Source organism: Pseudomonas putida, assembly GCF_001976065.1.
GTDB classification, from domain to species: domain Bacteria; phylum Pseudomonadota; class Gammaproteobacteria; order Pseudomonadales; family Pseudomonadaceae; genus Aquipseudomonas; species Aquipseudomonas serbica.
The window spans coordinates 512,532-627,874 of sequence record NZ_MNAH01000004.1 but is presented as its reverse complement, the minus strand read 5'-3'; the positions used below and the strand labels follow the sequence as shown (position 1 = coordinate 627,874).

Genomic DNA, 115,343 nt, shown 5'->3' with positions numbered 1-115,343 from the left:
TGGGTCACCAGGAAAACGCTCAGGCCCAGGGCATCACGCAGGGTCAGGATCAGTTGATCGAAGGCGGCGGCACCAATCGGATCGAGGCCGGCGGTGGGTTCGTCGAGAAACAGAATGTCCGGGTCCAGCGCCAGGGCCCGCGCCAGGGCCGCACGCTTGATCATGCCGCCGGACAGAGACGCGGGGTACTTGTCCGCCGCCGACAGCGGCAGGCCGGCGAGGGCCAGTTTTACTGCCGCCAGATGCTCGGCATCGTCACGGCTCAGGCCGGCATGTTCGATCAGGGGCAGCGCTACGTTCTCGGTCACGGTCAACGAAGAGAACAGGGCGCCTTTCTGGAACAGCACGCCGAAGCGCCGTTCGATCAGCGAGCGCTCGTGCTCGGGCAGGGCCGGCAGGTTTTTCCCGAAGACCTTCACCATGCCCTCGCTAGGCTGGCGCAACCCGACAATGCTGCGCAGCAGTACCGATTTGCCGCTGCCGGAACCGCCGACCACGGCAAGGATTTCGCCTTTGTACAAATCCAGATCGAGGTTCTCGTGCACGCTCTGGCTGCCAAAACGATTGCACAGCCCACGCACTTCGATCACCGCCTCGGCGGGGGCTCGGGGTACACGACTCACCAGCTCATCTCCATGAAAAACAGTGCGGCCACGGCGTCGAGCACGATCACCACGAAAATCGATTGCACCACGCTCGAGGTGGTGTGGGCGCCGACGGACTCGGCGCTGCCGCTGACCTTGAAGCCTTCCAGGCATCCGATCGCGGCAATCAGAAAGGCGAAGATCGGCGCTTTGACGATCCCCACCAGAAAGTGCTGGACGCCGATGTCCGACTGCAGCAGCGCCAGGAACATCGCTGGCGAAATATCCAGCGATACCGCGCAGACGACGCCGCCGCCGACAATCCCCGAGACCATCGCCAGGAAGGTCAACATCGGCAACGAGACCAGCAAGGCCAAAACCCGCGGCACTACCAGCAATTCGATCGGGTCGAGGCCCAGGGTGCGGATGGCGTCGATTTCCTCGTTGGCCTTCATCGAGCCGATCTGCGCGGTGAACGCGCTGGCGGTGCGCCCGGCCATCAGGATCGCGGTCAGCAGCACGCCGAATTCACGCAGGAAGGCAAACGCCACCAGGTCCACCGTGAACACGCTGGCGCCGAACGTGGTCAGCACCGTCGCCCCGAGAAACGCCACCACGGCGCCCACCAGAAAGGTCAGCAGGGCAACGATGGGCGCGGCGTCGAGGCCGGTCTGTTCGATGTGCGCCACCATCGGTGTGATGCGCCAGCGGCTGGGACGCAACAGACCACGGACGATGGTTTCCAGGATCAGGCCGACGAACCCCAGCAGTTGCAGGGTGTCCTGCCAGACCGTGTCCACCGCGCGACCAATGCGGGTCAGCAATTGAATGCCGACGCTGATTTCCGGCTCCTTGAGCGGCACGCAGAAATCCGTCAGCGACTGATAGACGGTTTGCAACAACGCGCGATCGGCAGAGGAGAGGGTGCAATCGGGATGTTCGGCGGAGCGGCCCAGGCGCTCCGAGCCCAGCAGCTCCACCAGCAGCGAGGCACCGGCCGTATCCAGGGCGCCAAGGCCGTTGAGATCGATGCGGGTGCTGTCGTCGTACTGGCCTTCGAGCTTTTCGCTCAGGTGCTTGAGGTCGGCGTAATGGGCGAGCGTCCAGTCTCCCGTCACCCGAATCTGCGGCGGGGAGTGCGAGGAGTCCAATTGGGCATTGCCGGCCGTTGTGCTGCTGGTCATAAGCTCCGTGCTTTTTCGGCTGTTACGCAGAGCTACGTAATAGCACGAACTGCCTTACTTTTCTTTGACCGGTGTGCTGTCCGCCACCTTGAAGCGCAATACGCCGATCAATTGACCGTCTTCGGTCAGCACCCGAACTTGCCATTTGCCCGCCGGGTTGCCCGGGAAATTCTGCTTGTGGGTCCAGGCCCGGTAGCCTTCCTTGCGTCCACCGTGAATATCGAGAGGGATGCGATCGACCTCTTTGCCGTTGAATTGCCAGACGTGATAGATCCGCTCGTCCAAGCCGCGCGGCGCGTTGATCGCCGTGTAGGCATAGAGACCGCCACCGCGAATCTGCTCGGCGCTGACTTCTTCGAGGCTGGCACCGGGGGTGCGATCCTGCATCTGCGTGCTGATGGCCACGTCGGTCATCCACAGGGTTGCCGGCGGCACCCATGAACGCATCACCCAGCCGACACCGCCGATACCTACGGTAATACTCAGGATCGCCAAAGCGTTGCGTACGGTGCGGATCGGAAAGATCGACGCCAGGCTCGGAAACGACAACAGCACGGCGATGCCCAGTGCCCACTTGAAACTCTGCGAGGTGGTCAGGTGCATGATCACCGGCAACGCGGTGAGCAGGGCGGCGAACAGGGTCAGGGTGTGCAGCGCCAGGAATGCCCAGCGCCGGGGCGCCAGCCATTTGTAGTAGAGCGGGTCGATGATGGAAATCAGCGCGGCGATACCCAACAGCCCGGTAAAGAACAACTGGCCGCTGTTCCAGGTCGTGGTGATGAAAAAGAACGGCAGGACGAAGAACAGGCTTTCCTGGTGGATCATCTGCGTCGCATAGCGCAGCAGGGGCTGGGGAATTTCCCGCTTGAAGATTCTGGCGAACAGCTTGGTCAGGCTGTTTTCCAGCATCAGCCATACCCAGCTGATCAGCATGATGGTGGTGATCCAGCTCGCCAGACCCTGCTGGCGATCCACCAGGATGAAGCTGCTGATCCCGGAAATGAAACCACCGAGCGCAATGACCCCGGGATAGCGCTTCATCAGTTCGAGGATGCGCTGGACGAAAAGGGGCAGGGTCGGCATTCGGCGGTTCACAGTAGTTGTAGGAAAAATCCCTGTCAGATTACCGCCTCATCCATGAAAGTGCTTACTTTCTGCGATGAAAACGCCATACCGCCAGGCTCAACAGCAAAACCCCGAACAGTCCGGCAAAGGCCCACATCAATTGGTCATAGCTGACCAGGGGTTTTTCGATCCGCACATAGCCCGGCTGCAGGAGCAGTTCGCGCATGGCCTTGTTCGCTTGCGCCAGCGTGACCGCTTGCAACTCCCTGACCGGGTTGGCGAAACGCCCGTTTTCGTAGTCGCCCAGGGCACTCCAGTAGTAATCGGCCAGTGCGCTGTTGCCTTGCACCGCCCAGGACTGGCGGGCGATGGACGCCTGCTTGAGGCGATTGAAGGTCTCGGCATTGAGACCGTCCTTGAGCAAACCGGCCTTCAAGTCATCCAGCACTGTCAGCGCTTCGTCCACGTCGTCGCGCTCAAGGTCAGCATTCAGGCTCATGAAGCCAACGCCGCCAAACACCTCGCGCTCGGCATAAGGGCCATAGGACAGGCCGTGCGCCAGGCGCAGCTGGCGATAGAGCGCCCAGTCCAGGTAGTCCTTGAGCAGGTCGAAGGTTTCATCGTGCTGATCGTCCAGCACGGGTTCCGGCACCAGCCAGTGCAGCTTGGCCCCGCCACCGACGAAGCCATGAATCAGGTTGCGCTCATGAGCGGCGCTGGCCTGGATTTGTGGCAGGGGCGGGTGCTCTGTCGGAGTGATGGGGGCAAGCTCGCCATACGTGCGGTCCAGATAGGCCGGCAGCAAACGGTCGAGGTCGCCGACGACGACCAGCGTCATGTTATTGGGCGCGTACCAGTCCTTGCGCACGTTCTCCAGCTGTTCGCGGGTCAGGTGATCGACTTCCGCGCGCTCCGGGCATTTTAGGCCCAGCTCCACCGCCAGTTGATTACTGGCGGTATGGCCCAGGTCCTGGCGATCGAGCCAGCGTTGCAGGTGCGTGTAGTGGCCGCCGTCTTCACGCTCGACCACTTGCTTGGCGGCATTGATGGCGTCATCGTCGAAATGGGTCTGGGTCAGCAGCGCCAGCAGCAAATCCAGGACCTTGCGCTGGTTTTTCGCCGGGGCTTCGATCACGAAGGTGGTGTCGGCGTTGCTGGTAAAGGCGTTCCACTCGCCACCCAACTCCTGCATGCGCTCCTCCAGGCCGCCTTCGCCGCTGGCGTCGATGCCGCTGAACAGCAGGTGTTCGAGCAGGTGCGGCAGTTCTTTATCGGCGCAACCGAAATCATCCAGGCCGACCCCGACCACCAGCCTAATCGCCACGTGCCCGCGCTCGGTGCCGGGCTTGAGCAACATCTGCAAACCGTTGCGCAGGGTGTAGCCCTCGACCTGGAAGCGATCCAGGGCAAACGAAGGGAGTGAGCCAAGCAACAGACAGGCGAACAACAGACAACGCATAACGAGCTTCCCGGCAACCAATCGGAGATCCGTTTCGTCCTTCAATCCGCTATCGCGAGCAGGCTCGCTCCCACAGAGGGTTCTCAAATCAACTGTGGGAGCGGGCTTGCTCGCGAAGACGGCCTGGAGGCTGAATCAATGTTACTGACTGATCACCTTGCCAGACGTTCAAGGCGAATGCGTGATATCAGTCAAATCGTCCACCGCCAGTGCGCCGGTGTCGGACGTTTCCAATACGGCGTAGGCACTGCTGCAAAACAGCGAATTCAAACGTTTCATGTCGGCAATCAACTCCAGGTGCAGCGAACTGGTCTCGATACTCTGCACGATCTTACGTTGCAAACGGCTGACATGCGCGTGGGCCAGGCGGCGTTCCTGTGCGCGAAAACGACGTTTTTCTCGCAACAGTTGGCGGGCACTTTCCTTGTCGGAACTGAGAAATACCGACAAGCCCAGGCGCAGGTTGGAAATCAACTGGCTGTGCAGTCCGGCCAGCTCTTCCAGCCCCACTTCGGAAAACGACCGGCGCTGGGAGGTTTTCTGCTGCTGGACTTTGCGCAGCATGCGTTCGATCAGGTCGCTGGCGAGTTTGAGGTTGATCGCCAGCTCGATGATTTCCGCCCAGCGCCGGCTGTCCTGGTCACTGAGGTCCTCCCGGGGCATTTGCGCCAGGTATAGCTTGATCGCGCTGTAGAGCGCCTCGACATCATCGGTCAGCCGACGCATTTCCTGGGTCACGGCAGTTTGTTTGCCGTGCAGTACGTCGAGCATGGCCTCCAGCATGTTGTCGATCAAGTCGCCGATGCGCAGGGTCTCCCGGGCCGCGTTGGCCAGCGCCAGGCTTGGCGTGACCAAGGCCGTCGGGTCAAGGTGGCGGGGCTTGGCCATGCCGTTGGTTTGTGGGCGCTCCGGCAGTATCCACGCGCAGAACCTGGCCATCGGTCCGACGCTGGGCAGCAGGATCAGGCAACGCGCGGTGTTGTAGAGCAGGTGGAAGCCAATGACCATCTCCTGGGAGCTGTAGTCGAGGCTGTCGATCCAGTGCACCAGGGGGTCGAGCACCGGAATGATCAGCAACAGACCAATCAGTTTGTACAACAGGCTGCCCAACGCCACCTGGCGGCCGGCCGCGTTCTGCATGCTGGTACTGAGAAACGCGAGAATGCCGCTGCCGATGTTGGCCCCGATCACCAGGCCGATGGCCACCGGCAGGCTGATCACGCTGGCGCCGGCCAGGGTGGCGGTCAGCAGGACCGCCGCCAGGCTCGAGTAGGAAACCATCGCAAACAATGCGCCGACCAGGGCGTCGAGCAGGATATCGCCGGTCAGCGAGGCGAAAATCACTTTCACCCCCTGGGCGTGGGTGATCGGCGCGGCCGCCTCGACGATCAGTTGCAACGCCAGGATGATCAAGCCCAGGCCGATGCTGACGCGGCCCATTTGCCCGAGCCGCGTCTGTTTGCGCGACAGGAAGAAAATCACCCCGAGAAAAATCAGCAATGGCGAGAGCCATGACAGGTCGAAGGTCAGCACCCGTGCCATCAAGGCCGTGCCGACATCGGCCCCGAGCATGGTTGCCAGGGCAGGGGTTAGCGCCATCAGGCCCTGGCCGACAAACGACGTGACCAGCATGGCCGTGGCGTTACTGCTCTGGACCATTGCGGTTACGACGATCCCCGCGATGAACGCCAGCCAGCGTTTGGACATGTTCTGGCCAATGACATGGCGCAGGTTGGAGCCGTACACCCGCAGGATGCCGGTTCGGACGATGTGCGTGCCCCAGATCAGCAAGGCCACGGCTGAGAGCAAATTGAGCAGGGTGAGCATGCAGGCCCCCTGTGGTGGTAGCGCCCCAGAGGGGCAAGTTAGCGGTGCCGCGCGACGTTCTACGTTCTGTACTTAAGCTGTAGTTGGCTAACGGTCTGGGCGCCAGCATCGCATAGCTAAAGTGCTGATTGAAACAAAACCGTCATGAAACCAATGTGGGAGCGGGCCTGCTCGCGAAAGCGGTGTATCAGGCAACAATGATGTCGACTGACACTCCATCTTCGCGAACAAGCCCGCTCCCACAGGTTTTGCGTACATACCACTTACGGGGTTACTGCCCCGGAATGTCCTTGCGCAGTTTCACTGGGTCCTGCTGCTTCTTCTTTCTCGCAATCGCGGTGCGCATCTTGATGTTGATCGCTTCCACCGCCAGCGAGAACGCCATGGCGAAGTAGACGTAGCCTTTTGGCACGTGTACGTCCAGGGATTCGGCAATCAGCACCATGCCGACGATCAGCAGGAAGGACAGCGCCAGCATCTTCAGCGAAGGGTGCTTGTCGATGAACGCGCTGATGGTGCCCGAAGCCAGCATCATCACCAGTACTGCCACGACGATTGCCGCAACCATGACCGGTACGTGGGATACCATGCCGACCGCGGTGATCACCGAGTCCAGGGAGAATACGATGTCGATGATCGCGATCTGGATGATGGTGTACAGGAAGTTGCCGCCCTTGAGGTTTGGCTCGTCGTCGCTTTCGTCTTCACCTTCCAGCGCGTGGTACATCTCTTGCGAGCTCTTCCACAGCAGGAACAGGCCACCAAAGAACAGGATCAGGTCACGCCCGGAGATACCCTGGCCGAACACTTCGAACAGGTCGGCGGTAAGGCGCATGACCCAGGTGATCGACAGCAGCAACAGGATCCGCGTGACCATGGCCAGCGCCAGGCCGAAAATCCGGGTGCGCTGTTGCATGTGCTTGGGCATGCGGCTGACCAGGATCGAAATCATGATGATGTTATCGATACCCAGGACGATTTCCAGGGCGGTCAGGGTAAAGAAGGCAACCCAGATTTCAGGGTTGGTCAGCCATTCCATGTGTATTCCTTTGAGCGATTGTTAAACCAAAAAGGGCCCCGACTTCAAACCGCGAAGCCTGGACCCGAAATGGTGAGTCTTGGGCTTATAGAGTGCTGAACAGCGGAAAAATCCCCATCAGCAATGCGGCAACCAGTATGCACATGCACACCAGCACTGCCCACTTCAGGGTGAAGCGCTGGTGATCACCAAAGTCGATACCGGCCAGGGCCACCAACAGGTAAGTCGATGGTACCAGCGGGCTCAACAAGTGGACGGGCTGACCGACGATCGAGGCACGTGCCATTTCCACTGCAGTAATCCCGTAATGGCTGGCGGCTTCGGCCAGTACCGGCAACACGCCATAATAAAACGCATCATTGGACATGAAGAAGGTGAACGGCATGCTCACCAACGCCGTGATCACCGCCAGGTACGGGCCGAGGAAATCCGGAATCACCGACAGCAGGCTCTTGGACATGGCATCGACCATGCCGGTGCCCGACAGGATACCGGTGAAAATGCCAGCGGCAAAGATTAGCCCGACCACCGCCAGCACGCTACCGGCGTGGGCCGCGACGCGATCCTTCTGCTGTTGCAGGCAAGGGTAGTTGACGATCATGGCGATACTGAACGCCACCATGAACAGCACCGGCAGCGGCAACAGGCCGGCGATCAGGGTGCACATCAGGGCCAGGGTCAGGGCCCCGTTGAACCAGATCAGTTTCGGACGGCGGGCATCCGGAAATTGCGAGACGGTGATCTCGCTGTGGTCGATCTCATCGCCCACCAGGTGCAATTCCCCCAGGCGCGCACGTTCACGTTTGCCGTAGAAGTAGGCAATGGCGAGGATGGCCAGTACACCGGCCGCCATCGCTGGCACCATCGGCACGAAGATGGCCGACGGGTCCACGTGCAGCGCACTGGCGGCACGGGCGGTCGGGCCACCCCAGGGGGTCATGTTCATCACGCCACCAGCGAGGATGATCAAGCCGGCCATGATCCGCGGGCTCATGCCGATGCGGCTGTAGAGCGGCAGCATGGCGGCCACGCAGATCATGTAGGTGGTCGCGCCGTCACCATCCAGGGACACGACGAGCGCCAGTACCGCAGTACCGACCGACACTTTCAACGGGTCGCCCTTGACCATCTTGAGGATCTTGCGCACGGCCGGGTCGAACAGGCCGGAGTCGATCATCAGGGCGAAATACAGGATCGCGAACATCAGCATCACGCCGGTTGGCGCGAGCTTGGTAATGCCTTCGAGCATCATCGGGCCGATTTTCGGGCCGAAACCGCCGAACAGGGCGAAAACGATCGGGATGATGATCAGGGCGATCAACGCGGACAGGCGCTTGGTCATGATCAGGAACATGAACGTGATGACCATGGCGAAGCCAAGGAAAGTCAGCATGGGAATACTCCAGGCGTAGCGCGGCTAGGGAATGGGCGGATCGGACGGGATCAGCGCAGAACGGGAAGCACGAGGCGTACGGGCGGAGTTGCAGCGAAGCGGCGGATAGAAGAGGACATCAGGATCACCATTGTTGTTGTTAAATGGGCCGTGCGAGCAGTCGAACACTCGCTGTAGCCAACCGGTCTGTTGCCGGCAGTGGGGGCGATCCTAATCGGGGAAGCTTTCAGCCAGCTTTCGCCGATGAAAGCGATGACCGGAAGCACAACCGGTCGTCGGACGGGTTTGAAGTGGTCGATTTACTGGCGACCGATCAGAAAATAGACAAGTCCAGCGGCCGGATCGCGCCCATCCAGATCGCGTGCTCGCTGTGGTCCAACAAATCGTTGCCGGTATCCGGGTGCAGGAATACCACCAGCCCCTTGCGGTTGAGCGCCAGCCACGGCAGCACATCGCCGATCAGCTCGGGGTCGAACGCCAGTTGGCAGCTCCAGTCCGGATGCGGGCCGACCGGGCGCTCATGTACGCGGCCCATCTTCAATGGGAACAATTGTGCGGCTTGCTCACACAGGGCGCGCGCCTGGTCGATGGTGCTGGCGTCGAAATACACATGGGCGTGATAGCCCTTGATCCGTTGCATCTGAATCCCCCCTGAAACCGAGTCGAACCCTCACCGTTGCCCGCAGGTCACACGCCATATAACCCCGAAAGCAACGGAGCCAGCCATGAAAAATGCCGAAACCCCAGTAGTGAAAGTGGTGCTTTATGGTGCCATGAGTAGCCTGGGCAGTGCGCTGATGGCTGAAATGCTGCGGCGCCAGCATGAAGTGATCGCCATTCTCGATGACCTGACGGCGCTGGCGCCACGTCCGGGTTTGCGCACCAAGACCGGCGACCTGTTCGACGCGCAACGGGTCAAACAAAGTGTGGCCGGCAGTTCGGCGGTCATCTGTTTATTAGACGCCCCGGGGTTACCATTCAACAGTGAACATGTGGAAAAAACCATTGTGCCCGGCCCGGTCGAGCAGGTGCTGGCGGTGGACGCGCTGATCGATGGCATGCAGGCGGCGGGCATTGCGCGGCTATTTCTGGTAGGTGATTTCGAGATTCTGGACGAACCGGAGTTCGAGGACGAGTTGCAGCTGCACGCCGCCGAGGAAATCCGCGAAGCGCTGCAAAGCAGTGCCTTGCACTGGACACTGGTGAACGCGCCGCGCGGGGTGCCGGGGCTGACCATTGAGCACTTCAGCCAAGTCAGCAGCAGCCTTGAACCGGGGCTGGCGGAGCCGCTTGCACGCCTGGCCCGTACAGCAGTGGGGATCGCCGATGAGCTGCAGCTAAACCTGCATATCGGCGAGCACGTCAATTTCATCGCGACCGACAGCTAAACCGCAATGGAGGGCAGTGCCATCCCGCTCAACGATTGCGCACTGCTGGCCTGCTCGGCCATCAACCAGTCGACAAACTGCTGGATCAGGGCGCCACGCCGTTTGCGCTGTGGCAAAACTACGTAATAGCCCAGCCTGGAAATCACCGTTTCGGCAATCGGCCGGCTCAACAAGCCTTGGGCCAGCAAGTTATCCACAAGGTGCCGCCAGCCAATGGCCACGCCCTGACCGCCAATGGCGGCCTGGATCAGCAAGGTGTAATTATCGAAACGCAATTGGCCCGGCGCGGGAGGCGAGGTGATTCCCAGCTCGCGAAAGACACCGCTCCAGTCAAACCAGTGACTGCTGTTTTCGCTCCTCAGGTGCAGGAGTGGAAATTCCAGCAACGACCTGGCAGGCAAGGGCAGGGCACGATCATTCAACAGCTGCGGGCTGCACACCGGGAACACTTCCTCGCTGAACAGCCAATGACTCTCGCCCTGCTTGAAGCGGCCATCGCCGAACAGCACCGCTACATCGATATCGCTGCGCAGCATGTTGTGACTACGCTCGCTGGTCACCAGGCTGACGTCGACCTGTGGATTGGCCGCATGAAAACGATGCAACCGGGGCATCAGCCAATAGGCCGCGAAGGCGAAATCCGTCGCGACCTGCAGCACTTCATGCTGATGCTGTGCGCTGATCGCGCTCAACCCTGCGTCGATATTCTGCAAACCTAGCTGAACCTGTTCGAAAAGGATGGCCCCGGCCTCGGTCAGTTCGATGCCGCGATAGATGCGATCGAATAGTCGAGTCGCCAGTTGCTCCTCCAGGCGCTTGATCTGTTGGCTGATTGCCGGCTGTGTGGTGCCCAGCTCGACTGCCGCCGCCGTGAAGCTGCGCTGGCGTGCCGCCGATTCGAAAGTACGGAGCAAATCCAGAGAAAGGTCACCAAGCGCGTCATACATAAGCTGTGCTTATCCTAGTCATTGCCGGCCATGGGCTTTACCACAAAGTTCGGGGGTTACATCCTCGGTCCCAGCACTCTCGCATAAACATCCACTATGGAATGCCGCGAACACATGAAGCGCAAGAACATTCTTTTCATCATGGCCGATCAAATGGCCGCGCCAATGTTGCCGATCTACGGTCCTTCGCCCATCAAGCTGCCTAATCTGAGCCGTCTGGCCGCCGGGGGTGTGGTATTCGACAGCGCTTACTGCAACAGCCCGCTGTGCGCGCCCTCACGCTTTACCCTGGTCAGCGGCCAGCTGCCGAGCAAGATCGGCGCTTATGACAACGCGGCCGATTTCCCTGCCGATGTGCCGACCTATGCCCACTACCTGCGCCGCCTGGGCTATCGCACCGCGCTGTCGGGCAAGATGCATTTTTGCGGTCCGGACCAGTTGCACGGCTATGAAGAACGCCTGACCAGCGATATCTACCCGGCCGACTATGGCTGGGCGGTGAACTGGGATGAACCGGACGTGCGTCCGACGTGGTACCACAACATGTCCTCTGTGCTGCAGGCAGGCCCCTGCGTGCGCACTAATCAACTGGATTTCGACGAAGAGGTGGTGTTCAAGGCCCAGCAGTACCTGTTCGACCACATCCGCGAGGACGGCGACCAGCCGTTTTGCCTGACCGTCTCGATGACGCACCCCCACGACCCGTACACCATTCCCAAGGCATTCTGGGATCTGTACGACGACGCCGACATCCCGCTGCCTGTCACTCCGGATCAAGCAGGACTCGACCCGCATGCCCAGCGCTTGCTCAAGGTCTATGACCTGTGGGACAAGCCGCTGCCTGTGGATAAAATCCGCGACGCGCGCCGTGCCTACTTCGGTGCATGCAGCTATATCGACAGCAACGTCGGCAAACTCCTGCAAACCCTCGATGATACCGGGCTGATCGATGACACCATCATCGTATTCTCCGGGGACCACGGCGACATGCTCGGCGAGCGTGGCCTCTGGTACAAAATGCACTGGTATGAAATGGCCGCTCGAGTGCCCCTGCTGATCAGTGCTCCCGGGCAATTCGGCGCCGCACGGGTCAGCGCGTCGGTCTCCACTGCGGATCTTTTGCCAACCTTTGTCGAACTGGCCGGCGGCTCCCTCGAACCCGGCTTGCCGCTCGATGGCCGTTCGCTGGTGCCCCATCTGCAAGGGCAGGGCGGACATGACGAAGTGTTCGGCGAGTACATGGCCGAAGGCACCATCAGCCCGCTGATGATGATTCGCCGTGGCGCCTACAAATTCGTCTACAGCGAAGACGACCCTTGCCTGCTCTTCGATGTACAGAATGACCCGCGGGAACTGGAAGAGCTCAGCCAGTCGCCGCAACATCAACAGCTGTTCGAAGATTTTCTCGCCGAAGCGCGTGCCAAATGGGACATCCCGGCGATCCATCAACAGGTGCTCGCCAGCCAGCGGCGTCGGCGTTTCGTCGCCGATGCCCTGACCATCGGCAAGCTGAAGAGCTGGGATCACCAGCCTCTGGTGGACGCCAGTCAGCAATATATGCGCAACCACATCGACCTCGACGATCTGGAACGTAAAGCACGTTATCCACAACCCTGCCAAAACCAATAATGTTAAGGGGAAGTCCATGCAAAGGTTATCCACAGTACTGACGGTCGGGCTCCTGGCCCTGGGCAGTGCATCGGTGTACGCCGATCAGAGTTGCGAGACGGTGAAAATGGCCGACCCGGGTTGGAGCGACATCGCCGCGACCAACGCCATCACCGGATTTCTGCTGGATGGCATGGGCTACAAGGCCAAGGTCGATACCCTCGCGGTGCCGATCACCTTTGGTGGGCTCAAGGACGGCCAGGTGGACGTCTTCCTCGGTAACTGGATGCCGGCGCAGCAGGGCTTCTACGACAAGTTCGTCGCCACCGGAGACGTCACGCAACTGGCGAAAAACCTCGACGGCACCGAGTTCACCCTCGCTGTACCGGACTACGTCTGGGACGCCGGTGTGCGTAACTTTGCCGACCTGAACAAATACGCCGACAAGTTCGACCGCAAGATCTATGGCATCGGCTCAGGCGCCCCGGCCAACATTTCGCTGCAAGAGATCATCAAGAAAAATGACTTCGACATGGGCCAGTGGAAACTGGTCGAATCCAGCGAGCAAGCCATGCTGGCGGAAGTGTCCCGAGCGGTGAAGAAACAGAAGTTCGTGACCTTCCTCGGCTGGACGCCGCATCCGATGAATGTGCAGCTGAAAATGCATTATCTGAAGGGCGGCGAAAAATATTTCGGCGACACCGGCAGCGTGCACACCCTGACCCGCAAAGGTTATGCACAGGCCTGCCCGAACGTGGGCAAGCTGCTCACCAATTTGAGCTTCACCCAGGAGATGGAGAACAGCATCATGGCGGAGGTGGTGAACAAGAAAGTCAGCAATGCCGATGCGGCCAAGGCGTGGATCAAGGCCAACCCGGCCGTGCTCGACAAATGGCTCGATGGCGTGAAGACCGTGGATGGCAAGGATGCGTTACCGGCGGTGAAAGCCAGGCTCTAATCCATGTGGGAGCGGGCTTGCTCGCTCCCACAATGCCTGGTGCTGATACCCTTATGCAAAACCCAACCCGAGAGGACCCATGGCCCTTCCCAGCCGCCATTCACTCTTCCCGTTCCTCACATGGTTACCCCGGCAAACCCGCGCCAGCGTCGGTCGTGACCTGGTTGTCGGCCTCAGTGGCGCGATTCTCGCGTTGCCGCAATCCATCGCCTACGCGCTGATCGCCGGTCTCCCGCCGGAATACGGCCTGTATGCGGCGATCATCCCGGTGCTGATCGCTTGTCTCTGGGGCTCGTCGTGGCATTTGATCTGTGGTCCTACGGCGGCCATCTCCATCGTCCTGTACGCCAGCGTTAGTCCTCTGGCCGTTCCGGCAACGCAAGACTACGTCACGCTAATCCTGTTGCTGACCTTCCTGGCCGGGATTTTCCAGTGGCTGCTGGGTTTGCTGCGCTTCGGTGCGCTGGTCAATTTCGTCTCTCATTCGGTCGTGCTTGGCTTCACCCTCGGCGCAGCGGTGGTGATTGCCGTCGGCCAGTTACCCAACCTGCTGGGCCTGGACCTGCCCAGCCAAGCCACCGCGCTGGACAATTTCATCACCTTGTTCAAACATCTGGGCGACGTGGATAAACCTTCACTGATGCTCGGAGTGGCCACCGTCGTGGTCGGCGTGATCCTCAAGCTGTGCTTGCCGCGCTGGCCGACGCTGCTGATTACCCTGGTGCTGGGCGCCGTGCTGGTCTGGCTCTGGCCATCGATGTTCGGACATGTGCGGCTGGTCAGCGCATTCACCGGCCAGTTGCCGCCTTTCAGTCCACTGCCGCTGGACCTCGACCTGATCCTGCGCCTGCTGCCCAGTGCCGTGGCGGTCGGTATGCTCGGACTGGTCACCAGCTTGTCGATTGCCCGTTCGATATCCGCACGTTCGCAGCAAATACTCGACGCAAACCAAGAAGTTCGCGCCCAAGGACTGTCGAATATCGTTGGTGCGTTTTTTTCCGGATCGCTCTCGGCCGGCTCCTTCACCCGTTCAGGCCTGAGCTACGAAGCGGGAGCCTGTTCGCCGCTGGCGGGGGTTTTTTCGGCATTGTGGGTGGCGCTGTTTGCGATTTTTGGGGCAAGCCTGATCGCCCACATTCCTGTCCCGGCCATGGCCGGCAGCATTTTGTTGATCGCCTGGGGCCTGGTGGATCATCGGGGCATTCGTGCGTTACTGCGGGTCAGTCGCGCCGAGTTCGTGGTGATGGGCCTGACCTGCATTGCCACGCTGCTGCTGGAACTGCAGACGGCGATTTATGCAGGGGTGTTGGCGTCGCTGTTTTTTTACCTCAAGCGCACCTCGCAGCCACGGGTGCAACATATACGCGACGGCGATGAAGACATTCTGCGGGTCGGCGGCTCGATTTTTTTCGGCGCCAGCCATTACCTGCAAGTTCGCCTGCAACGCATGCACGGTGCACGCGTGGTGATCGAGGCGCAACAGATCAACTTCATCGACTATTCAGGGGTGGAGATGCTGCATCAGGAAGCGCGGCGGCTATTGCGCCAGGACCGCAGCCTGACGCTGCGCCGGGCCCGGCCACAGGTGGTGGATGAATTGAGGAAGCTGGAAGGGGCAGAGAAATGCCCGATCCGGTTTGAGGACTGAAACCCTTGCAGGAGCTGGCTTGCCAGCGAAGGCGTCCTTAAGTACGCCAAAAGCTTCGCGGGCAAGCCCGCTCCTACAGGGACTGTGTCAATTGCCGACGAAGCTCCGCCAACACCGGCGCTGTATCCGGACGCACCCCGCGCCACAGGAAGAAGGCTTCGGCCGCCTGTTCGGCCAACATCCCCAGTCCATCCATCGACACCGCCGCGCCATGTTCGCTGGCCCAACGGCAGAACGAGGTCGGCTCCTTGCCGTACATCATGTCGTAGCAAACCGTTTTGCCCGGCTCGATCAGGCTCGGCGCAATCGGCGGCACCTCGCCTGTCAGGCTCGCGGACGTCGCATTGATGATCAGATCCACCGACTCCTGCAGCCAGTCATAACCACTGGCCGATACCGGGCCCAGATCGCAGAACAGTTCCGCCAGCAACTCGGCCTTGTCCACTGTACGGTTGGCGATGACCACCGAAGCCGGCTGTTCGGCCAACAACGGCTCCAGTGCCCCGCGCACTGCACCACCGGCACCCAGCAGCAGGATGCGCTTGCCCTTGAGGCTGAACCCGGCGTTGACCGTCAGATCCCGCACCAGTCCGGCACCATCGGTGTTGTCGCCCAGCAAGCTGCCATCGGCCAGTTTGCTCAGGGTGTTCACCGCACCGGCCCGTTGTGCCCGCGCCGTCAGGCTGTCCGCGAGGCGATAGGCGTCTTCCTTGAACGGCACAGTTACATTCGCGCCACGACCTTCGAGGAAAAACGCCCGGGCGCAGCCGGAAAAATCATCGAGGGGCGCGAGCGAAGTGCTGTAGTCAAGCTTCTGCGCGGTCTGCTCGGCGAACAGGCGATGAATCAGTGGCGACTTGCTGTGGCCAATCGGGTTACCGAAAACGACATAACGGTCCATCAACATTCCTCTCAGGCCTGGGCCAGCCAATCGCGGTCTTGCAGGAAGTATTCAGTCAGGCGCGCTTCTTCGCTGCCAGGCTCGGCTTTCCAGTCGTAACCCCAGCGAACTTGCGGCGGCAGCGACATGAGGATCGACTCGGTACGGCCACCCGATTGCAGGCCGAACAGCGTGCCACGGTCGTAGACCAGGTTGAACTCGACGTAGCGCCCACGACGGAACTCCTGGAACTCCCGCTGCTTGGCCGTGTAGGCAGCGTTTTTGCGGCGCTGCACGATCGGCAGGTACGCCTCGATGTACGCGTCACCGATGGCCCGCATGAACGCGAAGCTGGTGTCGAAGTCCCACTCGTTCAGGTCATCGAAAAACAAGCCGCCGATGCCCCGGGGCTCGTGGCGATGCTTGATATGGAAATAGCTGTCGCACCAGGCCTTGTAACGCGGGTAGACGTCCGCACCGAACGGCGCACAGGCCTGTTCGGCGACGCGGTGCCAGTGCACGCAATCTTCTTCATTGCCGTAGTACGGCGTCAGGTCGAAACCGCCGCCAAACCACCAGACCGGCTCTTCACCTTCTTTTTCAGCGATGAAAAACCGCACGTTGGCGTGGGAAGTCGGTACATGCGGGTTGTGTGGGTGGATCACCAGCGACACGCCCAGGGCCTCGAAGCCGCGCCCGGCCAGTTCCGGCCGATGGGCGCTGGCCGACGGTGGCAAACCACTGCCGAAGACGTGGGAAAAGTTGACGCCGCCCTTTTCGATGACCGCGCCATTCTCGACCACTCGTGTGCGTCCGCCACCGCCAGCAGGCCGGGTCCAGGCGTCTTCGACGAAGCGTGTGCCGCCGTCTTCGGCCTCCAGGGCAGCGCAAATACGGTCTTGCAGATCGAGCAGGTAGGCTTTTACGGCCTCGGTGCGGGTAGTCATGGCATCACCTTGGATCGGGCAAAGCTACGCGGCGCTCCATCGGAGCGGCCTCGCAAATGGGCGCGTAGCATACCACCGCCGATGCACTCGTCGCAGTTGACGAAGATCACGCTTCGGAGCCAGATAGCGGACTTGGTACAACGATCTCAGGAGAGTGCAGATGGCAAAGCGTATCCAGTTCCGTGCCCATGGTGGCCCCGAAGTCCTTGAGTACGTGGACTATCAACCCGCCGAGCCCGGCCCGCAGCAGGTCCGCGTGACCAACAAGGCCATCGGCCTGAACTTCATCGACACCTATTACCGCAGCGGCCTCTATCCGCCACCGGCCCTGCCATCGGGTCTCGGCTCGGAAGGCGCGGGCGTGGTCGAGGCGGTCGGCAGCGAAGTGACCCGGTTCAAGGTCGGCGATCGCGTGGCGTACGGCAGTGGCCCGTTGGGCGCCTACAGCGAAGTTCACGTATTGCCCGAGGCCAACCTGGTGCGCCTGCCGGACGCTATCAGTTTCGAGCAGGCCGCCGGGGTGATGCTCAAGGGCCTGACCGTGCAGTACCTGCTACGCCAGACCTATGAACTCAAGGGAGGCGAAACCATCCTGTTCCACGCCGCTGCCGGCGGCGTCGGTTCCCTGGCCTGCCAATGGGCCAAGGCCTTGGGCGTGAAGTTGATCGGCACCGTGAGTTCGGCAGAGAAGGCCGCGCTGGCCAAGGCCAATGGTGCCTGGGCGACCATCGACTACAGCCATGAAAACGTCGCGCAACGCGTCCTGGAATTGACCGACGGCAAAAAAGTCCCGGTGGTGTACGACGGCGTCGGCAAGGACACCTGGCTGACCTCGCTCGACAGCGTGGCGCCCCGTGGTCTGGTGGTGAGCTTCGGCAATGCGTCGGGGGCAGTGGACGGGGTGAACCTGGGGATTCTGGCGGGCAAAGGCTCGTTGTACGTCACCCGGCCGACACTGGCGACCTACGCCAACAACGCCGAGAACCTGCAGCGCATGGCCGACGAGTTGTTCGAGATGATCATCAGCGGCAAGCTGACGGTGGACATCAGCCAGCGTTATCCACTGGTGGACGCAGCGAAGGCGCAGACCGAGTTGTCGGCGCGGCGTACGACCGGGTCGGTCATTCTGTTGCCTTGAGGACGCCTTCGCTGGCGAGCCAGCGCCTACAGGTTTTGTGGCGTTCGCAAAACCCTTGTAGGCGCCGGCTTGCCAGCGATGAAGGATGACGCGGTCCTAATCCGGGCGCACAACATGCCCGGTCGCCAGATCCCGAATGACACTCGGGTTCTTGCGCCCACCCAGGTTCCCGCCCAAGACCAGATCAACCTGCCCCCGGAAATACTGCTCGACACGAATCCGCGTGCGAGCCGCCGGCCGGCCCTGGGGATTGGCGGACGTCGACACCAGCGGCCCGACCAAGGCGCACAACTCCCGCACCTGGGGATGATCGCTGACCCGCAACGCCACCGTTTCATGCACACCGGTAATCCACTCCGGCAACATGTTCTGATGCGGCACCAACCAGGTGTTCGGCCCGGGCCAGGTACTGGCCATGCGGTCCATCCACAGCTCGGGGAAGTCTTCAAAGAGGAAGTCGAACTGGCGGATATTGTCGGCGACCAGGATCAGGCCCTTATCCACGGACCGGCCCTTGATCAGCAGCAAACGATCCACCGCCTCTTCATCCCACGGGTCGCAACCCAGACCCCAGACAGCTTCGGTTGGGTAGGCAATCACCGCCCCTGCGCGAATTGCTCGTGCGGCTTGCTGCACACGCCAACTGTTGACCATGAAAAACTCTCCAGAATAAGGCTCTGCGCAGTTTACCCATCTTCGTTGTAAAACCTAGCTCACCCGCGCAAACCAACGGCCGTTTTCGCAGACGGCCCGGCCGTCCATTTCCAGCTCCGTCAACGTCGCCAGTACCTTGGGCAAGGTCCAGCCACTGGCATCGGCCAGTGCTTCGCTGGTATGGGGGGCGGCGTGGAGCAGCGTCAGCAGTGGATGGCTGGTTTCGACCGCGGAGGTTTCCGTTGCAAACGGCAGCTGCTGCCAGCCCCGCAAGGCTTCGAGAATATGCTCGATGGTTTCCACCAGTACGGCGCCATCGCGAATCAGCTGATGGCAACCGCGAGCGCCAGGATGATGAATTGATCCCGGAATTGCATACACCTCGCGCCCCTGTTCCGCCGCCAGCCGGGCCGTGATCAATGAGCCGCTGGCAACGCTGGCCTCAACCACCAGCACGCCAAGGGACAAACCGCTGATAATTCGGTTGCGTCGGGGGAAGTTACTGGCGCTGGGAGCGGCGTCCAGCGGAAACTCCGAAAGCACCGCGCTGCCGGACGCGATCATGGCATCCGCCAGGCGCCGATTGCGCTGTGGATAAAAGTTTTCAAGTCCCGTGCCAAGTACCCCAACCGTTCGCCCGCCCACGTCCAGTGCCGCCTGATGCGCGGCGGCATCGATCCCCAGGGCGAGGCCGCTGGTGATGACAAACCCGGCACCGGCCAGGCTGCGGGAAAACGCGGCGGCGGTGTCCATGCCTGGCCGTGAAGCACGCCGGCTGCCGACCATCGCCAATTGCGGTTTTTCCAGAATTTGTGGATCGCCCGCCACGAATAGCAGAGGTGGCGCGTCGCTGATCTGCGCCAGCAGCGCGGGGTAGTCAGGCTGGTCCCACATCAGCAAATGCTGGCCCTGACGCTCTAGCCAGGCCAATGCATGGCTGGCGCCGTCACGAATTTCAGGGGTGCGCCTGGCCTCGCAACACACCAGCGGCAAGCCGAGCGCACGCCAGGCACTGGCGGGTGCACTGATCGCTTTGGACGCCGAACCGAAGGCTTCCAGCAATTTCCTGAAACGCGCCGGGCCAAGCTCCGGCAGACGATGCAGACGTAAACGGGCTTCCAGTTCCGCAGGGGAAACTGGTGTAGCAACTGGTATCGACATGGATCATCCTTGATCGTTATGAGCACCCGTCGAAACGGGAATAAGCTGTGGATAACTCTGTTGGTAACTTGTGAAGTCAGCTAAGGATTCTGCACCTTGTCCAGCACTGACAAAGAGCGTGAGGCGTTGAGCACCAGCCCGTAGCTGAGCTTGTCGTAGGTGCGAAAAACCATCAGCAGGCCGGCACGCTCATCCGGAATCTTCAAGGACTGGCCGGTGACACGGTCGCGCACGGTTTCGCCGGTTTTCATCACCGCCAGCACATTCCCTTCGGCCAGGCCGTCCCTTTGCCCCTTGTTCAAGGTAACCACGTCCAGCGCGCCGATCTGCGTAACCCCGCGCGGCACATCGATGATCAGGCCATGGACCTGGGTGTCGGGGGCGCTGGGCATGAAGGTCGAATTGATCGAGCGTTGTTCGCCGCTGAACAGACGGTCGCCGAGGCGCACCTCCTGGGTCGTGCGCTGCAGCGCCAGCGTCGCGACGTCGCCTTCGGTGGCGACGATCTCGCCACCGCCAATGTCATCGGCATTGATGCCGAGGAACTCCTGGGTCTGCGGATCGGTGTAGACCTTGCCCTGGCGGAAGATGCCGTACACCGGTTGGGCCGGGTCGAAGTGGCCGCGGGCGAAGATGCGGTCGCCTGTGCCGCTGAGTACGCGCTCGGCATCACCGGCAACGATATAAGGCGCCTGGTCGAAATCCTCGGCCTTATCGACGATGCGATTGCTCAGCAAAAAGCTGTTGATCGATTTCAGCGGGATGCTCGGGATGGCATCGGCCACCGGGCTGCTGCGTACCCGTGGCGAAAGCTTGATGGTGCCCCGCGATGCGCCGCGATTGAGGGTTAGCCGCGGCCGGCCGTCGACGTAAACCAGCGATAGCGTGTCGCCGGGGTAGATGAGGTCTGGATTTTCGATCTGTGGGTTGGCCTGCCAGAGTTGCAGCCATTGCCATGGCTGCTGCAGATATTTCCCCGATATGTCCCAGAGTGTGTCGCCCGTTGCCACGGTGTACTGCTGTGGAAAACCCTCCCTGAGTTGCACTTGCCCGTGCGCAAAACCTGCCGAGGCCAGAAGGAGCAGGGCGAGTAGTGATTTCCTCATGCGATGAATCCCTTTATTATGTACATTCGCGTGAAACGCCAGAGCCCTCGGTGGCTCGCTCCCGGCTTGCTTATGAAAAGAAGGGAGCTACGTTTTACATCGGTAGCCTGCATCTTCGGAGTGGCCAGGCCATCGACTCGACCTTACTTCACACGTGCAGTCATCAAAGCCTATGGCCATTTTAAACATCCTCGAATTCCCTGACCCGCGCCTGCGTACGATCGCCAAGACAGTGACCGTAGTGGACGACGAAGTGCGTCAGCTGGTCGATGATATGTTTGAAACAATGTATGAAGCGCCAGGCATCGGCCTCGCCGCGACCCAGGTCAACGTGCACAAACGTATCGTCGTGATGGACCTCTCCGAAGACCGCAGCGAACCACGGGTTTTCATCAACCCCGAGTTCGAGTCCCTGACCGACGAGATGGAGCAATACCAGGAAGGCTGCCTCTCGGTGCCGGGTTTCTACGAAAACGTCGATCGCCCGCAGAAGGTCAAGGTCAAGGCCCTGGACCGCGACGGCCAGCCTTACGAACTGATCGCCGAAGGCCTGCTCGCCGTTTGCATCCAGCACGAATGCGACCACCTGAATGGCAAATTGTTCGTCGACTACCTGTCCACGCTCAAACGCGACCGCATCAAGAAGAAACTGGAAAAACTTCACCGCCAGAACGCTTGATGCCCTCTTCAAAGGCTTGCCGCGGCAAGCCTTTTTCTTTTCAAGATGCTTTGTAATCGAGAGCTTTCATGACTGAGCCACTGCGCATTGTCTTTGCCGGCACCCCGGAATTCGCCGCCGAACACCTCAAGGCCCTGCTCGACAGCCCTTACGAGATCGTTGCGGTCTACACCCAGCCGGATCGTCCAGCGGGCCGCGGGCAAAAGCTGATGCCGAGCCCGGTCAAGCAACTGGCTCTGGAGAACAATATTACGGTGCTGCAACCGCCGACCTTGCGCAATGCAGACGCCCAAGCCGAATTAGCCGCGCTGAAGCCGGACTTGATGGTGGTGGTTGCCTACGGCCTGATCCTGCCGCAAGTGGTGCTGGATATTCCGCGCCTGGGCTGCATCAACAGCCACGCATCCTTGTTGCCGCGCTGGCGCGGTGCGGCGCCGATCCAGCGCGCCGTCGAAGCCGGTGACAGTGAAAGCGGCGTGACGGTGATGCGCATGGAAGCCGGCCTGGACACCGGGCCGATGCTACTCAAAGTCATCACGCCGATCAGCGCCCAGGACACCGGTGGCAGTTTGCACGACCGTCTGGCCGAAATGGGCCCGCCTGCCGTGGTCCAGGCGATTGCCGGCCTCGCCGCCGGAACGCTGGAAGGTGAAGTGCAGGACGACAGCCTTGCCACCTACGCCCACAAGTTGAACAAGGACGAGGCGCGCATCGACTGGACGCGCCCTGCGGTTGAGCTGGAGCGCCTGGTTCGGGCTTTCAACCCTTGGCCGATCACCCACAGCACACTGAATGGCGAAGCGTTGAAGGTACTGGCGACGAACCTGGCCGAAGGGCAGGGCGCTCCGGGCGAAATTCTCGGCGCCAGCAAGGACGGGCTGCTCGTCGCTTGCGGTGAGCAGGCCCTGTGCCTGACCCGCCTGCAATTGCCCGGTGGCAAGGCGCTGAACTTCAGCGACCTGTTCAACAGCCGTCGTGAGAAATTCGCCATCGGCACCGTCCTCGGTCAAGCGGTGGACGCTCAATGAACCCGCGTCTGGCCGCCGCCAAGGCACTCGCCGCTGTCCTGAACGGAAAAGCCTCGCTCAACAGTTCACTGCCAACGCAACTGGACAAGGTCGAAGACCGCGATCGCGGCTTCACCCAGGACCTGGCCTTCGGCACCGCTCGCTGGCAGCCGCGCTTGTCGGCGCTGGCGGCCAAGTTGCTGCAGAAACCGTTCAAGGCCACCGACGCCGATGTCGAGGCACTGTTGCTGGTCGGTCTCTACCAACTGCTCTACACCCGCGTCCCGCCACACGCCGCGATTGGCGAAACCGTGGGTTGCGCCGACAAGCTGAAAAAGCCTTGGGCCAAGGCCTTGCTCAATGCCGTACTGCGCCGCGCGCAGCGGGAAAGCGAAACCCTGCTGGCCGAGCTGGAGCACGACCCGGTGGTGCGTACCGCTCACCCGCGCTGGCTGCAAAAATCGCTCAAAGCCTTTTGGCCCGAGCAGTGGGAAGCCATTTGCACGGCGAACAACGCGCACCCGCCGATGATCCTGCGGGTCAACCGCCGTCATCACAGCCGTGATGCCTACCTCGGGCTGCTCAGTGAAGCGGGCATTGCCGCCAGCGCTTGCGTCTACAGCCGCGACGGCATCATCCTCGAGTCAGCCGCTGACGTGCGCAGCCTGCCAGGCTTCGCCGAAGGCTGGATCAGCGTGCAAGACGAAGCGGCCCAGCTGGCCGCCGATTTGCTGGACCTGGCGCCGGGCCAGCGCGTGCTCGACGCGTGCTGTGCCCCTGGTGGCAAGACCTGCCATATCCTCGAAGCTGAGCCCAAACTGGCCGGCGTCGTCGCGGTAGACCTCGAAGCCAAGCGCCTGGTGCGGGTCCGTGAGAACCTCGAACGCCTGAAACTGAGTGCCGAACTGATCGCCGCCGATGGCCGCGACACCGCCACCTGGTGGGACGGCAAGCCCTTCCAGCGCATCCTCCTCGATGCACCTTGCTCGGCCACCGGCGTAATTCGCCGCCACCCGGATATCAAGCTGACTCGCCAGCCCGATGACATCGCCGCGCTGGCGGTGCTTCAAGGCGAGTTGCTCGACGCCCTGTGGCACACCTTGGAGGTGGGTGGCATCCTGCTTTACGCCACCTGTTCGACGCTGCCGACCGAGAACACCGAAGTGATCGAGTCTTTCCTCGCTCGCACTCCGTGTGCCCGCGAACTGGACCTGGCCACGACGGCTGGAATCAAGCAGCCCCATGGGCGGCAATTGCTGGCCCAGGAAGGCGGCCACGACGGGTTCTACTACGCCAAGCTGATCAAGATCGCCGCCGTACGCGGTTAACGGATTCAACGGAGTGACTGGATGAAAATCATCATCCTTGGAGCGGGGCAGGTCGGCGGTTCGCTGGCGGAGCACCTGGCAAGCGAAGCAAATGACATTACCGTGGTCGACACCGATGGCGAACGCCTGCGTGACCTCGGTGACCGGCTGGACATCCGCACGGTGCAAGGTCGCGGTTCGCTGCCGAGCATCCTGCGCCAGGCCGGCGCCGACGACGCCGACATGCTGGTCGCCGTGACCAGCAGCGATGAAACCAACATGGTCGCCTGCCAGGTTGCCCACACCCTGTTCCATACACCGACCAAGATCGCCCGCGTCCGTGAAGCGGCGTACCTGACCCGCACCGAACTGTTCGACAACGAAGCGATCCCGGTGGACGTGCTGATCAGCCCCGAGCAAGTGGTCACCAATTACATCAAGCGCCTGATCCAGCATCCGGGCGCCTTGCAGGTGATCGACTTCGCCGAGGGCAAGGCGCAATTGGTCGCGGTGCGGGCGTACTACGGCGGTCCGTTGGTGGGTCAGCAATTGCGCCAGCTGCGTGAACACATGCCGAATGTCGAAACCCGCGTAGCGGCGATATTCCGTCGTGACCGGCCGATCCTGCCCCAGGGCGATACAGTGATCGAAGCGGATGACGAAGTGTTCTTCATTGCCGCACGAGCGAATATTCGAGCGGTCATGAGTGAAATGCGCCGTCTCGACGAGACCTACAAGCGCATCGTCATCGCCGGTGGCGGGCAGATTGGGGAACGTCTGGCCGAAGCCATCGAAAGCCGGTACCAGGTGAAGATCATCGAGATGAACCCGGCGCGCTGCCGCCACCTCTCGGACACCCTCGACAGCACCGTGGTGTTGCAAGGCAGCGCCTCGGACCGAGACCTGCTGCTGGAAGAGAACATCGCCGACGCCGACATCTTCCTGGCCCTGACCAACGATGACGAGGCCAACATCATGTCCTCGCTGCTGGCCAAGCGCCTGGGCGCGAAGAAGGTGATGACCATCATCAACAACCCGGCCTACGTCGACCTGATACAGGGCGGCGACATCGACATCGCCATCAGCCCGCAACTGGCGACCATCGGGACGTTGCTGGCGCATGTGCGGCGCGGCGATATCGTCAGCGTGCACTCACTGCGCCGCGGCGCGGCGGAAGCCATCGAGGCCATTGCCCATGGCGATGCGAAATCGAGCAAGGTGATCGGCAAGGCCATCGAGAATATCGGCTTGCCGCCGGGCACCACGATTGGCGCCATCATTCGCGATGAAGAGGTCATTATCGCGCACGATGACACCGTGATCGCAGCCGGCGACCATGTGATCCTGTTCCTTGTGGATAAAAAGCATATCCGCGATGTGGAAAAGCTGTTCCATGTAGGGCTGAGCTTCTTCTGATCCGAATTTTTTGCTGCCAGCAGGGGCCTCTCGCGAGCAAGCCCGCTCCCACATTTGATCTTTGGTGAACACAAAACCAATGTGGGAGCGGGATTGCTCGCGAAGGCGGCCTCACTAATCCGGATGAACGCCTGACACCCCTAAGATAAGGAATCCACCATGATCGAATCCCTGGAAAAAATGCTCGCCAAGGGTGTGGATAACTCGCTGCTACGCTTCGGCCTGGGCAAGGGCTATCTGGATCTGGGAGAACACGCCAAGGCGGCAGAGCATTTCCAGCGTTGCGTCGAATTCGACCCAAAATATTCGGCAGCCTGGAAACTGCTCGGCAAGGCCCATCTTGCCCTGACTGACTTTGCAGCCGCGCGTCAGGCTTGGGAGCAAGGCATCGAAGCCGCCATAGCCCATGGCGACAAGCAGGCTGAGAAAGAAATGACGGTTTTCCTGAAAAAACTCGACCGTCAGGCGCACTGATCAGAGATAACGCAAGCCAATGCCTTCGGCATCCACCTGCACCACTTCCATGCGCACCCGCGGCGCGCCTGTGGGTAAGTCCTGCACCTGCCCGTAGACCACCGTACCCCGGGGCAAGGCGGCCAAGGCCGGATGCTTGACGTAGACACCTGTGGCCGACAGATTGCGGGTCTGGCCCAAGCATTCGCCGAGGCTTTCATGACTGATTTTGATACGAAATGATTTGCGCTGTTCGGACATCTGCTGCGCCCTTGAATGAACGGTTGTGGATAACGCCCAGGTCAAGGTTATCCACAGATCATGCCAAACGACTCAATACCAGCGTTCTTCACCCGGTGGACGCTTCTTGAAGCGCTTCATGCTCCACATGTACTGACTCGGATACGCCCGCACGTAACGCTCGACGACCTGGCTCATGGCCGCGCAGGAGGTGGCGGTATCTGTGCTGTACATCGCTTCCGGCGCGGCTTCCAGAATCACTTTGTAGCCTGAACCGTCCGGCAGCCGCAGGGCGTGCAGGAATACGCCGACCGCCTTGCCACCGGCGAGCATGTTCGGCACGAACTTGCTGGTCAACGCCTGGGTGGCGAAGAATGGCACGAAGATCCCTGCAGATTCGGCTGGTTCCGGGTCAGCAGGAATACCCACTGCACCACCTTTGCGCACTTCCTTGATGACGCTGAGAATGCCTTCCTTGGTAGAAGCGGCGACCTTGTTGCCCAACTGCACTCGCTGCTTTTGCAGCAATTCATCCACCGCCTTCAATTTCGGCGGGCGATAGAAAATGATCGGTTTGCACTGGCTGCAATAGAAGTGATTGAGCACTTCCCAGTTGCCCAGGTGACTGGTGATGCCCACTACGCCCTTGCCGGAGGCGAGGGCGTCTTTCAATACGTCGAGGCCTTCCACTTCACGGACCAGGTCGATGGAACGCTGGGCCGGCCAGATCCAGGCGCAGGCGCTTTCGGTCAGGGACTTGCCGATGTCCTTGAGGCTCTGGCCCACCAGGCGCTCACGCTCGGCGGGGTCCATGTCGGGAAAGCACTTGGACAGATTGATCCGCACCACGTCGCGGGAACGGTTCGGGGTTTTCCACATGACCCAGCCTATCGCCGAGCCCACGGCCTGAACCGCCCGCCACGGGAGCAGGGCAAACAGCCGCAGAGCGCCTACCAGCAAGGCGCCTTTCAACTTATCCACAGTTCACTCCTGATCTTGTGCTGTGCGCGAGGCGGCTATTCTAACCGCCGTTCGCCAGCTGCGCGTAGCGATCGCAATCCCGGGTATGGTCCATGACCATGCCCGAAGCCTGCATCAGCGCGTAACAGATGGTCGGGCCAACGAAGGTGAACCCGGCTTTTTTCAAGCCCTTGCTCATCTCCACCGCCTCGGGGGTGATGGCCGGCACTTCGGATCGATCGCTGAAGTGATTGATCTTCGGTACACCGCCGACAAAGGACCAGAGAAACGCCACCGGGTCCTCCAGCGCCATCCAGGCCTGGGCATTGCGCCGGGCCGCGTTGAGCTTGAGGCGATTACGGATGATGCCCGGGTCGAGCATCAATTCATCGACTTCCGCGTCGCTCATCTGCGCCACGCGCTGCACGTCGAAGCCGTACATCACCCGTCGATAGTGCTCGCGTTTGCGCAGCACGGTGATCCAGGAAAGGCCGGCCTGGAACCCTTCGAGCAAAAGCAACTCGAACAGTCCCTGCGCATCGCGTAGCGGCGTGCCCCACTCCTGATCGTGATAAGCCATGTATAGCGGATCTTCGGAACACCAAAAGCAGCGTGGCATAAGGCTCCAGGGGGCGTGCGCAGCAATGAATCGGGTATACTCCCGCTCTTTAAATCGCAGCCCAAGAAACAGGTGAATTTCGTGAGCCAGCCTACGCCAGCCGTGCGTACCTTCCAAGACTTGATCCTCGCCCTCCAGCAATACTGGGCCGAGCAAGGTTGTGTGGTACTTCAGCCCTACGATATGGAAGTAGGCGCCGGCACTTTCCACACTGCAACATTCCTGCGCGCCATTGGCCCGGAAACCTGGAACGCCGCTTATGTGCAGCCAAGTCGTCGCCCGACTGACGGCCGCTACGGCGAAAACCCGAACCGTCTGCAGCACTACTACCAATTCCAGGTGGTGCTCAAGCCAAACCCGGACAACTTCCAGGAGCTGTACCTGGGCTCCCTCAAGCACGTGGGCCTGGACCCATTGGTGCATGACATCCGCTTCGTCGAAGACAACTGGGAATCGCCGACCCTCGGCGCCTGGGGTCTGGGCTGGGAAGTCTGGCTCAACGGCATGGAAGTGACCCAGTTCACCTATTTCCAGCAAGCGGGCGGCATCGAATGCTACCCGGTGACCGGTGAGATCACTTACGGCCTGGAGCGCCTGGCCATGTACCTGCAAGGCGTGGATTCGGTCTACGACCTGGTCTGGGCTGACGGTCCGTTCGGCAAAGTGACCTACGGCGACGTGTTCCACCAGAACGAAGTGGAGCAGTCGACCTACAACTTCGAACACGCCAACGTCGAGAAGCTGTTCGAACTGTTCGATTTCTACGAAAGCGAAGCCAAGCGCCTGATCGAACTCGACCAGCCGCTGCCGTTGCCGAGCTACGAAATGGTGTTGAAGGCCTCCCATACCTTCAACCTGCTGGATGCGCGCCGGGCGATTTCCGTGACCGCGCGTCAGCAATACATCCTGCGTGTACGCACCCTGGCGCGTTCCGTTGCGCAAGCCTACCTGCTGGCTCGCGCCAAGCTGGGCTTCCCGATGGCGACCCCGGACCTGCGTGACGAAGTACTGGCCAAGCTGGAGGCTGCACAATGAGTGCTCTGGATTTTCTGGTTGAACTGGGCACTGAAGAACTGCCACCCAAGGCCCTGAACACCCTGGCCGAGGCGTTCCTTGCCGGTATCGACAAGGGCTTGCAAGCTGCCGGCCTGAACTACGAGACCAAAACCGTTTATGCCGCGCCGCGCCGTCTGGCGGTGCTGATCACGTCGCTGGCCACCCAGCAGCCGGATCGCAGCATCAACCTCGATGGCCCGCCACGCCAGGCCGCGTTCGATGCCGAAGGCAACCCGACCCAAGCGGCACTGGGTTTTGCCAAGAAGTGCGGGGTCGACCTGAGCGAAATCGATCAGAGCGGTCCGAAATTGCGCTACAGCCAGAGCATCGCCGGCAAGCCGACCGCGAGCCTGCTGCCGACCATCGTCGAAGACTCGCTGAACGACCTGCCGATCCCGAAACGCATGCGTTGGGGTGCGCGCAAGGAAGAGTTCGTGCGTCCGACGCAATGGCTGGTAATGCTCTTCGGTGACCAGGTCATCGACTGCACCATCCTCGCCCAGAAGTCCGGTCGCGATTCCCGTGGCCACCGCTTCCACCACCCGGAAAACGTGCGCATCGGTTCGCCGTCCAGCTACCTGGCCGACCTGCGTGCCGCCTACGTGCTGGCTGACGCCAACGAGCGTCGCGACATCATCAGCAAGCGCACCGAAGAACTGGCCACCCGTCAGGAAGGCACGGCGATCGTTCCGCCAGCCCTGCTCGACGAAGTGACCGCGCTGGTCGAGTGGCCAGTACCGCTGGTGTGCTCGTTCGAGGAACGTTTCCTCGACGTACCGCAAGAAGCGCTGATCACCACCATGCAGGACAACCAGAAGTACTTCTGCCTGCTGGATGCCGAAGGCAAGTTGCTGCCACGTTTCATTACCGTGGCCAACATCGAAAGCAAAGACCCGCAGCAGATCATCGCCGGTAACGAGAAAGTGGTTCGCCCACGCCTGACCGACGCCGAGTTCTTCTTCAAGCAAGACAAGAAGCAGAAGCTCGAAGACTTCAATCAGCGCCTGCAAAACGTGGTGTTCCAGGAAAAACTGGGCAGCGTCTACGACAAGGCCGAGCGCGTTTCCAAGCTCGCCGCCTATATCGCCGCGCGCATTGGCGGCAACGCTTCGTGGGCCGCTCGTGCAGGCTTGCTGTCCAAATGCGACCTGGCGACCGAAATGGTCGGCGAGTTCCCGGAAATGCAAGGTGTCGCCGGGTACTACTACGCCCTCAATGACGGCGAGCCAGAAGACGTCGCCCTGGCCCTGAACGAGCAGTACATGCCGCGCGGTGCCGGTGCCGAACTGCCAGCCACCCTGACCGGTGCGGCCGTGGCCATCGCCGACAAGCTGGATACCCTGGTGGGAATCTTCGGTATCGGCATGCTGCCGACCGGTAGCAAAGACCCGTACGCTCTGCGCCGCGCCGCATTGGGTGTGCTGCGTATCCTGATCGAGAAACAACTGGATCTGGACCTGAACGACGCCGTGGCCTTCGCCGTAAATGCGTTCGGCACCAAGGTCAAGGCTGCCGGCCTCAATGACGCCGTGCTGGAGTTCATCTTCGACCGCCTGCGTGCACGTTATGAGGATGAAGGCGTCGACGTGGCGACCTACCTGTCGGTTCGTGCCCTGAACCCGGGCTCGGCCCTGGACTTCGACCAGCGCGTACAAGCGGTACAAGCCTTCCGCAAGTTGCCGGAAGCTGCAGCCCTGGCGGCGGTGAACAAGCGCGTATCGAACTTGCTGAGCAAGGTCGAAGGCTCGGTGCCGACCGTAGTCGAAGCCAAATACTTCGACAATGCCAACGAGTTCTCCCTGTACTCGGCGATCCAGCAGGCCGACCAGGCTGTCCAGCCTATGGCTGCGGCGCGTCAGTACAGCGAATCGCTGGCACGCCTGGCCGCCTTGCGCGAGCCGGTGGATGCGTTCTTCGAAGCAGTGATGGTCAACGCGGAAGATGCCAATGTCCGCGCCAACCGTTATGCCTTGCTGGCCCGTCTGCGTGGGTTGTTCCTGGGCGTCGCCGATATTTCGTTGCTGGGGTAAAGACGGTTTGAAACTGCTGATTCTCGATCGGGACGGGGTGATCAATTACGACTCCGACGCTTACATAAAGTCGGTGGAGGAGTGGATTCCACTCCCCGGGTCGATCGAAGCCATCGCGCAGTTGAGCAAGGCCGGCTGGACGGTGGCAGTCGCCACCAACCAGTCGGGCATCGCTCGCGGCTATTACGACCTCGCCACCCTGGACGCCATGCACGCGCGCTTGCGCTCGCTGGTGGCCGAGCAGGGTGGGGAAGTCGGGCTGATCGTCTACTGCCCGCACGGGCCGGACGAAGGCTGCGATTGCCGCAAGCCAAAACCTGGGATGCTGAAAAGCATCGCCGCACATTACAACGTATCGCTGACAAATCTATGGTTCGTCGGCGATAGTCTCGGTGACCTGGAAGCCGCCAAAGCCGTCGACTCTCAGCCAGTTTTGGTAAAGACCGGGAAAGGCGAAAAGACTTTGGGCAAGACCCTTCCGGTAGGCACATTGATTTTCGACGATCTGGCGGCGATTGCCGCAGAACTTATCCACAATTAGAGCTCTTTCGAAATCCTGACCAAGGAACGTTCGGGAGTGCGCTTGAACCGTTACGGTAAACGTCGCCATGTCGATACTGCAGGCCATCAGAACCTTCCTCTTTTACCTGCTGCTGGGCACCAGCTCCCTGCTGTGGTGCAGCCTGAGTTTTTTTATCGCGCCCTTTCTCCCGTTCAAGGCGCGCTATCGTTTCATCAACGTCTATTGGTGCCGCTGCGCCTTGTGGCTGAGCAAGGTGTTCCTGGGCATTCGCTACGAAGTGAAGGGTGCCGAGAACGTACCGACACAACCCTGCGTGATTCAGTCGAACCACCAGAGCACCTGGGAGACCTTTTTTCTCTCGGCCTATTTCTCACCATTGAGCCAGGTGCTCAAGCGCGAACTGCTTTACGTGCCGTTCTTTGGCTGGGCCATGGCCATGCTCCGTCCGATCGCCATCGACCGGGACAACCCTAAAGCAGCACTCAAGCATGTCGCCAAGAAAGGCGATGAATTGCTCAAGGACAACGTCTGGGTGCTGATTTTCCCCGAAGGCACACGCGTTCCCTATGGCACCATCGGAAAATTCTCCCGAGGGGGTACGGCGCTGGCGGTGAATGCCGAGCTGCCGGTGCTGCCGATTGCGCACAACGCTGGCAAGTTCTGGCCAAAAACCGGTTGGAAGAAGAAGCAGGGCGTCATCACCGTGATCATCGGCGCACCGATGTATGCCGAAGGTAGTGGACCACGGGCCATCGCCGATCTGAACGACCGGGTCCAGGCCTGGAACGAGCAAATGCAACGGGAAATGGGCTCTCTGCCACCGGCTCCGCAAGCACCGGTTGCCAACGATCAGGCAGTTGTCTGAGCTTCTGTGGATAAGCTGTGTACCGTTTGTGAGAAAAGCGTCGAAATCCTCTCCTAACATAATGATTTATATAGATATTTCTTAAGCGCTTAAAAAACCGAAAAACGTGCATAAGTTTTTTTCGGGCGCAAAAAAACCGGCTGATATAGCCGGTTTTTTTATGCCTCTTTCACCGCTGTTGTGGGTACAAAAAAGGCCAACGCATGACGTTGGCCTTTTTCGTTTAGCGGGGGTTAACCAGGATCAGAAGTCCAGGTTGGAAACCGCCAGGGCATTGCTTTCGATGAAGTCACGGCGAGGTTCGACCGCATCACCCATCAGGGTGTTGAAGATCTGATCTGCGCCAATGGCGTCTTCGATGGTCACTTTCAGCATCCGGCGAACGCTTGGGTCCATGGTGGTTTCCCACAGCTGATCCGGGTTCATTTCACCCAGACCTTTGTATCGCTGGATGGTGTGGCGCTTGGTGCTTTCAGCCATCAACCAGTCAAGGGCTTCCTTGAACTCGGTGACCGCTTTCTTGCGTTCGCCACGCTGGATGTACGCGCCTTCGTCGAGCAGGGTGCTCAGTTGAGCGCCCAGGGAGACGACCGTCTTGTAGTCGTTGCTGCCGAAGAAGTCGCGGTTGAAGGTGACGTAGTTCGACAGACCGTGGGAGATCAGTTCGACCTCTGGCAGCCAGACGTTACGCTCACGGTCTTCACGCAGGCTGGCCTTGTAGACCAGGCCGGACTTCTCGACGGTGCGCAGGCGCACTTCGTACTGGGCCAGCCAATCCTGCATCGCTGCGTGATCGGACAGTTGCTCCAGGCTGACAGCCGGCAGGTAGATGAAGTGCTCGGTCAATTCCTGTGGGTACAGGCGCGACAGACGCTTGAGGGTCTTCATCACCAGACGGAAGTCGTTCACCAGACGCTCAAGCGCTTCGCCGGAGATCCCCGGTGCCTCTTCGTTCAGGTGCAAGCTCGCATCTTCCAGGGCCGACTGCGTCATGTACTCTTCCATGGCGTCGTCGTCTTTGATGTATTGCTCTTGCTTGCCTTTCTTGACCTTGTACAGCGGCGGCTGGGCAATGTAGATGTAGCCACGCTCGATCAGCTCAGGCAGCTGACGGAAGAAGAAGGTCAGCAACAGGGTACGAATGTGCGAACCGTCGACGTCAGCATCGGTCATGATGATGATGTTGTGATAACGCAACTTGTCGATGTTGTACTCTTCGCGACCGATGCCGCAGCCCAGCGCAGTGATCAAGGTGCCCACTTCCTGGGAAGAGATCATCTTGTCGAAACGCGCCTTCTCGACGTTCAGGATTTTACCCTTGAGGGGCAGAATCGCCTGGGTCTTGCGGTTACGTCCCTGCTTGGCAGAGCCGCCCGCGGAGTCACCTTCCACCAGGTACAGTTCGGAGAGGGCAGGGTCCTTTTCCTGGCAGTCAGCCAGTTTGCCCGGAAGGCCTGCGATATCCAGCGCACCTTTACGGCGGGTCATCTCACGGGCCTTGCGCGCTGCTTCACGAGCACGTGCCGCGTCGATCATCTTGCCGACAACCAACTTGGCTTCGTTCGGGTTCTCCAGCAGGAAGTCGGAGAAGTACTTGCCCATTTCCTGTTCGACCGCGGTCTTCACTTCGGAAGAGACCAGCTTGTCTTTGGTCTGGGAGCTGAACTTCGGATCCGGAACCTTTACCGAAATGATCGCGGTCAGGCCTTCACGGGCGTCGTCACCGGTGGTTGCAACCTTGTGCTTCTTGGCCAGGCCTTCGGCTTCGATGTAGGTGTTGAGGTTACGCGTCAGTGCGGAACGGAAGCCCACCAGGTGGGTACCGCCGTCGCGCTGCGGAATGTTGTTGGTGAAGCACAACAGGTTCTCGTTGAAGCTGTCGTTCCACTGCAGGGCGATTTCCACGCCGATGCCGTCTTCACGCTGGATGTTGAAGTGGAACACCTGATTGACCGGGGTTTTGTTGGTGTTCAGGTATTCAACAAACGCGCGCAGGCCACCTTCGTACTTGAACAACTCTTCCTTGCCGCTGCGCTCATCCTTGAGAACGATGCCAACACCGGAGTTGAGGAAGGACAGTTCACGAATCCGCTTGGCCAGGATGTCCCAGCTGAAGTGGATGTTCTTGAAGGTTTCGCTGGAAGCCTTGAAGTGGATCTGGGTACCGGTGGTTTCGCTGTCGCCAACGATCTTCATCGGTTCCTGTGGCACACCGTGGACGTAGGTCTGTTCCCAGATCTTGCCGCTACGGCGGACAGTAAGAACAAGCTCTTCAGACAGTGCGTTCACTACCGACACACCTACGCCGTGAAGGCCGCCGGATACCTTGTAGGAGTTGTCGTCAAACTTACCGCCGGCGTGCAGTACGGTCATGATGACCTCGGCTGCCGAGACGCCTTCTTCTTTATGCACATCTACCGGGATACCACGGCCGTTGTCTTTAACGGTGATGGATTCGTCCGGGTGAATGATGATGCTGATGTCGTCGCAGTGGCCGGCGAGCGCTTCGTCGATCGAGTTATCGACCACCTCGAACACCATGTGGTGCAGACCGCTGCCATCGTCGGTGTCACCAATGTACATACCGGGACGTTTGCGTACGGCATCCAGGCCTTTCAGCACCTTAATGCTCGTTGAGTCGTACGTATTTTCTTCGCTCAATGCCTTCACTCCCGATGGTCGTGGGTCTGGGTGATACGGCCCTGTTCCACGTGGAACAGGGCGACTGGCGTTTCCGTCTGCCAGCCTTCCCTCAATAATTCGTGGTCTACACAGGTAATAAATACCTGGCAGCGTAAGTCTTCCAGCAAGCGGCAAAGCGCACGGCGGTGCTGCTCGTCCAGTTCGGACGGCAAGTCATCCACCAGATAAATACACTGACCGCGTCGGGCCTGGCTGACCAGGTGACCCTGGGCAATCCGTAACGCGCAGACCACCAACTTCTGCTGGCCACGGGACAAGATATCCGCGGCATTGTGAGCACCCAATCTGAGGCGCAAATCAGCACGTTGCGGTCCTGCCTGGGTATGCCCCATCTGCTGATCCCGCTGAAGGGATCCGGCGAGCACAGCGCTTAATTCACGGTCTTTGTCCCAGCCCCGGTAATAGCTGAGCGTTAGCCCTTCGAGCTCAACCAGTTCGCTCAAGGTCTGCTCAAACACCGGTTTCAAGGCTTTGATATAGGCGCGGCGGTATTCATCTATTTCAGCGCTGGCCTGGCACAGTTCCCTGTCCCAAACCGCTTGCGAAACGGCGTCAAGTGTACCATGCCGCAGCCAAGAGTTTCTCTGGCGCAGGGCCTTCTGCAGGCGTTGCCAGGTGGACATGAATCGGGGTTCCACGTGGAACACGCCCCAGTCGAGGAACTGTCGGCGAATCTTCGGCGCGCCTTCCAGCAAGCGGAAGCTGTCCGGATTGATCAACTGCAGCGGCAGGATCTCGGCCAGCTGCGCGGCACTGCGCGCGTTCTGTCCGTCGATGCGGATCTGGAACTCCCCCTGACGGTCCCGGGAGATGCCCAAGGCACTGTGTCCACCTTCGGCCAACTCGACCTGGCCAAATACCGTACACGCCACTTGCTCATACTGAATGACGGGCAACAATCGGGTGCTACGAAACGAACGAGCAAGCCCCAGCAGGTGAATGGCTTCCAGGACACTGGTTTTGCCGCTGCCATTGGCGCCGTAGAGAATATTGATTCGGGGAGAGGGGGAGAAGGTCACCGGGTGCAGATTGCGCACCGCGGTGACCGAGACGCGACTAAGGGACATCTAGCTTCTGCTGAACATGATTACAGACGCATCGGCATGACGACGTAGGCCGAGTCATCGTTGTCGGACTCTTGTACCAGCGCACTGCTGTTGGAGTCGGACAGGATCAGACGCACCTGCTCGGTAGTCATCACGCCCAGTACGTCGAGCAAGTAGCTGACGTTGAAGCCGATTTCCAGGGAGCCGCCGTTGTATTCAACGCCAACTTCTTCTTCCGCTTCCTCCTGCTCCGGGTTGTTCGCCTGGATCTTCAGCTGACCAGGAGCCAGTTGCAGACGGATACCACGATACTTCTCGTTGGACAGAATCGCCGTTCGGCTGAAAGCCTCGCGCAGCGCCTGACGATCACCGAGCACCAACTTGTCACCGCCTTTTGGCAGAACGCGCTCGTAGTCCGGGAATTTACCGTCGACCAGTTTCGAGGTGAAGGTGAATTCACCGGTGGTAGCACGAATGTGATGCTGACCCAGGACAATGCTGACGATACCGTCGGGCTCGGTCAGCAAACGCGCGAGCTCCAGGATACCCTTGCGCGGCACGATGACCTGGTGGCGATCCGGCTGGCCGATATCAGCCTGCATCGAGCACATCGCCAGGCGGTGACCATCGGTGGCCACGGCACGAATGACGCCTGCCGAAACTTCCAGCAGCATGCCGTTGAGGTAGTAACGAACGTCTTGCTGGGCCATGGCGAAGCTGGTGCGCTCGATCAGACGACGCAGCTTGCTCTGTTCCAGGCTGCACGTCAGCGAGCCCGGGCCTTCTTCCACGGTAGGGAAATCGTTGGCCGGCAAGGTCGAGAGGGTGAAGCGGCTACGGCCAGCCTTCACCACCAGCTTCTGTTCATCGACCTTGATATCGATCAGCGCATCATTCGGCAGGCTTTTGCAGATATCCATCAGTTTACGTGCAGGCACGGTGATGGAACCCGTTTCAGCAGGCTCTTCGAGTTGCACACGACCGACCAGCTCGACTTCCAGGTCGGTACCGGTCAGCGACAATTGCTGGCCTTCGACAACCAGCAGCACGTTGGAGAGCACCGGCAAGGTCTGTCGGCGCTCGACGACGCCTGCGACCAGTTGCAGGGGTTTCAACAGGGCTTCGCGTTGAATGGTGAAATGCATGGTCTAGTCCCTTGCCTTAAAAGCTGCGCTGGTGTTCATCAAGTGGTCAGTGTACGCAGCAGGTTCTTGTAGTCCTCGCGGATGTCCGCGTCGGATTCCTTAAGTTCGTTGATCTTGCGGCAGGCGTGCAAAACAGTCGTGTGGTCACGCCCACCAAACACATCACCGATTTCCGGCAGGCTGTGGTTGGTCAGTTCCTTGGACAAGGCCATGGCGACCTGACGTGGACGGGCAACCGAACGCGAACGACGTTTGGACAACAAATCGGAGATCTTGATCTTGTAGTACTCGGCGACAGTGCGCTGAATGTTATCCACAGAGACCAGTTTATCTTGCAGCGCCAACAGATCCTTCAGGGACTCGCGGATCAACTCGATGGTGATATCGCGCCCCATGAAGTGCGAATGGGCGATCACGCGTTTGAGCGCACCTTCCAGCTCACGGACATTGGAGCGAATGCGTTGGGCAATGAAGAACGCTGCATCGTGCGGCAATTCGACCTTGGCCTGATCGGCCTTTTTCATCAGGATCGCGACACGGGTTTCCAGTTCCGGCGGTTCAACAGCCACCGTAAGGCCCCAGCCGAAGCGCGACTTCAGGCGTTCTTCAAGGCCTTCGATTTCTTTCGGGTAGCGGTCACTGGTGAGAATGACCTGCTGGCCACCTTCAAGCAGGGCATTGAAGGTGTGGAAAAACTCTTCCTGCGAGCGCTCCTTGCGGGCGAAGAACTGAATGTCATCGATAAGCAACGCATCCACCGAACGGTAGAAGCGCTTGAACTCGTTGATCGCGTTCAGTTGCAGAGCCTTGACCATGTCGGCCACGAAGCGCTCGGAATGCAGGTACACGACCTTGGCATTCGGATTCTTCTTTAATAGATGGTTACCCACAGCATGCATCAAGTGGGTTTTACCCAAACCTACGCCACCGTAAAGGAAGAGCGGGTTGTAACCATGCTTGGGATTGTCCGCCACTTGCCAGGCCGCGGCCCGGGCCAGTTGGTTGGACTTACCCTCAACGAAGTTCTCGAAGGTAAAGGTGCGGTTCAGGTAGCTGGTGTGCTTGAGCGCACCTTCCACCTGAACGGTACGCTGCTCGGCGCGCACCGGTGCCTGTTGCGAACTGGCGCCGGCCATTGGATCGAAGCTGTCACGCGAAGGCTCTTGCTCAGCCACTTCTGCGGTTTTTTGCGTCGCTCGCTTGGCCGGTGATGCAGCCGGTGCCACAGGCGCCGCTGCGGCCGCAGCCGCCTGAACCTGGGACGCCGCAGCGGCGGCCAGCGGCGCATTCGGCGCGGCGCGCGGAGCAGAGCTACGTTTGCTGCCTATTAATAAGGAAAGCGCAGGCGCCATACCGTTGCCGTGTTCGTCGAGCAATTCCAGGACGCGACTCAGGTATTTCTCGTTGACCCAGTCCAGGACAAAACGATTGGGTGCATAGACACGCAACTCGTCGCCTTCGGCTTCGACCTGTAGTGGACGGATCCAAGTGTTGAATTGTTGGGCAGGCAGCTCATCGCGCAAAAGCTCCACGCACTGCTGCCAAAGTTCCACTGACACGGATATCCCCTAAGTTGAAAGCCGGTGAGGCAAAAACAAGCGGCCATTGTAACGGCCAGACGCCGACTTATCCACACGTAGGTGGGTCATGAACCGAGAACAATCAGGGTTTTATACGCAAAAAAGACGACCAATGGTCTGTGCATAAGCTCTGTGGATAACCCCCTCTAAGCTCATTGCACAAGTGGGGGTGAAACTCGGTGGATAACCTGCCTGTGGATAACAACCCTTTCCACACACAGGTTATCCGACAGCGCAGCACAGGCTGAACACCGTTTTCCACTGTAGTTGTCATTCGCTGTACAGTCGATGAAACAAGGGCTCAAGGGACTTATCCACAGATACCTGCGAGCTAAGCTTTTATAAGCTTTACAGAAAAGCTTTAAATACTTTCCTTTCTTATTTTTATATTTGGCTGAGGATCCTGGCCAGTCAAAACCTCTGGAGATCTATTTATAAGGAAACGTTGGTTGGAAATTGACCTAGAGGCTTGCTTTCTCTAGAATCCCCGGTCTCTTAAAACGGGGGCCATTCCGGCCCGTTGTGGACGAACCAGGTAACACGACAATGAAACGTACTTTCCAACCAAGCACTATCAAACGCGCTCGTACCCACGGTTTCCGTGCTCGCATGGCTACCAAGAACGGTCGTGCCGTCCTGTCGCGTCGTCGCGCCAAAGGTCGTGCGCGTCTGGCAGTTTGATAATCCGGCACTGGAGGTGAGTCAGGACTTCAGTCGGGAAAAGCGTCTGCTTACCCCCCGGCATTTCAAGGCAGTCTTTGACTCCCCTACCGGCAAGGTTCCGGGGAAAAATCTCCTGCTCCTTGCGCGCAACAACGATCTTGATCACCCCCGACTCGGGCTGGTTATCGGGAAAAAGAGCGTAAAGCTCTCCGTCGAGCGCAATCGCCTCAAACGTCTGATGCGCGAATCGTTTCGGCTGAACCAGGATGCACTGGCCGGCTGGGACATCGTTATCGTCGCGCGCAAAGGTTTGGGTGACGTAGAAAACCCCGAATTGATTCAGCATTTCGGCAAACTCTGGAAGCGTCTGGCACGCAGCACGCCGGTACCAGTAGTCAAAACCGAAACTGTAGGGGTAGACAGTCCCGATGCGTAAACTGGCACTCGTTCCGATCCAGTTTTATCGCTATGCCATTAGTCCCCTGATGGCCAGTCACTGTCGTTTCTACCCCAGTTGTTCCTGCTACGCGTTAGAAGCCATTGAAAATCATGGCCTTCTGCGCGGTGGCTGGCTGACCTTTCGTCGTTTAGGTCGCTGTCATCCGTGGAATCCCGGTGGTTATGACCCGGTTCCACCTATCCCTACCTCCCGTTCTTCTTCGATGGCCGAGTAATCATGGATATCAAACGCACGATCCTGATCGTCGCCCTGGCAATCGTGTCCTACGTTATGGTTCTTAAATGGAACCAGGACTATGGCCAGGCTGCCCTGCCGACTCAGAATGTTGCTTCCAGTACGACCGCACCGGGCCTCCCGGATACGGCCACTGGCAATAAAGCGTCCGTCAGTGACGACATTCCACACGCCGCAAACGATACCAGCGCACCTGCCGAAACGCCGGTAGCGGCGAGCACCGACCTCATCCAGATCAAAACGGATGTGCTCGATCTGGCCATCGATCCACAAGGTGGTGATGTTGCCCAACTGAAATTGCCGCTGTATCCACGTCGCCAGGACCATCCGGAAATCCCATTCCAGCTGTTCGATAACGGCAACGAACGGACTTATCTGGCTCAAAGTGGCCTGATTGGCAGCAACGGCCCGGATGCAAGTCCTGCCGGTCGTCCGATTTATTCGGCGGAGAAGAAGGTTTATCAACTGGCTGACGGTCAGGACCAATTGGTCGTGGACCTGAAGTTCAGCAAGGACGGTGTCAACTACATCAAGCGTTTCACCCTGAAACGCGGCCTGTATGACGTAACTGTCTCCTACCTGATCGACAACCAGAGCGCACAGCCCTGGTCCGGTGCAATGTTCGCGCAATTGAAGCGTGACGCCAGCTCCGATCCGTCTTCCAGCACTGCCACCGGCACCGCGACTTACCTGGGCGCCGCCCTGTGGACAAGTAACGAGCCGTACAAGAAAGTGTCGATGAGCGACATGGACAAGGCGCAGCTGAAAGAAACCGTCACCGGTGGTTGGGTTGCCTGGTTGCAGCACTACTTCGTGACTGCGTGGATTCCGGTCAAGGGCGAAAACAACATCGTCCAGACCCGTAAAGACAGCAAAGGCAACTACATCATCGGCTATACCGGTCCTTCGCTGACCGTTGCTCCGGGTGCCAAGGCTGAAACCAGCGCCATTCTGTACGCCGGACCGAAAAGCCAGGCTGTCCTGAAAGAGTTGTCCCCAGGTCTGGAACTGACCGTCGACTACGGCATTTTGTGGTTCATTGCCCAGCCAATTTTCTGGTTGCTGCAACACATCCACGCGCTGGTCGGTAACTGGGGCTGGTCGATCATCTTCCTGACCATGCTGATCAAGGGGATTTTCTTCCCACTGTCGGCTGCCAGCTACAAATCCATGGCACGCATGCGTGCAGTGGCACCGAAACTGGCCGCGCTGAAAGAACAACATGGCGACGACCGGCAGAAAATGTCGCAAGCCATGATGGAGCTCTACAAGAAAGAGAAGATCAATCCGCTGGGTGGCTGCTTGCCAATCCTCGTGCAGATGCCGGTTTTCCTTTCGCTGTACTGGGTTCTGCTGGAAAGCGTGGAAATGCGCCAAGCGCCGTTCATGCTGTGGATTACTGACCTGTCGATCAAGGATCCGTTCTTCATTCTGCCGATCATCATGGGCGCCACCATGTTCATCCAGCAGCAGTTGAACCCGACTCCTCCGGATCCGATGCAGGCGAAGGTCATGAAAATGATGCCAATCATCTTCACCTTCTTCTTCCTGTGGTTCCCGGCGGGTCTGGTGCTGTACTGGGTTGTGAACAACGTTTTGTCGATCGCCCAACAGTGGTACATCACGCGTAAGATCGAAGCGGCTGCCAAAGCAACTGCCTGATTTACACTGTGGATATCCACTCAAAACGCCCCCTAGTGGGGCGTTTTGCTATCTGTCACTTTTGTCTGGATACCGGTTTATGAGCGCTCCTCGTGAAACCATTGCCGCCGTCGCCACCGCCCAGGGTCGTGGCGGTGTCGGCATCGTGCGTATTTCCGGGCCGTTGGCCAGCGATGCGGCCAAGGCCTTCAGCGGTCGTGAACTCAAGCCGCGGTTCGCGCACTATGGTCCGTTCCTGGGTGAAAATGACGAGGTGCTCGACCAGGGCATCGCGCTGTATTTCCCAGGTCCAAACTCGTTCACCGGCGAAGATGTATTGGAATTGCAAGGCCATGGTGGCCCGGTCGTTCTGGATATGTTGCTGCAGCGCTGCCTTGAACTCGGCTGCCGTCTCGCCCGCCCCGGGGAATTCAGTGAACGTGCATTCCTGAACGACAAGCTCGACCTGGCCCAGGCCGAAGCCATCGCCGACCTGATCGAAGCCAGTTCTGCACAGGCAGCGCGCAATGCATTGCGATCCTTGCAAGGCGCATTTTCGGCTCGTGTGCATAACCTGACGGAGCAACTGATCGGCCTGCGGATCTATGTCGAAGCGGCAATCGACTTTCCGGAAGAAGAAATCGACTTCCTCGCCGATGGCCACGTATTGAGCATGCTCGATAAAGTGCGCGACGAGTTATCCACCGTTATGCGAGAAGCCGGGCAGGGCGCCTTGTTGCGTGACGGCATGACCGTGGTTATCGCCGGTCGTCCGAATGCTGGCAAATCCAGCCTGCTCAATGCACTGGCCGGTCGCGAAGCGGCCATTGTCACCGAGATCGCCGGCACTACACGGGACGTCCTGCGCGAACATATCCACATCGATGGCATGCCACTGCATGTGGTAGATACGGCCGGGTTGCGCGATACCGATGACCATGTGGAAAAAATTGGCGTAGAGCGGGCGTTAAAAGCCATCGGCGAAGCAGATCGGGTATTGCTGGTCGTCGATGCAACCGCACCGGAAGCCCTCGATCCTTTTGCACTATGGCCTGAGTTCCTTGAAACCCGCCCCGACCCGGCGAAAGTCACGTTGATCCGTAACAAGGCCGACCTCACAGGCGAAGCCATGGCCCTGGAAGTCAGCGATGACGGGCACGTCACCATCAGCCTCAGCGCCAAGTCTGCGGGGGTTGGCCTTGAGTTGCTACGCGACCACCTCAAGGCTTGCATGGGCTATGAACAGACCTCTGAAAGCAGCTTCAGTGCTCGCAGGCGCCACTTGGAAGCATTGCGTCATGCAAGTGCGTCCCTGGAGCACGGCCGGGCGCAACTGACCCTGGCGGGTGCCGGCGAATTGCTGGCCGAGGATTTGCGCCAGGCTCAGCAGTCCCTAGGAGAAATCACCGGTGCATTCAGCTCCGATGACCTGTTGGGGCGAATTTTCTCCAGCTTCTGCATCGGTAAATAGTCCTTTCGCTCTCCGCAGACAGGCCGCTCGTGCCTGTCTGCTCCCTCCTATTGCAAAACAATCGCCCAGTGCCGAGCTGATTTTTTCTGCTTGAGCGGTTTTTCCCTGCCCGAATTTCCTTGAGTCGATGCTTTTCTGTGGATTAAGCCCTGTGAATAACCGCGGCTAAGGGCAGTTGATAACAGGGCCTCAAAACTGAAGATAACCGCCCCTGTGGATAAGCACCCCATTCATCCACAGGCTTAAACCGGTTATCCAAGGCCCTCATTGGCACATGACCACAGGGTTTTGAATCTCTGTACATATTGGATTTAAAGGGCTGTATCAATCTATCCACAGAAAGGTCGGTCAGTAGAAATAAACATAAAAACAAAGATTTAATAAATTTCTTTCTTTTTAATTTCTATAACCGCCACTTTTCCACAGCTGGTTAAATTTTGTGCAAAGGGTTCTTTAGGAAGGGCGAAGTCCCTATACTTGTCGACCAGGTCCGAAAACCTGAGCTCAAACTATTCCTGAATTACCTACTTAAGCAGGCACGAGGTGCGTGGTGGATTTCCCTTCCCGTTTTGAAGTGATCGTCATCGGCGGCGGTCATGCCGGTACCGAGGCAGCACTGGCCTCAGCACGTATGGGGGTCAAGACCCTGTTGCTGACGCATAACGTGGAAACCCTCGGTGCCATGAGTTGCAACCCTGCCATTGGCGGGATCGGCAAAAGCCACCTGGTCAAGGAAATCGATGCCCTCGGTGGCGCGATGGCCATTGCTACCGATAAAGGCGGCATCCAGTTTCGCGTGTTGAACAGCCGCAAGGGTCCGGCCGTGCGTGCAACCCGCGCTCAGGCGGATCGGGTGCTGTACAAGGCAGCGGTGCGCGAAATCCTGGAAAACCAGCCCAACCTGTGGATATTTCAACAGGCTGCAGACGACCTGATCGTCGAGCAGGAGCAAGTGCGCGGTGTTGTCACGCAAATGGGTCTGCGTTTCCTCGCCGATTCCGTGGTGTTGACCACCGGTACGTTCCTCGGTGGACTTATCCACATCGGTTTACAGAATTTTTCCGGGGGGCGCGCCGGTGATCCGCCGTCGATCGCCCTGGCTCAACGCCTGCGTGAGTTGCCGCTGCGTGTCGGTCGCCTGAAAACCGGAACTCCGCCGCGTATCGACGCCCGGTCCGTGGATTTCTCGGTGATGACCGAGCAGGCAGGCGATACGCCGATTCCAGTGATGTCGTTCATGGGGTCCAAAGAGCAGCACCCACAACAGGTCAGCTGCTGGATTACCCATACCAACGCTCGCACCCACGAAATCATTGCCGCGAACCTCGATCGTTCGCCGATGTATTCCGCGGCAGGTGAAATCGAAGGCATCGGCCCGCGTTACTGCCCGTCGATCGAAGACAAGATCCATCGCTTTGCCGACAAGCAAAGCCATCAGGTCTTCATCGAGCCGGAAGGCTTGACGACAAACGAGCTGTACCCGAATGGAATCTCCACCTCCTTGCCGTTCGATGTGCAATTGCAAATCGTGCAATCGATCCGCGGCATGGAAAACGCCCACATCGTGCGACCGGGCTACGCTATCGAATACGACTACTTCGACCCGCGTGACCTGAAGTACAGCCTGGAAACCAAAGTGATCGGCGGTTTGTTCTTTGCCGGGCAAATCAACGGCACGACCGGTTACGAAGAAGCCGGCGCCCAAGGTTTGCTGGCCGGGACCAACGCTGCACTGCGCGCCCAAGGCAAAGATGCCTGGTGCCCGCGTCGCGACGAAGCCTACATCGGCGTTTTGGTTGACGACCTGATTACCCTGGGCACCCAGGAGCCGTACCGGATGTTCACATCCCGTGCCGAATACCGCCTGATCCTGCGCGAAGACAACGCTGACCTGCGCTTGACCGAAAAAGGTCGCGAATTGGGTCTGGTCGATGACGCGCGCTGGGCAGCGTTCTGCAAAAAACGCGAAAGCATCGAGCTGGAAGAGCAGCGCCTGAAAAGTACCTGGGTACGCCCGGGCACTGAGCAAGGCGATGCGATCGCGGAAAAATTCGGCACGCCGCTGACCCACGAATACAACCTGCTCAATCTGCTGAGCCGTCCGGAAATCGACTACGCTGGCCTGATCGCCGTCACCGGTGGGGGCGCGGAAGATCCACAGGTGGCCGAACAGGTCGAAATCAAGACCAAATACGCCGGTTACATCGATCGTCAACAAGATGAAATCGCGCGTCTGCGGGCCAGCGAAGACACCAAATTGCCTGTGGATATCGATTACACGAACATTTCCGGGCTCTCCAAAGAGATTCAGAGCAAGCTTGGCGCGACCCGTCCGGAGACATTGGGTCAGGCATCACGTATCCCGGGCGTGACACCGGCAGCCATTTCCCTGTTGATGATTCATTTGAAAAAACGCGGCGCGGGCCGTCAGTTGGAGCAAAGCGCTTGAGTTCGTTGGTCACCCCGCAACACGCAGAAGAGTTATCCACAGGTGCTCGCCAGCTCGGTGTGGCGTTGAGCGAAACCCAGCATGCGCAATTGCTGGGTTATCTGGCCCTGTTGATAAAATGGAACAAGGCCTACAACCTCACGGCGGTGCGCGATCCCGACGAAATGGTCTCGCGTCATTTGCTCGATAGCCTGAGCGTGATGTCGTTCGTCGAAAACGGTCGCTGGCTCGATGTTGGCAGTGGCGGCGGCATGCCGGGCATTCCCTTGGCCATATTGTTTCCTGAGGCGCAGGTGACCTGCCTGGACAGCAACGGCAAGAAGACTCGCTTCCTGACACAGGTCAAACTCGAGCTGAAACTGGATAACCTGCAAGTTATCCACAGTCGCGTCGAAGCGTTCCAGCCTGCACAGCCATTCAACGGGATTATTTCCCGGGCCTTCAGCAGCATGGAAAACTTCAGCAACTGGACACGCCACCTCGGTGACACCGATACGCGCTGGCTGGCAATGAAGGGCGTTCATCCCGCCGATGAGCTGGTAGCATTGCCGACAGACTTCCACCTCGATAGCGAACACGCCCTGGCCGTACCTGGTTGCCAAGGCCAACGCCATCTGCTGATACTGCGCCGCACGGCATGATTGGGAACACAAGCAAGAATGGCTAAGGTATTCGCAATAGCGAACCAGAAGGGTGGTGTGGGCAAGACCACCACCTGTATCAACCTCGCAGCATCCCTGGTCGCGACCAAGCGTCGGGTATTGCTGATCGATCTCGATCCACAGGGCAACGCCACCATGGGTAGCGGTGTGGACAAACACGGCCTGGAAAACTCGGTCTACGACCTGCTGATCGGGGAGTGCGACCTGGCCCAGGCCATGCATTTCTCCGAACACGGCGGTTACCAGCTGTTGCCGGCCAACCGGGACCTGACCGCGGCCGAAGTGGTTCTGCTGGAAATGCAGATGAAGGAAAGCCGCCTGCGCAGTGCGCTGGCGCCGATCCGTGAAAACTACGACTACATTCTGATCGACTGCCCGCCGTCGCTGTCGATGCTGACCTTGAACGCACTGGTTGCCGCCGACGGGGTAATTATCCCCATGCAGTGCGAGTACTTCGCACTCGAAGGCTTGAGCGACCTTGTGGATAACATCAAGCGCATCGCCGAGCTGCTCAATCCGAACCTCAAGGTCGAAGGCCTGTTGCGGACGATGTATGACCCGCGCCTGAGCCTGATGAACGATGTTTCGGCCCAGCTCAAGGAACACTTCGGCGATCAGCTGTACGACACGGTCATTCCGCGCAACATTCGCCTGGCCGAAGCGCCGAGCTATGGCATGCCGGCGCTGGCGTACGACAAATCCTCGCGCGGCGCCGTGGCCTATCTGGCCCTGGCGGGCGAGATGGTCCGTCGTCAACGCAAAAACTCACGCATCGCCGCTGCTCAGGCAACTTAAGGAATCCCCATGGCCGTCAAGAAACGAGGTCTCGGACGTGGACTGGATGCACTGCTGAGTGGTCCGAGTGTCAGCGCGCTGGAAGAACAGGCGGTGCAAGCCGATTCGCGTGAGCTGCAACACCTGCCGCTGGATCTGCTGCAGCGTGGCAAGTACCAGCCACGTCGCGACATGGATCCCCAGGCGCTTGAAGAGCTCGCGCAATCGATCAAGGCTCAGGGCGTGATGCAACCGATCGTGGTGCGGCCGATCGGTAGCGGTCGCTACGAAATCATCGCCGGTGAACGCCGCTGGCGCGCCAGCCAGCAAGCTGGCCAGGAAACCATTCCGGCGATGGTGCGCGATGTCCCGGATGAAACCGCGATTGCCATCGCGCTGATCGAGAACATCCAGCGCGAAGACCTCAATCCGATCGAAGAAGCGGTGGCCTTGCAGCGGCTGCAGACGGAATTCCAGCTGACCCAGCAACAGGTCGCCGAAGCCGTAGGCAAGTCCCGGGTCACCGTGGCCAACCTGCTGCGCCTGATTTCGCTGCCGGAAGTCATCAAGACCATGCTTTCCCATGGCGACCTGGAAATGGGTCATGCTCGCGCATTGCTCGGTTTGCCAGAAAATCAACAGGTTGAAGGGGCGCGACATGTTGTCGCACGCGGGCTGACCGTGCGCCAGACTGAAGCACTGGTTCGACAGTGGTTGAGTGGTAAACCGGAGCCTGTGGAAACCCCAAAACCAGACCCGGATATTGCCCGCCTGGAACAGCGCCTGGCCGAGCGCCTAGGCTCTGCGGTGCAGATTCGCCACGGAAAGAAGGGCAAAGGACAACTGGTCATCGGTTACAACTCCCTGGATGAACTTCAGGGTGTGCTCGCACACATTCGCTGAAACAATTCCTCATGTAGCGCGCAGTCGGAAATCACTACCTGACAGTTGAATAGGGGCAGAACCGCCCCTATACTCTGCGCGCATTTTGTCGGCACAAATTATGCCAAGTTATTGAATTCTGGCAGCCGACCATTGGAGAGCAATAGTGATGGAAACCCGCACGCCAAACCGCTTGCCCTTCCATCGCCTGGCAGTTTTTCCGGTGTTAATGGCTCAATTTGTCGTTTTGCTGATTGCTGCTTTGGCGCTCTGGCAATGGCATGGAGTCGTTGCCGGGTACTCGGGACTTTGCGGGGGCCTGATAGCCTTGCTGCCCAATGTTTATTTCGCTCACAGGGCATTTCGGTTTTCCGGCGCCCGAGCAGCCCAGTCCATCGTCCGGTCTTTTTATGCCGGCGAGGCAGGCAAACTGATTTTGACGGCAGTGCTGTTTGCACTGGTGTTCGCAGGTGTGAAGCCATTGGCACCGATTGCAGTATTCGGTGTCTTCGTGCTGACTCAGTCAGTCAGCTGGTTCGCTCCCCTGCTGATGAGAACAAGACTTTCGAGACCTTAGGGCGTTTGAGGCAACCATGGCAGAAACAACCGCTTCGGGCTATATCCAGCACCACTTGCAGAACCTGACCTTCGGTCAGCACCCAACCGGCGGCTGGGGCTTTGCCCACACCGCAGCAGAAGCCAAGGAAATGGGCTTCTGGGCTTTCCACGTCGATACCCTCGGCTGGTCGGTCGCATTGGGTCTGATCTTCGTTCTTCTTTTCCGCATGGCGGCGAAGAAAGCGACTTCGGGTCAACCAGGTGCTTTGCAGAACTTCGTTGAAGTATTGGTCGAATTCGTCGATGGCAGCGTGAAAGACAGCTTCCATGGCCGTAGCCCGGTGATTGCACCGTTGGCACTGACCATCTTCGTCTGGGTGTTCCTGATGAACGCCGTCGACCTGGTACCGGTCGACTGGATTCCTCAGCTGGCCATCCTGATCTCCGGTGATGCGCACATCCCGTTCCGCGCCGTGTCGACCACCGACCCGAACGCGACCCTGGGCATGGCGTTCTCGGTTTTCGCACTGATCATTTTCTACAGCATCAAGGTCAAGGGCCTCGGCGGCTTCATCGGCGAGCTGACCCTGCACCCGTTCGGCAGCAAGAACATCTTCGTTCAGGCCCTGCTGATCCCGGTGAACTTCCTGCTGGAATTCGTGACCCTGATCGCCAAGCCGATCTCCCTGGCTCTGCGTCTGTTCGGCAACATGTACGCCGGCGAGCTGGTCTTCATTCTGATTGCTGTGATGTTCGGCAGCGGTCTGCTCTGGCTTAGTGGCCTGGGCGTCGTGCTGCAGTGGGCGTGGGCGGTGTTCCACATCCTGATCATCACCCTGCAGGCGTTCATCTTCATGATGCTGACCATCGTCTACCTGTCGATGGCGCACGAAGAAAACCATTAAGACCAGTCTCGACTAGTCTGATGTCCCTCCCGGTCAAACGGGAGGGGGCTCCTAACGGGGCGTCTGAAACGATTTGTTTTACCGCTTTAAATTAAAAAAACCTAAACCATACGACGTAAAAGTCGGGAGGAAAGATGGAAACTGTAGTTGGTCTAACCGCTATCGCTGTTGCACTGTTGATCGGCCTGGGCGCACTGGGTACCGCAATTGGTTTCGGCCTGTTGGGCGGCAAGTTCCTGGAAGGCGCAGCGCGTCAGCCAGAAATGGTTCCAATGCTGCAAGTCAAAATGTTCATCGTTGCCGGTCTGCTCGACGCCGTAACCATGATCGGTGTTGGTATCGCTCTGTTCTTCACCTTTGCGAACCCGTTCGTTGGTCAGATCGCTGGCTGATTACTCGGATATTCCGGGTAATTTGGTGTGATGGACAACGTAACTGCGAGGTGTTGGCGTGAACATTAATGCGACCCTGATTGGCCAGTCCGTTGCGTTCCTGATTTTTGTACTGTTCTGCATGAAGTTCGTATGGCCTCCGGTCATCGCAGCTCTGCACGAACGTCAAAAGAAGATCGCTGATGGTCTGGACGCTGCCAGCCGAGCAGCTCGCGACCTGGAGTTGGCCCAAGAGAAAGCGGGTCAGCAACTGCGCGAAGCGAAAGCTCAGGCAGCTGAAATCATCGAGCAAGCCAAGAAACGCGGTAATCAGATTGTTGAAGAGGCTGTTGAAAAAGCCCGTATCGACGCTGACCGTGTGAAGGTTCAGGCTCAGGCCGAGATCGAACAGGAACTGAACAGTGTCAAAGACGCGCTGCGTGCCCAAGTGGGCTTGCTGGCAGTCGGCGGCGCCGAGAAGATCCTGGGTGCCACAATCGATCAAAACGCGCACGCAGAGCTGGTTAACCAACTGGCTGCTGAAATCTAAGCGAGGGCGATCATGGCAGAACTGACCACGTTGGCCCGACCTTACGCTAAGGCGGCCTTCGAGCACGCTCAGGCCCACCAGCAACTGGCCAATTGGTCAGCCATGCTCGGCCTGGCAGCAGCGGTGTCGGAAGACGACACCATGCAGCGCGTGCTCAAGGCCCCGCGACTGACGAGCGCAGAAAAGGCCGCCACGTTCATTGACGTGTGCGGCGACAAGTTCGATGCCAAGGCACAGAATTTCATCAATGTCGTTGCCGAAAACGACCGTCTCCCGCTGTTGCCGGAGATCTCCGCTCTTTTCGACCTGTACAAGGCCGAGCAAGAGAAGTCGGTAGACGTTGAAGTGACCAGTGCTTTTGCATTGAACCAAGAACAGCAAGACAAACTCGCCAAGGTTCTCAGTGCACGACTCAACCGGGAAGTGCGCCTGCAAGTTGCGGAGGATGCCGCCCTGATAGGTGGTGTCGTAATCCGCGCCGGCGACCTGGTTATCGATGGCTCGATTCGCGGCAAAATCGCGAAACTTGCCGAAGCATTGAAATCTTGAGTTTGAAGGGGCAGCAGAGCAATGCAGCAACTCAATCCTTCCGAAATAAGTGAAATTATCAAGGGCCGCATCGACAAGCTCGATGTGACCTCCCAAGCCCGTAACGAAGGCACTGTCGTCAGCGTATCTGACGGTATCGTGCGGATTCACGGTCTGGCCGACGTCATGTACGGCGAGATGATCGAGTTTCCGGGCGGCGTCTTCGGTATGGCCCTCAACCTGGAGCAAGACTCCGTAGGTGCCGTTGTACTGGGCGCTTACCAGTCTCTGGCTGAAGGCATGAGCGCCAAGTGCACCGGCCGCATCCTCGAAGTTCCGGTTGGTAAGGAACTGCTGGGTCGCGTAGTCGACGCACTGGGTAATCCTGTTGACGGTAAAGGTCCACTGGGCAACACCGAGACCGACGCGGTCGAGAAAGTTGCTCCAGGCGTGATCTGGCGTAAGTCGGTAGACCAGCCTGTACAGACTGGCTACAAGGCTGTCGATGCCATGATCCCTGTCGGCCGTGGCCAGCGTGAGCTGATCATCGGTGACCGTCAGATCGGTAAAACCGCTCTGGCGATCGACGCGATCATCAACCAGAAAGACAGCGGCATTTTCTGCGTCTACGTAGCCATCGGTCAGAAACAATCGACCATTGCCAACGTGGTTCGCAAGCTGGAAGAAAACGGCGCCCTGGCCAACACGATCATCGTGGCTGCCAGTGCTTCGGAATCTCCTGCACTGCAATTCCTGGCACCGTACTCCGGTTGCACCATGGGCGAATACTTCCGCGACCGCGGTGAAGACGCGCTGATCGTTTATGACGATCTGTCCAAGCAAGCAGTGGCTTACCGCCAGATTTCCCTGCTGCTGCGCCGTCCACCAGGCCGTGAAGCTTACCCAGGCGACGTGTTCTATCTCCACTCCCGTCTGCTGGAGCGCGCATCCCGCGTTTCGGAAGAGTACGTAGAGAAGTTCACCAACGGCGCAGTAACCGGCAAAACCGGTTCCCTGACCGCACTGCCGATCATCGAAACCCAGGCTGGCGACGTTTCCGCGTTCGTTCCGACCAACGTGATTTCCATCACCGACGGTCAGATCTTCCTGGAATCGGCCATGTTCAACTCGGGCATCCGTCCTGCAGTGAACGCCGGTGTTTCGGTATCCCGTGTGGGTGGTGCCGCTCAGACCAAGATCATCAAGAAGCTGTCCGGTGGTATCCGTACCGCTCTGGCTCAGTACCGTGAACTGGCGGCATTCGCCCAGTTCGCTTCTGACCTGGACGAAGCGACCCGTAAGCAACTTGAGCATGGTCAGCGCGTTACCGAGCTGATGAAGCAGAAGCAATACGCCCCAATGTCGATCGCTGACATGGCGTTGTCGCTGTATGCCGCTGAGCGTGGGTTCCTGACTGACGTCGAAATCGCCAAGGTCGGCAGCTTTGAACAAGCGCTGATTGCTTACTTCAACCGCGATCACGCCGAATTGATGGCGAAGATCAACGTGAAGGGTGACTTCAATGACGATATCGACGCTGGCATGAAAGCCGGCATCGAGAAGTTCAAGGCCACCCAAACCTGGTAAGCCGCAGCGGGAGCCGCAAGGCTCCCGCTTGCTAACCTGATAGGTGTTACATGGCAGGCGCAAAAGAGATTCGCAGTAAGATTGCGAGCATCAAAAGCACGCAAAAAATTACCAGCGCCATGGAAAAAGTGGCGGTCAGCAAAATGCGCAAGGCACAAATGCGCATGGCTGCTAGCCGTCCTTATGCGGAGCGCATCCGCCAGGTTATTGGACATCTGGCCAACGCCAACCCGGAATACCGCCACCCGTTCATGATCGACCGCGAAATCAAGCGTGTTGGTTATGTCGTAGTGAGCAGTGACCGTGGTCTGTGCGGTGGCTTGAATACCAACCTGTTCAAGGCCCTGGTCAAGGACATGGCGGTAAACCGCGAGAAAGGCGTCGAGATTGATCTGTGTGTAGTGGGTAGCAAGGGTGCGGCCTTTTTCCGCAACTTCGGCGGCAACGTCGTAGCAGCTATCAGCCACCTGGGTGAAGAGCCGTCGATCAACGACTTGATCGGTAGCGTCAAGGTGATGCTGGATGCCTACCTGGACGGCCGTATTGACCGCCTGTCCGTGGTATCCAACAAGTTCATCAACACCATGACGCAACAGCCTACCGTGGAACAATTGATTCCACTGGTGGCAACCCCGGATCAGGACCTCAAGCACCACTGGGACTATCTCTACGAACCGGACGCCAAAGAGCTGCTTGACGGCTTGATGGTCCGCTACGTTGAGTCGCAGGTCTACCAGGCGGTGGTCGAGAACAACGCGGCTGAACAAGCTGCGCGGATGATCGCGATGAAGAACGCTACCGACAACGCCGGTGATTTGATCAGCGATTTGCAGCTGGTCTACAACAAGGCGCGTCAGGCTGCGATCACCCAAGAGATCTCGGAAATCGTCGGCGGCGCTGCCGCGGTTTAACGGTTCAAATATTCAGAGGATCCAGCTATGAGTAGCGGACGTATCGTTCAAATCATCGGCGCCGTTATCGACGTGGAATTTCCACGCGACAGCGTACCGAGCATCTACAACGCGCTGAAAGTAGTGAGCGCGGCCGAAACCACCCTGGAAGTTCAGCAGCAGCTGGGCGACGGCGTGGTTCGCACCATTGCGATGGGTTCCACCGAGGGCTTGAAGCGCGGTCTGGAAGTTACCGATTCTGGCGCAGCCATCTCCGTACCGGTCGGTAAAGCGACCCTGGGCCGGATCATGGACGTACTGGGCAACCCGATCGACGAAGCTGGCCCAATCGCCACCGACGAGCGTTGGGGCATCCACCGTGCAGCGCCTTCGTTCGCTGAACAGGCAGGCGGCAACGACCTGCTGGAAACCGGCATCAAGGTTATCGACCTGGTTTGCCCGTTCGCCAAGGGTGGTAAAGTTGGTCTGTTCGGTGGTGCCGGTGTAGGCAAAACCGTAAACATGATGGAACTGATCCGTAACATCGCCATCGAGCACAGCGGTTATTCCGTGTTCGCCGGTGTGGGTGAGCGTACTCGTGAGGGTAACGACTTCTACCACGAGATGAAGGATTCCAACGTTCTGGACAAAGTGGCACTGGTTTACGGTCAGATGAACGAGCCGCCGGGAAACCGTCTGCGCGTAGCACTGACTGGCCTGACCATGGCCGAGAAGTTCCGTGACGAAGGTAACGACGTTCTGCTGTTCGTCGACAACATCTATCGTTACACCCTGGCCGGTACTGAAGTATCCGCACTGCTGGGCCGTATGCCTTCGGCAGTAGGTTACCAGCCGACCCTGGCTGAAGAGATGGGCGTTCTGCAAGAACGTATCACTTCGACCAAGGAAGGTTCGATCACCTCGATCCAAGCGGTATACGTACCTGCGGACGACTTGACCGACCCGTCGCCAGCGACCACCTTCGCCCACTTGGACGCCACCGTCGTTCTGTCCCGTGACATCGCTTCCCTGGGTATCTACCCAGCGGTAGACCCACTGGACTCGACTTCGCGCCAGCTGGACCCGAACGTAATCGGCCAGGACCACTACGACACCGCTCGCGGCGTTCAGTACGTTCTGCAGCGTTACAAAGAACTGAAGGACATCATTGCGATCCTGGGTATGGACGAGCTGTCGGAAGCCGACAAGCAGTTGGTAAACCGTGCTCGTAAGATCCAGCGTTTCTTGTCGCAGCCGTTCTTCGTGGCTGAAGTCTTCACCGGTGCATCGGGTAAATACGTTTCCCTGAAAGACACCATTGCTGGCTTCAAAGGCATCCTCAACGGTGACTACGACCACCTGCCAGAACAAGCGTTCTACATGGTTGGCGGCATCGAAGAAGCGATCGAGAAAGCCAAGAAACTGTAATCCCGGCGCCCGGAAACGGGCGCTAATTTAGGTTGAGGCAATCAGATGGCTATGACAGTCCATTGCGATATCGTCAGCGCGGAAGGGGAAATCTTTTCCGGTCTGGTCGAGATGGTGATTGCGCACGGTGCACTGGGTGATCTTGGTATCGCCCTGGGTCACGCGCCGCTGATCACTAATCTCAAGCCAGGTCCGATCCGCCTGGTCAAGCAGGGCGGGGAAGAGGAGGTGTATTACATCTCCGGTGGTTTCCTCGAGGTTCAGCCGAACATGGTCAAGGTTCTTGCCGACACCGTGCAACGTGCTGCCGACCTGGATGAAGCCTCCGCTCAGGAAGCCGTCAAGGCTGCCGAGAAGGCCTTGCATGAACGTGGCGCGGAATTCGATTACGGCTCCGCTGCCGCACGTCTGGCCGAGGCCGCAGCTCAGCTGCGCACCGTCCAGCAGATCCGCAAGAAGTTCGGCCACTAAGTCGGCACTTGTTGTGTGATTGATTAAAAAGGGTAGCCTCGGCTACCCTTTTTTCTTTTCCGATATTCATCACGTTGGTCGCAGCCGCTGACCACCCAGGATTGGTAGCCAGTCATGTCTCTTGAAATCGTTATCCTCGCTGCTGGCCAGGGCACCCGCATGCGTTCGGCCCTGCCGAAAGTCTTGCACCCGATTGCCGGCAATTCGATGCTTGGCCATGTTATCCACAGCGCCCGACAACTTGATCCACAGCGCATACACGTGGTGATTGGCCATGGTGCCGATGCAGTACGCGAGCGCCTGGCCGCTGACGATCTGAACTTCGTCCTCCAGGACAAACAATTGGGCACCGGTCATGCCGTGGCCCAGGCCGTTCCGTTCATCAAGGCCGACACCGTGCTGGTGCTTTACGGTGATGTGCCGTTGATTGAAATCGAAACCCTGCAGCGCTTGCTCAAGCTGGTGGTGCCCGGGCAGATGGGCCTGCTCACCGTTGAGCTGGATGACGCAACCGGTTACGGCCGAATCGTTCGCGACGCTGATGGCAAGGTCTCTGCCATCGTCGAGCACAAGGATGCCAACGAGGCTCAGCGCGCCATCAACGAAGGCAACACCGGCATCCTTGCCGTGCCTGCCGATCGCCTGGCCGACTGGACGGGTCGCCTGTCGAACAACAACGCGCAGGGCGAGTATTACCTGACCGACGTGATCGAAATGGCGGTCAACGATGGGCTGGTGGTGGCCACCGAACAACCCCATGACGCCATGGAAGTGCAGGGCGCCAACGACCGCAAGCAACTTTCCGACCTCGAACGCCATTATCAGCTGCGCGCCGGCCGTCGCTTGATGGCCCAAGGCGTAACCCTGCGTGACCCGGCCCGTTTCGATGTTCGCGGTGAAGTCAGCGTAGGTCGCGACGTACTGATCGATATCAACGTGATTCTTGAAGGCAAGGTCATCATTGAAGATGACGTAGTGATCGGCCCGAACTGCGTGATCAAGGACAGCACCTTGCGCAAAGGTGTGGTGATCAAGGCCAACAGCCATATTGAAGGTGCGACTCTCGGCGAAGGCAGCGATGCCGGTCCGTTCGCGCGTTTGCGTCCAGGCACTGTGCTGGAAGCGCGGGCGCATGTGGGTAACTTTGTCGAACTGAAAAATGCTCACTTGGGCGAAGGCGCCAAGGCCGGCCATCTGACCTATCTGGGCGATGCCGAAGTGGGTGCGCGCACCAACATCGGCGCCGGTACCATCACGTGCAATTACGATGGCGCGAACAAGTGGAAAACCGTACTGGGCGAAGATGTATTCATCGGTTCCAACAACTCGTTGGTGGCACCTGTGGATATCTTGGACGGTGCTACCACGGCAGCCGGGTCGACTATCACCTCGACTGTGGATAAAGCGCAGTTGGCGGTCGCCCGGGCTCGCCAGAAGAATATCGATGGTTGGAAGCGCCCGGAAAAGCTCAAGAAGAGCTAAGTTATCCACACCTGTGTGATTGGCAGCAGTTACTCACAGGCTGTCAATTATATTAATCGGCAAGCCTCGCTTCTTCAGGAGGCTTGCCGTTAATGTTTTTATCCACAGGCCTTCTCATCACTCCCCGCTTGACGAAATTTCCCTGATAGGGTTTGATTGCTTTCGTTATCTTTCGAATCGAAACTTATCAAATTATGTCGAAGCGCAACACACCTCAACGACGCCACAACATTCTTGCCTTGCTCAATGAGCAGGGCGAAGTCAGTGTGGATGAGTTGGCCAAGCGTTTCGAAACCTCTGAGGTTACGATCCGCAAGGATTTGGCAGCGCTTGAAAGCAACGGTCTGCTCCTGCGTCGCTATGGCGGTGCGATCACCCTGCCTCAGGAACTGGTGGCCGACCTAAGCCAACCCATCTCCAAATATAAGCAGGCGATTGCTCGCGCTGCCGTCGCGCGGATTCGCGAACATGCACGCATCATCATAGACAGTGGCAGCACGACTGCCTCGATGATTCCGGAATTGGGCCTGCAACCGGGCCTGGTGGTCATGACCAACTCCCTGCACGTCGCCAATGCCTTGAGCGAACTGGAGCATGAGCCGGTACTGTTGATGACCGGCGGCACCTGGGATCCGCATTCGGAATCCTTTCAGGGGCAGGTTGCCGAACAGGTACTGCGCTCCTACGACTTCGATCAATTGTTCATCGGTGCCGATGGCATTGATCTGGTCCGCGGTACAACCACCTTCAACGAATTGCTGGGACTTAGCCGGGTCATGGCCGAAGTCGCCCGTGAAGTGGTCGTGATGGTGGAGGCCGACAAGATCGGTCGCAAGATTCCCAACCTGGAGCTGCCCTGGAGCAGCGTCCATACCCTCATTACCGATGATCGCCTGCCGCTTGAAGCGCGGGATCAGATACTAGCCCGCGGTATCACTTTGATTTGCGCGGCTGTCAGTCAGGAGAAATAACATGTGTGGAATTGTTGGCGCAGTCGCAGAACGTAACATCACTGCCATCCTGGTCGAAGGTCTCAAGCGTCTGGAATACCGTGGGTATGACAGCGCCGGCGTGGCGGTGTATACCAACGACCAGAAGCTCGAGCGCATGCGTCGCCCGGGCAAGGTCAGCGAACTCGAGCAGGCCTTGGCTGAAGAAGCGCTGATCGGTCGACTGGGCATCGCCCATACGCGCTGGGCCACTCACGGTGCACCGTGCGAGCGCAACGCGCATCCGCACTTCTCTGGCGATCTGGCCGTGGTACACAACGGCATCATCGAAAACCATGAAGCCCTGCGTGAACAACTCAAGGCCTTGGGATACGTGTTCACCTCGGACACCGACACTGAAGTCATCGCTCACCTGCTGAACCACAAACTCAAGGATCTTCCTGACCTGACCGCAGCCCTCAAGGCGACGGTGAAGGAGCTGCACGGTGCTTACGGTCTGGCCGTGATCAGCGCGCAGCAACCCGATCGCCTGGTAGCCGCCCGCAGTGGCAGCCCGCTGGTGATCGGCCTGGGACTGGGTGAGAACTTCCTGGCGTCCGACCAATTGGCGCTGCGCCAGGTGACTGACCGTTTCATGTACCTGGAAGAGGGCGATATCGCCGAAATTCGCCGCGACAGCGTGAAGATCTGGGATATCAACGGCAAGGCTGTCGAGCGTGAGTCCGTGCAATATCGCGACGGCGCCGAAGCTGCTGAAAAGGGCGAGTTCCGCCATTTCATGCTCAAGGAAATCCACGAACAACCGTCCGTGGTGCAGCGCACCCTGGAAGGTCGTTTGAGCCCGAACGGTGTGCTGGTGCAGGCTTTCGGCCCGCAGGCCGCGGAGCTGTTCGCCAAGGTGCGCAACGTGCAGATTGTCGCGTGCGGCACCAGCTACCACGCCGGCATGGTCGCCCGTTACTGGCTGGAAGAACTGGCCGGCATCCCGTGCCAGGTCGAAGTCGCCAGCGAATTCCGCTACCGCAAAGTCGTGGTGCAACCCGACACGCTGTTCGTGACCATCTCCCAGTCCGGCGAAACCGCCGACACCCTGGCGGCGCTGCGCAATGCCAAGGAACTGGGCTTCCTCGCCAGCCTGGCCATCTGCAACGTCGGCATCAGCTCCCTGGTGCGTGAATCCGACCTGACCCTGCTGACCCAGGCCGGTCGCGAAATCGGCGTGGCTTCCACCAAAGCCTTCACCACGCAATTGGTCGGTCTGCTGTTGCTGACCCTGTCCCTGGGCCAGGTTCGCGGCACATTGGCCAAGGGCGTTGAAGCCACGCTGGTCGAAGAACTGCGTCGCTTGCCGACCCGTCTGGGTGAAGCGCTGGCGATGGACAGCACCGTGGAAAAAATCGCCGAGCTGTTCGCCGAGAAGAACCACACCCTGTTCCTGGGCCGCGGCGCGCAATTCCCGGTAGCCATGGAAGGGGCGCTCAAGCTCAAGGAAATTTCCTACATCCACGCCGAAGCCTACCCGGCGGGCGAGCTCAAACACGGCCCGCTGGCGCTTGTGGATAACGACATGCCCGTGGTGACCGTAGCGCCGAACAACGAACTGCTGGAGAAGCTGAAGTCCAACCTCCAGGAAGTTCGCGCCCGTGGTGGCGAGCTTATTGTCTTCGCTGACGAGAAGGCCGGCATGACCAACGGTGAAGGCACGCACGTTGTGCAAATGCCGCACATCCACGACATCCTGTCGCCGATCCTCTACACCATCCCGCTGCAGTTGCTGTCGTACTACGTGGCCGTGCTGAAGGGCACCGACGTTGACCAGCCACGTAACCTGGCAAAATCGGTGACTGTGGAATAAGTTATCCACAGCTGATTGAGTTGATGCTTTGGATATTATCTTCTAAAACATCGGCTAAATAAGTGGGGGGGCACTTTGGTGTCGCCCCCTTTTTTATAGATGAGCTATTTTGTTGCTGCAGATGCAAACGCTTTCGGATATTTGTCGAGGTAGGCATTGTTGAGCTGCGTATCTTGGGAACGCATAAAAGTCCTAAAGTCAGGCACCAGGAAGACCAACATAGACAAAAGCAGCACCATGACCCCAAGAAGTGTGATTGTCGTTAATACCCCCCATCGGTCAATCAGGGGGTTCATCGCGAAACTGCCCAAGGGACTGGCCGCCGCAGACAGAAATGAAACGGTGGCGAAAGTCCGGTTCCGATGGAGCTTTGGCGTCGCCAGCAACCTCACAGTTGACGTGGGGATGTTGATCAACATCAACCCGACACCGCCGAAGAAGAAGGCAGCGGGTACCATGAAAGCTGACGAAACGGTACCAACTACCACCAAATTGCATCCCAGTAATGCAAAACAGGTAGACACACACATGTCACGGGGGATTCGGTCAGATAGCCAGCCGATGATTTTGTAGCTGCCCGCCAAAATACCCAACCCGAAGCAAGAGTCCAGAAGACCGATATAAGTGACTGGGAACTGGATGACATCCTTTACGTATAACGGCAGCAGGATGGTGAAGAATGGGAACAAAGCAAAGTTGATTATCATTGCAATGATCGCCAGATAAAATTCGACTTTCACTCCGTAAATAACTTTGAATCCGGAATAGATCATGCTGAAGCCACTGAGACCCGAGGCTTTTTCGCCTTGATCAGTGGTCCCGATGTAATTCGGGATGGTGGCGATTAGCACTCCGGCGACAAGAATCGAAATAAATTCGGCGGCAAAGGCGAAGGTAGTACCGAATCCATAAATCAACCCGCTGGCCAGTGCCGGCCCGAGCAGGTTGGACAAGGACGACATCACGCTTTTTGACCGCAAGGCGAGGGAAACTTTATCTTCATCTGCAAACAAAGGAATGATCGAAGCCTGGAGTGGGTCGCGCACGCCGACAATCGCACCGCTGATCATCATTAGCGCGCCCACCGTCCAGGGGTTGAACAATCCAATAGCGGACAGCGCAACCATCAACAGAGCTGTCAGCAAGCTAATCGATGAGGCAAGCTTGATGATCAGGATTTTGTTGTATTTATCTCCTAGCCATCCGAGCAAAGGTTTGGCTAATACCTCCGTCGCGATGGAAATAGCGACCAGGTTGGCAAAATAGAGCGCAGAGCCTGTTTCCTGCAAGGCCCACCAGGCTACGGCCAGTTGATTGCAACGTCCCCCCAGAATCATCAGAAAGAAGCTGAATTGTATTTTCAACAGACGCCGGTCAGTGCCGGGAAAGCCCCATGTATTAGCTGAAAAATATGCAGGCATGACGTTCCTTTAACACGGATAGGGCGACTGCGTAATCCGGGAGTAATGCTTATTTAGATTTGTATGCAGACCATAGAGAATAATTTTCTGCAGATACTGGAGTTAGTGTCAAACAAACTAAGCGGAAGTAAAGTCGAGTTTATTTTTTTCAGGATGCGGCTTACGAAGTTTATAGAATTTTCTTACAGTATCTGTAATAGCTGAATGATGTTGGACTTATAAATCACAGTCCTTCAGTTTTGATTTTCTTACCTGAATCGAGGACACGCCCATGGACCGCTTCCAGGAAATGCAGGTCTTCGCCGCCGTCGCCCAGGACCAGGGCTTTTCGGCGGCGGCCCGGCGTTTAGGCATGTCCGCCGCCAGCGTTACCCGCGCGGTGGCGGCGCTGGAGAAGCGCATTGGCACGCAGCTGTTCACGCGCACTACGCGCACTGTGTATTTGACCGAGGCGGGTCAGCGTTATCTGGAGGACTGTCGGAGAATTCTCGCCGAGGTACAGGAAGCCGAGGATTCGGCAGCGGGCAGTCACGCCCAGCCCCGTGGGCAACTGACGATCACGGCGCCGGTCTTGTTCGGTGAATTGTTTGTCACGCCGCTGATGGTGAGTTTTCTCACGCAATTTCCCGACGTGACCATCAATGCCCTGCTGGTAGACCGGGTGGTGAGTGTGGTGGAGGAGGGCGTCGATGTGGCCATCCGCATCGGTGAGTTGCCCGACAGCAACCAGCACGCGATTCGGGTGGGCGAAGTGCGGCGGGTGATCTGTGCATCACCGCACTTTCTGGCCACCTATGGTCGGCCACAACATCCGCAAGAGCTGGCCCAGGCGCCGATTATTGCGACGTCCGCTATTGGCCAGTTAAAACACTGGCCATTTCTCGAGCGTGGCGAGCCCTTGAGTGTCCGGGCGGAACCGCGTTTGACAGTGACGGCGAATCAGGCGGCCATTACCGCCGCCGCGCTCGGGCTGGGTTTCACCCGGGTGCTGTCCTATCAGTCGGCGAGCAAAGTGGCGGCGGGGGAGCTGGAGATTGTTTTGGCGGAATTCGAAATGCCGCCATTGCCCATCCATGTGCTTTATCAAGGCGGACGAAAGGCTGCGGCGCGAGTGCGCAGTTTTGTCGACTTTACGGTGAAGGCACTCCGAGAACATCCGGCGCTGCAGGACTGAGTTTTTTATTTCATCCAGAGAAATAATGGATTGCATTAGCTGGTTATTCTGATGTTTTGGTGACTGGTAGAAGATGACCGCCATCGGTGCTGATCTCTCCTGACGGCGCCACTGACCAGCGGAGTCGACCATGCAAGCCATCAAACTCTACAACTTCCCACGTTCCGGCCACGCTCATCGTGTGGAACTGATGCTGTCGCTGCTGCAATTGCCAACTGAGCTGATCTTCGTCGACCTGGCCAAAGGCGAGCACAAGAAGCCGGAGTACCTGGCCCTCAATGCATTTGGCCAGGTGCCGGTGCTGGACGATCAAGGTGTAGTACTGGCGGACTCCAATGCCATCCTGGTCTACCTGGCGCAAAAATACGGCAACGGTCGCTGGCTGCCATCCGATCCGGTCGGTGCCGCCAAAGTGCAGCGGTGGTTGTCGGTTGCTGCCGGGCCCATCGCATTTGGCCCAGCTCGGGCCCGACTGATCACGGTGTTTGGTGCGCCCTACAATCCTGACGAAGTGATCCCTTACGCCCACAGCGTGCTCAAGGTGATCGATCATGAACTGGCCAACACGCCTTACCTGATTGGCAGCGAACCGACCATTGCCGACGTGGCCGCCTACAGCTACATCGCCCATGCACCGGAAGGCAATGTGTCGCTGGACGACTACGACAACATCCGCGCCTGGCTGGCACGGGTCGAGGCCTTGCCCGGTTTTGTCGGCATGCCGCGTACTGTCGCCGGTCTGCAAAAAACTGCCTGATATTTCTCGCCCGACGTTGTCGGGCCCTTCACGCTGTGCCGATGGCGCAGGGGAGACGCCGCAATGGACCATTCACCTTGGCATGTTGGCGAAAAAGAATTGCAGGCGCGCATCGGCGTCAGCGAGCGAATGGACGTACTCGGTCGCAGGGTGATTCGCGACCACATGCCGGATCAACACCGTAGCTTCTATCAGCAGCTTCCATTCATGGTGTACGGGGCGGTTGATGCTGAGGGTCTTCCCTGGGCCAGCGTGCTTGAAGGTGAGCCGGGTTTCGCCCATTCACCTGAACCGGGATTGTTGCAGTTCAGCAGCTTGCCGGCTGTCGATGATCCTGCGCAGTTGGGCGCGGGTGCGGCAATCGGTCTGCTGGGCATCGAGTTGCATACCCGCCGGCGCAATCGCATCAATGGGCATATTGGTGCGATGACCACGAGCGGATTTTCGGTGACGGTGGATCAGTCCTATGGCAACTGCCCACAGTACATCCAATTGAGGCAGTTTCGTTCGGTGCCCTTGGAGGATCCAGCGACACGTCCTGCACAGCACTTCAATGAACTGGATGAGGCGGCCAAGGCCATGATCGCCGAGGCGGATACCTTCTTCGTCGCCAGCTACGTGGATGTCGATGGCGTGCGTTCGGTGGACGTTTCCCACCGTGGCGGCCAGTCAGGATTTGTCCAGGTGGAAGGCAATCGCCTGACCGTCCCGGACTTCGCCGGCAACCTGTTTTTCAATACCTTGGGCAATCTGCTGATCAATCCAAAGGCCGGTTTGCTGTTCATCGATTTTAATTCCGGTGAGCTGCTACACCTTAGCGGGCGCACAGAAATCATTCTCGAAGGCCCACAGGTTGAAGCGTTTCAGGGGGCCGAACGTTTGTGGATGTTCCACGTGGAACAGGTTGTGCGTCGTCCCGCGGCTCTTGCTTTGCGCTGGCGCTTTGACGGTGTTTCACCCACCAGTTTGCTCACGGGAACCTGGGCCCAGGCCGCGGCACGCCTGCAAGCCAAGGCGCTTGGCGATCAATGGCGACCACTACGGGTGGTGCGGATCGAAACGGAAAGCCAGGGTATCCGCTCAATCTATTTGGAACCAGGCGACGGCGTCGGGTTACCGTTGTTCCACGCCGGACAGCACTTACCGCTGCGGTTCCACATCGATGGCGAAGTGCACATCCGCACGTACAGCCTGTCGAGTGCGCCCTCGGATGATTTTTTCCGTATCAGTGTGAAGCGTGACGGCCGGGTGTCTACGCACCTGCATGAACAGGTTCGCGTCGGCGACCTGCTGGAAGCCCGGGCACCCCAAGGGCATTTCACCGTCGCGCCACATGAGCGTCGACCGCTGGTGTTATTGGCTGCTGGCGTGGGAATTACACCGCTGCTGTCGATGCTGCGTGAGGTGGTCTATCAAGGCCTGCGCACCCGCCGTATACGGCCGACCTGGTTCTTCCAGAGTTCGCGCACTTTGGCTGATCAACCGTTTCGTCCAGAGGTGGACCGCTTGCTCGAGACTGCCGGGGATGCGGTCAGGGTTGTGCGCTTGCTCAGTCAACCGGAGCCGGAGGCTCGGGAGGGCGAAGATTTCGATTTGACCGGGCGGATCGATGTTCCACGGCTCTCGGAATTACTCGAGGTCGATGATTACGATCAGCTGGATTTTGTCCTATGCGGGCCGGGCAGTTTTACCCAGGCGATGTACGATGCCCTGCGCGAACTGGATATTCGCGACGCGCGGATTTTCGCCGAAACTTTCGGTCCCTCGACGTTAGTCCGCCGTCTCGACCCTGACGCGGTGGTCATCGAGCAACCGCCGGCGGCCACCACTTCGGTGCCAGTGGTGTTCCAGCGTTCAGCCAAGGAGGCTCGCTGGCAACCGGACGGCGGCAGTCTGCTGGAGCTGGCGGAAAGCCGCGGATTACAGCCGGAATTCAGTTGCCGTGGCGGTTCTTGCGGGACCTGCAAGACTAGGCTGATCAGTGGCCAGGTCAATTATCCGCAGCCGCCAGCAGAGGTGCCGGATGAAGGCCAGGTGCTGATCTGTTGTGCTGTGCCGGCCCAAGGCTCGCAGCCTCTGGTACTGGACCTTTGAGTCTTGGTCGCGCAAGCCATTGCCCGACGGTGGATGGCTGAGTAGGGTAGGAGCATATCGAAAAGGGCCGAGGAGGCCCTTTGTGCATTTCAGGGACAAGCGTTCACTCATGGTTTTCCTTACTCGCGTGGTCATCTCGCTGATGACGCTGGCGCTGCTCAGTGGTTGCGAGCAGCAGGACGCGCCGCCACTCGATCAACAACTCTATGTCTGGCAACGACAATGGACCCCCGCGCACGACGCCGCGTTGCGCGACAGTCGCGCTGATTTTTCCACCTTGCGGGTGCTGGCACTACAGGCATTCCCTCAGGCGGGCTGGAGTCGGGCGCGGATCGATCCGGTGCTGCTCAGGCGTGATGGCCGGTCGTTGATTGCGGTGATTCGCCTTGATGGCCAGCTCCAATCGCTGAATCAAGACGAGGTCACGCTGCAAATCCAGCAATTGATCACGGATTGGCAGGGGCAGGGCCTGAGTCTCGCCGGCGTGGAAATCGACCACGACGCGGGCAACGCCCGGCTGCCTGCCTATCGTGAATTTCTTGTGCATCTGCGATCGGTGTTGCCGTCGTCCATGGCCTTGAGCATCACTGCATTGCCAGCGTGGCTCGACAGTCAGGCGTTGCCGGCCTTGTTATCCAGCATCGATAGCAGCGTTTTGCAGGTACATGCCGTGAGCGATCCGCGACGCGGCTTGTTCGATCCCGACCTCGCTCGACAATGGGCAATGGCCTGGAGCCGAATCACGTCGAAACCGTTTTTCCTGGCGCTGCCGGCTTATGGGGTCGCGTTGCTGCCAAGCGTCGGTGGTGCGCCCGTCGTGGAAAGCGAAGTAGCGATTGAAAGTCGTGGCGAGCGTCGGGAGTTGTTGGCTGATCCACTGCAATTGAGCAAGCTAGCCGCCCGGCTGCGTGCGGATCCGCCGGCGCATCTGGCGGGTCTGATCTGGTTCCGCCTGCCTTTGGCCAACGACCGCCGAGCCTGGAGCCTCTCGACCTTGCGCGCGGTGTCGCAGGGTGAGGTCCTGCGCAGTCATCTGGCGCTGAATCTCTCCGCTCATGAAGGTCTCTCTGACATCGCCATAACCAATGAGGGCAACCTTGACAGCGCCTGGCCCAAGCGCGTGACCCTGGCAGTACAGGGTTGCGAGGGGGCCGATGCGCTGGCCGGTTATACGTTGCAACAAGACCCGAATCTGCTTACCTTCACCCGCCTGCGCGACGGTCGGATTGCGGCCGGCGGACAGCGCGGCATTGGTTGGGCACGCTGCGCAAAAATTGATCAAGGAGCTTCGAATGTTCACCCGTAACTGGCCCCGTCACATGCTTTGTCTGAGCCTCTGCCTGCCATTGCCGGCCATGGCGTGCGGGCCGGACTTTCCCATGCGGCTGCTGGACAATCGGGGTCAATCCCTGGCGGAGTTGCCGGAAGGCAGCTTCAGGTTCGAGGTGAGTCGTCTCGGTCATGCGATCGCCGGCCTCAAACCTGTCACGGCAGCCACCCTTGTTCCTGGCCAGACCTATGGTGAAACCACCGATCATGCCGAACTGCGGGATCAGGCCGAGCAGGCTGGTTTGACGAATGAACAGCAGGCGCTGGTGAAGCAATTGCGTGGACTGGCCGACGCCCGTCAGGTTGAGGTACGGGGGGCGAGCCTGCCAGCCGAGCTCAGGTTCTATCTGGCGGGTGCGGTAGCCTTCAACGCCGGTGACCAAACGCTGGCCGCCGAATATTTCCGAAAGGTGCTGGCGCTACCCGCAGATCAACGGGCACTGCGCAGTACCTGGGCCGCTTACTCGCTGGGTCGGGCGCTGTTCGCCATGAGTTCACAGGCCGATGCGGCTCCCGACCTGCTGACTCGATCCCGCGAAGCCTTTGAGCAAACGCGTCAGCTGAGCATCGATGGTTTCAGCGACCCGCTGGAACTGGGCGTTGCCAGTCTCGGTGAAGAAGCTCGGGTAGCCCGGACGGCGGGTGACTGGAACAGCGCCATCGAACTCTATGCCACGCAAAACCTTCAGGGTTCGGCAGTGGGTTACACCTCGCTGAAGCTGTTGATGGCAGACCTGGCTGCGATGCCCGAGGATCAATTGGTCGAGCTGCTCAAGGGTAAGCCGGTGCAACAACTGGTGACCGCATCCTTGATCAGTCGGCTGGGCTGGTCATTCGATGAGCAACCGCCGAATGAGCAGAAACTGATCAAGCTGTTGCAGAACAGCACGCGCGGTAGCCTCGACAATGCGGACCGGCTGGCCGCGATGAACTATCAACAAGGCGATTTCACCAGCGCCAAGACCTTTCTCGAGCACGCTGGCGAGGGCGGCCTGGCGTGGTGGCTGCGGGCCAAGCTGGCCGTGCGTGAGGGCGATAAAGCTGCCGCGACGGCTGCGTATGCCAAGGCCGCCAAGGCCTTCCCGCAGAATGAATCGTGGGGCGACAGGAGAACGCCGGACTTCGATTTCGAAAACCTTGAACCCAAATGCCGGGTCGAGGGCGAAAGCGCGATCCTGGCCCTGCAACGCGGGGATTACCTGCAGGCGTTCGACCAGTTGTACCGCAGCCAAGGCATCTATTGGCTGGACGCCGCCACTGTTGCCGAACGCGTGCTGACGCTGGACGAACTCAAGCATTACGTCGACACCCAGGTACCGGCGCCGCCGCCACTGAGCCAAGAAGACCGGGACAACTACGTGCCCCTGCCGGTAGCGGCGAGCCTGCGCAATCTGCTTGGGCGGCGTTTACTGCGCGAGGGGCACTACGAACAGGCGCCGGCGTATTTCGATAATGATGGCCTGCGCCATAAAGCCAGGTTGTATGGCCAGCAACGCCTGGCTGCCGATTCGGCATGGTGGCCGACGCGACGGGCTGCAGCACTGTTCAACGCAGCCTGGACCGCACGCGAGTGGGGGATGGACATCCTGGGTTATGAAATGGCGCCGGACTACGCCACGTTCGGTGGCAACTTCAGCCTGGAGAGCAATGAACTCAAGGTCGGGCCGTTGGTGGCCGAGGACGAACTGAAGCGTCAGCAAGCCAGCGCTGCCCAACCCGATGAGCGCTACCACTATCGCTTCGTGGCCACTGCATTGGCCAGCCGTGCTGCCGACAATTTGCCGCACACCAGCCAGGCGTTTGCCGCGGTGCTGTGTGAAGCGGCCGGTTGGAACAGCAGCCTCGAAGAGCAAAGTGCGCTGTACCAGCGATATGTCAAAGAGGGACCATTCGTGGAGTGGGCGGCTGACTTTGGCCATCAGTGTCCGTATCCCGACTTTGAGAACGCCGACAAGCGCTATGTCACGCAGGTCACCGACGCCACTCGTTCAGCCCTGCGGCCTTACAAGATCGTAGTGCAGATAGGCGGCGTGGTGATAGTGGTAGCGGCGGCGTTGCTGCTGCTCAGTCGCCGCCGTCGCAAGGTGCGATAAGTCTCAAGCCTGTTGAACAAAGGTCAGCCGCACGGCGAAACCGATCAACAGGCTACCGAACAACCATTGTTGCAGGCGCTGGGCACCGGGGCTGCGTTGCAGCCAACGACCCAGTGCGGCGCCGGTCAAGGCGTAGGCGCTATCGAACAACAAACCGACACCGACCAACACCAGGCCCAGGATCGCAAATTGTGCGAGCACCGGTCCGCTGACTGGATCGATGAACTGCGGCAATAACACCGAGCAGAACAGCAGCGCCTTGGGGTTGAGAAGGTTGGTCAGCAGGCCGCGGCGAATCGCTGTACCCCAACGTGTTGTTTCGTCCGTCGTACCTGAACCGTTCAAGTTCGGCAACATCGTCGTTCGCAGACACTGGATACCGATCCACAGGAGATAGGCAGCACCGACCAGGCGCACCACGTCAAAGGTCCAAGGCGCCGCCCTGAACAATGCGGCCAACCCCAACGCCGCCAGCACGACATGACAACCGCGGGCGATACCCAGGCCGACCGCCGTGGCCAACGCCGCGCCTTTGCCCTGACGGGCGCCTGTTTGCAGCAGCAGGATCATGTCCGGGCCCGGTAACAGATAAACCACCGCCAGCGCCATGAAAAACAGCCAAAGTCCTGCCATGTTGCACCCCTGTTCGTTGTCGATTCAGTAGGGCCAGTCTAGGGCTGGAGGGCAGGGCATGTGCTTGCGTAGTTCACTTCTAAAGCCGTCAGTTTTGGCATAACCTGCCAACAAATCACAGCTCAGCCAGCGGGATCTGCCAAATCATGAAACTGGATGCCTACGACCGCAAGATTCTCGCCGCCCTGCAACGGGATGGACGCTTGAGCAATGTGCAATTGGCTGAGGAAATTGGTCTGTCTGCCTCGCCTTGTTTGCGTCGAGTGCGGATGCTGGAAGAGGCGGGAGTGATACGTGGTTATCAGGCCAGCCTCGATCGCGATGAAGTCGGGCTAGGTCTGACCGTATTCGTCGGGGTGAAAGTCGAGCGCCATAACGACGAACAGGCTGAAGCCTTTCGCCTGGCCGTGACGGCATTGTCGGAAGTGGTTTCGGCGTTTCTGGTGTCAGGGGAATCGGATTTTCTGTTGCAAGTGGTGGTGCCGGATTTGCGGGCCTACGATCGGTTCCTCACTGGGTGTTTATTGAAGTTGCCAGGCGTGAGCGATATACGCAGCAACTTTGCGATTCATACGGTTAAAACGCCAGGGGCTTTGCCTTTGGGACATTTACCGCTTTAGACCCCATCGCGAGCTTGCTCGCGATGGGTCACTGATCTTCGGGCCTACATCTGCGTCGCCATTCCCTCCACGTTCATCGCCGCCTGGCGCAAGGCTTCGGAGCGGGTCGGATGCGGATGGCAGGTCAGTGCAATGTCTTCGGCAGACGCGCTGAATTCCATGGCCACGCAGTATTCGCCAATCATTTCACTGACACTCGGCCCCACAAGGTGCACGCCGAGGATTTCGTCGGTACGTTCATCGGCCAGTACTTTGGCGAAGCCTTCGGTTTCGTGATTGATCTTCGCCCGACTGTTGGCGGTAAAGGGAAACTTGCCGACCTTGAAGGCGCGGCCTTCGGCCTTCAGTTGCTCTTCGGTCTTGCCGACGCTGGCCAGCTCGGGTTTCGTGTAGATCACGTTGGGGATCAGATTGTAATTGACCTCGCCGGCCTTGCCGACGATCTGCTCGACGCAGGCCATGGCTTCGTCTTCGGCCTTATGCGCGAGCATCGGGCCGGACGTCACGTCGCCAATCACCCAGACGCCCGCGGCTTCGGTGCGATGACCCTTGTTGGCGAGCATGCCGCGTTTATCCGTAGCGAGGCCGACGTTCTCCAGCCCCAGTCCTTGGGTGTAAGGCCGGCGTCCGATCGCCACCAGTACGTAATCGGCTTCCAGCGACTCGGCGCTGCCGCCTGCGGCGGGCTCGATGCTGAGTTGAACACCGGTTGCGGACGTTGTGGCGCTGGTCACTTTTGAACTCAATTTGAAACTGATGCCTTGCTTGCTCAAGGAGCGTTGCAGGGTTTTGCCTGCTTCGCCGTCAACCCCCGGGCAGATCCGATCAAGGTATTCGACCACGGTCACTTGCGCGCCCAAGCGCCGCCAGACCGAACCCAACTCCAGGCCGATCACCCCGGCGCCGATCACCACCAGGTGCTTCGGCACTTCGGTCAATGACAGTGCCCCGGTGGAGTCGAGGATGCGTTGGTTATCGATGTTCACGCCCGGCAGGGGAGTGGGTTCGGAACCGGTGGCGATAATGATGTCTTTGCCACTCAGTTCGGTCTTGGCCCCGGCGTTATCCGTCACGGTGACTTTGCCCGGCCCGTCGATGTGGCCCCAACCCTTGATCCAGTCAACCTTGTTTTTGCGGAAGAGAAACTCGATGCCCTTGGTCAGCCCCGTCACGCTGTCGTCTTTCTGTTTCATCATCTGGGCGAGATTGAGCGTGGGTTTGACCTCGATGCCCAGGTTGGCGAATTCCGCACCCATGGCCGCGTCGTAGAGTTCAGAAGCGTGCAGCAATGCCTTGGAAGGCATACAGCCCACATTCAAGCAGGTGCCACCGAGTGTGGCACGGCCTTCTACGCAGGCCGCCTTCAATCCCAGCTGGCCTGCACGGATCGCTGCGTTGTAGCCACCGGGGCCACCACCGAGTATCACGACGTCATAAGTGCTCATGGATGTACTCCTGGATTGAACGCGAATGGGGAGGGATAAAAGTAGTCGTTGAATAAAATTACGAGCGTAATATGAGTGTTCCGATGCATTTCGGTCAAGGCTTCAGCCTAGCGACAGGTAAGGCATCTTTAGATAGGGCGTTGATACGAAAATTTCACCAGTACCGTTATATCGTAACGAAATGCCGCGTGGGCAAAGGTAAGCACTGGGGTGTTATGCAAGTCGATCTCGAAGAGGGTGATGATGGCGCGCAGGTAGCCAGGCTGCCGCGCTTTCAGCAGGCGGTTTTTCAAGGGCGACGATTGCGCCTCTATACCATCGCCCTCGGTGTGCTTGCGGCACTGGGCCTGGTGCTGGGTTTTTTTGTCGGGCTGTTCGCGCCGCAATCCCTTTGGTCTGCCCTGTTGTTCAATCAGAGTGCCGCGTTGCTGGTGTTGGTTGCCGGCTTTCAATCCGCCGGGTGGGTGGCGCAATGGCGTACGCGGGCGATGAATCCTGTGGCGCTGGTGGTCGACTCTGATGAGACTGACGTCCTGAAGGGCTGGTACGAGCGCCTGCTGGATCGAATCAGTCAGGGCTGCCTGAAACTACTCAGGCAAATCGGTGCCCCGACGCTATGGCTGGGCGGTTGGGCGCTGCTGGCGTTGTTGTGCGTCGAACAAGCATGGAACCTTGATTTACCGCCTGCAGCCTTGGGAATCTCGGCCACTGTCGGCGCGGCCTTCGCCTTATCGCTGGCCTTTGGTTTGCTGGTTCTGGAGCGTCAGCTTGCTCAGCAAAACAGCACTCAATGGCCTGAGGCGGGCGCCTTGGCGCAGTTGACCCGCATGACAATCATCAGCTTGATACTTGGAGCGTCGTGCCTGTTGTTCGGCAATGACACCTCGGTTTGGCCGGTGCGTCTGGCGGTACTGATCGGCCTGCTGCCAGGGTTCGTTGCCTTCGAGTTACTGCTGCGTGGCGTGCTGTCATTGTTCAGTCCTCGCCGCGAACAATTGGAACCTGCATTGCTGGCGCGCAGTTTTGGCGCCGACATGTTGCGCTGGCCGCCGCAGCCATTGCTGGCGCTGCAGCACGAATTGCACAACCGCTTCGGCATCGACCTTCGACAGATCTGGGCTTTCACTTACATGCGGCGGGCATTTTTGCCTGTGCTGGGCATCGTAGCCTTTGTCGGTTGGACGCTGACGGGTGTCCACGAAATACCGCTGCAAGGGCGGGGGATCTATGAGCGCTTCGGCAAACCGGTGACGGTGTTTGGTCCTGGTCTGCACGCTGGCTTGCCGTGGCCGCTGGGCCGGGTGTTAGCGGTCGAAAACGGAGTGGTTCACGAGTTGGCCACCAGTGTCGGTGAACCATCAGCGCCGGTCCGGCTAGAGCCCGCCGACGGCCCGGCGCCGATGACCGCCAATCGCTTATGGGATGCCAGCCATGTGAACGACAAATCCCAGGTGATTGCCAGCAGTCGTGCCGACAAGCAGAGCTTTCAGATCGTCAACATGGACGTGCGTTTTGTTTATCGCATCGGTTTGAGTGATCAGGCAGCGTTGGCGGCGACCTATAACAGCGCAGATGTACCGACGCTGATCCGCAGCACCGCCAGCCGCATTCTCGTCCACGACTTTGCCTCACGAACCCTTGACGGTTTGCTCGGTGAGGATCGGGTAGGGCTGGCCGAAGAGATTGCTCGTGCCGTGCAGGCCGACCTGCAAAAACTCGACAGTGGCGTGGAAATTCTCGCCACGGTGGTCGAAGCGATTCATCCCCCGGCGGGTGCCGCCAATGCCTATCACGGCGTGCAAGCTGCGCAGATCGGAGCGCAGGCTTTGATCGCCCGTGAACGTGGAGCTGCCGCCGAATCCACCAACCAGGCGCAACTGCAAGCGAGTATTGCCCGAGACCAGGCAATGGCGACGGCCTATGAACTCAACGCGACGGCCAAGGCCGCAGACCTGAAATTTACCGCCGAACAAAAAGCTTATACGAGTGCCGGCCAGGCCTTCGTGCTGGAGCACTACCTCGGTCAGCTTTCCCAAGGCCTGGCCAATGCAAGGTTGTTAGTCCTCGATCATCGCCTGGGCGGTAACAACAATGCGCCGACCATCGATCTCCGTACGTTCACGTTGCCGGCAGACCCTGCGCTGTCGCGTAAAATTGCTCAGCCAGGAGCCGCCCATTGAGCCAGTCACATACTCACGATCACGCTGACCACAGCAGCCACGATCACGGCCATGGCGGACATCACCATGGTCATCACCACCACGGTGATCCGCAAGAAGCCGGCCCATTCCCTTGGCGACGCATGGGCTGGGCGGCTTTGTTGGTGGCGTTTGCCGTGGCGGCCGCGAGCCTGGTTCAGGTGCGGGCGGGAGAAGCGACGGTCATCACGCGTTTTGGCAACCCATCGCGAGTGTTGTTGGAACCTGGCCTTGGCTGGCGCTGGCCGGCGCCGTTCGAAGCAGCGATTCCGGTGGATCTGCGGTTGCGCACCACGTCCAGTGGTTTGCAGGATGTGGGTACGCGCGATGGCTTGCGCATCATTGTTCAGGCTTACGTGGCCTGGCAGGTGCAGGGTGATCCAGACAATGTGCAGCGCTTCATGCGCGCCGTGCAAAACCAGCCGGACGAAGCGGCACGGCAGATTCGCACCTTCGTCGGCTCGGCTCTCGAGACGACTGCCAGCAGTTTCGATCTGGCCAGCCTGGTGAACACTGACGCCAATCAAGTGCACATCGCCGATTTTGAAGCTCAGTTGCGTAAGCAAATCGATCAGCAGTTGCTGACCACCTATGGCGTGCGAGTGCTGCAAGTCGGCATCGAGCGATTGACCTTGCCTTCGGTCACGCTCACTGCGACGGTCGATCGCATGCGTGCCGAGCGCGAAACCATCGCCACCGAACGCACCGCCATCGGCAAGCGCGAAGCGACGCAAATTCGCTCTGCCGCTGAGCGTGATGCGCGAATCGTCCAGGCTGACGCCTCGGTGAAAGCTGCCGACATTGAGGCGCAATCGCGGATTGAAGCCGCGCAGATTTATGGTCGCGCCTACGCCAGTTCACCTCAGCTTTATAACCTGCTGCGTTCGCTCGACACCTTGGGCACCGTGATCACGCCGGGGACGAAGTTGATCCTGCGTACCGATGCCGCGCCTTTCCGGGCATTGGTCGAGGGCCCGCCGACGCTCGAAAATGAACCCGGATCACAGCCATGAATTTGGTTCCACGTGGAACAAATGGGTTGAGCAGCCCATGGATTCAAGCTGGGCGTTTGGCGTTTCTCGCCCTGTATGCGGTGACGGTATTGGCCGCTTTGGTGTGGGCGTTCTCGAATGTACGACAGATTGATCCACAAAATCGTGCGGTGGTTTTGCACTTCGGCGCGCTGGATCGCATCCAGGAAGCCGGTTTGCTGCTGGCCTGGCCGCGACCGTTTGAACAGGTGATTTTGCTGCCGGCAGCCGACCGGGTAATCGAGCGTCGGGTGGAGAATCTGTTGCGCACAGAATCCGCCTTGCAGGCGGATCGCGCGGCAAGTTTTGCGTCGCCCATCAGTGATGCACTGGCCGGTTCCGGTTATTTACTGACCGGGGATGCCGGTGTGGTGCAACTGGATGTGCGGGTTTTCTACAAGGTTACGCAGCCCTATGCCTTCGTGTTTCAAGGCGAACATTTGCTGCCGGCCCTGGATCGATTGGTGACCCGCAGTGCCGTGGCACTCGCTGCGGCACGAGATCTGGACACTATTCTGGTCGCACGACCGGAGTTGACCGGCGCTGACAATCAGGCAGCAGAAAGACGCGAGCGTTTGCGAGGAGACCTGGTGCAAGGCATCAACCAACGCCTCGCGCAATTGGCAACGACGGGGCAGGGGCTGGGAATCGAAGTGGCGCGGGTCGATGTGCAATCGAGTCTGCCGGGCCCTGCAGTCAACGCCTTCAACGCCGTGCTGACCGCCAGCCAGCAAGCCGACAAAGCCGTTGCCAACGCGCGCACTGACGCCGAGAAACTGATCCAGGCAGCCAATGAACAAGCCGACCGCACGCTGCAAGTCGCCCACGCCCAGGCGAGTGAGCGGCTGGCGAAAGCGTCTGCCGATACCGCCACGGTGGTGAGTCTGGCCAGCACGCAACAACAAGGCGTAGACCCGCAAATGTTGTTTCGAATCTACCGCGAGCGGATGCCGAAAATTCTTGGCCAAGCTGGTTCAGTCACCACGGTTGATCCACTAGACGATTCCCGCCTGATCATTCAGGGAGCAGCACAATGACCGCTCAATCAGCCGCTGCACCGAGCATGTTGTCCTCGGCCGAACAACGCAGCGCTGCTCGCCAATTGACCCTGGCCATGCTCGCACTCGGTTTGCTCGCGCTTGGCCTCGTTTGGCGCTGGTTGTCGCCGGAACAGACCGGCGTCAGCCAGTTGTTGCTGGGTTTTGCTTCCGTGCTGGTGGCCGTGCCCGTGATGCGTTCGGCCTGGTACAGCCTGCGGTATCCGAGCCTGCACGGCATCACTGATCAACTGATTGCCCTGGCCATGCTCGGAGCCTGGGCAACGGGCGATTTGCTGACCGCCGCATTGCTGCCGATCATCATGATCTTCGGCCATGTGCTGGAAGAGCGCAGCGTGATCGGTTCGCAGGAAGCCATTCATGCCCTCGGCAAACTGACACGCAGCCACGCGCGCAAGGTTCAGGCGGATGACTCAGTCGTCGAAGTCGATAACACTACGCTCAGGGCAGGCGATCAGGTGGAAGTCCGTGCCGGTGATCGGGTACCGGCCGATGGCCGTGTGCTGTCCGGTCAGGCGAGTCTGGACACCGCATCCATTACCGGTGAGTCAGTGCCGATGGAGGCGGGCGTCGGCATGTTGATATTTGGTGGGGCGATCAATCTCGATGGCCTGTTGCGCATTGAAGTGACTCGAACCGGCCACGAATCGACCCTCGGCAAAGTGATCGCGCTGGTGCATAACGCCGAGCGTTCGAAGCCGCCGATCACCCGGTTGCTGGAGCGTTACGCCGGGAGCTACATGGTCCTGGTGTTGCTGCTGGCCGCAGTGACATGGTTCATCACCAACGATGCCCAGGCCATGCTCGCCGTGTTGGTGGCTGCCTGCCCTTGTGCGTTGGTGTTGTCGGCGCCCGCAACGGCGATTGCCGGGGTAGCGGTGGCAGCACGGCACGGCATTCTGATTCGCAGTTCGGCGTTTCTCGAGGAGCTGGCAGACCTGACATCGCTGGTGGTCGACAAGACCGGAACCCTGACTTTCGGCACCTTGCGCCTGCAATCCATTGAGGGCCCATCGGCTGATCGCAACCAGGTCGTGAAACTCGCCGCCAGCCTCGGCTCCGCCAGTAGCCACCCGGTCAGCCGGGCACTGGCCGGGCTGGTTGCCCAAGAGGATTGTCTGTTGTTGGCGGACATTCACGAACGTCAGGGATTGGGTGTGGTGGCCATGACGGAGCAGGGCGAGGCCGCGCTGGGGCGGCCGGAGTTGTTCGCCCGGTTGGGCATAAATACCTCAGACGTTCCCGACCACGACGGCCCCATTGCCGGGGTGGCGCTTAACGGCGAGTTTCTCGCCTGGTTGTTGTTGGCCGACAGCGTTAAACCGGAAGCGCAATTTGCCTTGAGCGAGCTGAGGGAACTGGGATTGGGCCGGCAACTTCTGCTTACCGGCGACCGGCGCAGTGTTGCTGAAGCTCTCGCCCGCGATGTCGGCATCGTTGATGTCGAAGCGCAGGCCCTGCCCGAGGACAAGTTGAATCGCGTGCTGAAAGAAATCGGTAACGGTTTTCGTCCTATGGTAGTGGGCGATGGTATCAACGATTCGCTGGCGCTCAAGGCCGGCGTTGTGGGTGTGGCGATGGGCGCGGGCGGGGCAGACATCGCGCTGGCTTCAGCGGATATCGTGCTGATTGGTAGCGATCTGCGGCGCCTTGGAACCTGTGTGCGATTAAGCCGGCAATGCCGTCAGACCCTGCAAGTCAATGTGATTATCGGTCTGGGTTGGACGTTGGCGATCGTTGCTTTCGCGGCGTTTGGCTGGCTCGGGGCAGCAGGTGCGATGATCGCGGCGTTGCTGCATAACCTCAGTACGTTGTTGGTGTTGGGCAATGCCGGGCGTTTGCTGCGCTTTCAGGAGCCGCTTCTCAAGCTCAAGGACGAGTTGTGAGGGGCTGGAAAATACAGAACTGTTGGCCGTATTTGCAGTCATCTTAGGTGAGAGCAGTCATTTCTGTGAATTCGGAGCCATACTGGATTCATAGGAGATCGCTATCAAATCGATAGCCTGCTACTTTTCAAGGATGGTCTAACCTCTCAGCAGACGTCTGAAACAAGGGGGATTTTCCATGCTCGCGCAACTTCCACCGGCCTTACAGAATCTGCAGTTACCGTTACGCCTGCGACTCTGGGACGGCCATGAATTCAATCTGGGGCCGACGCCCAGTGTCACTATTGTGGTCAAGGACCCACAAATGGTTTCCCAGTTCACCCATCCTAGCCTTGATGCACTCGGGGCGGCGTTCGTTGAGGGCAAACTGGAGCTGGAAGGCTCCATCAGCGATGTGATTCGGGTCTGTGATGAATGGAGCCAGGCACTGCTCGGTGAGCTCGACAGTCAGCCTGTGCGCACTGTCCACGACAAGGAGACAGATGCCAAGGCGATTTCCTACCACTACGACCTCTCCAACGCGTTTTATCAGCTGTGGCTCGACAGTGACATGGCTTATTCCTGCGCCTATTTCGAGACTGGCAGCGAAACCCTTGAGCAAGCCCAACAAGCAAAATTTCGCCACCTGTGTCGTAAGTTACGGCTACAACCAGGCGAGTATTTGCTGGATGTCGGCTGCGGTTGGGGCGGGTTGGCGCGGTACGCGGCTCGTGAGTTCGGTGCGAAAGTATTTGGGATTACTCTCAGCAAAGAGCAACTGGGCCTGGCGCGTGAGCGTGTTAAAGAAGAAGGCCTGGAGGATCTGGTCGAGCTGCAGTTGCTCGACTACCGCGACCTGCCCCAGGACGGGCGCTTCGACAAAGTGGTCAGCGTCGGCATGTTCGAACACGTCGGGCATGCGAACCTGGCTGAGTACTGCAAAACCCTGTTCGGCGCGGTGAAAGAGGGCGGTCTGGTGATGAACCACGGGATCACCGCCAAGCACACCGATGGACGTCCCGTGGGACGCGGGGCCGGTGATTTCATCGAGAAATACGTGTTCCCCAATGGCGAGCTGCCGCACCTGTCGATGATTTCTGCCGAGATCAGTGAAGCAGGGCTGGAGATCGTCGATGTCGAGAGTCTGCGCCTGCACTACGCGCGGACCCTGGATCACTGGAGCGAACGGCTGGAAGACAACCTTGAGGCCGCTTCGAAACTGGTGCCTGATCAAGCCCTGCGAATCTGGCGCCTGTACCTGGCCGGTTGTGCCTACGCGTTTGCCCGTGGCTGGATCAACCTGCACCAGATTCTCGCGGTGAAGGCCCACGCGGATGGCAGCCATGAGCTGCCGTGGACGCGAGACGATATCTACAATCCCTAGAGGATGGGTGAAATAAGCCGGGCGACCCGCATGCCGACCTGCTGCAAGCGGTGGGTCTCCCGGCCTTCGTCCTTGGCGATTTCGTGAGCCAGGTCGAAGTCATCGTTGAGCATCTGCTCCACCTGGGCTGCGAACGCCTTGTCGACCGTTAGCAGCATCACTTCGAAATTCAAGCGAAACGAACGGTTATCCATGTTGGCGCTGCCAATGGCGCTGATTTCGCTATCGATCAATACCACCTTCTGATGCAGGAACCCGGGTTCGTAACGGAACACCCGCACACCGGCGCGCACGGCTTCAAAGGCATAGAGGCTGGAAGCGGCGTAGACGATTCGGTGGTCAGGCCGAGATGGCAGCAGGATCCGCACATCGACGCCGCGCAAGACCGCCAGGCGTAACGCGGCGAGAACTGCTTCGTCGGGGATGAAATAGGGGCTGGTGATCCACACGCGTTCAGTCGATGCATGGATCGCTTCGACGAAGAACAGCGAGCAGGTTTCATAAGCGTCCGCCGGACCGCTGGCGAGCATCTGGCAAAGCACCCCGTCGTCCGGATACACCTGCGGCAGAATCAGCTGCGGTAATTCCCGAGCCGCCCAGAACCAGTCTTCGGCGAAAGACTCCTGCATGCAGGCCACTACCGGCCCACGTACTTGCACATGGGTATCGCGCCACGGTGCCAAGGGTGGCTTCTCGCCCATGTATTCGTCGCCGACGTTGTGGCCGCCGACGAAGCCAAGAATACCGTCGACGACCACTATCTTGCGGTGGTTGCGAAAGTTTACCTGGAAGCGATTGAGCCAGCCGCTGCGGGTGGCAAAGGCTTTGACCGCGACGCCACCATCGCGCAGCGACTGGACGTAACTGTGGGGCAGTGAGTGGCTGCCGATGCGGTCGTAGAGCAGGTAAGTCGCCACGCCTTCACTGGCTTTTTGCAGCAAAAGGTCTCGCAGGCGTCGGCCCAGGCGGTCGTCGTGGATGATGAAGAACTGCACCAATACGGCTTCTTTGGCCTGGCTGATGGCGTGGAAAATCGCCTGGAAGGTCGCATGACCGTTAACCAGCAACTGCACTTCATTGTTTGCCAGGCAAGGCATGCGCCCCAGCTTCGGCATCGCCCGTAACGACGCGTAGGCGCTGGAAGCTCGGGCGGTGAGGGCTTCCTCCACCCATGGCCGCCAGTTGAGCTCTGAAACGGCCTTGCGCATCTCCTCGTTGGCTTGGCGCCGCGCCTTGATGTAACCGTCGAAGGAACTGCGGCCGAATACCAGATAGGGGATGAGTGTCAGGTAAGGCATGAACAACAATGAGAGCGCCCAGGCAATCGAGCCTTGGGCGGTTCGGACAGTGAGCACGGCATGGATTGCCGCGATCAGGCCCAATGAGTGCAGCAGCGCGATGACATAACCGAAAACATGCGGTCCAAAATAATCCATGGGGGCAGCCTTGCTCCTGAAGATTCAATGCTTAACAGACCATGTTCCGTGCAGAATGTCGCTATTTAATTGGCCCATGAACCGAAGCCCGCCGGCGACGTCTAACGGCCACTACTGATCAGGAGTTACTCGATGAACGTTCGTCTGCTGGGTTTGGCCATGGCATTTGGTTTGGTACTTCCTGTGGCGGCTCACGCGCAGATGCTGCAGCCAGGTTTGTGGGAATTGACCTCGAGCAACATGAAAGTCGATGACCAGAACCTGCCGGATCTGCAATTGATCCTCGGTCAGATTCAAAGCCAGATGACCCCTGAACAGCGCGCCCAGCTGGAGAAACAGGGCATCACCATGGGCGGCAAAGGTATCCGGGCATGCCTGACGCCAGAGCAGGTCAAGAGCGACAATATTCCCCTGACCGATCCACAATCGGGCTGCACCCAGCAAATCACCGAGCGCACCGGCAATCAGTGGAAATTCCGTTTCAGCTGCCCGAAAGCGCAGGGTGCGGGTGTTGCCACGTTCCTCAGCGATCGCGAGTTCACCACCAAGGTCAACGGTACGTTCAACGCCACCGGTATTCAGCAGAAGGGTAGCCTCGATACCCGTGCGGTCTGGTTGGGGCAGGATTGCGGTACCGTGAAGCCAAGAGCGTAAACAGTTTCGCAGGCAGCCTCGTTCTTCCGGAGCGAGGCTTGTTGGATCAGGCACCTGAAATCCCTGGTTGCCCCAACCACTCACACACCGCCTCAATCTTCATCCTGCCAAAATCCTCCCCGTTGCGATTACGCACGCTGACATACCCGCCAGCCTTTTCCTTTTCTCCGACCACCACCAGGTACGGCACCGTCTGACTGTGATGTCGAATCTTGTGGCGAACCTTTTCATTACGTAGATCTGCCAGTGCGCGCACGCCACTGCGGCGCAAGCGTTCGGTGACCGCATGGGCATAGCTGGCCTGGCGGTCATCCATGCTGACGACTACCACATGGGCCGGCAGGCGCCACTGCTGTAGCTCTTGGTGGCTGGACCAACAGGTACCATAGATGCGTTGCTGCAGGGTGCCGTTGATGTGATCGAGGGCAAAGGCCTGCAGGACTCTGGTGGTGGGGACGTGGGGGCCGGCCGTCAAATACTCGGTATCCCCGAGGCGGTACAGCGACAGATCGGCGGAAGACGGAGAGCTCCGACTGCGGCGGATCGAATGGTTGGTCGCCGCCAATGATTGCATGCGCGCTTCGATCAGCGGCAGATCAGCGGTCATCATTGGGCGCTCGACACTGAACTCGCAATAGAACCCGTCCCCCAAGGCCGACCCGGTGCGCAATTGAGCATGGGCATGCAGTTGCTTGACCGCCATCGCCAGCATCAGCGAACAGGAGCGCCGGAGGATCTCCAGGCCGTCGGGTTCCTGGGGCGTCACGATGCTGACCCGGGCATTGGCCCGGATCACGAACTCACAGTCGACCAACAGGCCATCCACCCGACCCGCTACCGCAGCGTTGGCCAGCCCGGGGCCAATACTCGCGGCAACCTCATGCACGGACAGCGGTTGATCGTATTCACGCATTGAACCATCGGGCAAAGTGATCTGGATCATGATTGTTATTCTCGAATGCTTCGATCACATGCGTAGCGGATAAACCTTAGATCCATCCCCGTTCGCTGTCATCTAGACGTTTGTCGTGTCCATTCGAAACCTGCGCTGCAAGGCCCTTGTAGTCGCGTACCAGACCGATGTGGATATACACCACGCTCTCGATAAATACCTTAACGGAACGCCCATAAACGCATCAGGCGGTCTCCCAGTTCCAGCGGCTTTCAGCAACGGCATCGTGGGCATGCAAACTTTCTGCGTGGATAACCCGAACCAAAAATCCGGCGATGCCGGGTGAGCGTTTGAGGGCGAGGTTCAAGCGCCGGGCGGCATCTTCGCAAAACATCAGGTTCTGTCCGTTGGCCAACGCGAACGCCTGTTCATCCGCGCGCTTGACAGCGGTTTGGACGGCGGTGCCGAGGGCTGCTTCGGCGTCGTTGATAACCGCGATCAGTGCAAGCTCCTCCTGAGAATCATGCAGGCGCAGACTCAATTGCGCTGTGCTGCGTTGGCTGTGGGGCGTCGCGACGATGCCTTCAGTGGAACCCAGCCAAGCCAGTACCTCGGTGTGTTGCAGAGCCTGGTTGGCAAAATCTCCTACAAATTTCTGCTGAATAAGCTGTCGGGAAAGCGCTGCAGAGCAAGGACATGTTGAGGAATAAGGGAGGGCGATTTTAAGTTCCACGTGGAACATCGCGTTTTTCAAGCGTGCTTCGATGCTGACGGGATAGCTTTTCCAGCCAGCCAATGGACTGATCAATGCCGGCCTTTTCAACAGCAAGTCGGTGTGAATATTCAGATAAGCGCTGTTTGACAGTCCTTCGTGACTGTCCAGAAAGCTGCTCAAAACCTGTCGCAGCAGCTTGGGCGAGAGCGTTTCTTGCTCAAGCGTTTGCAGCGCCAGGTACAGCCGCGACATATGGATACCGCGCGCCTCGCCGTTATCGAGACTCACACCGGCATCGGCCGTTGCAGACAATAGTTTGTCGTCGAGCAAAACGGGTAGGGCAATGCCACACATGCCCACCCACTCCAGTGACAGGGCTTGGCGTGAGGCCTGCGCAGCGATATCGGGCAAAGTCAGCGCGTTCATGGGAAGGTCCGTCGTTGAGGTGCAATGCAATGTTATATGATAACGTTGAAGCGACGATACCTTTTTTATGGATTCCAGTGTGAGGAACATCTGATGCCAAAACGCCTTCCCGTAACCGTCCTTTCGGGCTTTCTTGGTGCAGGAAAAAGTACACTTTTAAATTACATATTACGTAATAGAAATGGGCTGCGAGTCGCGGTCATCGTCAACGACATGAGTGAAATCAACATAGACGGCAGCGAGGTCCAGCGCGATGTCAGCCTCAATCGTGCAGAAGAGAAACTCGTGGAAATGAGCAACGGCTGCATCTGCTGCACCTTGCGTGAAGACTTGCTGGAGGAGGTGGGGTCGCTCGCCCGTGAGGGTCGTTTTGATTACCTCTTGATCGAATCAACCGGCATTTCAGAACCGCTGCCAGTGGCGGAGACCTTTACGTTTCGCGACGAAAGCGGCCAGAGCCTCTCCGACATCGCCCGGCTCGACACCATGGTCACTGTGGTTGACGGCATGAATTTCCTGCTCGACTTCCAGGACGCCGACAGCCTGGCTTCCCGTGGCGAGACGCTGGGCGAGGAGGATGAGCGCGCGATCACCGATCTGTTGATCGAGCAGATCGAGTTCGCCGACGTCATCCTGATCAGCAAGATCGACCTGATCAGTCGCCGCGAACGCGAGGAGCTGATGGCGATCCTGGGGCGACTCAACGCTCAGGCGCAAATCATCCCGATGGTCATGGGCGAAGTGCCGTTGGAGAAGATCCTCGATACCGGTCGCTTCAACTTCGAGAAGGCGGCGCAGTCGCCGGGCTGGTTGCAGGAACTGCGCGGCGAACACGTACCGGAAACCGACGAATATGGCATCGCGTCCTGCGTCTATCGCGCGCGGCGCCCCTTCCATCCGCAGCGGTTCTTCAACTTCATCGACGGTCCGTGGCTCAATGGCAAGCTGCTGCGTTCCAAGGGCTTCTTTTGGCTGGCGAGCAAACATATGGATGCTGGCAGCTGGTCCCAGGCGGGTGGGATGATGCGTTATGGATTTGCCGGGCGCTGGTGGCGTTTCGTACCGAAGGATCAATGGCCGCAGGACCAGGAAAGCACCGCCGCCATCCTGCGGAACTGGGAGGACGCTAGCGGGGATTGCCGCCAGGAACTGGTTTTCATTGGCCAGGACATCGATTTCGCGCGGCTCACCACCGAACTCGAAGAGTGTCTGTTGAGCGATGAGGAGATGCTGCTCGGCGCAGAGGGCTGGCGCCGGTTGCCTGATCCGTTCGGCCCTTGGTACGAAGACGCGACCTGACCCTCAAGGCTTGAGCCAGGTCCCCTGGCTCTGGGCTTCGCAAAACGGCTTCAAATACGCCGCATCCGTGGCAACGCCGTAATAGTGAATATCCTGCCGGTAGGGCATATTGGCGACTTGGGCGTTGCTGCACACGCCGAACGCCCCGGCAGGGCATTGGTCGACGTACTGCACCTCGACTTTCTGCCCGGCAAGACTTGGCTGGCAGAAGCCGTCGGCGAAGAGCTTTTGCGGAATATTGCGGTTTTGCTGGCAGACTTTCACGTCGAGCCGTTCCGCCTGGCTGTGGACCACGCAAGCCTGGGCCATTGCCTCGCCGCAGTTGAGCGCCAGCAGCAACGACCATCCTATCCACCGCATCCTGAACTCCTCAGACATTCTCGATCATGTTGCAGAACATACCCACCCATGTCATCGCCGGGCCATTGGGAGCCGGCAAGACCAGCCTGATCAGGCACCTGCTGGCACAACGGCCCGCTGGCGAGCGCTGGGCGGTGTTGATCAACGAATTCGGTCAGATCGGTATCGATGCCGCGTTGCTGACCCGTGATGCCGATGGTATCGCACTGGGTGAAGTGGCCGGGGGCTGTTTGTGTTGTGTCAACGGTGCGCCGTTTCAGGTCGGTCTTGGTCGTTTGCTGCGCAAGGCGCGACCGGATCGACTGTTCATCGAGCCGTCCGGGTTGGGGCATCCGGTGCAGTTGCTCAGGCAGTTGCGGGAAGCACCGTGGCAAGGTGTCCTGAGCGTCCAACCCTGCGTTCTGGTACTGGACGCCCAGGCGCTTGCCGCTGGCAAGCCGCTACCGGCGGCGCAACAGGACGCGCTGGAGGGCGCCGGTCTGTTGCTGATGAACAAGTCGGAACACCTTGATGACGTCGCCCGTCAGCGACTTGCCGCGCAATTGCCGGAGCGCCCGCTGTACTGGTCGCACCAGGCGGCCATGCCATTGAGCCAATTGCCGGGCCTGGGCGCGCGGGCTGAGGCGGGTGTGGATAACTTTGTGGCACCCAAGGGGCTGGCGCAGTTGCCGGCGATCTGGACTGATCCGGCACTGCCGATCTGCCTGAGTCAGGAGCAGGATGGCGGCTGGAGCATTGGCTGGCGCTGGCATCCGAGCCAGGCCTTTGATACAGACAGGCTCGTACGCTGGCTCGCTGGCCTTGACTGGCGGCGGGCGAAGATGGTTATCCACAGCCCCGGGGGGGGGGTGTCGGCGAATGCGCTGGATAACGCGGTGCTGGCGTGGCGGCCCAGCGAATGGCGGCAGGATTCGCGGATTGAACTGATTTTTGGTGGGTTGCAGGATGTCGAGATGCTGCAACGGGGTCTGGCGGGGTGTCGGTTGGGGTGAACATCAAAAAGATCGCAGCCTTCGGCAGCTCCTACAGGGGGCGCGGGATCTGTTGATTCAAGGCCGCCACTTGGTGTGCTCCTGTCGCCACTGGCTCAGCTCGATCACCTCGGCACGCGGCTTGACCACATCCACCACGGTGGGGGTGTCGTCGAATGGCACGGGATAAGGTGCCAGTTCGATCTGTGCGCTGTGGGGGCCGAATTGGGTGATGGTCCCGTTGTGGCGGGTCTCGCCGGTCACGGTGAATTCGAAGTTATACACACGGGCCAATCGTCGCCGACCATTGGCATCCTTGATGAACGCGATTTTTTTCAATGCCACGTTGCCATCCAGCAGCTCGATCCCGAGCTTGCCGCAATGCTGCTTTACCCGCTCCAGTGCGTGTTCGCGCAAGCCATGGTTGTGCCACAGCCAGGCACCCGCGGTGGCGAAAAGCATCAGCACTAAAATATTTCCAAGGGTCAGCATCAACAGGGTGCTCCAACAAGATAGTGTCAGCTTAACTGTGTCGCCGGTCTGTCGTACAGGCTGTGTTTAGTCGCATACTGCGCGGCTTGAATTTCAATCGTTTTACGGATAACTCACCGCATGAAACGTACGCCCCATCTGCTCGCTATCCAATCCCACGTGGTGTTCGGTCACGCCGGCAACAGTGCCGCGGTTTTCCCGATGCAGCGGGTCGGGGTGAATGTCTGGCCGCTCAACACGGTGCAGTTCTCCAACCACACCCAATACGGCCAGTGGGCCGGTGATGTGCTGGCGCCGCACCAGATTCCCGATCTTGTCGATGGTATCGCGGCCATTGGCGAGCTGGGCAACTGCGATGCGGTGCTGTCCGGCTACCTCGGCAGTGCGGCCCAGGGCCGGGCGATACTGACGGGTGTGGAGAAAATCAAGTCGATCAACCCCAAGGCGCTGTACCTGTGTGACCCGGTGATGGGTCATCCGGAGAAGGGTTGCAGCGTGCCGGCGGAAGTCAGTGATTTCCTGCTGGAGGAGGCCGCCAGCGTGGCCGACTTCATGTGCCCCAATCAACTGGAGCTCGACAGCTTCTCGGGGCGCAAGCCGCAGTCGCTGTTCGATTGTCTGGCGATGGCGCGTGCGCTGCTGGCACGTGGACCGAAGGCGGTGCTGATCAAGCACCTGGACTATCCCGGCAAAAAGGCCGATGTCTTTGAGATGTTGCTGGTGTCGGCCGAAGGCAGCTGGCATCTGCAGCGTCCGCTGCTGGCGTTTCCGCGTCAGCCGGTGGGTGTTGGCGACCTGACGTCCGGGTTGTTCCTGGCTCGCGTCCTGCTGGGTGACAGCCTGGTGGCGGCATTCGAATTCGCTGCGTCGGCGGTGCATGAGGTGTTGCTGGAAACCCAGGCGTGCGCCAGCTATGAGCTGGAACTGGTTCGGGCTCAGGACCGGATCGCCCATCCGCGGGTGCGGTTCGAGGCGACGCCGATCAGTTTGTGATCCGGTTATGGCGAAAAGATCGCAGCCTTCGGCAGTCCCTACAGGAAGCTGCGGTCTCTTGCCTTACGCGTCGCCCTTGATTTCCTGATAGCGCTTTTCCAGCTCCTGACGAATCTGACGACGTTGCTGGGCCTGCATGTAGCGGCGCTTGTCTTCACTGTTTACGGGTTGCAGCGGTGGCACCGGGGCAGGCTTGCGCTGGTCATCCACCGCGACCATGGTGAAGAAGCAGCTGTTGGTATGGCGCACCGAGCGCTCACGGATATTCTCGGTCACCACCTTGATGCCCACCTCCATGGAGGTGTTGCCGGTGTAGTTGACCGATGCAAGGAAGGTCACCAGTTCGCCGACATGGATCGGCTCACGGAAAATCACCTGGTCCACCGACAGGGTCACCACGTAGCGGCCGGCATAGCGGCTGGCGCAGGCGTAAGCCACTTCGTCGAGGTATTTGAGCAGGGTGCCGCCGTGCACGTTGCCAGAGAAATTGGCCATGTCGGGGGTCATCAATACTGTCATCGACAGCTGGGCGTTTCCGGGTTCCATAGCGTTCTCACGGGTCAAGGCAAGGTTTGAGGGACGCACCTCTGCGGGCGCTTCAGCGGTTTTTTTCAAACCAACAGTTATCGGGACGCCGCGCGGGCGGCCGCCGTCACGCCCAATCGATCTGTTTCCATATATTGCACCGCCTTTGCGCCCGTAGTCGCGGTGTTACCCTGCAAAAGCCCAGACCCAAGGGAAAATTCCTACACGAAAAGCGCCATGTCACCCCAAGGAGCCCCACGCCATGCATGCCATCAGCTTTATTCAGGATTTGGCAGTGATCATGTTGGTTGCAGGCGTGGTGACCGTGCTTTTCCATCGTCTGAAGCAACCGGTGGTGTTGGGTTACATCGTGGCGGGTTTCATCATTGGCCCGCACACACCACCGTTCGGCCTGATCCACGACGAAGAAACCATCAAGACCCTGGCTGAACTGGGGGTGATTTTCCTGATGTTCTGCCTGGGCCTGGAGTTCAGCCTGCGCAAGTTGTTCAAGGTCGGCGCCACGGCGTTCATCGCGGCATTCCTCGAAATTGTCCTGATGATCTGGATCGGCTACGAAATTGGTCGCTGGTTCGATTGGAACACCATGGACTCGCTGTTTCTCGGGGCGATCCTGGCCATTTCCTCGACCACCATCATCGTCAAGGCGCTCAATGACCTGAAGATGAAAAACCAGCGCTTCGCGCAGTTGATCTTTGGCGTACTGATCGTCGAAGACATCCTGGGTATCGGCATCATCGCCTTGCTGTCGAGCATCGCGGTCAGCGGCACGGTCAGTTCGGGTGAGGTGTTCTCCACCGTCGGCAAGCTTTCGCTGTTCATGATCGTCGCGCTGGTCATTGGTATCCTGCTGGTACCGCGCCTGCTGGCCTACGTGGCCAAGTTCGAAAGCAATGAAATGCTGCTGATCACCGTGCTGGGCCTGTGTTTTGGCTTCTGCCTGCTGGTGGTCAAGCTTGAGTACAGCATGGTGCTTGGTGCGTTCCTGATTGGCGCGATCATGGCTGAGTCCCGGCAGTTACTCAAAATCGAGCGCCTGATCGAACCGGTTCGCGACCTGTTCAGTGCGATTTTCTTCGTCGCCATCGGCCTGATGCTCGATCCGATGATCCTGCTGCAATACGCCTGGCCCATTGCGGTGATCACCGTGGCGGTAGTGCTGGGCAAGATGCTGTCCTGTGGCCTTGGCGCCTTTATCGCCGGCAACGACGGACGTACCTCTCTGCGCGTCGGCATGGGGCTTTCACAGATTGGCGAATTCTCATTCATCATCGCTTCGTTGGGCATGACCCTGCAGGTCACCAGTAACTTTCTTTATCCGGTGGCCGTGGCGGTTTCAGTGATCACCACGTTGCTGACGCCCTATCTGATCCGGGCAGCGGACCCGTTGTCGATCAAGCTGGCCGCGGTGATGCCACAACGACTGGGTCGAGTGCTGGGCATGTACGGCGAATGGCTGCGCAGCATCCAGCCGCAAGGGCAGGGCGCATTGCTGGCATCGATGATTCGGCGGATCTTGCTGCAGGTGGGGGTCAATCTGGCGCTGGTGATCGCGATCTTCTTTTCCGGCGCCTACTTCGCCGAAGGCATATCCACTTACTTGCAAGGCTGGATCAGCGACCCGAGCTGGCAGAAAGCGTTGATCTGGGGTGGGGCGCTGCTGTTGTCGCTGCCATTCCTGATTGCCGCGTATCGCAAGCTCAAGGCATTGTCGATGTTGCTGGCGGAAATGGGCGTCAAACCGGAGATGGCGGGCCGTCACACGCAGCGAGTGCGCCGGGTGATCTCCGAAGTGATCCCGATCCTGTCGCTGCTGGTGATTTTCCTGCTGTTGGCAGCCTTGTCGGCCAGTATCTTGCCGACCAACAAGTTGCTGGTCCTGATCGCCGTCGTCGCGGCCGCCGTAGCGGCGTTGCTGTGGCGCTGGTTCATCCGCGTGCATACACGGATGCAGGTGGCCTTGCTCGATACCCTGGAAAACCACAAGGATTCGCCGGGGCATTGAGCAGGTGGGGCGTCGGCAGGCTCAGCTTTCCAGCCAGACGTCCCGCGCCCAGTGCCATACCGACTCCCAGGTTTCTTCGGCGATCAGTTCTTCTTCGGCCTGCCAGAGCACGACGGTGCCGTCTTCTTCGACGCAGTAGTAGTCGTCGCCGTCCTGGCAGATTGGAATCAGGCTGCGATCTACGCCTGCATCCCAGGCGTTGGCGGCAACGTCCGGCAGGTAGGTGTGGGATTGCGGGTCAGTGACGGTGACCGGCTCCAGGCTGCCATAGACCACGTCGCTGACGGTCAGCAGGAACTCCCTGAAGACGAATGGAATATCGATGAACAGTTGTTCTTCGATCTCGACCAGCAGGTCTTCGTCGGGCAACTCCAAGGGGACCGGTACCGGCTCGTTGGCTTCACGCAGTTGTTCGATGATTTCTTCCACGTCCGGGATCCTCTTGCTTGTATGGCGCGGTTTATATGGGGCGGTTTATACAGTAGCTCGCTATAGATGCAACCGCGAAATAGAAAACCCCAGCCGAGGCTGGGGTTTTTTATTACAGCAAGTGAAGCGTGGAGGGTGATCAGCCGTTCTGGCGGATACCGGCCACCAGCCAAGGCTGGTTCTCGCCCTGTGCACGTTCCATGTTCCAGCTTTCGCTGAACACTTCGCCCTGGTCGAAACGCGAGGTTTTCGACACGCCACTGAAGGTCAGGGTGGCGATGGTCTTGTCGGCGCGATCATCCACACCGTCCAGTTGCACAACGAGGTTATCGATGTAGGTGGCCTGGAAGCCATCACCCAGGTCGGCGCGTTCGCGCTTGAGGAACTCCAGCATCTGCGGGGTCACGAACTCGGCGATCTTGTCCATTTCGTTGGCGTCCCAGTGCTGTTGCAGGGACTGGAAGTGGTTACGGGCCGCTTCAATGAAGTTCTTTTCATTGAACCAGGCCGGTGCGTTGATGACCGGACGAGCGGTAACCGGTGCAGCCGAACCGCCGAAGATCGAACCGCCAGCAGGCTTCTGTTCGAATGCTTCACGCTGCATAGGTGGTGCGTAGCCTGCCGGAGCCATGTGCTCCTGCTGCTTGCGACGACGGGCGGCGATGAAACGGAAGACCAGGAACGCGATGACGGCCATGATCAGGATGTCGAAGATCTGCATGCCCTGGAAGCCGTCGCCCATGAACATGGACGCCAGCAGGCCACCGGCGGCGATGCCGGCCAGAGGGCCGAGCCAGCGCGAAGCGCCACCGGCCTTCGCTGCGGCGCCAGCGGCACCGGCTGCACCAGCGGTCGCTGCGGCGCCGCCCATGCCTGGAGAAGAAGGAGCCATCTGGCTGGTTTGATGTGTCGGCGCAGCGCCTGCGCTTTTGCCACCACCAAAGCGCTTGGCGGCATTGGCGTCGAGGCTCATCGTCAGGCCGATGCACAACGCCATGGCGATGCTAAGAAAACGTTTCATAAAGGGAATTCCCATTTGTGGAAGGCACGCGCGCCATGTTGCACAGCTGAAGTGTTACTGGCTAGCGGCAGAGTGTTTCCGGCTTTTGCCTGACAGGTTTCATTCAGCTTCAGTCAGCGCAATAGGGCCTGTTAACTTTGGTCTGTAGGAGAAGTAGATAAGTTCTGTAGGAAAGGATGTATTTGGGTCCAGCGTGGCCGTGTAAAGGATCGCAGGCTTCGCCAGTCCCTACAGTTTAGGCGCTGGCGAAGCTTGCGATTTTCCAGCCGTCAGATCGCTTCCAGCTTGGCGTAGCCCAGCATCAACCACTTGCTGCCTTCGCTGAAATTCACCTGGACCCGCGCCTGCGCGCCGGCGCCTTCGAAGTTCAGGATCACGCCGTCACCGAAGATCGAGTGGCGCACCGTCTGGCCCAGGCTGAAGCCGGTCTGCGGAATCTCGCTGCCGCTGAACAGGTTGCTGCCGCTCATCGACTGGTTGCCGCCGAACGGACGGCTGACGCTGTTGGACAGCCGCACTTCCTGAATCAGGCCCTTGGGCACTTCGCGTACGAATCGCGAGACCTTGTTGTAGGTCTCGCTGCCATACAAGCGTCGGGTTTCAGCATACGTCATCACCAGGTTTTGCATGGCCCGAGTGATGCCGACATAGGCCAGGCGACGCTCTTCCTCAAGACGGCCTGGCTCTTCCAGGCTCATCTTGTGCGGGAACAGGCCTTCTTCCATGCCCACCAGGAACACATAGGGGAATTCCAGGCCCTTGGCGCTGTGCAGGGTCATCAGCTGAATGCTGTCTTCGTGTTCGTCGGCCTGGGTATCGCCGGCTTCCAGCGACGCGTGACCGAGGAAGGCCGCCAGCGGCGTCAGGTCCTCGTCCTCTTCGCTGTTTTCAAAGTTGCGCGCGGCGCTGACCAGTTCCTCAAGGTTTTCTACCCGAGCCTGGCCTTTCTCGCCTTTTTCCGCTTCGTGGTAGGCGATCAGCCCCGACTGCTCGATGACGGTCTGGGTCATCAGGTGCAACGGCATTTCCATGCACTTGGCGGCGAGGTTCTCGATCAACTCGACAAACGCGCCCAATGCGCTGGCTGCGCGGCCGGTAACGCCTTTGTTGGCCACCAGCTGACGCATCGCTTCCCACATCGACACATCGCTGTGCCGGGCATGGTCGCGGATCGCCTCGACGGTTTTCTCGCCGATGCCCCGGGCCGGCACGTTGATCACCCGTTCCAGCGCGGCATCGTTGCCACGGCCTTCGAGCAAGCGCAGATAAGCCATGGCGTTCTTGATTTCAGCGCGTTCGAAGAAGCGTTGGCCGCCGTAGATGCGGTAGGGAATGCGCTCGCGCAGCAAGGCTTCTTCCAACACGCGCGATTGGGCGTTGGAGCGGTACAAAATCGCGATATCGCTGCGAGCCAAGCCAGTTTTCAGCGCACTTTCGATGGTTTCGACAACGTAGCGGGCTTCGTCGTGTTCGTTGAACGCGGCGTACAGGTTGATAGCTTCGCCGTCGCCACCGTCGGTCCACAGCTCTTTGCCCAGGCGCCCTGTGTTGTTGGCGATCAAGGCGTTGGCGGCCTTGAGGATGCCAGCGGTGGAGCGATAGTTCTGTTCCAGGCGGATGGTTTCGGCGTCCGGGAAATCTTCGGAGTACTGGTAGATGTTCTCGATTTTCGCGCCACGCCAGCCATAGATCGACTGGTCGTCGTCGCCGACCACCATCAGGCTGTCGCCACCTTTGGCCAGCAGGCGCAACCAGGCGTACTGCACGGCGTTGGTGTCTTGGAACTCGTCCACCAGGATGTGCCGGAAGCGCTTCTGATAGTGCGCCAGCAGGCCGGGGTGATCGCGCCACAGGTCAAGCGCGCGCAGCAGCAATTCGGAGAAGTCGATCACGCCGGCGCGCAGGCAGGCCGCCTCGTAGGCCTCATAGATGCTGCGCATGGTCGCCAGGAACAGATCGCCGCTGGCTTGAATGTGCTGAGGGCGCAGGCCTTCGTCTTTCTGCCCGTTGATGAACCATTGGGCCTGGCGGGCGGGCCAGCGTTGTTCGTCCAGGCCGAGCTCGCGGATCACCCGCTTGACCAGGCGTTGCTGGTCGTCGCTATCGAGAATCTGGAAGGTCTGGCTCAAGCCTGCTTCCTGCCAGTGCGCCCGCAGCAAGCGGTGCGCCAGGCCGTGGAAGGTGCCGACCCACATGCCGGCCGGGTTGATACCCATCAACTGCTCGATGCGATGGCGCATCTCGGCCGCAGCCTTGTTGGTGAAGGTCACCGACAGGATGGAGTGGGGCGAGGCGTTTTCGACCTGGATCAACCAGGCGATACGGTGCACCAGCACTCGGGTTTTACCGGAACCAGCACCGGCCAGGACCAACTGACGACCCACGGGGGCAGCTACGGCCTGGCGTTGGGCATCGTTGAGGGAGTTCAGCAGAAGGGAGAGATCATCGCGCATCGGGGCATTCTAGGGGGCTGCGTCACCCCGGGCAAACCCCGCTTTGCTTTAGCCGATGAAAGTTACCCATGGACGACCGGTCAGTCATCGGCTGCAAGCGTTGTCCGGCCCTGTCTGAAGGCATCCTGCCATGCCTGGCGGCGGGCAAATTTTGTCTGTTTTTTGATCGGTAGCGGTTTGGTCCACGCTTTGCGTTGTGTATGCTCCGTCGACGTTTCGGGCTCATGCTCATCATTATAAGAACAAGAACACTGCCTATGACCCTCAGCTTCGACCTGTCGGGCCCTTCCGTGGAACCCCGGGTTATTCGTAAACGATACGCCATGGAAATGGCGGTCGAGCGCACGCGTCTGTTGTATCAAGGTTCCTTGTTGCCCACGCTGTTCATGTTGATCAATGGCCTGGTGTGCGCCGGTTTGCTCTGGAGTCCGCAGCGTTACTTCCTGGTCAGTGTCTGGCTGGTGTGGTTGCTGTCGCTGGTGGCATTGCGAGTGATCCAGGTGGCGGCCTTCGATTCGGCGATTCCCAACCGCCAGGCGCATCCGATCTGGCGGCGCATGTTTCTACTGGGCTCGGGGCTCACTGGCCTGACCCTGGCCGGTGCCGGTATTGCCTTGGTTCCCGCCGATAACTTCATTCAACAAGCGTGGGTCTTCGGCCTGATCGGTGCCGCGGCGCTTTCGGCCAGTGTGGCCTACGCAGTGAGTTTGCCGGCGTTCCTGTCTTTCACCTTGCCCTGCCTGCTGCCGGCCATTGCCTATATGTTCTGGGGTGGGGAAGAGCAGGGGCACGGTTGGGGCTGGTTCGGCCTGATTTTGCTGGGCGCTTTGAGTGTGGTCGCCTGGCAAGTGAATCGACTGATCGATCGCGGCCTGCTGCGACGCTTTCAGAATCAGGCGCTGATCGAACATCTGCAGCAAGTGCAGAACTGCAGCGACCAGCTCAATCAGGAGCTGACCCGGGAAATCGATCAGCGTCGGCGTGCCGAAGACGAATTGCGTGAAATCCAGGTCGACCTGGAAAGTCGTGTCGCCCAGCGCAGCCTGGAACTGGACGCGGCCAACCAGGCGCTGAGCAAGAGCGAGGCGCGCCTGGCGCTGGCATTGAAGGCCAGCGAACTGGGACTGTGGGACTGGAACCTGCAAACCGACGAAGTCCATCACACGCAGATCCAGGAACTGTTTGGCCTGGAGCCGGAGCAGGTGACCGCCATCTTGCGCCACCTTAAACCCCGCCTGCACCCCGACGATCTGCCTGCACTGAAAAGGGCGTTGGTTGAGCATTTGAAGGGCCGCACCGAGGATTACCAGATCGAGTACCGCGTGCGGCATGGTAATGGCCACTGGGTGTGGATCGAGGACCGCGGGCGGGCGGTCGAACGCGCCGACAACGGCCGGGTGATTCGCATGGTAGGTACGCGGCGCGATATCAGTGCCAGCAAGGCCCAGGAGGAACAACGGCAGTTGGCCGCGACTGTTTTCGAGGCCGCCAGCGAAGGGATCGTGATTTTCGATCCGGGTTATGCCTTGATTGCGGTCAATCAAGCTTTCAGCCGGGTCACTGGCTACGAAATCGAGGAGATGCTCGGGCGCAACGTGGTGGAGTTGCCCTGCAGCCGCGACGCGCGCCGGCATTACGGTGCGATCCATCAAGCGCTCGAACAGCATGGCAGCTGGCAGGGTGAGCTGGTGGAAACCCGCAAGAACGGCGAGATGTATCCGCAATGGCTGCAATTGAATGCAGTACGCGATCTCCGGGGAAATGTCAGTCATATAGTCGGTTTTTTCTCGGATCTCTCGGCCCGGCGAGAATCCGAAGAGCGCATGCGCTACCTGACCCATCACGACGAACTCACGGGCCTGGCCAATCGCTCGATGTTCCGCGAACGGCTTGGCGAGGCGCATCAGCGGGTGCGTCAGGGCGGTTATCGCAGCCTGGCGCTGCTGCATATCAATCTGGATCGCTTCAAGCAGCTCAACGACAGCCTGGGCCACGAAGTGGCCGATCAGCTGTTGCGGAAAATGGCCCGGCGCCTGGTCAATGCATTACCTGAGGCAGACACCATCGCGCGCTTGTCCGGCGATGAGTTCGCCGTGCTGTTCAATGCCTACGGCAACCTCTCCAGCCTGGCGCGGGTGGCGACGCGCCTGGCGGCCAAATTGCGCTTGCCGGTGACCGTCGAGGGTCATGAACTGGTGGTCAGTGCCTCCATGGGCATCAGCCTGTTGCCGGACAACGCCCGGGAAATCTCCGCATTGGTCAATCAGGCGAACATGGCCATGCAGCACGCCAAGCATTTGGGCGGTAACAATTTCCAGTTCTACACCGATAGCTTGCAAACCAGCACCCTGGAGCGCTTGCAGCTGGAAAATCATCTGCGTAAAGCGGTCGAAGACAAGCAGCTGAAGGTGTTTTACCAACCGAAACTGTGCCTCGCCACGGGCAAGCTCAATGCCGCCGAGGCCTTGGTGCGCTGGGACCACCCGACCATGGGGCGTGTGCCACCGGGAGATTTCATCGGTCTGGCGGAGGAGACCGGGCTGATCGGCCCGATCGGCGAGTTCGTCCTGCGCCAGGCCTGCTGGCAAGCCTGCGAATGGCAGCGTCTGGGGTTGGAGGCGATTCGGGTGTCGGTCAATCTGTCGGTGCATCAATTGCGCCAAGGCAAGTTGGTCAGCCTGGTGCGCCAGGTCCTGGAAGAAACCGGACTGGCGCCGCAATACCTGGAGCTGGAACTGACTGAAAGCCAATTGCTCGACAGCGTCGAGCACATTATCGCCACGTTCCGGCAACTGCGTGATTTGGGGGTCAAGCTGGCGATCGACGATTTCGGCACCGGCTATTCGTCCCTGAGCTACCTCAAGCGCATCCCGGTGGATTACGTGAAGATCGATCAGGCGTTTATTCGCGGCCTGGGAGAGGGCACACCCGACGCGGCGATCACCCGGGCGATCATTGCCATGGCGCACGGCTTGAAACTGAAAGTGGTGGCTGAAGGCGTGGAGCGGCCAGAGCAGCTGGAGTTTTTGAAAACTGAACGCTGTGATGAAGTGCAGGGCTATCTAATCAGCCGGCCGGTTGAGGCCGAGGTATTGGCGGGCCTGCTGCAAGCCCAGGTCGCAAGTTGACGAAGAGGTTTCTCGCCAGGCCCTTGGCGTGCCTGGCGGAAGACCATGACGCTATGAAGCGCCGGCTGGCGGGTTAGGCCAGCTCTCCACAAAGGTCCAGTTCAAGCAGCCGCCGAACCTCAGCTGTCTCAAGCCCCGCACCCAGCAGTGCATGCAACTTGCCGAAAGCCGCCTCACGGGTCATGCCGCCGCCGGACAACACGCCCACGCCCCGCAAGCGACTGCCGGCCTCGTACACGTCCAGCTCGACACCGCCTTCGTGGCACTGCGTGACCGCAACCAACACAACACCTTTTTCCCGCGCCCGTTCCAGGCTGACGAGGAACATCGGGTTGTCGCTCGGACCGGTACCGCTGCCGTAGCACTCCAGCACCAGGCCTTGAATACCGCTGTCGACCACTCCGTCCAACAACTCGGCGCTGATGCCGGGGAACAACGGCAACACAGCGACTTTCGCCAGTACTTTGTTCTGCTTGTAGTTCAGTTGCGCTGGCAGCGAGGTTGCTTTCGCACCACCACCCTGACGTTCCAGGCGCTTGAACGGATGCCGGCCGAAACTGCGCACTTTGGCGCAACGGGTCGGGTCCAGCACTTCGCCATGGAAGTACAGGTGCACGCCTGGCGCCAGGCCTTGGCCCAAAGCCACCAGCGCGCCGCCGAGGTTTTCCCAGGCATCGCTGTCGGTCACGCCGGCCGGCAGCATCGAGCCAGTGAAGCACACGCGAGCGTGCAGGCCGAGCAATTGAAAACTCATGGCGGCGGCGCTGTAGGCGAGGGTGTCGGTGCCGTGCAGGATCAGCACGCTGTCGCAACCTTGCACGTCCACGGCGTCGACCACCGCTTCACGCAATTGCTGCCAATACGCCGGAGTCATGTTGGCGCTGTCGATCAGCGGCGACATTTCGCGAAAGCGCCATTGCGGTACCACGAGATCAGGCTGGCTGTTCAGGTACTCGCGCATGCGCGCTTCGAAACCGGATGCCGGCGCCAGGCCGTTGGCACTGGCTTGCATGCCGATGGTGCCGCCGGTGTAGAGCACCATGACGTGCTGGGCGGCAGGGTAGGTCGAGGAATTCATGGAGGGCTCCGAGAACAATGACGTCCTGTGGGAGCGCGCTTGCTCGCGATGGCGGTGTGTCAGTCGACATCCGTATCGAATGTCAGTCCGCATTCGCCAGCAAGCTCGCTCCTACAAGGGATTTTGCACTTTAACCGATCAGCGTTGCGCTGCGGGCACGCCTTGCGGCTCGGTTTGAGCCTTGGTCATGGCGGCTGGCGGATTGGCTGGCCAGGCTTGGCGATCCAGGTCCAGATCAGGGAACTTGCTCGAATCGAACACCGGCGTCTTGATCCCGGCCGCGCGTTGGTCATCGTAGTCACGCAGGATGCGCATGCCGACCTTGAACAGCAGGAACAGCGCGATCAGGTTGACGAACGCGAGCATCGTCATGGTGATGTCGGCAAAGGCAAACACGGTCCCGAGGTTTTCGATGGCACCCCAGAAAATCAGCACGAGCACCAGCGCACGGTAGCCCATCAGCGCCTTGCGGTTTTCACCGATCAAAAAGCGCAGGTTACTCTCGCCCAGATAGTAGTTGTAGAGGATCGAGGTGAATACGAACAAGGCCAGCGCCACGGAAATGAACATCCGGCCCCAGTCACCGACCACGGCGGCCAGGGAGTTCTGGGTCAGGGCAATGCCGTCGCCTTCGAACCCCGGGGTGTAGAAGCCCGAGAGCAGGATCAGCAAGGCCGTGCAAGTGCAGATCACGAAGGTGTCGAGGAACACGCTGAACGCCTGGACCACGCCTTGTGCCACAGGGTGCTCGACCGAGGCCACCGCAGCCACGTTCGGTGCGCTGCCCAGGCCCGCTTCGTTGGCGAACACGCCACGCTTCACGCCCATGATAATCGCGCTGCCGATCAGGCCGCCAAAGGCCTGGTCGAGACCGAAAGCGCTCTTGACGATGGTCATCAACATGCCCGGCACCTGATCGAACTGCAGCACGATCACGTAGATGGTCACGCCGATGTACACCAGGGTTTTCACCGGCACCAGCAGGTCAGCGACCTTGGCAATGCGCTTGATCCCGCCGATGAACACCAGGCCCAGCAGGACGGCCAGGCCAAGACCGGTCCAGGTGGTGTCGAGGCCGAAAGCGTTGTTCAGCGAGTGGGTCACGGCATGGGATTGCAGGCCGTTGAAGGCGAAGCCGAAGGTGATCAGCAGCAGAAATGCCATGATCATCCCCAGCCAGCGCTTTTGCAGGCCGTGCTGGATGTAATAGGAAGGGCCGCCACGGAACTGGCCTTCGCTGTCGCAGCGCTTGTAGAGCTGGCCGAGGGAGCATTCGAAGAAGCTGCTCGACATGCCGACCAGTGCGGTGACCCACATCCAGAACACGGCACCGGGCCCGCCAAGTGTCACGGCGATACCGACACCGGCGATGTTGCCTGCACCGACACGCCCGGCAAGGCTGAGCATCAGGGCCTGGAACGAACTGAGTTGGCCGGCGCTGCTCTTGAGGCTGTCACGGAACACCGCGAACATGTGGAAGAAGTGACGCAATTGAACGAAACGCGAGCGGATCGTGAAGTAGCTACCGAGCCCGACAATGAGCACGATCAGTACTTTCCCTGAGAGGAAGTCGTTGATGACTTCGAGCATGGATTATTCCTCGCTGTTTTTTGTGTGGGCAGATGCTGGCCGGACAGACACATCGAGTTACACCAGCGGGCGCGCGGCACAACAGGTGGATCGATGTTCGTCCCGGTTTCATATCGCGGGTTTGTTATTAGTTCGGGTTTCGCATGGGTTGTGGTCTCGCTACCGACGACCGCTCACGCGAAGAGGGGCGGCACTATACCGATGAGAGTGCCGTCCGTCTGCACGGTTGTGGTGCATGCGGTAAAACGAAGGGGATTTCCGGGAGCTTGAGGGCCTCTTCGCTGGCAAGCCAGCCTACAGGTGGTTGGTGTTCACCCTGTCCTTGCAGTAGCGGGCTTGCCAGCGAAGAGGCCAGCAAAAGCACCACAAGTTCAGAGTAAAAAAAAGGGCCTGGAGATTGATCTCCAAGCCCTCAAAAGGTGAGAGGTGTCTAGTCCCTCGACCTGGTGAGCGGTGCTACAGGTAACGCGTCGGGTCAGGCTTTAAGCGGGACCAGGCGCGGGGCAATCATGTTTTCCGGGCGCAGGATGTCGGCCAGCATGGCGTCGTCGAGCAGACCTTCTTCGCGCACCAGTTCCAGCACGCCGCGGCCGCTTTCGAGGGCGATGCGGGCGATACGGGTGGCGTTTTCATAGCCGATGTACGGGTTCAGCGCGGTAACCAGGCCGATCGAATGCTCGACCAGTTCACGGCAGCGTTCTTCGTTGGCGGTGATGCCGGTGATGCAATGCTCGCGCAGCATGTCCATGGCGCGTTGCAGCAGGCGGATCGAGTCGAAGATCTTGAAGGCGATCAGCGGTTCCATCACGTTCAGTTGCAACTGGCCGCCTTCGGCCGCGATGGTCAGCGCCAAGTCGTTGCCGATGATCTGGAATGCAACCTGGTTCACGGCTTCCGGAATAACCGGGTTGACCTTGCCTGGCATGATCGAGCTGCCTGGCTGACGCGCTGGCAGGTTGATTTCGTTGATGCCGGTGCGTGGGCCGCTGGACAGCAGGCGCAGGTCGTTGCAGATCTTCGACAGCTTGACCGCGGTGCGCTTGAGCATGCCGGAGAACAGCACGAAGGCGCCCATGTCGGAAGTGGCTTCGATCAGGTCGGCGGCCGGTACCAGCGGGTGACCGCTGATGGTGGCCAGGCGCTGAACGGCCAGGTGCTGGTAACGCGGGTCGGCGTTGATGCCGGTGCCGATGGCGGTGCCGCCCAGGTTCACTTCGGTCAGCAGCTCGGGTGCCAACGTTTTCAGGCGCGCCAGGTCTTCGCCCAGGGTAGTGGCGAAAGCGCGGAATTCCTGGCCGAGAGTCATCGGCACGGCATCCTGCAGCTGGGTACGACCCATTTTCAGGACGTGGCTGAATTCTTCACCCTTGGCGGCGAACGACTGGATCAGGCTGTCGAGGCTGGCCAGTAGTGCGTCGTGACCCAGCAGCAGACCCAGGCGAATCGCCGTCGGGTAGGCGTCGTTGGTCGACTGCGCCATGTTCACGTCATTGTTCGGGTGCAGGTACTGGTATTCGCCCTTCTGGTGGCCCATGGCCTCCAGCGCGATGTTGGCGATGACTTCGTTGGCATTCATGTTGGTTGAAGTGCCAGCGCCGCCTTGAATCATGTCCACCACGAATTCTTCGTGGAAATCGCCGCGGATCAGACGGGCACAGGCTTCGCTGATGGCAGCGTGCTTGGCTTCACTGAGGTGACCCAGCTCGCGGTTGGCGTCAGCGGCAGCTTGCTTGACCATGGCCAGGCCGACAACCAGCTTCGGGTAATGCGAAATCGGAACGCCGGAGAGACGGAAATTGTTCACCGCTCGCAGGGTCTGGATGCCGTAATACGCTTGAGCCGGTACTTCGAGTACGCCAAGCAGGTCTTTTTCTGTGCGGAATGATGCAGCGGAGGACATGATAGAAATCATCTCAATATGGACCCGGGCTGTGCCGGAACACTGCAAATGCTAGGCTTGTGGAGGATTTTGGGCCAATGCTGTTAAACACTGGCCTATGCATATTCGGCATAATGCCAATGTGACGCCGTGTTGACGGCGAGCGTGTGACCTAAATTGGTGCGTGTCCGGGAGGACGTGATGAATCTGGAAAGTAAATGGCTGGAAGACTTCAGTGCCCTGGCCGCCACCCGCAGTTTCTCCCAGGCGGCCGAACGCCGCTTTGTGACGCAACCGGCCTTTAGCCGTCGTATCCGCAGCCTCGAAGCCGCGTTGGGATTGACCCTGGTCAATCGCTCGCGCACGCCGGTTGAGCTGACCGCGGCGGGCCAGTTATTCCTGGTCACTGCGCGCACCGTGGTCGAGCAGCTGGGTGAAGTGCTGCGTCATCTGCATCATCTGGAAGGCGGGCAGGGCGAAGTGATGCAAGTCGCGGCGGCGCACTCACTGGCATTGGGTTTTTTCCCGCGCTGGATCGCCCAGCTGCGCAATGAAGGCTTGAACATCGCTACACGATTGGTGGCAACCAACGTCGGCGACGCCGTGCACGCCCTGCGTGAAGGCGGATGCGACCTGATGCTGGCGTTCTACGACCCGGATGCCGCCATGCAGATGGACCCGGAGATCTTTCCTTCCTTGCACCTTGGGCACACCGAAATGCTCCCGGTGTGCGCGGCGGATGAGCAGGGCAAGCCGCTGTTCGATCTGGAAGGCGAGGCCAGCGTGCCGTTGCTGGCCTACAGCGCGGGAGCATTCCTGGGGCGTTCGGTCAATGGCTTGCTGCGCCAGCGCGCGCTGCGCTTTACCACTGTGTATGAAACCGCCATGGCCGATAGCCTCAAGAGCATGGCGCTGGAAGGGCTGGGGATTGCCTGGGTACCGCAACTGAGCGTGCGCGCCGAGTTGGCGCGCGGTGAACTGGTGGTGTGCGGTGGCCCGCAATGGCATGTGCCGCTGGAAATTCGTCTGTATCGCTGCGCGCTGGTGCGCAAGGCGAATGTGCGGTTGCTGTGGCGCAAGCTGGAAGGCGGCGCCGCCCAAAGTACCTGAGACCGCGGAAACTCAAATGTGGGAGCGGGCTTGCTCGCGAATGCGGTATGTCAGGCAGCATTGATGTTGACTGACCCATCGCTTTCGCGAGCAAGCCCGCTCCCACAGGAGATTTGTGCTGTATTCCATTGACCCGGGAGTCAATAAAACCGGGACTTTGCGCCGTATGACAGATGGTCGATTCGGGGGCTGTTTATCTGCTTCATTAAGGTATACTGCGCGGCCTTCGGCCGGTTACGACCGGCCATAATTCGTACAATCAAGCCACGCATTTTGCGTGGCTTGTTGTTTTTTGATGCGCCTGCGGGCGCCCAGAGAGAAGAGGCACGACGATGAGTGCATTGGTTGGCGTGATCATGGGCTCCAAGTCCGATTGGTCCACCCTTAGCCACACCGCCGATATGCTGGAAAAGCTCGGCATCCCCTACGAGGTGAAAGTGGTCTCTGCCCACCGCACCCCGGACCTGCTGTTCCAGTACGCTGAAGAAGCCGAGTCGCGTGGCATCGAGGTGATCATCGCCGGTGCCGGTGGCGCAGCCCACTTGCCTGGCATGTGTGCAGCCAAGACCCACCTGCCGGTGCTGGGCGTGCCAGTACAGTCGGCGATGCTCTCGGGCGTCGATTCGCTGCTCTCGATCGTACAGATGCCAGCAGGCATTCCGGTCGCCACCCTGGCCATCGGCAAGGCCGGTGCGATCAACGCAGCCCTGCTGTCGGCGAGTATCCTGGGCGCCAAGCACCCGCAGTTCCACGCGGTGCTGAAAACCTTCCGTGCTGAGCAGACAGACAGCGTCCTGGAAAATCCAGACCCACGCATCGCCTGAGGTTGTTGACGATGAAGATCGGTGTAATCGGTGGCGGCCAGTTGGGTCGCATGTTGGCGCTGGCGGGCACTCCGCTGGGCATGAACTTCGCTTTCCTCGACCCGGCGCCCGACGCTTGCGCCGCTGCGTTGGGCGAACACCTGCGGGCCGATTACGGCGATCAGGATCACCTGCGCCAGCTGGCCGATGAAGTCGATCTGGTGACCTTCGAGTTCGAGAGCGTCCCGGCCGAAACCGTGGCATTCCTCTCGCAATTCGTCCCGGTCTATCCGAGCGCCGAAGCCCTGCGTATCGCCCGCGATCGCTGGTTCGAAAAGAGCATGTTCAAGGATCTTGGCATTCCAACCCCGGCGTTCGCCGACATTCAGTCGCAAGCCGATCTGGAGGCCGCCGTGGCTTCCATCGGTCTGCCGGCCGTGCTCAAGACCCGCACCCTGGGTTACGACGGTAAGGGCCAGAAAGTCCTGCGTACTCCTGAAGACGTGGTTGGCACTTTCGCGGAGCTGGGCAGCGTGGCATGCCTGCTGGAAGGTTTCGTACCTTTCACCGGCGAAGTTTCGCTGATCGCCGTACGTGCTCGCGATGGCGAAACCAGGTTCTACCCGCTGGTACACAACACCCACGACAGCGGCATCCTCAAGCTGTCCGTGGCCAGCACGGACCATCCGTTGCAAGCTCTGGCGGAGGATTATTCCAGCCGAGTGCTCAAGCAGCTGAACTATGTTGGCGTGATGGCGTTCGAGTTCTTTGAAGTCGATGGTGGCTTGAAAGCCAACGAAATCGCTCCGCGTGTACACAATTCCGGGCACTGGACCACCGAAGGCGCCGAGTGCAGCCAGTTCGAAAACCACCTGCGGGCGGTTGCTGGCCTGCCGCTGGGTTCGACCGCCAAGGTCGGCGAAAGCGCGATGTTGAACTTCATCGGTAAAGTGCCGGAGACCGAAAAAGTCCTGGCGATCGCCGATTGCCATCTGCATCACTATGGCAAGGCCTTCAAGGTCGGCCGCAAGGTCGGCCACGCCAACCTGCGCTGTGCAGACCGCGAAACGCTGGCCGCGCAGATCCTCAAGGTCGAAGCGCTCATCGCCGAGTAAAACAGTTTCATGTGGCGGCGGCGGAACCATTGAGGGGCCGCCGTTCTCTCATGGCAGGATGCCAAAGTCTGACTAGGCTTTCGCTAACTACCAAATCAGAGGGAAATGCCATGGGAATCATCGGAACCATCTTTATCGGCTTGATCGTCGGCCTGCTGGCGCGGTTCCTCAAACCGGGCGATGACAGCATGGGTTGGATCATGACCATCCTGCTCGGTATTGGCGGTTCACTGGCGGCCACTTATGGCGGCCAGGCCCTGGGCTTCTACCAGGCAGGCGAAGGTGCAGGCTTCCTCGGGGCGCTGGTGGGCGCTGTCATTTTGCTGGTGATCTACGGCTTGATCAAAAAGAACTGATTCAAGCGACAAAGTCCTCTCGGCTGCGCAGCCCGGGAGGACTAGAATGCCCGGCGATTTCCTTATCCCTACCGAGCATTTTCATGCGCCGTCTTTTGCTGACTCTTGTTTTACTGGGTTCGGGCCTTGCCCATGCCGGCGAGCTGCCGGAAACCGACTGGCTCGAACTGATGCCCAAATCGGACCAGAAAGCCCTCGAGGCCATGCCCGAAATCGACCACGACTCCCCGGAAGCCAATGGCACCTTCACTGAAAAAGGTGGCATGAAGCAGAGCAAGGGGTTGCCCGCGGTGATGTATTCGACCAAAACCGTGGCATCGATGAACGACAAGGACATCCGTATCGGCGGTTACCCGGTACCGCTGGAGTCCGACGCCAAGGGCCACAGTACCTTGTTTTTTCTGGTGCCCTACCCAGGCGCTTGCATCCACGTGCCGCCACCGCCCCCCAATCAACTGGTGCTGGTGCGTTATCCCAAGGGCTTGAAGCTGGATGATATCTACACGCCGCTGTGGGTGACCGGCACGCTGAAGATCGAGAAGGTCAGCAATGATCTGGCGGATGCGGCTTATGCGCTGGATGCGGCGAAGGTGAGGGTGGTGCAAGAGTCGGATTTGTAGGCATTCAAATGTGGGAGCGGGCTTGCTTGCGAAGAGGGAGTGTCAGTTGACATAAATGTTGCCTGACACACCGCCTTCGCGAGCAAGCCCGCTCCCACATTGGTTTTGTGGTGTTACAGCGCTTTGCTGCCGATGCTCACGCCCAGGGTATGACTGGCGCCCGGTGCCAAAGCCACTACATCACCCATCACATTCGCCGTTTCGATGCACAGCATGCGCTGCCAGCCATCGTCGGCCATGTCGCTGAACGCCGCGGCGCGTTCGGTCCACGGGTTCCAGATGACGGCCGAACGCGAACCGGTACTGGTCAGCTCGATGCGCCGCTCCCAGGTCGGGTCGACAATGCTCAGCCTGCTCGGCGTATCGAGGTAGATGCGATCGGTTTCGCCGGTAAAGTGCAAGTCACCGGACTGGGTCACGGTTTTCCAGTCGTCCAGTGTCTCGATATAGTCCAGGCCGTCCAGCCCTTCGACGTGCACATTGCGCACGTCGCTGACTGCGAAATAGCTGTGCAACGCCTGGCTGATCGTTACGATGTCGGTGCCCTGGTTGTGACTGGTCAGGCAGATATGCAGCTGCTCATCCAGACGAATGCTCAACTTCAAGTCGACTTTGTGCGGCCAGCCTGGCAAACCGTCTTCGGGGCAGGGCAGGAGGAACTCGATCTTCAGGCTTTCGCCCTCGGCCTCGATGCCGCCCAGTTCCCAGTCCATCGTCCGCACCAGCCCATGAGCGGTAGCGGGTTCGTTGCTGATGCGCATCGCCTGAACGCTCTGTGGGTTGCGCGCCAGGTTGCCGAACCATGGCCAGCACACCGGCACACCGGCGCGGATGCTTTTGCCGGCCTTGAAGACAGCCTCGTCGTTGAGCCAGATCAGCGGCGGCTGGCCAGCCAATTGATAACTGAGGATGTGCGCACCTTGCTGGGCTACCAGCAGTTCGGCCTGACCGTGACGGATCCGCCAGCAGTTCAGTTCATCCAGTTTGACGGCTTCAACGTTGGGCGTACTCATGGGACAGCTCTCGATCAGTAACAGTGACTGCAATGGACCGCAAAACGCTTGTCGGGTTTAACGCAGCCGGTTTCAACGGGCTCTGGGCGGGACCGAACGAGTACGGCCGCTGCCATCGATGGCGACAAACACAAACACCGCTTCAGTCACTTTGCGCCATTCGCTGGAGAGTGGGTCGTCACTCCAGACCTCGACCATCATCTGGATCGAGCTGCGACCGATCTCCAGGGCCTGGGTATAAAAGGAGAGCTGAGCGCCCACTGCGACCGGAACCAGGAAGGCCATGCGGTCGATCGCGACAGTGGCCACGCGACCGCCAGCCACTTTGCTGGCCATCGCAGTACCGGCCAAATCCATCTGCGCCACCAGCCAGCCGCCGAAAATATCGCCAAAGCCGTTGGTTTCACGAGGAAGCGCGGTGATTTGCAGGGCCAGGTCGCCTTGCGGGATCGGATCTTCTTGTTCGAGCTCTATCATGCCGGGGGTGCCTCTGACCCGTGACTCTTCGTAGGTATTGCGGGTGAATAGCCGTCTTCAGGAAAAACGATTCAGCCCCGAACATACTACGTTCGTCACGTTTTCCATAAGGCGCCTAAAGGGAAACTCTGCGAAATCGCCTATGAACCTGAGGCGTTTTCGCACAGCAACCCTTGTTAGCTATCGCACAGTTGCGAGTATATCGGTCGGTAGACTCCGATACGACCGTCGGGTTCTCATTTTGACCATCTAAAACGCGCCTCTATGTGCTTTTTCGAACAATTTGCTATCGTGCCGGTCCTGCCCGAGCCCTTGCCAGCGTTGTTGGGGCGGCAGACCTGACTATAAGAGAAGCCCTTGCCATGACCACAGCGCCCTCGAGTATCGCGCAGCCTTCCCAATCCGCACGTCCGCTGACCCGCAACGATTACAAGACGCTATCGCTGTCGGCCCTGGGCGGCGCGCTGGAATTCTACGATTTCATCATCTTCGTGTTCTTCGCCACGGTGGTGGGCAAGCTGTTCTTCCCGGCGGACATGCCCGAGTGGCTGCGCCTGATGCAGACCTTCGGTATCTTCGCCGCCGGTTACCTGGCGCGGCCACTGGGCGGCATCGTCATGGCGCACTTCGGCGACCTGCTGGGGCGCAAGAAGATGTTCACCCTGAGCATTTTCATGATGGCGGTGCCGACCCTGATCATGGGCCTGCTGCCGACCTATGCGCAGATCGGCATGTGGGCGCCGATCCTGTTGCTGCTGATGCGGGTGATCCAGGGCGCGGCGATTGGCGGCGAGGTGCCGGGTGCCTGGGTCTTCGTTTCTGAACACGTACCCCAGCGGCATGTCGGCTATGCCTGCGGCACACTGACCAGTGGCCTGACAGCGGGCATTCTCCTGGGTTCTCTGGTCGCCACGGCGATCAACAGCCTCTACACGCCGGTTGAAGTGGCGGATTACGCCTGGCGGATCCCGTTCCTGTTGGGCGGCGTGTTTGGCCTGTTCTCGGTGTACCTGCGCCGCTGGCTGCACGAAACCCCGGTGTTCGCCGAACTGCAACAGCGCAAGGCGCTGGCCGAAGAAGTGCCCTTGCGTGCGGTGCTGCGAGACCATCGCGGTGCGATTGCCATTTCGATGCTGCTGACCTGGCTGTTGTCCGCCGCCATCGTGGTGTTGATCCTGATGACCCCGACCGTGCTGCAGACGGTTTACCATTTCTCGCCAACCACCTCACTACAGTCAAATAGTCTGGCAATCGTGTTCCTGAGCATTGGCTGCATCATTGCCGGTGCCCTGGCGGATCGCTTTGGTGCGGGACGCGTGTTCGTTATTGGTTGCACGGCTTTGCTGGCCAGTTCCTGGACCTTTTATCACAGCCTGGCCGACCATCCCGACTGGTTGTTCCCGCTGTACGCCCTGACGGGTCTACTGGTGGGCACCATTGGTGCGGTACCGTACGTGATGGTCAAGGCGTTCCCGCCAGTGGTGCGTTTCAGCGGCCTGTCGTTCTCCTATAACGTGGCCTATGCGATTTTCGGTGGTCTGACGCCGATGATCGTCAGCCTGTTGCTCAAGGAAAGCCCGATGGGGCCGGCGTATTACGTGGCGGTGCTGTGCGGGGTCGGGATATTGGTGGGGGCGTATCTCTGGAAGAAGGGTCGTTAATCCACCGCCGATCGTTCCCACGCCCTGGCGGTGGGAACGATCTGTCGTTAGATGCTGGCCTTTCATCCAATTGTCATATTTCAGCCATAGAGTGTTCACACGGCCTGCTGATACTTGGCCCCGAATAACACACCCTATCTGCTAGGAGTAAGGCATGAAACTGAAGCGTTTGATGGCGGCAATGACTTTTGTCGCTGCTGGCGTTGCGACTGCCAACGCGGTTGCCGCTGTTGACCCTGCTATCCCGAGCTACACCAAGACCACTGGTGTGTCGGGCAACCTGTCCAGCGTCGGTTCCGATACCCTGGCCAACCTCATGACCCTCTGGGCTGAGAACTACAAAAAAGAATACCCGAACGTAAACATCCAGATTCAGGCCGCCGGTTCGTCTACCGCGCCACCTGCGCTGACCGAAGGCACCGCTAACCTGGGCCCGATGAGCCGCAAGATGAAGGATAACGAGCTGCAAGCCTTCGAAACCAAGTATGGCTACAAGCCAACCGCTATCCCGGTTGCCGTGGACGCCTTGGCTGTATTCGTACACAAGGACAACCCGATCAAGGGCCTGACCATGGCTCAAGTCGACGCGATTTTCTCCTCGACTCGCCTGTGCGGCGCCAAGACCGACGTCAAAACCTGGGGTGATCTTGGCGTGACCGGTGACCTGGCCAACAAGCCGCTTCAACTGTTTGGTCGTAACTCGGTATCCGGCACTTACGGCTACTTCAAGGAAGAAGCCCTGTGCAAAGGCGACTTCAAGCCAAACGTCAACGAACAGCCAGGTTCGGCTTCGGTCGTGCAGTCGATCAGCTCCTCGCTGAACGGTATCGGTTACTCGGGTATCGGCTACAAGACTGCCAGCGTGAAAACCGTTGCCCTGTCCAAGAAAGAAGGCGGCGAGTTCATCGAAGACACCGAAGAAAACGCCCTGAACGGCAAGTACCCGCTGTCGCGCTTCCTGTACGTATACGTCAACAAGGCCCCGAACAAGCCTCTGGCCCCGCTGGAAGCCGAGTTCGTGAAGCTGGTTCTGTCCAAGCAGGGCCAGGAAGTCGTGGTGAAAGACGGCTACATCCCGCTGCCAGCCAAGGTTGCAGCAAAAGCACTGGCTGACCTGGGTCTGCAGGAAGGCGGTACCGAAGTCGCAAAAAAGTAAAACCCTAGGTCCGGGGCACGCCCCGGACCTGTGCAGGAACGAGCAAGCTCGCTCCTGCACAAACCCCAAATTCTCGCTCCGCTGCCGGTTTCACCGGGTGGCGGATTTGTTGCGTCACTGCACTGTCATCTTTCTGTCATACAGGATCGCTAGGGTGTGCGAATGAATGATCTGGCCAATTCCACAATGACTACAAATCCCCCCAAGCGAATTGATTTCAATACGCCTGAGCTGCAACGCAAGCGCCGCATCCGCGCGCTCAAGGATCGCCTGACCCGCTGGTACGTCCTGGTGGGCGGCCTTGCCGTTCTCGGTGCGATCACCCTGATCTTTTTCTTCCTCGCCTACGTCGTTGCGCCCCTGTTCCAGGGTGCCAGCCTGACGTCCACGGACGCCATCACGCCGGCGTGGATGCAAGACGCCGGCAAGCCGCTGATGATTTCCCTGGAAGAGCAGAACCAGGTCGCCATGCGGGTTTCCGACAAGGGCCAGGCACTGTTCTTCGATATCGACAGTGGCGCTGAACTCAAGCGCGTCGATCTGCCGGTCCCGGCGGGTGCCACTGTGACGTCGATTGGTGACGACCAGCCAGGTCAACCGCTGGTGGCGGTGGGTTTCTCCAACGGCCAGGCACTGGTATTCCGTCACACCTATAAAGTCAGCTACCCGGACGGCAAGAAAACCATTACGCCGGCCATCGAGTACCCGTACGGCGAAACGCCAATCGCGTTGAATGAAGCCGGTGGTGCCCTGGAGCACGTCAGCCTCAACGCCAACGATTCGACCCTGATGCTGGTCGGTGCCACCGGTTCGCAACTCAATGTTTTGTCGCTGACCAGCGAAGAAAACATGATGACCGGTGAAATCACCAACGAGCAGATGCGCATCGAGCTGCCGCAGATGACCGAGCCGGTGAAGAACATCTTCGTCGACCCGCGTCAGCAATGGCTGTACGTGATCAACGGTCGTGCCCAAGCCGACGTATTCAGCTTGCGCGACAAGAGTCTCAATGGTCGCTACAAACTGCTGGAAGATGGCGAAGCGCAAATCACCGCCAGTACGCAACTGGTGGGTGGCATCTCGCTGATTCTCGGCGACTCCAAAGGTGGCCTGGCCCAGTGGTTCATGGCCCGCGACCCGGATGGCGAGCAACGCCTGAAGCAGATCCGTACCTTCCAGATGGGCACCACGCCTATCGTTGAAATCACTGCTGAAGAGCGCCGCAAGGGCTTCCTTGCTCTCGACGCCTCCGGCAAGCTTGGCGTGTTTCACAGCACCGCGCACCGTACCTTGCTGGTCGACCAGGTGGTCGAAGGCCAAGGGCTTTTCGGTCTGTCGCCACGGGCTAACCGCGTGATCGTCGAAGCCGGCGGCAAGCTGCAACCGTTGCTGCTGGACAACCCGCACCCGGAAGTGTCGTGGAGCGCGCTGTGGAGCAAGGTCTGGTACGAAAACTACGACGAGCCTAAATACGTCTGGCAATCGACCGCCGCCAACACCGATTTCGAACCGAAGCTGAGCCTGTCGCCGCTGACCTTCGGTACCTTGAAAGCCGCGTTCTACGCCATGCTGCTGGCCGCTCCACTGGCCGTCGCAGCGGCGATCTACACCGCGTACTTCATGGCCCCGGGCATGCGCCGCAAGGTCAAGCCGGTGATCGAACTGATGGAAGCGATGCCGACGGTAATTCTCGGTTTCTTCGCCGGTCTGTTCCTCGCGCCGTATGTGGAAGGGCACTTGCCGGGGATTTTCAGCCTGCTGATGTTGCTGCCGATCGGCATCCTGGTCGCCGGTTTCACCTTCAGCCGCCTGCCTGAGTCGATCCGCCTGAGAGTCCCGGACGGCTGGGAAAGTGCGCTGCTGATCCCGGTGATCCTGTTTGTGGGCTGGCTGTCGCTGTACATGAGCCCGTTCATGGAGAACTGGTTCTTCGGCGGCGACATGCGCATGTGGATCTCCCACGACCTGGGCATCACCTACGACCAGCGCAACGCACTGGTGGTCGGCCTGGCCATGGGCTTCGCGGTGATTCCGAACATTTACTCCATCGCCGAAGATGCCGTTTTCAGCGTGCCTCGCGGCCTGACTCTGGGCTCCCTGGCCCTCGGTGCCACGCCGTGGCAGACCATGACTCGCGTGGTCATCCTCACCGCCAGCCCGGGCATCTTCTCGGCGCTGATGATCGGTATGGGCCGTGCGGTCGGTGAAACCATGATCGTGTTGATGGCCACCGGCAACACCCCGGTCATGGAAATGAACCTGTTCGAAGGCCTGCGTACCCTGGCCGCCAACGTCGCGGTGGAGATGCCGGAGTCGGAAGTCGGCGGCAGCCACTACCGCGTGCTGTTCCTCTCGGCGCTGGTGCTGTTGCTGTTCACCTTCGTCATGAACACCCTCGCAGAACTGATTCGTCAGCGTCTGCGCAAGAAATACTCGTCGCTTTAAGAAAGGTAGAAGTCTGTGAAACAGAACTCCCTGAAAGGATGGTTCAAGAGCGGCGCCCCGGGCGTCTGGATCAGCGGTGGCGCGGTGTCCATCGCGGTCATCATGACCATTGGCCTGCTGGCAGTGATTGCCGTGCGCGGCCTGGGTCACTTCTGGCCGGCGGACCTGATCCACGCCAGTTACGACGTGCCGGGCCAGGCCAATCACCTGGTCATCGGCGAAGTGGTTCAGAAGGAAGAAGTGCCGCGTGCGCGTCTGAAGAGTGCCGGCCTGCCGGTGCCTGACGAAGGCCCGGAATTCATGACTCGCGAGCTGATCAAGGTCGGCAACCGTGACCTGAACGGCAACGATTTCACCTGGATCGTCGGCGAGTGGCTGACTAACCAGAAGACGCCGCCAGAGCTGATGGCGATCGAGCGTCGCGAGTGGGGCAATTTCTATGGCTATCTGGTCAACGTCAAACAGGACGGCAAGGTCATCGCCGAAGGCGAGGCTGCATGGCCGGAGCTGCAGGCACGAATCGACCGCGTGAATCAGCTGGCTGCTCAGCTCAAGACCCTGGAGAAGGTCGACATCGGCGCGATCAACGCCGGTCTCGAACGCATTCGCCTGCACGGTCGCAAACTGGAACTGGACGGCAAGCTCGACGCGGCCGCGCAAGCGGACATGGAATCCGAGCGCGCCGAGCTCAACGCCCGTTACCAGGACGTTGAAACGCGCCTGGGCGATCTGCACGCGCAGTTCAACCGCGACAGCCTCACTGCCCGCGATGCCAACGGCAAGGAAATCGAAATTGGCCTGGGTAAAGTGGTTCACGCTTACCAGCCGAACGCCATGGGTACCTTCACCAAGATCGGTTTCTACTTCAGCAAGGTCTGGGAATTCCTGAGCGACGACCCACGTGAAGCGAACACCGAAGGCGGGATTTTCCCGGCGATCTTCGGCACCGTGATGATGACCCTGATCATGGCGATGATCGTGACCCCGTTCGGCGTGCTGGCGGCGGTGTACCTGCGTGAATACGCCAAGCAGAACACCCTGACCCGGGTGATCCGCATCGCGGTGAACAACCTGGCGGGCGTTCCGGCCATCGTCTATGGCGTGTTCGGCCTGGGCTTCTTCGTCTATGTGCTGGGTGGCTCGCTCGACCGCCTGTTCTTCCCGGAAGCCTTGCCGGCACCGACCTTCGGTACCCCGGGCCTGCTCTGGGCTTCGCTGACCCTGGCACTGTTGGCTGTGCCGGTGGTGATCGTGGCTACCGAAGAAGGCCTGGCGCGGATTCCTCGCACGGTGCGTGAAGGCTCGTTGGCCCTCGGCGCAACCAAGGCGGAAACCTTGTGGAAGATCGTACTGCCAATGGCCAGCCCGGCCATGATGACCGGCATGATCCTCGCCGTGGCCCGTGCCGCCGGTGAAGTGGCGCCGCTGATGCTGGTGGGTGTGGTGAAGCTGGCGCCATCGCTGCCGGTGGATGGTAACTATCCGTACCTGCACCTGGACCAGAAGATCATGCACCTGGGCTTCCACATCTATGACGTCGGCTTCCAGAGCCCGAACGTCGAAGCTGCGCGGCCGCTGGTATACGCCACGGCGCTGCTGCTGGTGCTGGTGATCGCCACGTTGAACCTGTCGGCGGTGTACATCCGTAACCACCTGCGCGAGAAGTACAAGGCGCTGGATAGCTAATCACCGCAGACCCTGTAGGAGCTGGCTTGCCAGCGATGCTTTTGGCGTCAGTGAGTACGCCTTCGCTGGCAAGCCAGCTCCTACAGAGGATCAGCATCAGACACAGAATTTGAGTAACCCGCAGGCCCGGCCAGCGGCAACCGAACCGAATTTGTTAGCACAGGGAGCCTCCCATGCAGCACGAAGCACATACCCACGGCATCAACATGTCGGCCCTGGGTCGCGACAAACAGAGTCTGAGCCTCGAACAGGAAACCGTGGCCATCGAAGTGCCGGGCTTGAGCCTGTTCTACGGCGACAAACAAGCGCTGTACGACGTCAGCATGAACATTCCGAAACAGCGCGTGACCGCCTTCATCGGCCCGTCCGGTTGCGGCAAGTCCACGCTGCTACGTACTTTCAACCGCATGAACGACCTGGTCGACGGTTGCCGTGTAGAAGGCGCGATCAACCTCTACGGCAACAACATCTACCGCAAGGGTGAAGACGTGGCCGAATTGCGTCGTCGCGTCGGCATGGTGTTCCAGAAGCCGAACCCGTTCCCGAAAACCATCTACGAAAACGTGGTCTACGGCCTGCGCATCCAGGGCATCAACAAGAAGCGCGTATTGGACGAAGCCGTTGAGTGGGCATTGAAAGGCGCGGCACTGTGGGATGAGGTCAAGGACCGTCTGCACGAGTCGGCACTGGGCCTGTCCGGTGGTCAGCAACAACGTCTGGTGATCGCCCGCACCATCGCCGTGGAACCGGAAGTGCTGCTGCTCGACGAACCCTGCTCGGCACTCGATCCGATCTCGACGCTGAAAGTCGAAGAGCTGATCTACGAACTGAAATCGAAGTTCACCATTGTCATCGTGACCCACAACATGCAACAAGCCGCTCGGGTTTCCGACTACACGGCGTTCATGTACATGGGCAAACTGGTGGAATTCGGCGACACCGATACCCTGTTCACCAATCCGGCGAAGAAGCAGACCGAAGACTACATCACTGGTCGCTACGGCTAGGACGCGGTTGTTGCTCACTGAACTGACGCTGCGGTCCACCGCACCTTACCGGACGCTCCAAGGACGCCAACATGATTAGTAAAGAAGGCCTTACCCATCACATCTCCGCGCAGTTCAACGCTGAGCTGGAGGAAGTTCGCAGCCACCTCCTGGCTATGGGCGGGCTGGTCGAAAAACAGGTCAACGACGCGGTCACCGCGCTGATCGAGGCCGACTCCGGCTTGGCCCAGCAGGTGCGCGAGATCGACGACCAGATCAACCAGATGGAACGCAACATCGACGAAGAATGCCTGCGCATCCTGGCCCGTCGGCAGCCGGCGGCGTCCGACTTGCGTTTGATCATCAGTATTTCCAAGTCGGTGATCGACCTGGAGCGCATCGGTGACGAAGCGACCAAGATCGCCCGTCGCGCCATCCAGCTGTGCGAAGAAGGCGAAGCGCCGCGCGGTTATGTCGAAGTGCGCCACATCGGCGACCAGGTGCGCAACATGGTCCGTGATGCGCTGGATGCCTTTGCCCGTTTCGACGCCGACCTGGCGTTGTCGGTGGCGCAGTACGACAAGATCATCGACCGCGAGTACAAGACCGCCCTGCGTGAGCTGGCGACCTACATGATGGAAGACCCGCGCTCTATCTCGCGGGTCTTGAGCATCATCTGGGTCCTGCGTTCGCTGGAGCGTATTGGCGACCACGCGCGCAATATCTCGGAGCTGGTGATCTATCTGGTGCGCGGCACTGACGTCCGTCACCTGGGCCTCAAGCGCATGAAGGAAGAAGTTGAAGGGACCAGCGGCGAAACCGCTAATGTTCCGGGCAAATCTGACGATAAGTAAGATTGCCCAACTAAAGCGCCCGGCCTATTGGCCGGGCGTTTTCGTTTGGGGGTCACCGGGATTTTTTAAAGGGGTTGTGGATGAGTAAGGTCAGTGTGTTGGTCGTGGACGATGCTGCGTTCATTCGTGACCTGGTGAAGAAATGCCTGCGCAACTATTTTCCGGG

General features: G+C 59.5%; 102 protein-coding genes (2 of these 102 cut by a window edge). 64 read left to right on the top strand and 38 right to left on the bottom strand.

The genetic code is table 11. The annotated features are described in order from the left end of the window. The 8 genes from BKX96_RS18120 to BKX96_RS18085 all read right to left on the bottom strand — a co-directional run. A protein-coding gene (locus tag BKX96_RS18120; protein ID WP_046818649.1) for an ABC transporter ATP-binding protein crosses the window boundary here: on the bottom strand, window positions 1-623 show its 5' portion. The gene continues 181 nt to the left of window position 1, outside the view; 623 of the gene's 804 nt are visible here — the first part of the coding sequence; the start codon lies at window positions 621-623; its stop codon lies off the left edge, out of view. Then, on the bottom strand, window positions 620-1,768 hold the full coding sequence (locus tag BKX96_RS18115) for an ABC transporter permease (RefSeq protein WP_077185096.1): 1,149 nt from the start codon (window positions 1,766-1,768) through the stop codon (window positions 620-622). Before BKX96_RS18115 ends, BKX96_RS18120 begins: the two co-directional genes overlap by 4 nt. Window positions 1,769-1,822: 54 nt before the next feature. Further along, window positions 1,823-2,851 (bottom strand): DUF5924 family protein, encoded by a 1,029-nt coding sequence (locus BKX96_RS18110; protein ID WP_046818647.1) that lies wholly within the window; start codon window positions 2,849-2,851, stop codon window positions 1,823-1,825. A gap of 64 nt (window positions 2,852-2,915) precedes the next feature. Then, window positions 2,916-4,292: a M16 family metallopeptidase gene (locus tag BKX96_RS18105; protein ID WP_046818646.1), complete on the bottom strand. Its 1,377-nt coding sequence runs from the start codon at window positions 4,290-4,292 to the stop codon at window positions 2,916-2,918. 168 nt (window positions 4,293-4,460) lie between these two features. Beyond that, window positions 4,461-6,119, bottom strand: coding sequence for a Na/Pi cotransporter family protein (locus tag BKX96_RS18100; RefSeq protein WP_046818645.1), 1,659 nt, complete (start codon window positions 6,117-6,119; stop codon window positions 4,461-4,463). 271 nt (window positions 6,120-6,390) lie between these two features. Further along, entirely contained in the window at window positions 6,391-7,158 is a 768-nt protein-coding gene (locus BKX96_RS18095; RefSeq protein ID WP_046818644.1) for a TerC family protein, read from the bottom strand. An 85-nt stretch (window positions 7,159-7,243) separates the two neighbouring features. Beyond that, window positions 7,244-8,551: a CitMHS family transporter gene (locus tag BKX96_RS18090; RefSeq protein ID WP_077185093.1), complete on the bottom strand. Its 1,308-nt coding sequence runs from the start codon at window positions 8,549-8,551 to the stop codon at window positions 7,244-7,246. Between the two features lie 313 nt (window positions 8,552-8,864). Beyond that, a complete protein-coding gene (locus BKX96_RS18085; RefSeq protein ID WP_077185090.1) occupies window positions 8,865-9,191 on the bottom strand; it encodes a DOPA 4,5-dioxygenase family protein in 327 nt (108 codons plus the stop codon). An 85-nt stretch (window positions 9,192-9,276) separates the two neighbouring features. Here BKX96_RS18085 and BKX96_RS18080 point away from each other — a divergent pair, with 85 nt between their 5' ends. Beyond that, complete coding sequence (locus BKX96_RS18080; RefSeq protein ID WP_077185087.1) at window positions 9,277-9,939, top strand: NAD(P)-dependent oxidoreductase; 663 nt, start codon at window positions 9,277-9,279, stop codon at window positions 9,937-9,939. On the opposite strand, the gene BKX96_RS18075 is transcribed toward BKX96_RS18080, so the two are convergent. Then, window positions 9,936-10,886, bottom strand: a complete 951-nt coding sequence (locus tag BKX96_RS18075; RefSeq protein WP_046818640.1) for a choline sulfate utilization transcriptional regulator — start codon at window positions 10,884-10,886, stop codon at window positions 9,936-9,938. The genes BKX96_RS18080 and BKX96_RS18075 overlap by 4 nt on opposite strands. A gap of 114 nt (window positions 10,887-11,000) precedes the next feature. Between BKX96_RS18075 and betC the strand changes: the two genes are divergently transcribed. The 3 genes from betC to BKX96_RS18060 all read left to right on the top strand — a co-directional run bounded on the left by betC (window position 11,001) and on the right by BKX96_RS18060 (window position 15,100). Then, a complete protein-coding gene (gene betC / locus BKX96_RS18070; protein WP_046818639.1) occupies window positions 11,001-12,515 on the top strand; it encodes a choline-sulfatase in 1,515 nt (504 codons plus the stop codon). Window positions 12,516-12,531: 16 nt separating this feature from the next. Further along, window positions 12,532-13,452 (top strand): choline ABC transporter substrate-binding protein, encoded by a 921-nt coding sequence (gene choX / locus BKX96_RS18065; protein ID WP_046818638.1) that lies wholly within the window; start codon window positions 12,532-12,534, stop codon window positions 13,450-13,452. 79 nt (window positions 13,453-13,531) lie between these two features. Then, the gene (locus tag BKX96_RS18060) at window positions 13,532-15,100 is read left to right on the top strand and encodes a SulP family inorganic anion transporter (protein WP_077185084.1); all 1,569 of its coding nucleotides are present in this window, start codon (window positions 13,532-13,534) and stop codon (window positions 15,098-15,100) included. 73 nt (window positions 15,101-15,173) lie between these two features. Here the strand turns inward: BKX96_RS18060 and aroE are convergent, their stop codons facing one another. Together aroE and hemF are read right to left on the bottom strand one after the other, a co-directional pair. Then, window positions 15,174-16,001: a shikimate dehydrogenase gene (gene aroE, locus BKX96_RS18055; protein WP_046818636.1), complete on the bottom strand. Its 828-nt coding sequence runs from the start codon at window positions 15,999-16,001 to the stop codon at window positions 15,174-15,176. 11 nt (window positions 16,002-16,012) lie between these two features. Next, on the bottom strand, window positions 16,013-16,927 hold the full coding sequence (hemF, locus tag BKX96_RS18050; RefSeq protein WP_046818635.1) for an oxygen-dependent coproporphyrinogen oxidase: 915 nt from the start codon (window positions 16,925-16,927) through the stop codon (window positions 16,013-16,015). Window positions 16,928-17,087: 160 nt separating this feature from the next. On the opposite strand from hemF, the gene BKX96_RS18045 reads away from it, so the two are divergent. Further along, window positions 17,088-18,065, top strand: a complete 978-nt coding sequence (locus BKX96_RS18045; protein WP_046818634.1) for an NADPH:quinone reductase — start codon at window positions 17,088-17,090, stop codon at window positions 18,063-18,065. Between the two features lie 96 nt (window positions 18,066-18,161). On the opposite strand, the gene tsaC is transcribed toward BKX96_RS18045, so the two are convergent. From tsaC to BKX96_RS18030, 3 genes are all read right to left on the bottom strand, one after another. Further along, on the bottom strand, window positions 18,162-18,719 hold the full coding sequence (gene tsaC / locus BKX96_RS18040) for an L-threonylcarbamoyladenylate synthase type 1 TsaC (protein WP_046818633.1): 558 nt from the start codon (window positions 18,717-18,719) through the stop codon (window positions 18,162-18,164). A gap of 54 nt (window positions 18,720-18,773) precedes the next feature. Beyond that, entirely contained in the window at window positions 18,774-19,880 is a 1,107-nt protein-coding gene (gene dprA, locus BKX96_RS18035; protein WP_077185081.1) for a DNA-processing protein DprA, read from the bottom strand. A gap of 80 nt (window positions 19,881-19,960) precedes the next feature. Then, a complete protein-coding gene (locus tag BKX96_RS18030) occupies window positions 19,961-20,986 on the bottom strand; it encodes a LysM peptidoglycan-binding domain-containing protein (RefSeq protein ID WP_077185079.1) in 1,026 nt (341 codons plus the stop codon). A gap of 172 nt (window positions 20,987-21,158) precedes the next feature. Here BKX96_RS18030 and def point away from each other — a divergent pair, with 172 nt between their 5' ends. From def to BKX96_RS18005, 5 genes are all read left to right on the top strand, one after another. Further along, entirely contained in the window at window positions 21,159-21,665 is a 507-nt protein-coding gene (gene def / locus BKX96_RS18025) for a peptide deformylase (RefSeq protein ID WP_046818630.1), read from the top strand. A gap of 68 nt (window positions 21,666-21,733) precedes the next feature. Beyond that, complete coding sequence (gene fmt / locus BKX96_RS18020) at window positions 21,734-22,693, top strand: methionyl-tRNA formyltransferase (RefSeq protein WP_077185076.1); 960 nt, start codon at window positions 21,734-21,736, stop codon at window positions 22,691-22,693. Next, entirely contained in the window at window positions 22,690-24,000 is a 1,311-nt protein-coding gene (gene rsmB / locus BKX96_RS18015; protein ID WP_077185073.1) for a 16S rRNA (cytosine(967)-C(5))-methyltransferase RsmB, read from the top strand. The genes fmt and rsmB overlap by 4 nt, the downstream gene beginning before the upstream one ends. 21 nt (window positions 24,001-24,021) lie before the next feature. Then, complete coding sequence (gene trkA / locus BKX96_RS18010) at window positions 24,022-25,395, top strand: Trk system potassium transporter TrkA (protein ID WP_046818627.1); 1,374 nt, start codon at window positions 24,022-24,024, stop codon at window positions 25,393-25,395. A 159-nt stretch (window positions 25,396-25,554) separates the two neighbouring features. Further along, complete coding sequence (locus BKX96_RS18005) at window positions 25,555-25,869, top strand: tetratricopeptide repeat protein (RefSeq protein WP_046818626.1); 315 nt, start codon at window positions 25,555-25,557, stop codon at window positions 25,867-25,869. On the opposite strand, the gene BKX96_RS18000 is transcribed toward BKX96_RS18005, so the two are convergent. From BKX96_RS18000 to tag, 3 genes are all read right to left on the bottom strand, one after another. Then, window positions 25,870-26,109, bottom strand: a complete 240-nt coding sequence (locus tag BKX96_RS18000) for a PilZ domain-containing protein (RefSeq protein WP_046818625.1) — start codon at window positions 26,107-26,109, stop codon at window positions 25,870-25,872. A gap of 72 nt (window positions 26,110-26,181) precedes the next feature. Continuing rightward, the gene (locus BKX96_RS17995) at window positions 26,182-27,069 is read right to left on the bottom strand and encodes a lysophospholipid acyltransferase (RefSeq protein WP_046818624.1); all 888 of its coding nucleotides are present in this window, start codon (window positions 27,067-27,069) and stop codon (window positions 26,182-26,184) included. Window positions 27,070-27,109: 40 nt separating this feature from the next. Further along, a complete protein-coding gene (gene tag, locus BKX96_RS17990; protein ID WP_046818623.1) occupies window positions 27,110-27,667 on the bottom strand; it encodes a DNA-3-methyladenine glycosylase I in 558 nt (185 codons plus the stop codon). Between the two features lie 81 nt (window positions 27,668-27,748). Between tag and glyQ the strand changes: the two genes are divergently transcribed. The 4 genes from glyQ to BKX96_RS17970 all read left to right on the top strand — a co-directional run bounded on the left by glyQ (window position 27,749) and on the right by BKX96_RS17970 (window position 32,141). Next, window positions 27,749-28,702 carry a glycine--tRNA ligase subunit alpha gene (gene glyQ / locus BKX96_RS17985; RefSeq protein ID WP_003213601.1) on the top strand — a complete coding sequence of 318 codons (954 nt, stop codon included), beginning with the start codon at window positions 27,749-27,751 and terminating at the stop codon, window positions 28,700-28,702. Next, window positions 28,699-30,753 carry a glycine--tRNA ligase subunit beta gene (gene glyS / locus BKX96_RS17980; RefSeq protein WP_077185070.1) on the top strand — a complete coding sequence of 685 codons (2,055 nt, stop codon included), beginning with the start codon at window positions 28,699-28,701 and terminating at the stop codon, window positions 30,751-30,753. Before glyQ ends, glyS begins: the two co-directional genes overlap by 4 nt. A gap of 7 nt (window positions 30,754-30,760) precedes the next feature. Further along, window positions 30,761-31,294 carry a D-glycero-beta-D-manno-heptose 1,7-bisphosphate 7-phosphatase gene (gene gmhB, locus BKX96_RS17975; protein ID WP_046818621.1) on the top strand — a complete coding sequence of 178 codons (534 nt, stop codon included), beginning with the start codon at window positions 30,761-30,763 and terminating at the stop codon, window positions 31,292-31,294. Window positions 31,295-31,361: 67 nt separating this feature from the next. Continuing rightward, on the top strand, window positions 31,362-32,141 hold the full coding sequence (locus BKX96_RS17970; RefSeq protein ID WP_046818620.1) for a lysophospholipid acyltransferase family protein: 780 nt from the start codon (window positions 31,362-31,364) through the stop codon (window positions 32,139-32,141). Window positions 32,142-32,384: 243 nt separating this feature from the next. Here the strand turns inward: BKX96_RS17970 and gyrB are convergent, their stop codons facing one another. From gyrB to dnaA, 4 genes are read right to left on the bottom strand one after another with little or no spacing between them, the layout of a single operon-like run. After that, the gene (gyrB, locus tag BKX96_RS17965; RefSeq protein WP_077185067.1) at window positions 32,385-34,802 is read right to left on the bottom strand and encodes a DNA topoisomerase (ATP-hydrolyzing) subunit B; all 2,418 of its coding nucleotides are present in this window, start codon (window positions 34,800-34,802) and stop codon (window positions 32,385-32,387) included. A 5-nt stretch (window positions 34,803-34,807) separates the two neighbouring features. Further along, window positions 34,808-35,911, bottom strand: coding sequence for a DNA replication/repair protein RecF (gene recF / locus BKX96_RS17960; protein ID WP_046818618.1), 1,104 nt, complete (start codon window positions 35,909-35,911; stop codon window positions 34,808-34,810). A 20-nt stretch (window positions 35,912-35,931) separates the two neighbouring features. After that, window positions 35,932-37,035 (bottom strand): DNA polymerase III subunit beta, encoded by a 1,104-nt coding sequence (dnaN, locus tag BKX96_RS17955; RefSeq protein ID WP_020797992.1) that lies wholly within the window; start codon window positions 37,033-37,035, stop codon window positions 35,932-35,934. Between the two features lie 38 nt (window positions 37,036-37,073). Next, window positions 37,074-38,594: a chromosomal replication initiator protein DnaA gene (gene dnaA, locus BKX96_RS17950; protein ID WP_046818617.1), complete on the bottom strand. Its 1,521-nt coding sequence runs from the start codon at window positions 38,592-38,594 to the stop codon at window positions 37,074-37,076. A gap of 567 nt (window positions 38,595-39,161) precedes the next feature. Between dnaA and rpmH the strand changes: the two genes are divergently transcribed. The 21 genes from rpmH (at window position 39,162) to glmS (ending at window position 59,426) form a co-directional block, all read left to right on the top strand. Further along, a complete protein-coding gene (gene rpmH / locus BKX96_RS17945) occupies window positions 39,162-39,296 on the top strand; it encodes a 50S ribosomal protein L34 (protein ID WP_003213577.1) in 135 nt (44 codons plus the stop codon). A gap of 16 nt (window positions 39,297-39,312) precedes the next feature. Beyond that, window positions 39,313-39,714: a ribonuclease P protein component gene (gene rnpA / locus BKX96_RS17940; protein WP_201343619.1), complete on the top strand. Its 402-nt coding sequence runs from the start codon at window positions 39,313-39,315 to the stop codon at window positions 39,712-39,714. After that, window positions 39,707-39,952 carry a membrane protein insertion efficiency factor YidD gene (gene yidD, locus BKX96_RS17935; RefSeq protein ID WP_010207715.1) on the top strand — a complete coding sequence of 82 codons (246 nt, stop codon included), beginning with the start codon at window positions 39,707-39,709 and terminating at the stop codon, window positions 39,950-39,952. The genes rnpA and yidD overlap by 8 nt, the downstream gene beginning before the upstream one ends. A 2-nt stretch (window positions 39,953-39,954) precedes the next feature. Then, on the top strand, window positions 39,955-41,634 hold the full coding sequence (gene yidC / locus BKX96_RS17930) for a membrane protein insertase YidC (protein WP_046818615.1): 1,680 nt from the start codon (window positions 39,955-39,957) through the stop codon (window positions 41,632-41,634). 79 nt (window positions 41,635-41,713) lie between these two features. Next, a complete protein-coding gene (mnmE, locus tag BKX96_RS17925; protein ID WP_046818614.1) occupies window positions 41,714-43,084 on the top strand; it encodes a tRNA uridine-5-carboxymethylaminomethyl(34) synthesis GTPase MnmE in 1,371 nt (456 codons plus the stop codon). Between the two features lie 550 nt (window positions 43,085-43,634). Continuing rightward, window positions 43,635-45,533 (top strand): tRNA uridine-5-carboxymethylaminomethyl(34) synthesis enzyme MnmG, encoded by a 1,899-nt coding sequence (gene mnmG, locus BKX96_RS17915; protein ID WP_046818613.1) that lies wholly within the window; start codon window positions 43,635-43,637, stop codon window positions 45,531-45,533. Further along, complete coding sequence (gene rsmG / locus BKX96_RS17910) at window positions 45,530-46,174, top strand: 16S rRNA (guanine(527)-N(7))-methyltransferase RsmG (RefSeq protein ID WP_046818612.1); 645 nt, start codon at window positions 45,530-45,532, stop codon at window positions 46,172-46,174. Before mnmG ends, rsmG begins: the two co-directional genes overlap by 4 nt. Before the next feature lie 18 nt (window positions 46,175-46,192). Then, complete coding sequence (locus tag BKX96_RS17905; RefSeq protein WP_008064610.1) at window positions 46,193-46,990, top strand: ParA family protein; 798 nt, start codon at window positions 46,193-46,195, stop codon at window positions 46,988-46,990. A 9-nt stretch (window positions 46,991-46,999) separates the two neighbouring features. Further along, window positions 47,000-47,872 (top strand): ParB/RepB/Spo0J family partition protein, encoded by an 873-nt coding sequence (locus tag BKX96_RS17900; RefSeq protein ID WP_046818611.1) that lies wholly within the window; start codon window positions 47,000-47,002, stop codon window positions 47,870-47,872. 148 nt (window positions 47,873-48,020) lie between these two features. After that, window positions 48,021-48,428 carry a F0F1 ATP synthase subunit I gene (locus BKX96_RS17895; protein WP_008064605.1) on the top strand — a complete coding sequence of 136 codons (408 nt, stop codon included), beginning with the start codon at window positions 48,021-48,023 and terminating at the stop codon, window positions 48,426-48,428. A gap of 16 nt (window positions 48,429-48,444) precedes the next feature. Further along, complete coding sequence (atpB, locus tag BKX96_RS17890; protein WP_015097443.1) at window positions 48,445-49,314, top strand: F0F1 ATP synthase subunit A; 870 nt, start codon at window positions 48,445-48,447, stop codon at window positions 49,312-49,314. A 134-nt stretch (window positions 49,315-49,448) separates the two neighbouring features. Next, window positions 49,449-49,706, top strand: a complete 258-nt coding sequence (atpE, locus tag BKX96_RS17885) for a F0F1 ATP synthase subunit C (RefSeq protein ID WP_003097235.1) — start codon at window positions 49,449-49,451, stop codon at window positions 49,704-49,706. Window positions 49,707-49,764: 58 nt separating this feature from the next. After that, complete coding sequence (locus BKX96_RS17880) at window positions 49,765-50,235, top strand: F0F1 ATP synthase subunit B (protein ID WP_008064601.1); 471 nt, start codon at window positions 49,765-49,767, stop codon at window positions 50,233-50,235. A 12-nt stretch (window positions 50,236-50,247) separates the two neighbouring features. Beyond that, a complete protein-coding gene (locus BKX96_RS17875) occupies window positions 50,248-50,784 on the top strand; it encodes a F0F1 ATP synthase subunit delta (protein ID WP_046818610.1) in 537 nt (178 codons plus the stop codon). A gap of 21 nt (window positions 50,785-50,805) precedes the next feature. Next, window positions 50,806-52,350, top strand: coding sequence for a F0F1 ATP synthase subunit alpha (gene atpA, locus BKX96_RS17870; RefSeq protein ID WP_046818609.1), 1,545 nt, complete (start codon window positions 50,806-50,808; stop codon window positions 52,348-52,350). Window positions 52,351-52,400: 50 nt separating this feature from the next. Then, window positions 52,401-53,261: a F0F1 ATP synthase subunit gamma gene (gene atpG / locus BKX96_RS17865; protein WP_008064595.1), complete on the top strand. Its 861-nt coding sequence runs from the start codon at window positions 52,401-52,403 to the stop codon at window positions 53,259-53,261. 27 nt (window positions 53,262-53,288) lie between these two features. After that, window positions 53,289-54,668, top strand: a complete 1,380-nt coding sequence (gene atpD / locus BKX96_RS17860; protein ID WP_020797984.1) for a F0F1 ATP synthase subunit beta — start codon at window positions 53,289-53,291, stop codon at window positions 54,666-54,668. 45 nt (window positions 54,669-54,713) lie between these two features. After that, entirely contained in the window at window positions 54,714-55,139 is a 426-nt protein-coding gene (locus BKX96_RS17855) for a F0F1 ATP synthase subunit epsilon (protein ID WP_007969909.1), read from the top strand. 114 nt (window positions 55,140-55,253) lie between these two features. Beyond that, the gene (gene glmU, locus BKX96_RS17850) at window positions 55,254-56,621 is read left to right on the top strand and encodes a bifunctional UDP-N-acetylglucosamine diphosphorylase/glucosamine-1-phosphate N-acetyltransferase GlmU (RefSeq protein ID WP_077185061.1); all 1,368 of its coding nucleotides are present in this window, start codon (window positions 55,254-55,256) and stop codon (window positions 56,619-56,621) included. 191 nt (window positions 56,622-56,812) lie between these two features. Next, window positions 56,813-57,592, top strand: coding sequence for a DeoR family transcriptional regulator (locus tag BKX96_RS17845; RefSeq protein ID WP_179092161.1), 780 nt, complete (start codon window positions 56,813-56,815; stop codon window positions 57,590-57,592). A 1-nt stretch (window position 57,593) separates the two neighbouring features. Beyond that, window positions 57,594-59,426, top strand: coding sequence for a glutamine--fructose-6-phosphate transaminase (isomerizing) (gene glmS / locus BKX96_RS17840; protein WP_077185058.1), 1,833 nt, complete (start codon window positions 57,594-57,596; stop codon window positions 59,424-59,426). 104 nt (window positions 59,427-59,530) lie between these two features. Here the strand turns inward: glmS and BKX96_RS17835 are convergent, their stop codons facing one another. Next, entirely contained in the window at window positions 59,531-60,847 is a 1,317-nt protein-coding gene (locus BKX96_RS17835) for an MFS transporter (RefSeq protein ID WP_077185055.1), read from the bottom strand. A gap of 271 nt (window positions 60,848-61,118) precedes the next feature. Here BKX96_RS17835 and BKX96_RS17830 point away from each other — a divergent pair, with 271 nt between their 5' ends. The 5 genes from BKX96_RS17830 (at window position 61,119) to BKX96_RS17810 (ending at window position 68,294) form a co-directional block, all read left to right on the top strand. Continuing rightward, the gene (locus tag BKX96_RS17830) at window positions 61,119-62,021 is read left to right on the top strand and encodes a LysR family transcriptional regulator (RefSeq protein ID WP_077185052.1); all 903 of its coding nucleotides are present in this window, start codon (window positions 61,119-61,121) and stop codon (window positions 62,019-62,021) included. Between the two features lie 130 nt (window positions 62,022-62,151). Continuing rightward, a complete protein-coding gene (locus BKX96_RS17825) occupies window positions 62,152-62,778 on the top strand; it encodes a glutathione S-transferase family protein (RefSeq protein ID WP_046818605.1) in 627 nt (208 codons plus the stop codon). Between the two features lie 63 nt (window positions 62,779-62,841). Continuing rightward, window positions 62,842-64,872 (top strand): 2Fe-2S iron-sulfur cluster-binding protein, encoded by a 2,031-nt coding sequence (locus tag BKX96_RS17820; RefSeq protein WP_077185049.1) that lies wholly within the window; start codon window positions 62,842-62,844, stop codon window positions 64,870-64,872. A gap of 109 nt (window positions 64,873-64,981) precedes the next feature. Next, window positions 64,982-66,178: a DUF3142 domain-containing protein gene (locus BKX96_RS17815; protein ID WP_077185046.1), complete on the top strand. Its 1,197-nt coding sequence runs from the start codon at window positions 64,982-64,984 to the stop codon at window positions 66,176-66,178. Next, entirely contained in the window at window positions 66,165-68,294 is a 2,130-nt protein-coding gene (locus BKX96_RS17810) for a hypothetical protein (RefSeq protein ID WP_077185043.1), read from the top strand. The genes BKX96_RS17815 and BKX96_RS17810 overlap by 14 nt, the downstream gene beginning before the upstream one ends. 3 nt (window positions 68,295-68,297) lie before the next feature. Here the strand turns inward: BKX96_RS17810 and BKX96_RS17805 are convergent, their stop codons facing one another. Next, complete coding sequence (locus BKX96_RS17805) at window positions 68,298-68,927, bottom strand: LysE family translocator (protein ID WP_046818601.1); 630 nt, start codon at window positions 68,925-68,927, stop codon at window positions 68,298-68,300. A gap of 146 nt (window positions 68,928-69,073) precedes the next feature. On the opposite strand from BKX96_RS17805, the gene BKX96_RS17800 reads away from it, so the two are divergent. Then, window positions 69,074-69,547: an Lrp/AsnC family transcriptional regulator gene (locus BKX96_RS17800; protein ID WP_046818600.1), complete on the top strand. Its 474-nt coding sequence runs from the start codon at window positions 69,074-69,076 to the stop codon at window positions 69,545-69,547. Between the two features lie 44 nt (window positions 69,548-69,591). Here BKX96_RS17800 and lpdA read toward each other — a convergent pair whose 3' ends face one another. After that, entirely contained in the window at window positions 69,592-70,992 is a 1,401-nt protein-coding gene (gene lpdA / locus BKX96_RS17795) for a dihydrolipoyl dehydrogenase (protein ID WP_077185041.1), read from the bottom strand. Window positions 70,993-71,207: 215 nt separating this feature from the next. Between lpdA and hflK (BKX96_RS17790) the strand changes: the two genes are divergently transcribed. The 5 genes from hflK (BKX96_RS17790) to cfaB all read left to right on the top strand — a co-directional run bounded on the left by hflK (BKX96_RS17790) (window position 71,208) and on the right by cfaB (window position 78,528). Beyond that, window positions 71,208-73,172 carry a protease modulator HflK gene (gene hflK, locus BKX96_RS17790; protein ID WP_077185038.1) on the top strand — a complete coding sequence of 655 codons (1,965 nt, stop codon included), beginning with the start codon at window positions 71,208-71,210 and terminating at the stop codon, window positions 73,170-73,172. After that, window positions 73,169-74,203 carry a protease modulator HflC gene (gene hflC / locus BKX96_RS17785; protein WP_077185035.1) on the top strand — a complete coding sequence of 345 codons (1,035 nt, stop codon included), beginning with the start codon at window positions 73,169-73,171 and terminating at the stop codon, window positions 74,201-74,203. Before hflK (BKX96_RS17790) ends, hflC begins: the two co-directional genes overlap by 4 nt. Further along, window positions 74,200-75,258: a protease modulator HflK gene (hflK, locus tag BKX96_RS17780; protein ID WP_077185032.1), complete on the top strand. Its 1,059-nt coding sequence runs from the start codon at window positions 74,200-74,202 to the stop codon at window positions 75,256-75,258. The genes hflC and hflK (BKX96_RS17780) overlap by 4 nt, the downstream gene beginning before the upstream one ends. After that, window positions 75,255-77,165, top strand: coding sequence for a cation-translocating P-type ATPase (locus BKX96_RS17775; protein ID WP_077185027.1), 1,911 nt, complete (start codon window positions 75,255-75,257; stop codon window positions 77,163-77,165). Before hflK (BKX96_RS17780) ends, BKX96_RS17775 begins: the two co-directional genes overlap by 4 nt. A gap of 178 nt (window positions 77,166-77,343) precedes the next feature. Then, window positions 77,344-78,528 (top strand): C17 cyclopropane fatty acid synthase CfaB, encoded by a 1,185-nt coding sequence (cfaB, locus tag BKX96_RS17770; protein ID WP_077185024.1) that lies wholly within the window; start codon window positions 77,344-77,346, stop codon window positions 78,526-78,528. Here the strand turns inward: cfaB and cls are convergent. Continuing rightward, complete coding sequence (gene cls, locus BKX96_RS17765; protein ID WP_046818593.1) at window positions 78,525-79,964, bottom strand: cardiolipin synthase; 1,440 nt, start codon at window positions 79,962-79,964, stop codon at window positions 78,525-78,527. The genes cfaB and cls overlap by 4 nt on opposite strands. A gap of 132 nt (window positions 79,965-80,096) precedes the next feature. Between cls and BKX96_RS17760 the strand changes: the two genes are divergently transcribed. Further along, the gene (locus tag BKX96_RS17760) at window positions 80,097-80,618 is read left to right on the top strand and encodes a DUF3617 domain-containing protein (RefSeq protein WP_046818592.1); all 522 of its coding nucleotides are present in this window, start codon (window positions 80,097-80,099) and stop codon (window positions 80,616-80,618) included. A 46-nt stretch (window positions 80,619-80,664) separates the two neighbouring features. Here the strand turns inward: BKX96_RS17760 and BKX96_RS17755 are convergent, their stop codons facing one another. After that, window positions 80,665-81,561, bottom strand: a complete 897-nt coding sequence (locus tag BKX96_RS17755) for a His/Gly/Thr/Pro-type tRNA ligase C-terminal domain-containing protein (RefSeq protein WP_046818591.1) — start codon at window positions 81,559-81,561, stop codon at window positions 80,665-80,667. Between the two features lie 193 nt (window positions 81,562-81,754). After that, window positions 81,755-82,651, bottom strand: coding sequence for a GTP cyclohydrolase FolE2 (folE2, locus tag BKX96_RS17750; protein ID WP_077185021.1), 897 nt, complete (start codon window positions 82,649-82,651; stop codon window positions 81,755-81,757). A gap of 93 nt (window positions 82,652-82,744) precedes the next feature. Here folE2 and zigA point away from each other — a divergent pair, with 93 nt between their 5' ends. Further along, a complete protein-coding gene (zigA, locus tag BKX96_RS17745) occupies window positions 82,745-83,950 on the top strand; it encodes a zinc metallochaperone GTPase ZigA (RefSeq protein ID WP_077185018.1) in 1,206 nt (401 codons plus the stop codon). A 3-nt stretch (window positions 83,951-83,953) separates the two neighbouring features. Here the strand turns inward: zigA and BKX96_RS17740 are convergent, their stop codons facing one another. Then, entirely contained in the window at window positions 83,954-84,310 is a 357-nt protein-coding gene (locus BKX96_RS17740) for a hypothetical protein (RefSeq protein WP_046818733.1), read from the bottom strand. 26 nt (window positions 84,311-84,336) lie between these two features. Here BKX96_RS17740 and BKX96_RS17735 point away from each other — a divergent pair, with 26 nt between their 5' ends. Beyond that, a complete protein-coding gene (locus BKX96_RS17735) occupies window positions 84,337-85,302 on the top strand; it encodes a CobW family GTP-binding protein (RefSeq protein WP_077185015.1) in 966 nt (321 codons plus the stop codon). Between the two features lie 57 nt (window positions 85,303-85,359). Here the strand turns inward: BKX96_RS17735 and BKX96_RS17730 are convergent, their stop codons facing one another. Then, complete coding sequence (locus tag BKX96_RS17730; protein ID WP_077185012.1) at window positions 85,360-85,773, bottom strand: DUF3301 domain-containing protein; 414 nt, start codon at window positions 85,771-85,773, stop codon at window positions 85,360-85,362. 120 nt (window positions 85,774-85,893) lie between these two features. On the opposite strand from BKX96_RS17730, the gene pdxY reads away from it, so the two are divergent. Beyond that, on the top strand, window positions 85,894-86,766 hold the full coding sequence (pdxY, locus tag BKX96_RS17725) for a pyridoxal kinase PdxY (protein ID WP_046818586.1): 873 nt from the start codon (window positions 85,894-85,896) through the stop codon (window positions 86,764-86,766). Between the two features lie 63 nt (window positions 86,767-86,829). On the opposite strand, the gene BKX96_RS17720 is transcribed toward pdxY, so the two are convergent. Next, a complete protein-coding gene (locus tag BKX96_RS17720) occupies window positions 86,830-87,312 on the bottom strand; it encodes an acyl-CoA thioesterase (protein WP_020797950.1) in 483 nt (160 codons plus the stop codon). Between the two features lie 241 nt (window positions 87,313-87,553). On the opposite strand from BKX96_RS17720, the gene BKX96_RS17715 reads away from it, so the two are divergent. Further along, a complete protein-coding gene (locus tag BKX96_RS17715; RefSeq protein ID WP_046818585.1) occupies window positions 87,554-89,317 on the top strand; it encodes a cation:proton antiporter in 1,764 nt (587 codons plus the stop codon). Window positions 89,318-89,338: 21 nt separating this feature from the next. Here the strand turns inward: BKX96_RS17715 and BKX96_RS17710 are convergent, their stop codons facing one another. The 3 genes from BKX96_RS17710 to uvrD form a co-directional block, all read right to left on the bottom strand. After that, a complete protein-coding gene (locus BKX96_RS17710) occupies window positions 89,339-89,746 on the bottom strand; it encodes an SMI1/KNR4 family protein (RefSeq protein WP_003187120.1) in 408 nt (135 codons plus the stop codon). A 139-nt stretch (window positions 89,747-89,885) separates the two neighbouring features. Beyond that, window positions 89,886-90,767: a Tim44 domain-containing protein gene (locus BKX96_RS17705; RefSeq protein ID WP_046818584.1), complete on the bottom strand. Its 882-nt coding sequence runs from the start codon at window positions 90,765-90,767 to the stop codon at window positions 89,886-89,888. Between the two features lie 269 nt (window positions 90,768-91,036). Continuing rightward, on the bottom strand, window positions 91,037-93,220 hold the full coding sequence (uvrD, locus tag BKX96_RS17700; protein ID WP_046818583.1) for a DNA helicase II: 2,184 nt from the start codon (window positions 93,218-93,220) through the stop codon (window positions 91,037-91,039). 257 nt (window positions 93,221-93,477) lie between these two features. Here uvrD and BKX96_RS17695 point away from each other — a divergent pair, with 257 nt between their 5' ends. Continuing rightward, window positions 93,478-96,348 (top strand): EAL domain-containing protein, encoded by a 2,871-nt coding sequence (locus BKX96_RS17695; protein ID WP_046818582.1) that lies wholly within the window; start codon window positions 93,478-93,480, stop codon window positions 96,346-96,348. 73 nt (window positions 96,349-96,421) lie between these two features. On the opposite strand, the gene BKX96_RS17690 is transcribed toward BKX96_RS17695, so the two are convergent. The 3 genes from BKX96_RS17690 to aspA all read right to left on the bottom strand — a co-directional run bounded on the left by BKX96_RS17690 (window position 96,422) and on the right by aspA (window position 100,916). Next, window positions 96,422-97,426: an asparaginase gene (locus tag BKX96_RS17690; protein WP_077185010.1), complete on the bottom strand. Its 1,005-nt coding sequence runs from the start codon at window positions 97,424-97,426 to the stop codon at window positions 96,422-96,424. Between the two features lie 138 nt (window positions 97,427-97,564). Continuing rightward, window positions 97,565-99,016, bottom strand: a complete 1,452-nt coding sequence (locus tag BKX96_RS17685; protein WP_046818580.1) for an alanine/glycine:cation symporter family protein — start codon at window positions 99,014-99,016, stop codon at window positions 97,565-97,567. Window positions 99,017-99,491: 475 nt separating this feature from the next. Further along, complete coding sequence (gene aspA, locus BKX96_RS17680) at window positions 99,492-100,916, bottom strand: aspartate ammonia-lyase (RefSeq protein WP_020797941.1); 1,425 nt, start codon at window positions 100,914-100,916, stop codon at window positions 99,492-99,494. 180 nt (window positions 100,917-101,096) lie between these two features. Here aspA and BKX96_RS17675 point away from each other — a divergent pair, with 180 nt between their 5' ends. The 5 genes from BKX96_RS17675 (at window position 101,097) to BKX96_RS17655 (ending at window position 104,899) form a co-directional block, all read left to right on the top strand. Next, window positions 101,097-102,005 carry a LysR substrate-binding domain-containing protein gene (locus tag BKX96_RS17675; RefSeq protein WP_046818579.1) on the top strand — a complete coding sequence of 303 codons (909 nt, stop codon included), beginning with the start codon at window positions 101,097-101,099 and terminating at the stop codon, window positions 102,003-102,005. Between the two features lie 332 nt (window positions 102,006-102,337). Beyond that, window positions 102,338-102,829 (top strand): 5-(carboxyamino)imidazole ribonucleotide mutase, encoded by a 492-nt coding sequence (gene purE, locus BKX96_RS17670; protein WP_046818578.1) that lies wholly within the window; start codon window positions 102,338-102,340, stop codon window positions 102,827-102,829. An 11-nt stretch (window positions 102,830-102,840) separates the two neighbouring features. Beyond that, a complete protein-coding gene (locus BKX96_RS17665; protein WP_077185007.1) occupies window positions 102,841-103,923 on the top strand; it encodes a 5-(carboxyamino)imidazole ribonucleotide synthase in 1,083 nt (360 codons plus the stop codon). 110 nt (window positions 103,924-104,033) lie between these two features. After that, a complete protein-coding gene (locus tag BKX96_RS17660; protein WP_045057799.1) occupies window positions 104,034-104,279 on the top strand; it encodes a GlsB/YeaQ/YmgE family stress response membrane protein in 246 nt (81 codons plus the stop codon). Window positions 104,280-104,362: 83 nt separating this feature from the next. After that, entirely contained in the window at window positions 104,363-104,899 is a 537-nt protein-coding gene (locus tag BKX96_RS17655) for a DUF3299 domain-containing protein (protein WP_077185004.1), read from the top strand. A gap of 113 nt (window positions 104,900-105,012) precedes the next feature. On the opposite strand, the gene BKX96_RS17650 is transcribed toward BKX96_RS17655, so the two are convergent. Continuing rightward, the gene (locus BKX96_RS17650; RefSeq protein WP_046818575.1) at window positions 105,013-105,912 is read right to left on the bottom strand and encodes a D-hexose-6-phosphate mutarotase; all 900 of its coding nucleotides are present in this window, start codon (window positions 105,910-105,912) and stop codon (window positions 105,013-105,015) included. 72 nt (window positions 105,913-105,984) lie between these two features. Further along, on the bottom strand, window positions 105,985-106,389 hold the full coding sequence (locus BKX96_RS17645) for an acyl-CoA thioesterase (protein ID WP_007896491.1): 405 nt from the start codon (window positions 106,387-106,389) through the stop codon (window positions 105,985-105,987). A 362-nt stretch (window positions 106,390-106,751) separates the two neighbouring features. On the opposite strand from BKX96_RS17645, the gene BKX96_RS17640 reads away from it, so the two are divergent. The 7 genes from BKX96_RS17640 to BKX96_RS17610 all read left to right on the top strand — a co-directional run. Further along, complete coding sequence (locus tag BKX96_RS17640; protein ID WP_046818574.1) at window positions 106,752-108,050, top strand: MFS transporter; 1,299 nt, start codon at window positions 106,752-106,754, stop codon at window positions 108,048-108,050. A gap of 154 nt (window positions 108,051-108,204) precedes the next feature. Beyond that, on the top strand, window positions 108,205-109,206 hold the full coding sequence (locus BKX96_RS17635; RefSeq protein WP_046818573.1) for a phosphate ABC transporter substrate-binding protein PstS: 1,002 nt from the start codon (window positions 108,205-108,207) through the stop codon (window positions 109,204-109,206). Between the two features lie 411 nt (window positions 109,207-109,617). Further along, complete coding sequence (locus BKX96_RS17630; RefSeq protein ID WP_178134194.1) at window positions 109,618-111,651, top strand: ABC transporter permease subunit; 2,034 nt, start codon at window positions 109,618-109,620, stop codon at window positions 111,649-111,651. Between the two features lie 15 nt (window positions 111,652-111,666). After that, complete coding sequence (gene pstA, locus BKX96_RS17625) at window positions 111,667-113,337, top strand: phosphate ABC transporter permease PstA (protein WP_077185001.1); 1,671 nt, start codon at window positions 111,667-111,669, stop codon at window positions 113,335-113,337. A 173-nt stretch (window positions 113,338-113,510) separates the two neighbouring features. Beyond that, a complete protein-coding gene (pstB, locus tag BKX96_RS17620) occupies window positions 113,511-114,344 on the top strand; it encodes a phosphate ABC transporter ATP-binding protein PstB (RefSeq protein WP_008064516.1) in 834 nt (277 codons plus the stop codon). Window positions 114,345-114,415: 71 nt separating this feature from the next. Continuing rightward, complete coding sequence (gene phoU, locus BKX96_RS17615; protein WP_008064514.1) at window positions 114,416-115,177, top strand: phosphate signaling complex protein PhoU; 762 nt, start codon at window positions 114,416-114,418, stop codon at window positions 115,175-115,177. An 80-nt stretch (window positions 115,178-115,257) separates the two neighbouring features. Further along, window positions 115,258-115,343, top strand: the beginning of a protein-coding gene (locus BKX96_RS17610) for a response regulator (RefSeq protein WP_077184998.1). The gene runs 808 nt beyond the window's last position; the window shows 86 of its 894 coding nt (coding positions 1-86); its start codon is at window positions 115,258-115,260; its stop codon lies off the right edge, out of view.

Excerpts from the sequence above, each read along its gene's own strand:
- BKX96_RS18115 (WP_077185096.1), bottom strand. The coding sequence starts at position 1,768 with ATGACCAGCAGCACAACGGCCGGCAATGCCCAATTGGACTCCTCGCAC.
- BKX96_RS18110 (WP_046818647.1), bottom strand. The coding sequence starts at position 2,851 with ATGCCGACCCTGCCCCTTTTCGTCCAGCGCATCCTCGAACTGATGAAG.
- BKX96_RS18105 (WP_046818646.1), bottom strand. The coding sequence starts at position 4,292 with ATGCGTTGTCTGTTGTTCGCCTGTCTGTTGCTTGGCTCACTCCCTTCG.
- BKX96_RS18100 (WP_046818645.1), bottom strand. The coding sequence starts at position 6,119 with ATGCTCACCCTGCTCAATTTGCTCTCAGCCGTGGCCTTGCTGATCTGG.
- BKX96_RS18095 (WP_046818644.1), bottom strand. The coding sequence starts at position 7,158 with ATGGAATGGCTGACCAACCCTGAAATCTGGGTTGCCTTCTTTACCCTG.
- BKX96_RS18090 (WP_077185093.1), bottom strand. The coding sequence starts at position 8,551 with ATGCTGACTTTCCTTGGCTTCGCCATGGTCATCACGTTCATGTTCCTG.
- BKX96_RS18085 (WP_077185090.1), bottom strand. The coding sequence starts at position 9,191 with ATGCAACGGATCAAGGGCTATCACGCCCATGTGTATTTCGACGCCAGC.
- BKX96_RS18080 (WP_077185087.1), top strand. The coding sequence starts at position 9,277 with ATGAAAAATGCCGAAACCCCAGTAGTGAAAGTGGTGCTTTATGGTGCC.
- BKX96_RS18075 (WP_046818640.1), bottom strand. The coding sequence starts at position 10,886 with ATGTATGACGCGCTTGGTGACCTTTCTCTGGATTTGCTCCGTACTTTC.
- betC (WP_046818639.1), top strand. The coding sequence starts at position 11,001 with ATGAAGCGCAAGAACATTCTTTTCATCATGGCCGATCAAATGGCCGCG.
- choX (WP_046818638.1), top strand. The coding sequence starts at position 12,532 with ATGCAAAGGTTATCCACAGTACTGACGGTCGGGCTCCTGGCCCTGGGC.
- BKX96_RS18060 (WP_077185084.1), top strand. The coding sequence starts at position 13,532 with ATGGCCCTTCCCAGCCGCCATTCACTCTTCCCGTTCCTCACATGGTTA.
- aroE (WP_046818636.1), bottom strand. The coding sequence starts at position 16,001 with ATGGACCGTTATGTCGTTTTCGGTAACCCGATTGGCCACAGCAAGTCG.
- hemF (WP_046818635.1), bottom strand. The coding sequence starts at position 16,927 with ATGACTACCCGCACCGAGGCCGTAAAAGCCTACCTGCTCGATCTGCAA.
- BKX96_RS18045 (WP_046818634.1), top strand. The coding sequence starts at position 17,088 with ATGGCAAAGCGTATCCAGTTCCGTGCCCATGGTGGCCCCGAAGTCCTT.
- tsaC (WP_046818633.1), bottom strand. The coding sequence starts at position 18,719 with ATGGTCAACAGTTGGCGTGTGCAGCAAGCCGCACGAGCAATTCGCGCA.
- dprA (WP_077185081.1), bottom strand. The coding sequence starts at position 19,880 with ATGTCGATACCAGTTGCTACACCAGTTTCCCCTGCGGAACTGGAAGCC.
- BKX96_RS18030 (WP_077185079.1), bottom strand. The coding sequence starts at position 20,986 with ATGAGGAAATCACTACTCGCCCTGCTCCTTCTGGCCTCGGCAGGTTTT.
- def (WP_046818630.1), top strand. The coding sequence starts at position 21,159 with ATGGCCATTTTAAACATCCTCGAATTCCCTGACCCGCGCCTGCGTACG.
- fmt (WP_077185076.1), top strand. The coding sequence starts at position 21,734 with ATGACTGAGCCACTGCGCATTGTCTTTGCCGGCACCCCGGAATTCGCC.
- rsmB (WP_077185073.1), top strand. The coding sequence starts at position 22,690 with ATGAACCCGCGTCTGGCCGCCGCCAAGGCACTCGCCGCTGTCCTGAAC.
- trkA (WP_046818627.1), top strand. The coding sequence starts at position 24,022 with ATGAAAATCATCATCCTTGGAGCGGGGCAGGTCGGCGGTTCGCTGGCG.
- BKX96_RS18005 (WP_046818626.1), top strand. The coding sequence starts at position 25,555 with ATGATCGAATCCCTGGAAAAAATGCTCGCCAAGGGTGTGGATAACTCG.
- BKX96_RS18000 (WP_046818625.1), bottom strand. The coding sequence starts at position 26,109 with ATGTCCGAACAGCGCAAATCATTTCGTATCAAAATCAGTCATGAAAGC.
- tag (WP_046818623.1), bottom strand. The coding sequence starts at position 27,667 with ATGCCACGCTGCTTTTGGTGTTCCGAAGATCCGCTATACATGGCTTAT.
- glyS (WP_077185070.1), top strand. The coding sequence starts at position 28,699 with ATGAGTGCTCTGGATTTTCTGGTTGAACTGGGCACTGAAGAACTGCCA.
- BKX96_RS17970 (WP_046818620.1), top strand. The coding sequence starts at position 31,362 with ATGTCGATACTGCAGGCCATCAGAACCTTCCTCTTTTACCTGCTGCTG.
- recF (WP_046818618.1), bottom strand. The coding sequence starts at position 35,911 with ATGTCCCTTAGTCGCGTCTCGGTCACCGCGGTGCGCAATCTGCACCCG.
- dnaN (WP_020797992.1), bottom strand. The coding sequence starts at position 37,035 with ATGCATTTCACCATTCAACGCGAAGCCCTGTTGAAACCCCTGCAACTG.
- rpmH (WP_003213577.1), top strand. The coding sequence starts at position 39,162 with ATGAAACGTACTTTCCAACCAAGCACTATCAAACGCGCTCGTACCCAC.
- yidD (WP_010207715.1), top strand. The coding sequence starts at position 39,707 with ATGCGTAAACTGGCACTCGTTCCGATCCAGTTTTATCGCTATGCCATT.
- yidC (WP_046818615.1), top strand. The coding sequence starts at position 39,955 with ATGGATATCAAACGCACGATCCTGATCGTCGCCCTGGCAATCGTGTCC.
- mnmE (WP_046818614.1), top strand. The coding sequence starts at position 41,714 with ATGAGCGCTCCTCGTGAAACCATTGCCGCCGTCGCCACCGCCCAGGGT.
- BKX96_RS17905 (WP_008064610.1), top strand. The coding sequence starts at position 46,193 with ATGGCTAAGGTATTCGCAATAGCGAACCAGAAGGGTGGTGTGGGCAAG.
- BKX96_RS17900 (WP_046818611.1), top strand. The coding sequence starts at position 47,000 with ATGGCCGTCAAGAAACGAGGTCTCGGACGTGGACTGGATGCACTGCTG.
- BKX96_RS17895 (WP_008064605.1), top strand. The coding sequence starts at position 48,021 with ATGGAAACCCGCACGCCAAACCGCTTGCCCTTCCATCGCCTGGCAGTT.
- atpB (WP_015097443.1), top strand. The coding sequence starts at position 48,445 with ATGGCAGAAACAACCGCTTCGGGCTATATCCAGCACCACTTGCAGAAC.
- atpE (WP_003097235.1), top strand. The coding sequence starts at position 49,449 with ATGGAAACTGTAGTTGGTCTAACCGCTATCGCTGTTGCACTGTTGATC.
- BKX96_RS17875 (WP_046818610.1), top strand. The coding sequence starts at position 50,248 with ATGGCAGAACTGACCACGTTGGCCCGACCTTACGCTAAGGCGGCCTTC.
- atpA (WP_046818609.1), top strand. The coding sequence starts at position 50,806 with ATGCAGCAACTCAATCCTTCCGAAATAAGTGAAATTATCAAGGGCCGC.
- atpG (WP_008064595.1), top strand. The coding sequence starts at position 52,401 with ATGGCAGGCGCAAAAGAGATTCGCAGTAAGATTGCGAGCATCAAAAGC.
- atpD (WP_020797984.1), top strand. The coding sequence starts at position 53,289 with ATGAGTAGCGGACGTATCGTTCAAATCATCGGCGCCGTTATCGACGTG.
- BKX96_RS17855 (WP_007969909.1), top strand. The coding sequence starts at position 54,714 with ATGGCTATGACAGTCCATTGCGATATCGTCAGCGCGGAAGGGGAAATC.
- glmU (WP_077185061.1), top strand. The coding sequence starts at position 55,254 with ATGTCTCTTGAAATCGTTATCCTCGCTGCTGGCCAGGGCACCCGCATG.
- glmS (WP_077185058.1), top strand. The coding sequence starts at position 57,594 with ATGTGTGGAATTGTTGGCGCAGTCGCAGAACGTAACATCACTGCCATC.
- BKX96_RS17835 (WP_077185055.1), bottom strand. The coding sequence starts at position 60,847 with ATGCCTGCATATTTTTCAGCTAATACATGGGGCTTTCCCGGCACTGAC.
- BKX96_RS17830 (WP_077185052.1), top strand. The coding sequence starts at position 61,119 with ATGGACCGCTTCCAGGAAATGCAGGTCTTCGCCGCCGTCGCCCAGGAC.
- BKX96_RS17825 (WP_046818605.1), top strand. The coding sequence starts at position 62,152 with ATGCAAGCCATCAAACTCTACAACTTCCCACGTTCCGGCCACGCTCAT.
- BKX96_RS17820 (WP_077185049.1), top strand. The coding sequence starts at position 62,842 with ATGGACCATTCACCTTGGCATGTTGGCGAAAAAGAATTGCAGGCGCGC.
- BKX96_RS17815 (WP_077185046.1), top strand. The coding sequence starts at position 64,982 with ATGGTTTTCCTTACTCGCGTGGTCATCTCGCTGATGACGCTGGCGCTG.
- BKX96_RS17810 (WP_077185043.1), top strand. The coding sequence starts at position 66,165 with ATGTTCACCCGTAACTGGCCCCGTCACATGCTTTGTCTGAGCCTCTGC.
- BKX96_RS17805 (WP_046818601.1), bottom strand. The coding sequence starts at position 68,927 with ATGGCAGGACTTTGGCTGTTTTTCATGGCGCTGGCGGTGGTTTATCTG.
- BKX96_RS17800 (WP_046818600.1), top strand. The coding sequence starts at position 69,074 with ATGAAACTGGATGCCTACGACCGCAAGATTCTCGCCGCCCTGCAACGG.
- lpdA (WP_077185041.1), bottom strand. The coding sequence starts at position 70,992 with ATGAGCACTTATGACGTCGTGATACTCGGTGGTGGCCCCGGTGGCTAC.
- hflK (WP_077185038.1), top strand. The coding sequence starts at position 71,208 with ATGCAAGTCGATCTCGAAGAGGGTGATGATGGCGCGCAGGTAGCCAGG.
- hflK (WP_077185032.1), top strand. The coding sequence starts at position 74,200 with ATGAATTTGGTTCCACGTGGAACAAATGGGTTGAGCAGCCCATGGATT.
- BKX96_RS17775 (WP_077185027.1), top strand. The coding sequence starts at position 75,255 with ATGACCGCTCAATCAGCCGCTGCACCGAGCATGTTGTCCTCGGCCGAA.
- cfaB (WP_077185024.1), top strand. The coding sequence starts at position 77,344 with ATGCTCGCGCAACTTCCACCGGCCTTACAGAATCTGCAGTTACCGTTA.
- cls (WP_046818593.1), bottom strand. The coding sequence starts at position 79,964 with ATGGATTATTTTGGACCGCATGTTTTCGGTTATGTCATCGCGCTGCTG.
- BKX96_RS17760 (WP_046818592.1), top strand. The coding sequence starts at position 80,097 with ATGAACGTTCGTCTGCTGGGTTTGGCCATGGCATTTGGTTTGGTACTT.
- BKX96_RS17755 (WP_046818591.1), bottom strand. The coding sequence starts at position 81,561 with ATGATCCAGATCACTTTGCCCGATGGTTCAATGCGTGAATACGATCAA.
- folE2 (WP_077185021.1), bottom strand. The coding sequence starts at position 82,651 with ATGAACGCGCTGACTTTGCCCGATATCGCTGCGCAGGCCTCACGCCAA.
- zigA (WP_077185018.1), top strand. The coding sequence starts at position 82,745 with ATGCCAAAACGCCTTCCCGTAACCGTCCTTTCGGGCTTTCTTGGTGCA.
- BKX96_RS17740 (WP_046818733.1), bottom strand. The coding sequence starts at position 84,310 with ATGCGGTGGATAGGATGGTCGTTGCTGCTGGCGCTCAACTGCGGCGAG.
- BKX96_RS17735 (WP_077185015.1), top strand. The coding sequence starts at position 84,337 with ATGTTGCAGAACATACCCACCCATGTCATCGCCGGGCCATTGGGAGCC.
- BKX96_RS17730 (WP_077185012.1), bottom strand. The coding sequence starts at position 85,773 with ATGCTGACCCTTGGAAATATTTTAGTGCTGATGCTTTTCGCCACCGCG.
- pdxY (WP_046818586.1), top strand. The coding sequence starts at position 85,894 with ATGAAACGTACGCCCCATCTGCTCGCTATCCAATCCCACGTGGTGTTC.
- BKX96_RS17720 (WP_020797950.1), bottom strand. The coding sequence starts at position 87,312 with ATGGAACCCGGAAACGCCCAGCTGTCGATGACAGTATTGATGACCCCC.
- BKX96_RS17715 (WP_046818585.1), top strand. The coding sequence starts at position 87,554 with ATGCATGCCATCAGCTTTATTCAGGATTTGGCAGTGATCATGTTGGTT.
- BKX96_RS17705 (WP_046818584.1), bottom strand. The coding sequence starts at position 90,767 with ATGAAACGTTTTCTTAGCATCGCCATGGCGTTGTGCATCGGCCTGACG.
- uvrD (WP_046818583.1), bottom strand. The coding sequence starts at position 93,220 with ATGCGCGATGATCTCTCCCTTCTGCTGAACTCCCTCAACGATGCCCAA.
- BKX96_RS17695 (WP_046818582.1), top strand. The coding sequence starts at position 93,478 with ATGACCCTCAGCTTCGACCTGTCGGGCCCTTCCGTGGAACCCCGGGTT.
- BKX96_RS17690 (WP_077185010.1), bottom strand. The coding sequence starts at position 97,426 with ATGAATTCCTCGACCTACCCTGCCGCCCAGCACGTCATGGTGCTCTAC.
- BKX96_RS17685 (WP_046818580.1), bottom strand. The coding sequence starts at position 99,016 with ATGCTCGAAGTCATCAACGACTTCCTCTCAGGGAAAGTACTGATCGTG.
- aspA (WP_020797941.1), bottom strand. The coding sequence starts at position 100,916 with ATGTCCTCCGCTGCATCATTCCGCACAGAAAAAGACCTGCTTGGCGTA.
- BKX96_RS17675 (WP_046818579.1), top strand. The coding sequence starts at position 101,097 with ATGAATCTGGAAAGTAAATGGCTGGAAGACTTCAGTGCCCTGGCCGCC.
- purE (WP_046818578.1), top strand. The coding sequence starts at position 102,338 with ATGAGTGCATTGGTTGGCGTGATCATGGGCTCCAAGTCCGATTGGTCC.
- BKX96_RS17665 (WP_077185007.1), top strand. The coding sequence starts at position 102,841 with ATGAAGATCGGTGTAATCGGTGGCGGCCAGTTGGGTCGCATGTTGGCG.
- BKX96_RS17660 (WP_045057799.1), top strand. The coding sequence starts at position 104,034 with ATGGGAATCATCGGAACCATCTTTATCGGCTTGATCGTCGGCCTGCTG.
- BKX96_RS17655 (WP_077185004.1), top strand. The coding sequence starts at position 104,363 with ATGCGCCGTCTTTTGCTGACTCTTGTTTTACTGGGTTCGGGCCTTGCC.
- BKX96_RS17650 (WP_046818575.1), bottom strand. The coding sequence starts at position 105,912 with ATGAGTACGCCCAACGTTGAAGCCGTCAAACTGGATGAACTGAACTGC.
- BKX96_RS17645 (WP_007896491.1), bottom strand. The coding sequence starts at position 106,389 with ATGATAGAGCTCGAACAAGAAGATCCGATCCCGCAAGGCGACCTGGCC.
- BKX96_RS17640 (WP_046818574.1), top strand. The coding sequence starts at position 106,752 with ATGACCACAGCGCCCTCGAGTATCGCGCAGCCTTCCCAATCCGCACGT.
- BKX96_RS17635 (WP_046818573.1), top strand. The coding sequence starts at position 108,205 with ATGAAACTGAAGCGTTTGATGGCGGCAATGACTTTTGTCGCTGCTGGC.
- BKX96_RS17630 (WP_178134194.1), top strand. The coding sequence starts at position 109,618 with ATGCAAGACGCCGGCAAGCCGCTGATGATTTCCCTGGAAGAGCAGAAC.
- pstB (WP_008064516.1), top strand. The coding sequence starts at position 113,511 with ATGCAGCACGAAGCACATACCCACGGCATCAACATGTCGGCCCTGGGT.
- phoU (WP_008064514.1), top strand. The coding sequence starts at position 114,416 with ATGATTAGTAAAGAAGGCCTTACCCATCACATCTCCGCGCAGTTCAAC.